The following is a 111,626-nucleotide window of genomic DNA, read 5'->3' as shown; positions in this document are numbered from 1 at the left end:
CTGCGAACGGATCCCCTTCACGAGCACCCCCGCGTCCACGTCCGTCGCGTAATCGACGAGCAGCCCGACGCTCCATGCCGCCACAACGACATCACCCTCGATGTCGCTCTCGGCGATGGACTGCTCGAGCAGCGTCAGTCGCTGCGCGATCGGGAGCATCGCCTCTTTCCCCGGGTTGTGGACCACGAGGACGTGCAGCTGGTCGTAGAGGGCGGCCGCGCGTCGGATCACATCGAGGTGGCCGAGCGTCGGCGGGTCGAAGGAGCCGGGCACCACGGCGATCCGGTTGTTCATATCGACGAGCCTAACGATGCGACACGACGTGGAGCGGGTCAGTTCTTCGCGAGGGCGGCACGCTCGCGGTGACTCACGCGCCCGGAGATGGCCGCAGCGAGGCCCGGGTGGCGATCCAGGGCCGGGTCCTCCGCGAGAAGACGCTCGGCCTCGGCGCGGGCGGTGGCGATCAGATCGGCATCCGCCACGACACGCAGCAGCCGCAAAGACGAGCGGACGCCCGACTGCGCATCGCCCAGCACGTCCCCCTCGCCCCGCAGGTCGAGGTCGACCTCGGCGAGTTCGAAACCGTCCGTCGTCGCCGCGACCGCCTCCACGCGAGCGCGGGCCGGGGTGTAGGGATCGGCCTCGGTGACGAGGATGCAGAGCCCGGGGACCGCACCGCGGCCGACGCGACCGCGGAGCTGGTGCAGCTGGGACACCCCGAAGCGGTCTGCTTCGAGGATGACCATGGTGGACGCGTTGGGGACGTCGACGCCGACCTCGACCACGGTGGTCGCGACGAGCACGTCGATGTCGCCGCGGGCGAACGCCTGCATCACGGCATCCTTCTCATCGGCGGGCATCTTGCCGTGCAGGATCTGGACGCGGATGTCGCGGTAGTCCGGGTGGCTCTCGAGGAGCGCCGCCGCCTGCAGGACGCCCCAGCGGGTGCGGCCGGGCTCGGCCTCCTCGACGGGTTCGTCCTCGTCCGTCTCGGTCGACGCGTCGATCGCCGGACACACGACGAAGGCCTGCCGTCCGAGCCGCACCTCCTCGGCCACGCGCTCCCAGACGCGCGCGAACCAGCCCGGCTTCTCCCCCACCGGCGCGACGAAGGTCGAGATGCCCGCCCGGCCGCCCGGCATCGTCCGGATCGTCGAGACGTCGAGGTCGCCGAACACCGTCATCGCGACGGTGCGAGGGATGGGCGTCGCCGTGAGCACGAGGACGTGCGGGGAACTTCCCTTCGCGCGGAGGGTCTCGCGCTGATCGACGCCGAACCGGTGCTGCTCGTCGACGACGACGAGACCCAGGTCGGCGAACGTCGTCGACTCGCTGAGGAGCGCGTGCGTCCCGACGACGATGCGCGCCTGGCCCGACGCCACCCGCAGGGCGGCGCGACGGCGTTCCGCGGCGGGTTGCTGACCCGTGAGGAGTGTCGGCATCAGTTCCGGTGCGAGAGCGGGTCCGAGCATGCGTGCCATCGAGCGGACGTGCTGCGCCGCCAGCACCTCGGTGGGGGCGATGAGCGCGGACTGGCCGCCCGACTGGGCGACCTGGAGCATGGCGCGGAGCGCGACCAGCGTCTTGCCGGAGCCGACCTCCCCCTGCACGAGCCGGTTCATCGGCCACTCGCCGACGAGGTCCGCCGCGATGCGGTCACCCACCGTGTGCTGGTCGGGGGTGCGCTCGAAGGGCAGCGCGGCGTCGAAACGCTCGAGGAGGTCGCCCGCGGGGCGCGCGGTCGCCGACATCATGCGCACGAACTGCCGCTGCTGCAGGAGCGCCGCCTGCAGGACGAACGCCTCGTGCATCCGCAGGGTCTCGCGCGCCGGACCGATCTGGTCGAAGGACTCCGGTGCGTGCATGCGCACGAGCGCCGTCCGGGCGTCGAGCAGGCCCTGCGCGGCGCGGAAGGCATCGGGGAGCGGTTCGGGCACCTCGCCGAGCCCGGTCAGCACCTGGTCGACGCAGCGTTTGACCTGCCAGCTGGAGAACGTGCTCGTGGCCGGGTAGATCGGGATGGGGACGTTGTGCCACGCCTCGGCGCTCAGCCGGGCCGTGCCCTCGTCGTCGAAGAGCTCGTAGTCGGGATGCGTCAGCTGCTTCTGCCCCCGGTACTCCCCCACCTTGCCCGAGAAGATCCCCTGGCGCCCGGCACGCAGGTCCTTCACCCGCCACGACTGCCCGAAGAACGTCAGGGACATCGTGCCGTTGCCGTCGCCGATCAGGACCTCGACGATCTCGCCGCGACGACCGCGCATCTGCCGTGTCGTCGCCGAGAGCACCTCGGCGACGATCGTCACCAGCTCGCCGACCGGGAGTTGGGCGATCGGTGTCAACTGGCCGCGGCTCGCGAAGCGTCGCGGGTAGTGCGCCATCAGGTCGCCCACCGTGGTCATCTGGAACGCTCGACGCAGCCCCTTCGCCAGCGTGTCGCCGACCGCCTCGGCGAGCGGTGTGGCGAGCGAGTACGACGGCATGCCTCGAGTCTAGGAGCGGGCGCGGACGCCGCTATCGTGGCGGGGTGACGAGGATCATCGCGGGAGACGCCGGCTCACTACCCTTGGTCGTGCCGAGCGCCGGTACGCGGCCGACGAGCGAGCGCGTGCGCGAGTCGCTCTTCGGCGCCCTCGACGCCGGCGACCTGCTCGCGGGGGCAGCCGTGCTCGACCTCTACGCGGGGTCGGGAGCGCTGGGTCTCGAGGCGGTGAGCCGCGGGGCCGCGTCGGCCGACCTCGTCGAGCGCGCGCCGCGCGCGGCATCCGTCATCGACCGCAACGTCCGCGCCGTGGGTCCCAGCCTCCCGGGGCGCCGGCTGACCGTGCACCGGTCCGCCGCCGACGCGTTCCTGCGGGCCGGCGGACCCGCGTTCGACCTCGTGTTCGTCGACCCGCCCTACGACATGACGGATGCCGAGGTCTCGGCGACGCTCGGGCTGCTCGTGCCGCGGCTCACCCCCGCCGCGACGGTCGTCGTCGAACGCGCGACGCGCTCCGGCGAACCGCTCCTGCCCGACGGTCTCGTCGTCGACCGCAGCAAGAAGTACGGCGACACGTCGCTGTGGTGGCTCGCTCGCTCGGGTCAGCCGAGCGCCGCATCCCAGTCCGAATAGGGATCCCACCCGCCGCGGCCGTCCGGCGCGACGCCCCCGATCAGGACGGGCACCTCCCGCCGCTGCGCGACACGACCGATCACGGTGAAGCCGGCAGGCGCGGTGCCGGCCGGGAAGCACGCGAGCAGCGCGTGGTCCTCGCCGCCGGAGAGCGCGTCGTCATCGAGGTCCGCCTCGATGAGGAGCGTCACCTCGGAGGCGTCCGCCAGTCGGGTCGCGTCGAGGACGAGGCCGTCCGAGACGTCCATGAGGGCGGTCGCGCCGGCTCGCGCGGCAGCGAGCCCCAGCCGCACCGGCGGCTGCGGCCGGAGCTGAGCCGAGAGGTCCCGCCGCTCCTGCTCGGTGAGGACAGCGAGGTCGACGGCGACCGGGCGTCCCTCGTCGTCGCGGAAGCGGGTGAACAGCAGGCGGAGGCCGCGGGCCGCCGCGCCGAGGCCGCCCGCGACGGCGACGTCGTCACCCGGCCGCGCTCCGGAGCGGAGCACGGGCGAGACGCCGTCCAGGACGCCCAGGGCGGTGACGGCGACGGTGAGGGTGTCGGACACGGTCAGGTCCCCGCCCTCGACTGCGCACCCGGGTGCCAGCTCGTCGAGCGCGTCGCGGAACCCTGTCGCGAGGTCGTCGACGAAGGCGGCGGGGAGGGAGTCCGGCAGGGCCAGGGCGACGAGCAGAGCCGTGGGACGCGCGCCCATCGCGGCGACGTCGGCCAGGTTGACGGCGGCGGCCTTGTACCCGAGGTCCCGCGGCGACGTCCACGCCAATCGGAAGTCGGGACCGTGGACGAGGGTGTCGGTCGTCGCCACGACGCGGCCGCCCGGGACGGCCAGGACCGCGGCGTCGTCACCGGGGCCCACCTCGGCGCGCGAAAGCGGTCCGAGGACGCGCAGGATGCGGCGCAGCAGCTCCGCCTCGGAGACGTCGCGCACACGGAGCTCACCCATGGCTCCACGGTAGTCTGGAGCGATGCCCCGGACCCGCTCGACCGTCGCGCTCGCCCTCCTCGTCGCCGGTGTCGCGGCACTGTCGGGGTGCTCGTCGACGGTGGCGCTCGAGGCCGCCCCCGGAGCCGACGACCCGCGCTGCGCGGAGGTCATGGTGCGGCTGCCCGACGACCTGGGCGACCAGCCGCGGCGCTGGACCGACGCGCAGTCGACCGCCGCCTGGGGCGACCCCACGACCGTGCAGCTCGCGTGCGGGGTCCCGCCCCTCGGTCCGTCGGAGCTTCCCTGCGTGACGGTCGACGGTGTCGACTGGGTCGTCGACGACTCGCGGGCACCGCTGTACCGCATCACGACCTACGGCCGCGAACCGGCGATCCAGCTCATCATCGACTACGACGAGGTCAGCTCGAGCGGTCCGGTGAGCGCCGTCAGCCGCCTCATCACGAAGCGGTTCGAGACCACGGGACAGTGCGTCGCGGCATCCGACCTCGTCCCGTGAGATGGATCAGCGCGCCAGTTCGATCAGCTCGGTGATGAGCTCGGGATAGCTCAGCCCGCTCTCGATCCAGCACGTCGGGAACATCGAGATCGGCGTGAACCCCGGCATCGTGTTCACCTCGTTCACGAAGAACTCGGTGCCGGTGTAGAAGAAGTCGACCCGCGACAGCCCCCGCCCTCCGACCGCCTCGAACGCACGGGCGGCGATCCGCTGCATCTCGCGGAGTTCGCCGTCGTGGAGCTCCGCGGGGCAGACGAGGTCGATGCCGGGGGCGCCGAGGTACTTCGCCTCGAAGTCGTAGAAGGCCCGACCGCTGACGACGATCTCGCCGGCGACGCTGACTCGCGGGTCGCCGCCGTCGCGCCCCTGCAGCACGCCGCACTCGATCTCGCGGCCGGTGACGGACTGCTCGACGAGCACGCTCGAGTCCTCCGCGAACGCGGTCTCGAGCGCGGCATCCAGTTCGTCCCAGTCGGAGACCTTGGACACCCCGACACTCGATCCCGCACGCGCGGGCTTGACGAACACCGGCAGTCCGAGGCCGCGGATGCGGCGGCGCCAGAGGTCGCCGTCGCGCTCGAGGCCCGCCCGCGTCACCGTGACCCACGGGACGACGGGCACTCCGGCCGCCTGGAGGATGCTCTTGGTGGTGTGCTTGTCCATGCCGATGGCGGACATCAGCAGGCCCGCACCGACGTACGGCAGGTCGAGGAGCTCGAGGAACCCCTGCACCGTGCCGTCCTCGCCGAAGCGGCCGTGCAGGATCGGGAAGACGACGTCGATGTCGCCCAGGGAGTCGACGGTCCCGTCGGGGCGACGGACTGAGAGCTCCCGCTCGACGGTCGACTCCGGCCATACGATGCGGGTGCCGTTGTCGACGACCTCCGGCAGCCGATCGGCGTTCAGGGCGAACTTGTCGGGATCGTCGTCCTCGAGGACGTACGCACCCTCGCGGGTGATCCCGACCGGGATGACCCGGTAGCGCTCGCGGTCAATCGCGCGGAGGACGCCCCCCGCCGTGGCGGAACTGATCGAGTGCTCGCTGGAACGCCCGCCGAAAAGCAGAACCACTGCCGCCTGAACCATTCTGAGTCCTCTCCTCGGTGGGCTCGTCGTCATCCGTCGTGAGATGCGGTGCGATGTCGCGCGGATTCATCGTGCCGTCGAGGACCATCTTGACCTGCTCGACGATCGGCATGTGGACGCCGGCCTCGCGGGCCAACTGCAGCACCGGTGCCACCGATGCGAGCCCCTCGGCCGTCTGGTCCATCTGCTTGACGACCTCGGTGAAGCTGTACCCCTGGCCGAGCAGCCGGCCCGCCGTGTTGTTGCGGCTCAGCGGGGACTGGCACGTCGCGATGAGGTCACCGAGACCGGCGAGGCCCTGCAGGGTCTCGGGCTGCGCGCCCTGCGCGACGGCGAAGTCGGTCATCTCGACGAGACCACGCGTGATGATCGACGCCTTGGTGTTCTCGCCGTAGCCGACCCCGTCGACGATGCCGATGGCGACGGCGATGAGGTTCTTCAGCACGCCGCCGAACTCGGTCCCGATGACGTCTGTGTTCACGAAGGTGCGGAAGTAGCGGTTGCGCGAGATGCGGGCGACGGCTTCGGCGGTCTCCTGACTCGACGAGGAGATGACGGCTGCCGTCGGCTGTTCGCGTGCGATCTCGAGGGCGAGGTTGGGTCCGGATGCCACGGCGATGCGCGCGGGATCGCAGTGGAGCTCCTGCTCGAGGACCTGACTCATCCGGAGCCCGGTCTTCTTCTCCACGCCCTTCATGAGCGACACGATCGGTGCGTCGTTCGTCGCGAGCAGAGGCCGGACGCCCTTCAGGTTCTGACGGAGCGCCTGACTCGAGATCGCGATGTAGACCTGCGTCGCACCGTCCAGCGCCTCAGCGAGGTGGTGGGTGGCCGACAGCCCGCGCGGCAGGTTGATGCCGGGCAGGTACTGCGAGTTGCGCTTGCCCTCGCGGATCTCGTGGGCGAGCTCGGCGCGGCGGCCCCACATGACGACGTCCGCGCCGCCGTCGGCGAGCACCTTGCCGAAGGTCGTCCCCCAGCTTCCGGAACCGAGCACGGCGACGCGGGGCGCCGGTGCCTCGCGGCGCGACGCTTCCCTAGGAGTCAAGGCGACCCGTCTCCTTCTGACCGTGCTGGGCCGGGTTCCACCGCTCGGCGGGAGGCTGGACGCCGCGCAGGCGTCCCAGCAGGATCGAGATGTCGCGCATGACGGCATCCGTCGCCGCGGTGAGCGTCGCCAGCGTGGTGTCGGTGAAGGCGGACAGGTCGACGGGCGGGCCCAGCAGGACGCGGACGCGGCGACGCGGCGGCCACAGGCGCAGACGGCCGTACCGCGGCAGGATCTCCTGCACGCCCCACGTCGCCACGGGGATGACCGGCAGCGGTTCGGGCGCGGACAGCGCGAGCCGGACGGCGCCGGTCTTGCCGCGCATCGGCCACATGTCGGGGTCGCGCGTGAGCGACCCCTCCGGGTAGACGATGACGCCGCGCTGCGCCGCCACCAGGGCGTTCGACTGCGCGAGGGTCTGCTTCGCCGCGGCGGAGGTGGATGCCCGGGCCACCGGCACCATCCCCGTCGCCCGCAGCAGCCAGCCGAGAACGGGAACGTGGAACAGGCTCTCCTTGGCCATGAAGCGCGGGGCACGGCCGAGCCGCCATGTCGCGACGGCGAGGATCACCGGATCGAACTCGCTGTAGTGGTTGGGCGCGAGGATGTAGGAGCCCTCGCGGGGAAGGTGTTCGCCGCCCTCGATCTCGATCTTCGCGAACCAGCCGGTCGCGGGTACGACGATCATCGCCGCCGGCCAGAAGACGCTCGGGCGGGTCTTCTCCGGGGAGGCGCGGCGACGAGGAGCCACCGCGCTCACTCCGTGACGTCGAAGTCGGCGCCGAGATCGGTCAGCTTCTCGAGGAACTTCTCGTAGCCGCGACGGATGATCCCGATGTTGCGCACGGTCGACTCGCCCTCGGCCGCCAGGGCGGCGATGACGTAGGAGTACCCGCCGCGGAGGTCGGGCACGACGACGTCGGCGCCGTGCAGCGGGGTCGGGCCGTTGATGACGGCCGCCTGCTCGAGCGCCCGACGCGGCACGCGGCGGTCGGAGCTCGCGATGCCGTCGGGGTGCACCACGATGTCGGCGCCCATCTGGACGAGGGCACGCGTGAAGCCGAGACGGTTCTCGTACACCGTCTCGTGGACGACGGACTCGCCCTCGGCCTGCGTGAGCGCCACGATCAGGGGCTGCTGCCAGTCGGTCATGAAGCCGGGGTGCACGTCGGTCTCGACCATGACGGACTTCAGCGGGCCGCCGCGACGGAAGCGGATGCCGTCCTCGGCGATGTCGAAGTCGCCGCCCACCTTGCGGAAGACGTTGAGGAACGTCAGCATCTCCTGCTGCTTGGCTCCGCCGACGAAGATGTCGCCGTCGGTCGCGAGGGCGGCCGCCGCCCAGGACGCCGCCTCGTTCCGGTCGAAGATGCTGCGGTGGTCGTACCCGCGCAGCGACTCGACGCCCTCGATGAAGATGACCCGGTTGGGCTCGTAGGAGATGATCGCGCCCATCTTCTGGAGGACGGCGATCAGGTCCATGATCTCGGGCTCGATGGCGGCGTTGCGCAGCTCCGTCGTGCCCTTGGCGCGAACCGCGGTCAGGAGCACCTGCTCGGTCGCGCCGACGCTCGGGTAGGGCAGCTCGATGTTCGCGCCGTGCAGGCCGTCGGGAGCCGACAGGCGGATGCCGCTGGGCAGCTTGTCGACGATGGCACCGAACGAGCGGAGGGCGTCGAGGTGGAAGTCGATCGGACGGTCGCCGATGCGGCATCCGCCCAGGTCGGGGATGAAGGCCTGGCCGAGGAGGTGCAGCAGCGGACCGCAGAACAGGATCGGGATGCGGGAGGCCCCCGCGTGCGCGTCGATCTCCTCCATGTGCGCCGAGACGGCACCGCTCGGGTCGAGTCGGAGCACACCGTCCTCGAGGTCCTCGACGTGGACGCCGTGGACCTCGAGGAGTGAGCGGACGACGTGGACGTCGCTGATGTCCGGCACGTCCCGGAGGATGCTCGCCGTCTCTCCCAGGAGGGCGGCGACCATCGCCTTCGTGGCGAGGTTCTTCGCCCCCTTCACCTCGACGCGGCCGCGCAGCGGTCGACCGCCGCGGATCCGGAGCGTCTGACCGGCGCTGCCGCCGCTGGCGGGAGTCGACGCGGAGTCGCTGAGAAGTGTGTTCATCGGTGGGACCTCATTACTGGTGTCGAGGAAGCGTGGTCGGCCCCGTTGTGCGGGGCGCGGGCCGATCAGCGGACGGGGAGCGTCCGCGGCCGCCACGCCTCGCGGCGCGCCTCGAACTGCGCGATCTTGTCTTCGCTGCGCAGGGTGAGCCCGATGTCGTCGAGCCCTTCGAGAAGCCGCCACCTAGTGTAATCGTCGATGTCGAACGGGGCCTGGACGTCGCCGACCTGCACCGTGCGTGTCTCGAGATCGACGGTCACCTCGCGCCCCGGCTCCGCCTCGAGGGCCGCCCAGATCGCCTCGAGCACGTCCTCGGTGACCACACCCGTGACGAGTCCCTGCTTCCCGGCGTTGCCGCGGAAGATGTCGGCGAACTTGGTGCTCAACACCACACGGAAGCCGTAATCGCGGAGGGCCCACACAGCGTGCTCACGGCTCGACCCGGTGCCGAAGTCGGGTCCGGCGACGAGGACGGAGCCGTTCCGGTACGCGTCCTGATTGAGGACGAATGAGGGGTCCTGCCGCCAGTTGGCGAACAGCGCGTCGTCGAAGCCGGTCTTGGTGACGCGCTTCAGGTAGACGGCCGGGATGATCTGGTCGGTGTCGACCGCGGATCGCTTCAGCGGGACGCCGACACCGGTGTGGCGGGTGAACTTCTCCATGTCAGGCCTCCGTCAGTGCGAGTGCGTCGAGATCGCTCGGGCTCGCGAGGCGGCCGAGCACGGCGGTCGCGGCGGCGACCTGGGGCGAGACGAGGTGCGTGCGACCGCCCTTGCCCTGGCGTCCCTCGAAGTTGCGGTTGCTCGTCGAGGCGCACCGCTCCCCCGGGGCGAGCTGGTCGGGGTTCATCCCGAGGCACATCGAACATCCGGCGAAACGCCACTCGGCGCCGAAGTCGGTGAAGACCTTGTCGAGCCCCTCCGCCTCGGCCTCCAGCCGGACGCGCGCCGAGCCGGGCACCACCATGACGCGGACCCCGTCCGCCTTGGTCCGGCCCCGGACGATCGACGCGAACTGGCGGAGATCCTCGATGCGGCTGTTCGTGCACGAGCCCATGAAGACGGCATCCACCTGCACGTCCTTCAGCGGGGTCCCGGGGGTCAGGTCCATGTACTCGAGGGCGCGCTCCGCGGCGGCGCGCTCGTTGGGGTCGGTCATCTCGGCCGGATCGGGGACCACACCGCTCAGGGTCACGCCCTGACCCGGGTTGGTGCCCCAGGTGACGAACGGCTCGAGCTCGTCGGCGTCGAGGAAGACCTCCGCGTCGTACACGGCTCCCTCGTCTGACGGCAGGGTCCGCCAGTAGGCGACCGCCTCGTCCCAGTCCGCGCCCTGCGGTGCGTGCGGCTTGTCCTTGACGTAGGCGAACGTCGTCTCATCGGGCGCGATCATCCCCGCGCGGGCGCCGGCCTCGATGGACATGTTGCACATCGTCATCCGGCCCTCCATCGAGAGCGAACGGATGGCGGAGCCGCGGAACTCGAGGACGTACCCCTGCCCGCCGTTGGCCCCGATCTTGGCGATGATCGCCAGGATGATGTCCTTCGCGCTGACCCCCGGCTTGAGGGTGCCCTCGACGGTGATGGCCATCGTCTTGAAGGGCTTCAGCGGCAGGGTCTGGGTCGCCAGGACGTGCTCGACCTCGCTCGTCCCGATGCCGAACGCCATGGCGCCGAACGCACCGTGCGTCGAGGTGTGCGAGTCGCCGCAGACGACGGTGATGCCCGGCATCGTCAGTCCCAGCTGCGGGCCGACGACGTGGACGATCCCCTGCTCCTTGTCGCCCAGGGAGTGCAGCCGCACCCCGAACTCCGCGGCGTTGCGGCGCAGGGTCTCGATCTGCGTGCGGCTCGTGAGGTCGGCGATCGGCTTGTCGATCTCGAGCGTCGGGGTGTTGTGGTCCTCGGTCGCGATCGTGAGGTCGAGGCGGCGCACCGGGCGACCTTCGGCGCGGAGGCCGTCGAAGGCCTGCGGGCTGGTCACCTCGTGGACGAGGTGGAGGTCGATGTAGATGAGGTCGGGGCTGCCGTCCTCACCCTTGACGACGAGGTGGTCGTCCCACACCTTCTCGGCGAGGGTCCGCGGACGGTCGGGAATCGTGCTCATGGTGTCTCCTGATGTCGGATGGCGCCCGCGACAGCCTCCGCGACGAGAGAGGGCTCAGAGCGAGGTCTCGTCGCGGCCGATAAGGAGTCGAGCGGTCCGCACCGCGCCAGACTACCACCGGCCCGGACGGGGCGAGACGAGCGGGCGGCGTAACACCGCGTCTCACGATCGGGGCTCGCGCGCCGCCACATGGCACGCTGTGTGCGCTGAGGGACAGGAGACGACGATGACGGAGCGGACCACCGGAGGGTTCACGACGCGACAGGTCCACGTGGGGACGGATGCCGCGACGGCGACCCCGCGCGCCCTGCCGATCCACCTCACGGCAGGCTTCACCTTCGACTCGTTCGACGACGCCGCCGCCCACTTCGGTGCCGGCGACGGGTACGGGTACACCCGCACCGGCAACCCCACCGTCGACGCCGTCGAGCGCAAGCTCGCGTCGCTCGAGGGCGGTGCCGAGGCGGTCCTCCTCGCGTCGGGACAGGCCGCCCTCGCCGTCGCGTTGCTCGGGCTCGTCAGCGCCGGATCGCACATCGTCAGCTCGACGCACATCTACGAGGGCACCCGCGGCCTGCTCGTCGACAACCTGGCCCGACTCGGGATCGAGACGACCTTCGTCGACGACATCCACGACCCGGATGCCTGGCGCCGCGCGATCCGCCCGGAGACGCGCGTGCTCCTCGGCGAGTCGATCGCCAACGCCCGCAACGACGTCCTGGACATCGCGGCGGTCGCCGCGATCGGCGACGCCGCCGGCATCCCCCTCATCGTCGACAACACGTTCGCGACGCCGTATCTGCTGCGTCCCCTCGAACACGGCGCCGCGATCGTCGTCCACTCGGCGAGCAAGTTCCTCGCCGGGCAGGGCGCCGTGCTCGGGGGCGTGATCGTCGACGACGGACGGTTCGACGCATCCCGTTCCGGCCGCCTCTTCCCGCACCTCGTCGACAGCGGCGCGGGCACGCCGAGCGTCTGGGAGCGCTACGGCGGGCGCGCGCGCATCGCCCACCTGCGGGAGAGCGTCGCACCGCGGTACGGGCCGACGCCCTCCCCGTTGACCGCATTCCTCATCGGTCAGGGCATCGAGACGCTCAGCCTCCGCGTGCAGCGCCAATCGGAGAACGCGCTCGCCATCGCCGGGTGGCTTACCGACCGCCCCGAGGTGGCGTCGGTCGACTACGCCGGGCTCGCCTCGCACCCCACCCACGACCTTGCGCGGACCTCCCTCCGCGGCGGGTTCGGCTCCGTCTTCACCGTCACGCTCCGCGGCGGGCTGCCGGCTGCGCGGGCGTTCGTCGAAGCGGTCTCGGTGATCACCCACATGACACACCTCGGCGACGTCCGCTCGCTCGTGCTGCATCCGGCGACGACCAGCCACGCCCGGCGCTCCCCCGCCGAGCGCGCGGCCCTGGGCGTCCACCCCGGCACGCTGCGGCTGTCCATCGGCATCGAGGACCTCGACGACCTGCTGGCCGATCTGGACCAGGCGCTCGCGGCAGCGGCATCCGCCGTCCGGCACGATGCGGGGGTGCTCGCATGAGCCGCCCGCAGCACTTCGGGTGGTTCCTCGCGCGCGGCTTCGGCCCGCACGGATGGGGCCACCCGTACCTCGACTGGGGATACGACTGGACCTCCCCCGCGCTGTACCAGGACGCCGTCCGGACCCTCGAGCAGGCGGGGTTCGATCTGCTCATCGTCGAAGACGCGCCGTCGCTGGGTTCGGCCGAGACGATCGACCTGCGGGTGCGCCAGGCCTTCGGCGGTCCGAAGCTCGACCCCCTGCTGCTGGCGCCGTACCTCTTCGCCGCCACCGAGCGCATCGGCATCGTCCCGACGGTGAACCCCGCCGCGACCCTGCCCTACACCGCCGCCCGGCAGTTCGCGACGCTGCAGCACCTCAGTGGGCACCGCCTCGGACTCAACGTCGTCACCGACACCGGCAGCGCCCGCCACTTCTCGACCTCTCCGCAGCTCGGTCACGACGCCGCGTACGACCGCGCCGAGGAGTGGATGTCGGCGATACGGGCGCTCTGGCGGAGCTGGCCCGACGGAGCGCTCATCGCCGATCCCGCCGCCGGCCGGTACGCGGACGGGACTCTGCTCGAACCGACAATCCACCGCGGTGAGTACTACGCGTTCGACGGCCCCCTCAACGCGATCCCGTTCACTGACGGGGAACCCGTCATCGTGTCTCCGGGCGGCTCACCGCGGGGCCTCGGCTTCGCCGGGGCGAACTCCGACGTGCAGCTCGCTCTCGCGCCGATGACCGAGGACTCCGTCCGCGGCTACCGCAGCCGCATCCACGACGCCGCGGTCGCGGCGGGTCGGCTGGCCGAGGACATCACGATCCTCTTCGCCATCCAGCCGGTCGTGGTCTCCTCCGCGGAGGAGGCGGACCGGATCGTCGCCGCCTCGCTCGAACCGGACGATGCGACGCTCCGACGGATCGCGGAACGGCAGTCGAGCGACCTCGAGACGGACCTGACGACCCTGGACCTCGACCGGCCCCTGGATCGGGGGATCTTCGGGGATCACGTCTCGCACGGCAGCATCCGCCGACTCGTGGGCGACCACGACGACGACGCACCCCTGCGACGGATCCTCGCGGCGCACGCACGCCTCGGCCGTCTGAGCGACGGCTCCGGCTGGGTCGGGACCGCCGACGAGCTCGCCGACCGCATCGAGGAGTACGGCGCGTGGGGCAACGACGGCGTGCTGCTCTGGGGCGACCTGCACCCCGTGACCGTGCACCGCACGCTCGACGAGCTCGTCCCGATCCTGCGACGCCGCGGCATCCTGCGCCGGGAGTACGAACCGACCCTCCGGGCGAACCTGCGACCGTTCTGAGGCGCCCCTCAGTCCTCCCGCGACGGGCGGGGGTCGACGGTCGGAGGCGTGCCCTGCTCGGCGGCGACGTCCTCGGCGTGGCCGACGGGCGTCGGTCCCGTCGCCGGAACGGGCTCGCGCAGCCCCTCCCGACGCGCGGCGACGAGACTGGCGACGGTCGCGACGACCATCGAGGCCACGATCACCCCGAGCGACACCCACGTGGAGATCTCGGGCGCCCACTCGATGTGCTCGCCGCCGTTGATGAACGGCAGCTCGTTCTCGCGCATCGCGTGCAGGACGAGCTTGACGCCGATGAAGGCGAGGATGAACGCGATGCCGAAGTGCAGGTACTTCAGCCGGTCGAGCAGACCGCCGAGCAGGAAGTAGAGCTGCCGCAGGCCCATCAGGGCGAAGATGTTCGCGGTGAAGACGATGAAGGCGCTCTGCGTGATGCCGAAGATCGCAGGGATCGAGTCGATCGCGAAGAGCAGGTCGGTCATGCCGAGGGCGGCGAACACGATGATCATCGGCGTGAAGACCTTCTTGCCGTCGATGACGGTGCGCACCTTCGCGCCGTCGTACTCCTCGCTGATCGACATGCGACGGCGGAGCAGGCGGACGACGAAGCTCTCCTTCTTCTCCTCGTCCTCGTCGTCCTCACTCGAGAAGGCCTGCTTCCAGGCCGTGTAGATGAGGAAGAGCCCGAAGAGGTAGAAGACCCAGCTGAACTGCTCGATGATCGCGGCACCGAGGAGGATGAAGATGCCGCGCAGGATCAGCGCGATGATGATGCCCACCATCAGCACCTTCTGCTGCGCCGCGCGCGGCACGGAGAACTGGCTCATGATGAGGACGAACACGAACAGGTTGTCGATCGACAGGCTGTACTCCGTCAGCCAGCCGGCGACGAACTGACCGGCGTAGTCGACGTCCGTCACGACCAGCATGATCAGCGCGAACACGAGCGCGAGGGCCACGTAGAAGACGACCCAGAGCGTCGACTCCTTCGTCGAGGGGACGTGCGGACGCTTGATGATCAGCAGCAGGTCGGCGACGAGGATGAGAGTCAGCACGACCAGCGAGCCGACCTCGAACCAGAGGGGGAGCTCCATGAGGGCCTTTCATGCGGGGGCGTCCCCCAGAGTACCTTTTGAGGTGCCTGAGACGATCCCCCGCGACGCGACACTCCCCCATCGACAGAACGAACGAGGATGCCATGGCCGACCCGCTCGCGAGGCGTGACGCGGACCTGGTGGCCGCCGCCGCGGGTGGCGATCAGCAGGCCTTCCGCGAGCTGTACCGCGCCTACGCGAGGCCGGTGTACTGGCTCGCCCATGGCCTCCTCGGGAACACGGCCGATGCGGAGGATGTCATGCAGGAGACCTTCCTGGTCGCGTGGCGGCGACTGCCGACGCTCGATCTCGTCAGCGAATCGCTGCTGCCGTGGCTCGTCACGATCTGCCGGTTCCAGAGCGCGAACCGGATGCGGCGGCAGCGCCGCGACCGGCTGCACACCGCCGGGGCGGTCGAGGAGACGCTCCCGGCCACGGTCGACGTCGAGGATCAGGTGATCGGCGGGGACCTGGCCGAGCGTGTGATGGCGGAGCTCGGGACCCTCTCCCCCCTCGACCAGCAGATCTTCCGGTTGTGCGCGACGGAAGGCTACGCGTACGCCGCCGCCGCCGCGGAGCTCGGGATCTCGCACGCGGTCGTCCGCAACCGCCTCTCGCGGGTGCGCACGAAGCTGCGCGCCATCGTCGGATCGGAGGGATCATGACCGGGCCCGACCTCGAGCTCCCCGAACTCACATCCGAGCGGCAGGACGACATCGAGGCCGCGCTGTTCGCCGACATCCGCGCCGAGGTCTCGCGCTCGACGAAGCAGTCGCAGCGCCGGCGGCGACGTGCCTGGGGGTACACGGGCGCCGCGGCCGCGGTCATCGTGGTCGCCGGGTTCGTCGGACCCGCTCTGAGCGGCACGGGGGCGGGCAGCAGCGCGGGCGGATCCGTGGGGCTGTACGACGAGGGTGCCGGCGGCGCCGTCGCACCCGAAGCGAACGGGGACCTCGGGGGCGACGGGGGCGGTGTCGCGGAGGAGAACGGCTCGACCGCCGCCACCGGGCGCGAGGTCGTCGCGACCAGTTCGACCGTCCTCGAAGCAGGAGACCCGGCCACCGCCGCCAGGGAGATCGGTGACCGCGCCGACACGGCCGGCGGGTACGTCGAGTCGATGAACGTCTCGGCTGCGTCGTCCGCGGAGTCGTCGGGCGACGTCGCGACCTCCTCTGCGGACGGCACCTGGATCACCGTGCGCGTGCCGGCGGACACGCTGAGCGACTTCCTCGCCGATCTCGACGACGTGGGCGAGGTCCGGTCCTCGGAGATCTCGCGAGAGGACGTCACCGCCCAGTCGACCGACCTCCGCGCACGGATCTCGGCGCTGCAGACCTCCGTCGACCGCTTGGAGTCGCTGATCTCGGATGCCGCCACCACGGCCGACCTGCTGACCGCCGAGGAGGCGCTCTCGCAGCGACAGGCGGAGCTCGACTCGCTCCGGGCGCAGTCCGACGCGCTGGCCGACGACGTCGCCCTCTCGAGCGCCACGATCACCGTCACCGAGCCGGGTGAGGTCGTCGCCGCCGACCCGCAGGGTTTCGGCGACGGTTTCGCGACCGGATGGAATGCGCTCGTCGCGACACTGAACGGAATCGTCCTGGGTCTGGGATTCCTGCTCCCCTGGCTCGTCGTCGCCGGCATCGTCCTCGCCGTCGTCCAGGTGGTGCGCCGGGCACGACGCCGAGCACGGGTGCGGAGTGGATCGCCGGAGGCCTGAGATGCCGCGACGCGCCGAAACGACGACACCCCCGACCTGGTGGTCGGGGGTGTCGTCTGTCTGGTGACCCCAGCGGGATTCGAACCCGCGTTACCGCCGTGAGAGGGCCTTTTCAGCGTTTTCCGTGGGTGTCGCGAGGCTTGAAAACCGTGAATTTATGCGGTTTATGGATGGTACCTACCGGTACATGCTGTTTTCGAGTGTGGGCAAATTGTGGGCAAATGGGCAAATTACCGCCCGCTGCCGGAAGCTTTTATGCCGCCTTTGTGGCGGCTGTGACGACGGTCCAAAAGTGGCGCCAGCCGAGACGCTCCCGGTGACAGTGTTGGGTAGGTTTTGGACCTATCGACCAATGGATGGAGTAGTCGGCGCGCCGTGCCCTGTGAACGGTCCAATGCCTTCGAACGGATCGACCGCCGGCGCGCGTCGGGGCTCTTGAAGCCGGACTTCTGGCGCGACTCCATCGGTTCGCGCACGGTCCATCAACCGTGTAGCGGTGCTTTGGCTTGTGTGGAGTGTATCGGCGACGAGTTTGAGCGGCGGGAAACTGATCGCGCCTGCGACACGATAGATTGCGACGGCGTCAATGAGCGCTGCTTCGGGAGTCCGGCCGGTGCGTCCGCGTTGGTGGGCGAGAAATTGGTGAACGGGTATCGGCGTATCCGTTCCCTCGTCGACGGTGACGACTTCCATCGCGGATCTCGTAAGGATCCAGTGCGTACGGATCTCCCGGAGGTTCTGACTGGTGATATCGATGCCACCACTCCCCCGCTCCAGCGACACGAAGACGACTGCGCTGCGCCCGAGCGCTGAATCCCATTCCGCGCGGACGGTGATAGCTCCGGGTACGTCGTCTTCGTCCGTGACGCGGGCGCACCACGAACTGGGGAGGCTCACCCCGCTGCCCAGGTCGATCCTCTTTTTGCTGACGTCAAAGGTCTCGATGTCTGTCACAGGCTCCACTATTCCATGGCTTGACGGAAAGGCGAAGAGGAGCGTCGCTCTTGGTTCACATTTGTGGTACCTTGCGTCGGAGGAGAGTGTCGATCTTCACTCAGAAAGGAATGCTGCCATGCAGAAGTCGCCAGATTGTCTGGCTCTCACGATGAAGGATGCCGCTGATCTTGTTGGCGTCGACTACCGCACGATCAGGCTCGGCGTCGAGCGGGGAACGATTCCCAGTGTGCAACTTGGGCCGCGGCGGATGATTCCCCGTGCCGCTCTCCTGCGCCTCTTTGGCGTGGAGGTCTGACGCTCCACGTTCGTTGTGTTGCTGGTCATATTTACCTTGAATTCACCTCGCTCTTCACCTTCGCTCCGATAATGGCCGATCTAGCGGTCGACGAGGGCGTAGTGCCCGAAGGGAGCGGTTGGTAAGCGCAGCACGACGCGCAGCGGCGAGCGGAGTCTGCAAATAGCGACCGCAGGGAATGGAGCACTCCTCGACCGCTACCCTCTCGGCGCCGGAGGGCGGGCACGCGTAGAGCAATCACGCACCCATCTCCGAGGTCACAGCCACGACATCCCGTGTCCGCCAGACACCGGCGCCCCGTAGCCCTGCGGCGCCATCGCGCGCACTCTTGCGGCCCGGCGCAGCTCGGAATCTGCGGCGCGCATCGAGTCGTCGATCGTGAGTTCGGTCGTTCCTCGGAGCATCGTCGCGGCCACACCGACGCGCGCGGCGGCATCAGTTTTGGCCACACAGATGGCCTCATTGTGGTGGCGTCCTCGAGTAAGCCCGACATAGAGTCCCGCTGCATCAACGTTTGGGCCGACGATGGCGGCGTCCATGGTGTCCCCCTGCACACCGTGGACAGTGGTCGCGTAAGCGAGCTGCACGTACTCGAGCGCATAGTCGCGGCTTACGCGGCTCCGCACGCCGCTATCGGTCGGTGACAACAGGCCAATGGAATCGGGACCGATGCGGTCGACGATCCACTGCGCGCGATTGTGGACGCCGGTGTTTCGGTCGTTGCGGCGTGTTTGCACGAGGTCGCCGAGGAGGATGCGCTGTTCACCTATTCCCATCGCGAGCGATGTCGCGTCCAGTTCACCGATGTCGATGCGGCGTTGCTGGATCTCAGTATTGACGGCATCGACTTCGCTGTTGGTTCCGCACACCAGCGCGACGCGCCGTCCGTGTCCACGCCAGTGGAAGTAGCCGTCGACGAGCGCCGCTCGAGCCTGCTCGAGGTTATCGACGCGGCGCACGTGGCCGGTGGTGATGAGTTCGTCGGCGATCTTCAACGCGTGATCGCGGTCGCGAGGGTTGCGAAGTTGAAGGGTGAGCGCGGCGTATTCGGGATCGTGGAAGCGACGTACGGTGTCCAGTTCCACCGCGGCGGTCGCGTGCCGGATCGCCGATGCCATCGCGCCGGCATGGCCGACGGGCAGAGCCTGGTTCGTGTCGCCGACCATCGCCAAACTGGCGCCCTTTTCCAGGACAAGTTCGGTGAGAGAATCCGCGGTCTGCAGATCAACCATTCCCGCTTCATCGACGACGATGCGGTCTCTCGCCGACAGCGGGAACCTTGCGGGACCGGCGTACGTGACCCCGGTTACGGAATCGACCTCACCTACACCGAGCCGGCACCATTAGGTCGAGCCTGCGGCGCCGCGATACCAGCGGTAACCGTGATCTGCCAGGAGCGCATGCACGCTGGAAGCTTCAGCGCCGGTCTCGCGTGCTGCCACCGACGCGGCCTTGCTGGTGGGCGCGACCACCAGCATCCGCCGCCGTTGCGCAGTCAGCGAGACGAAGGCCGCCCGCAGCATCGTCGTCTTCCCCGCGCCGGCCGGGCCCGTCACCGCGACCAGACCGTGCGTACCAGCGATCGCGCATGCCGCAGCGAGCTGTGACTGGTCGAGACGATCGAATTCGTCGACCGATGCTGCGGCTCGACGCATCTCATTGGGGAGCTGTGATCGACCAGGCGCAGACAACGCGTCAAAGCGTCCCGCGAGGCGGATCTTGAGTCGCATCGTGTCGGTCGCCATGAAAGCCTTCACGTGGCCGGGCACGCCTTCTGCATCTGTGAGCTTCACCGCATGACCGCGAGCCAAGAGCGCGATTTCTTCGATGAGTTCCTCGAGGACCGCACGATCCGCGACGATCCCAGTCCTGGACACTGCACGAATGGCACCGGCGCGCAGATCGAACAGACTGAAACGGCCACCCGATGAGGTCGAGCGTTCGTCGGCGTCTGCCAGCGCGCGAGCAGCGAGCAGATCGATGTCGAGCTCAGCAATCGCGACGTCGGGGACATTGTGCGCCACTCGCGGGGTAGTGATGTTGACGTCAACTGCGGCGAGTTCGTCACGGACGGAGGCTTCCCATGTCTGTTCGTCCAAGTGTGCCGGCTTGTTCGGGCGCGACACAGCCCACGCGCGTCGATCGATCTGCGCGAGCACCGCCACCGATGGCTGGGACCCGAGGTGTGCGGCACTCCATTGCGCGATCAGCCTCACGCGGTTGGCTTCGATCTGCGCCGATCTGCGTGAGAGCGGCTGCACGGCGGACGCGAGTTCCGCGATCTCGCCCTCGGCGCCGATCGTGTATCCATGGCGTGCGAGCGCGGCGATCCAGTCTGGGTCAGTGCGAGCTGCGAGCTCACCTTCCGCGTTGACGACGGTGTGAAATCTCATGGCGACGCGTGAGTCCACGTTGGTCCACTTGCCGTCTTCGCCTTGAACCTTCACGTTCAACCAGAGATGACGGTGGGCGTGCGGGTCGAGCGCCCGGGAGCGCCGGTGCTGCAACTCGACGACCTCGAGCCGCGCGATTGACTCGCGAACGAGCCCGCCGTGTCCCCGACGAGCATTCAGTTCGCGTTGCCAAAGGATAAGGATGCGGTCGCGAAGCCGGTCTTGGAGCGCTTCGAATGCGATCGCGAGCTCGGGGTGCAGTAGTGCCGCGATGCTGTACGACTTGGGATGGTTGAGCGTGCCGTCAAGCAGGAGATCGGCGTCTGGTCGGAGTAGGGACGTGCCCCTTTCCTCCCCTGTCGCTGGATCGTGCCCGGTGAGCCATACCCTCAGGCCGCCAGCAGACAGGCCGTCCGATCGGACGGCGCCGTCTTGGACGACGTACCTTGTCACCGTCGAATCGGCGGACTCGCTATAGATCGCCAGCGCATCCGAGCCAGTCGAATGCTGCAGGTGCGCGTCGCAAGTTCCCTCGAGTGCGTAAGCGATCGCATGTCGAACCCCACGGGAATCGACACCCCGCTTCCAACGCTCCAAACCGCCGCGCATGGCGCTCAGGCTACGCCCGTTTATGTCTAAATGGAAGGCGCTTACACATTGGTGCCTGCGTGCATTACCACTGGTGTTCTTACTGTGCGTAGTCGTCCTGCATTTGGGACTGTTTCAGTAACGGTGTTTCCGGCGGTTTTCATTTAGTAGGTCTCTGCGGCCGGCCAGCGGTCGGCGAAGGTGATGGCGAATGCGTTGAGAGCGGGCTTCCAGCGCATTGTCCATCGGGTGCGGCCACGCCCTGTGGGGTCGAGGCTACGGGTGACAAGATACAGGCCCCGTTCAGGCGGCGTTGCCGCTTGCGCACGATCTGCGGCTCGAACGACCCGTCCCGGTCCCGAGGAACATCGATGGTGACCTGCCCGGTCGCTTCGGTCAGCACCGTCTTGGGCCTCGTGCCATTGCGCACGTTTCCGCCGTCGCGGTCGGGCCGGCACGGTTCTTCTCGTGCCCGAGGTGTTCGGTGAGCTCCTCGTTCAGCGCGGTCTCGAGCACGTTCTTCGTGAACAGCTTCAACAGCCCATCCGGCCCGGTCAGGGCCAGGCACTGCTCCTTGGCAAGCCGGACCAGCTCCGCCGCCGCAGCAGCCTCCGCGGATCGGTCATCGTTCTGGTGCTTCTTCGGACTCACAACGTCCAGTGTCGTGCTCATCACGGCACCTTTCCCGCCACGCATCACGCGCGGCGCGTCAGGCCGGAAACACCGCTAAATCCACAGTCCCAGCGAGGCACCGCGCGAGCTTCGCCTGCGCCAGAACGTGTCGCGAAACCCTACGGATAGGGGGTGTCTCTCCCGCAGATCACGGCCGCGCTGACAACTCGAGCGAGAAAGCCCTAGGTCAGCGACTTCGCGATCTGACGACTGTCGTGAGATTCGACAGGCAGCTACTTCCTGCAGGCGAAGAATCCGGCCTCGCTCTAGGAGTGGTCTCGAACGGTACTAGGGCTCGACCCCGATGAGCACGGTGTCAGTGGGAGCAGCAGGGCGGGCCCACGGTGTTTGTCCCATTCGAAGGGGCCACAGACTACTTCGATCGGGGCCGACCAACAGGTCGTGTTGAACCTCCGCATGCGCACTCTCGTCGCGATGCTCGAGCAAGTAGGGCGCCGAGGAGTAGATGTCGAAGGCGATTCGCATCAGGTGGATGGGGTCGGGGTCTTCGGGTGGGTTTCGGACCCGGAGGGAGATCGGATCGAACTTTTGGGAGAGTTCTAGCGAGCTCACCCCTGTGGTCGAGTGCTCGGGTGTCCGCCGTCGGGAGTCATGGCTGACCAGGTCGAGAGCTACCTCAGGGCCGTGCGGATTCTTGGAACACAGCTACACATCTATCCCTGCACGAGGCGAATCCTGCGGGGTTCCATCAGTGCATCCTTCGGTTGTCGTTCTTGTCGTTCTTATCGCGCCGAGTGACGACGATCGCCTGTCCAGCGAAGATCACTGCGGCAACTGCCGCCGCCACAACAACGGTCATCAAGTCGGCCTGGGCCTTGAGCACCGTGAACGGCACGAGCACGGCGAAATCAAGCACGATCGTCAGGGCAGGGAGCCACCAGTTCGCCTCGATCTTCTCACGGAGATGCCGGATGACGCCCCATTGCACAGCGATATCCATCGTGAGGTAGAGGAAGACACCCATCGACGCGATCTGGCTGAGATCGAGCAGCGCGGTGGCGGTGATCGCGAGGCCCGCGGTGATCAGCATGGGCTGGTGGGGCACCTTCTTCGGCAGCGACGGAGCTTGTTTCATCTCCTGGAGCATCCCGTACAGACGCGACACGGAGAATAGGCTCGCGAGGAGCCCGGACAACGTCGCGACGACCGCGATGGCGACGGTCAGCCCTATTCCCCATGCCCCGAACAGTGGCTTGGCTGCTTCGGCGAGGGCGTAGTTTCGGGCGTCGACGGCGCCTTTCGCGCCGATGCTCGCTTCGACCGACAGGGTGATCAGCAGATAGAGCACCGCGCAGATGGCGATGGAGATGACGATGGAGCGGGCGATGTTCTTCTTCGCGTTCTGGATGTCATCGCCCTGATTGGTGATCGTCGTGAATCCCTTGTAAGCGAGGACGCAGAGCGCGACGCCGGCGAGTATCCCGAACGGCTGCACCGGATCGCCGGAGGCCTTGGAAAGGAGCCCGTCACCGGACGCGGCGGCGGCGATCAGGCCACCGATAGCGAGGACGGCGATTCCGACGATCTTTATGATCGCGGTTGTCATCGCCGACTTTTCGACCAAGGAGTTGCCGACGAGGTTGACGATCGCGGCGGCGGCGATGGCCACTACTCCGAGGACCGGAACGAGAATGGCCGAGTCTTGCAGGCCGAACGGGCGCAGAATGTAGGTCCCGAAGGTGCGGGCAAGCAGGCTCTCTGCGACCACCATCGAGACGTACATGAAGAGGGTGAAGGAACCTGCGACGATGCCAGGACTGTAGGCATCCTTGAGCAGCATGGCGATGCCGCCCGCCGAAGGGTTGACGCTCGAGTATCGCGTGTAGGAGTACGAGCTGACTCCCGCCACGACGGCGCCCGCGAGGAAGGCCAGTGGGAACCAGTCCCCCGCGAACCCTGCGACCTGTCCGACGAGCGCGAAGATGCCAGCGCCGATCATGACGCCGGTGCCCAGCGATATCGACCCGACGAGGGATATCTTCTGATCTGCGTCTGTCACAACCACCGACTCCGTTCGACAGAGCTTCTCAAGAAGAGCTCTCACTTATACCTTAGGGGGGTATTGAGTGGGACGGGGCGCCGGGAGTGTATTCGGTACTTTTTGGGCCGGCGCAATACCCGGGGGAAGTATGCTCGCGAGTGAGGTTCCGAAGCCCTATTCCATGACACGAATGAACCGACGCGCGACGGCGTCGTCTCTTCTGGTGCCCACTGTGCTCTTGGCGTTGCTGGTTACTGTCGGGATCCTCGGAATGCACACCGTGTCGACCGCTCCCATGGCCTCCGCTACCGCGTCCACTGTGGAGATCGCGTCGATGGACGCGCATGCGTTGGCGACCACCTCTCATCCCGCTCCGGATTCAGGCTGCGCTGATTGTGGCGCTGGCGGCGGCCACAGCGCCATGATGCTGGCATGCGTGCTGGGCTTGCTTGTGGTCGTGTTGCTGGCCGCGAAGTCGACTCCGGGACTCCTCCGTGCACGCGGACCGAGCCTCGCTCCCGCCTTCGTCTTGCCGCGAGTGTTCGTCTCGCTGCGTCCGCCCTCTTTGATTGAGTTGTCGATCAGTCGTACGTGAGTGCTCTTTCCCGGCCGCCCGGTCGGAAAGACTCTGCCCCCTGGTGGGCACCACGTACTGCTTCAACGACACATATAAGAGGACTTTCCACAATGAACAGAATTCGAATGACTGCGCTGACGGCCGCTCCACTGGCTCTCGCGCTTGTGCTGGCCGGCTGCGCCGGCGGTGCCGACAACTCGATGCCGGGGATGGATGGTGGCACCATGCCGCCATCGTCGTCTGCCACGGCACAGGATGGCTTCAACGCTGCGGACTCGATGTTCGCGATGATGATGATCCCGCATCACGAGCAAGCCGTGGAGATGAGCGACATGATTCTCGCGAAAGACGGCATCGACGACAGCGTTCAGGATCTGGCGCGGCAGATCAAAGCAGCGCAGGGCCCAGAGATCGAGTTGATGCAGTCTTGGCTGGACGGCTCGGGAATGTCCGCGTCGGACGGCATGGACGGTATGGGCGACGGGATGATGTCCGGCGACGACATGGCGACGCTCGAGGCCGCAAGCGGCGCGGAAGCGTCGCGCCTTTACCTTGAGCAGATGATCGTCCATCACGAGGGCGCTCTTGAGATGGCACAGGCCGAGTTGCAGAACGGCAGCAGCCCGGATGCACTCGAACTCGCACAAACGATCGTCGACGCGCAGACGAGCGAGATCGCTCTCATGCAAGAACTGCTCACCTCTCTTTGATGTCGCATGCGGGGGCGCTGTGGATCTACGGCGCCCCCGCCCCGCCGACCTCGCTACTTCTTGAAAGGGCTTTACATGCGTTTCTCACTACGTGTGACGACCGGAGTCATCGCGCTCTCACTTCTCACCCTCACCGGATGCTCGGCCGCCAAAACAGCTTCCGCTCCCACCGACTCTGCCGAGGCTGCCACCGCGATATCTCACGTGCATGCGATCGTCGCCGATCCGGCCGGTGAAGGATTCCTTCTTGGAACCCATGAGGGCATCTACGCCGTTGACGCGACCGGTGCCCTCGGCGGGCGTGTCGGGAGCGCTGATTTCGACGCAATGGGCCTCACCGCCACCGACGGCACCCTGCTCGCCTCAGGCCACCCTGGCGCGAACACACCCGCCGAGTGGGGAGCCCCGCACCTGGGGATCATCCGCAGCAAGGATGGTGCCGCCTCGTGGGAGCCTGTCACGTTCACGGGACAGAAGGACTTCCACGCCATGACCTCTGGTCCAGGCGGCACGGTCTTCGCGCTCGCCACCGACAGTCCGGAGTTGCTCTCCAGCACCGATAACGGCGACTCGTGGTCGTCGACGGGAGCGACCACTGACGCCGTCGCGTTCGCCGTGGATTGGGAGGGGCGCGTGATCGCCGCGACACCCGAAGGCACCCAGCTCAGCACCGACGGCGGGGCCTCGTTCAGCCCATGGGCAGACGCTCCTGCCGTGTACCGCGTCGCGGCGTCCCCCGATCACGAACTGGTCGTGGGAGTCGACACCGACAACACGATCTGGGTGACCTCGGCGGCGGGTGCGTGGACCGAAGCGGGCGCCGTCCAGGGCTCCGCGCAGGCCGTCGCGATCACGAACACCGGCGATATCGTCCTCGTTGACGAGCGCGGCCTCAGCTACCTGCCCGCATCGAACTGACCTCGAACTGGTGCTCGGGAATGCCCCGCGCACCAGTTCGGTTGTATGGTGGGAGTACCCCCTAGGGGTACCCCCGTCAAATGAAAGGTGCGAACAATGGAAACGACAGAGTTTCAGGTAACCGGCATGACGTGCGGGCATTGCGAGAAGTCGGTGCGCGACGAAGTATCGAAGGTGGCCGGTGTCACAGACATCGACGTCAACGTAGGAACCGGCAAGCTCGTCGTGTCCTCTTCGCAGCCCGTCGAGGTCTCCGCCGTGATCGCTGCTGTCGATGAGGCAGGGTACGAAGCGGTCGCAGCCTAATGGCCACGGGGGCGGACGAGCGCAATTCGTCCACGAGGAGCGTCCGGTGAGCACCGATGCCGCAGACGACACCCGCATCGAGCTGGAGATCGGCGGGATGACCTGTGCATCCTGCGCGATGCGCATCGAGAAGAAGCTCAACAAGCTCGACGGCGTCACCGCGACGGTGAACTATGCCACCGAGAAGGCGCAGCTCACTGCCCCCGCGACCCTTGACCCCGCGGTCCTGATCGCCGAGGTCGAGAACACCGGCTACACCGCCGTCCTCCCCACGCCGGCAACTCCCGAGGAGGATCGCAGCGACGACGCGGAGCTTCGCAGCCTCCGTCGCCGGCTGATCGTCTCGGCGACGCTTTCGGTTCCCGTCATCCTGATGGCGATGATCCCGGCCCTGCAGTTTCCGTACTGGCAATGGGTCTCGCTCGTCCTGGCTGCACCCGTTGTGATCTGGGGTGCGTGGCCCTTCCACCGTGCCGCGTGGCTGAATCTGCGTCACGGCGCCGCGACGATGGACACCCTGATCAGCATCGGCACGTCCGCCGCGTTCTTGTGGTCGCTGTATGCGCTGTTCTTCGGGACCGCCGGTCACATCGGCATGACCCACGAATTCACGTTCACTGTCACCCCCAGTGACGGGGCGGGGAACATCTACTTCGAGGTCGCCGCGGGAGTCACCACGTTCGTGCTCGCGGGCCGCTACTTCGAAAAACGGGCCAAGAAGCAGGCCGGCGCCGCCCTCCGCGCTCTCCTGGAAATGGGCGCCAAGGACGTTGCCGTCCTCCATGCCGGCGTCGAAACCCGCATCCCCGTCGCGGAACTGCGGGTCGGCGACGAGTTCGTCGTGCGCCCCGGCGAGAAGATCGCCACCGACGGGATCATCACCACCGGCGCATCGGCGGTTGATCAGTCCATGCTCACCGGCGAATCAATACCGGTGGAAGTCGCCGAAGGTGACTCGGTTACCGGCGCGACCGTCAACGCCGACGGACGCCTCGTCGTCCGCGCCACCCGGATCGGGTCCGACACGCAGCTCGCGCAGATGGCGCAACTCGTCGAAGACGCCCAGTCCGGGAAAGCCGACGTGCAGCGTCTCGCCGACCGCATCTCCGGGATCTTCGTCCCCATCGTCCTTGTCATCGCGGTCCTCACCCTCGCGACCTGGTTGGCCCTCGGATTCGGTGCCAACGCCGCGTTCACCGCCGCTGTTGCGGTGCTCATCATCGCGTGCCCCTGCGCACTCGGCCTCGCCACACCGACCGCCCTTTTGGTGGGGACCGGGCGGGGCGCTCAGTTGGGCATCATCATCAAGGGCCCCGAGATCCTCGAATCCACCCGCCGCGTCGACACGATTGTCCTGGACAAGACCGGCACGGTCACCACGGGACGGATGGCACTGCTCGACGTCATCACCGCTCCCGGCGAGTCCCGCGATGAGGTCCTGCGTCTTGCCGGCGCGGTGGAGGATGCCTCCGAACACCCCATCGCCCAGGCCATCGCGAAAGCCGCCACCCAGAACACCGGTGTACTGCCCGACGTCGAGTCGTTCCAGAACGTCCCCGGCAAGGGCGTCACCGGCGTCACCGACGGACGCGCCCTGCTCGTGGGACGCACCGCCCTGCTCGAAGAATGGTCCGTTCACCCGGACGCCGACCTCGTCGCCGCGAAAGACGCGGCCGAAGCTCACGGGCAGACCGCGGTACTCGTCGCGTGGGACGGTAAAGCTCGCGGAGTCCTGGTCGTCGCCGACCAGATCAAACCCACCAGCGTCGAGGCAATCACACAGTTCAAGGCCCTGGGCCTCACCCCGATCCTCCTCACCGGCGACAACCCGACAGCCGCCGCGCACATCGCGGGCCAGGTCGGCATCGATCAGGTCATCGCCGAAGTCCTCCCCTCCGAAAAGGTCGACGTGATCACACGCCTGCAGGGCGAAGGCAAAGTCGTCGCGATGGTCGGCGACGGCGTCAACGATGCCGCGGCCCTCGCGCAGGCCGACCTCGGCATGGCCATGGGCACCGGCAGCGACGTCGCAATCGAAGCATCCGACATCACCCTCGTCCGCGGCGACCTCCGTTCCGCCGCCGACGCCATCCGCCTCTCCCGCCGCACCCTGGGCACCATCAGAGGCAACCTGTTCTGGGCCTTCGCGTACAACGCTGCCGCGATCCCCCTCGCCGCATTCGGGCTCCTCAACCCCATGATCGCCGGCGCCGCAATGGCCTTCTCCAGCGTCTTCGTCGTCGGCAACAGCCTTCGCCTGCGCCGCTTCCGCTCCCACGCGACCGCGTCCCCCGCGTCGCAACCCGCCCCCACTCCCGCGCTGCAAAACGCGTAACGAAAGAAGCCGACCATGCCGCACAGCACCACGGAAGACGCGAGCGCAGAAGAACCACACGCGCACCACGGCTACATCACCGACAAGGCCAAGTACCTCAGTCGGATGAAGCGCATCGAAGGGCAAGCTCGCGGAATCTCCCGCATGGTCGAAGAAGAGAAGTACTGCATCGACATCCTCACGCAGGTCAGCGCACTCACCAACGCTCTGCAAGCGGTCGCGCTCGGACTCGTGGACGACCACCTCAAACACTGCGTGCTCGACGCCGCTCGGGCCGGCGGCGACGAAGCCGACGCGAAGATCAAAGAAGCCACCGACGCCATCGCCCGGCTCGTCCGCTCGTGATGGCGCCCAACCGGACGCAACTAATCGTCCGCTTGATGCGACGCTTCGCTACTGCTTAGGCGATGAGGCTATTGATCGCGATCGCCATCCATGCGACGGCGCCCGTGGTCGGCGGCGTAGGCCGCGAGAAGGTCAGCCGTTACGGGGGAAGTATGCGGGAATCGATCTCTGAGGACTGTCGCGCGCGTCGAGGTCATTCGGGCGGTGAAGAACCGTGAATGGGCCGCGGCCATCACTAACACCGGCAGCAACACTCTCGGGCCATCCTCGAGCGTGATCCTAAATGGCGGGAAGATCACTGAGCCTGACGGCCGACCCCGTCACCAAAATAGGGCTACTACAAACTGTGTAGTTCAGCCCGCTGTAGACGTGCAAACCCTTGAAGAACATGTTCACGATCGTGAAGTTGAACATGACGGCTGAGAAGCCGATGATCGACAGCCATGCCGACCGGGTGCCGCGCCATCCGCGTGTCGCGCGGGCGTGGATGTATCCGGCGTAGAGGACCCAGATCACGAAGGTCCAGACTTCCTTCGTGTCGAAGCCCCAGTAGCGGCACCCACGATCGGCTCATCTCTCGCGGAAATCGACTTCGCGGGCAACCCACGGTCCTGCCACGAGCATCTTCGGCGGCGACCATAGCGTCGTCGCACACCCGCGGGTCAGTGGCGGTCGATCCTTCCGCTAACTAGAGGGACGGCGCAGAGCACGGGACGGCGAACTATACGGTGTTTCAGGCCTGACGCGCCGCGCGTGAGCGTGGCGGGGAAGGTGCCGTGATGACTACGACACTGGAAGTTGTGGGTTCGAAGAAACACCATGATGATGACCGATCCGCGGAGGCTGCTGCGGCTGCCGAGCTGGTCCGTCTAGCCAAAGAGCAGTGCCTTGCTCTGACGGGCCCGGACGGCCTGTTGAAGCAGTTCACGAAGAACGTGCTCGAGACCGCGCTGAGCGAGGAGCTCACCGAGCACCTCGGGCACGAGAAGAACCGTCACGGTCCTGACCGTGAGAGCGGGAACGTGCGCCACCGGACGAGACCGAAGACGGCGCTCACCGAAGCGACCGGCCAGGTCACGATTGGGCGGCCCGCAGCTGCCGCGACGAGCACCTCCGGCTCGGTTCAACTTTTGTCACGAATATGTCGTTTTCGATATGGTCCAGCGTGCTCGGTAATTCGTCGGGCCCATCGAGTTGGCGAGAGAAGGCCGGCCGGGCCCGTGCAGGGAATGTCCGGCTCTTGCTGACTCGGCCGGCCCGGTAGTGGCGTGCACGTACCGGGTAGTGCTCAGATCAGCTTGGCAACGGTGAGCAGTACGGCAGAATCTTCCACCGCCTTGAGAGTGTGATTGGCCGCGGGGACGATGAGAAGGTCACCGATCCAGCCCGACCAGGACATGTTCTCGCTTTCGAGCAAGACCCGTCCGGACAGGACATAGATGGTTGCCTCGCCCGGGCTGGAGTGCTCGCTGAGTTCCCTGCCTGACTGTAGAGCGATCACGGTCTGTCGGAGGACGTGTTCGTGGCCGCCGTACACGGTTGTCGCGCTCCGGCCGCTGGACGCGACGTGAGCAAGCTCGAACTGCTGTCGCACGAGCGCTGTGAGCGACGTTTTTTGCACGATTTGCTCCCTCAATTGTGGTGCGTGTTACCGCACTGCGAGTGGACGCACGACATATCGTCCGATCGGCCTTGGCACGACAGCCGCTGACTAGCTCTCGGGCCTTGACCCTTGATCGTGGACACGGTGTCGCTTCGGTTATGCTGCTTCCGCGAGGGTAGCGGATGTGGTCGCTTCGTAGGCGTTGGGTGAGATGTTGCCGATCGCGGAGTGGCGTCGGCGAGTGTTGTAGCGGTTGGCCCACCGGAACACGGCCCGGTAGGCGGTGGCCTGATCTGGGAACGCAGGGCGCCCGGCGAGGAGCTCGCGTTTCAGCGCGGCGTTGAAGCTCTCCGCCAATGAGTTGTCGGCACTGGTCCCGATAGCCCCCATGGACTGGGTGACCTTCAGGTCGTTGCAGAGCTTCACGTAGGCCTTCGAGGTGTAGACCGAGCCGTGGATGCTCTCCTAAGAGTCAAGCGGCAATTTTGCGTGGTTTGGTGTTCGGGGTGATGTGCTGGATGCCGGGGTTGAGGAGGAAGTAGACCTCGCGGGCGAGGTAGCGCTTCAAGCAGCGGATGATCTCCATTTTGGAATGTCCTTCGGCGGTCTTCTTCGCGACGTAAGCCTTCGTTCTGGGGTCGAGCCTGAGGCGGCTGATCACGGCGAGATGGAGGGCGCGGTTGGCTTGCCTGTCACCGCCGCGGTTGAGACGGTGGCGCTGGGTCATCCCTGATGAGGCGGGCAGGGGTGAGACGCCGCAGAGCATCGCGAACGCGGCTTCTGAGCGCAGCCGGTCCGGGTTGTCGCCAGCGGTGACCAGCAGCTGGCCGGCGACCTCGATGCCGATCCCGACCCGTTCCAGCAGTTGCGGTGCGAGTGCTTGCACGATCGGGTTGATGAGGTCGTCGAGGTCGGAGATCTCGTCCGTGAGTTCGAGATAGCGGCGACCGAACGATTTGAGCGCGACCCGGTAGGCGATGACCGGGTCGGTCGCGTTGGAGACATCGGGTCGCCAGGCGGCGAGATGACGAATCAGCTGCATGCGGGTCAGATTGCGAACCTGGTCACGGACTTCGTCCGGAGCCGCGACGATCGACATCCTCTGCAACTGCAACGTGTTCCGTCGTTCGCGGACGGCTTGGGCGCGTGCGACCCGCAGGATTCTGAGGGCCTCGACCGCGCCGTCCTTGGACTTCGGGATCGTCGTGCGTCGCTCGTGTAGCGCGGCGCGGGCAGCGTTGATCGCGTCGAGATCGTCGTCCTTGCCCTTCCGGCGACGATCCGAACGATCAGGTCGATCGACTTCGAGGACCACGACATCGTGCTTGGCGAGGTGCCGTGTGAGACCGGCGCCGTAGGACCCGGTGCCCTCGATCCCGATCCGAATCAGATCGCCGTGGCTGCGCACCCATGCCAGCAACGCCCGGTAGCCCGCGCGTGTTGTGGAGAAACTATGCGTTCCAAGGACCGTGCCAGCTGGATCGATGACCGCAGCGACGTGGATCTCCTTGTGGGTGTCGACGCCGGCGAACACTGGTGTTCGTGGTTGAGGTCGCCGGGTGGTGTCGGGGATGATGGTCATGTCGTGCTCCGATCTGTTCGCATGGGCGGGGAACGGCATCGCGCACCACCAGACCGGCGGACAAGACAGTGATGAGCACCTGTTGGCGCAGGCTCTCCTTAGGTCACTCCGGCGGCGAGGCGTGACGCCTCACCGGGTGTTCTCAGGAGACCGACAGATCCGAGGAAAGACAGCAAATGTCGATCGGAGTGAGAGTCAGGAACCCCTGAGAACACCCGGCACCAACATCCTCGCGCGTCCATCGCTGTGAGGGTCAGGACCCCCGAGAACACCAGCACGAACAGTCTCACTGTCCGTGTGCATAATGACGCCGCTGATCGCATCACGGCCACCGCGGACAGCGACCGCCATCTGCAACGCCGCCTCCGCCAGCGGCGCGTCGTGATGTTCCCCCATCGCGTATCCGACGATGCGGCGCCCACCCATATCCAGCACACTGTCCAGGTAGAGCTTGCCCTCACCAGTGACGATCTCGGTGCCATCGCCATACCATTTGTGGTTGATCCGATCGGTACCGAAATCGCGGTTGATCAGGTCCGCAGCCCGCCACCTGCCCCGGCCCTGCCGGGTGGTGCCCTTCCGCCGATGTTTCGCCCGAGAACGCAACCCCAACTCGGCCATCACCCCCGCGACGGTGTTCACGCTCACCCGCCAGCCCTCGTCCCGCAGGTCCGCGACGATCCGCGGCGACCCATAGGTGCCGCGATGCGCGGCGAACAGCCGACGGGTTGCGATCTGAAGCTGACCGTGACGGGCATGCGCGGCCGAGGGGTCACCATGGCGCCACTTGTAATACCAGGCCGGGGATACTCCCAGCGCCCGGCACGCGACAGCGATCGGCACGTGGTACTCGGCCCTCTGGGTGGTGATGTGTGCGGCCACCGCTACCGACCCATCGCCTCCTGGACCCAGAGAGCCGTCGATCGTTTGAGGACATCACGCTGCATGCGCAGCTCGGTGTTCTCCTTCCGCAACCGCACCAGCTCCGCACGCTCCGACTCGGTCAACGACCCATCGCCGCCATCGCGTGCCCGGCGTGCTTTGACCACCCAGTTCCCCAACGTGCCCTCGTTGACACCCAGCTCCCGGGCGACCTGCGCGGCCGGCTTACCCGTCTCCTCGACGATCCGCACCGCACCCTGTTTGAAGTCATCATCGAACTTCTGATACCTGTTCATCGCCACTCCCTTTTAAGCGATATCTCCACGATACGAGGGGAAGCCCACAACCCCGAAACAGATCCTGGATGAGCGGTATGCGAAGGGTGAGCTGACCTCCGAGGAGTACCGGGAGCGCCTGGCCACGTTGGGTCTGAAGCCGTAGTGGAACCAATCACCCGGCGCGCCGCTCTGACCCTCGGCGGGATTAGTGCCGCTTTCGTCGTCGCCGGCGGTACGGGACTGCTGTGGAGCAGCCAGTCCCCTGCTCCCGGTTCGGTGACGTCTAACGTTGGCACCGGCGGAGGAAGCGAACTAACGGAACCTGAGGTGCTCAGAAGTGTGAACGGGCTACTTGATGTCGCTCTGGTCGCGTCCGGATCGGCACTGACCATCGGCGGTACGCCCGTTCAGCCCTCACCTACAACGGCGGGGTACCCGGTCCGACGCTGGTGGTGCGCTCCGGAGATGTGCTATCGATCGCGATGCGGAACCAACTCCAAAGCCCGCCAACTTGCACACCCACGGACTGCACATCTCGCCCGAGGGCACCAGCGACAACGTCTTCCGGCGAATCGACCCTGGGACCTCAGCGGACTACCGCTACGAGATTCCCGCGAACCACCTGCCGGGCGTGTACTGGTATCACCCCACCATCACGGCCTGGCAGCCGACCAGGTCTTCGGTGGCCTCTACGGTGCCATCATCGTCGAGGACCCGACGCCTATCGGTGTCAGCTTCGAGCGGGTGCTCGTCATCTCCGACATGACCTTCGGCTCGTCTGGCCAGATCGTGCAGGCATCGCAAACCGAGCGAATGAACGGCCGCGAGGGCGCGACGGTGCTGGTGAACGGCCAACTGGGTTCAACTGTGACCGCCCGTCCGGGAGACCGAGAACGCTGGCGCGTCGTCAACGCCTGTACCTCGCGCTACCTCGACTTGCGGTTGGACGGTCAACGCCTCCAACTGCTCGGCAACGATTCTGGCCGATTCGGAGCACCCCTCGATGCCACATCCCTACGACTACTGCCAGGAAACCGGGCCGACGTGATCGTGACCATGGCGCCGGGCAACTCCGTGCTGCGGGCGGTGCCAGTAGACCGCGGCTCCGCGGGGATGCTGGGAGGCAGTACACGATCAACGGCGGCCGTGGACCCCGCCACTGTGGTGGTGGCGGGATCTGCGGTGTCCCCCGCGAACGAGCTTGCTGTGGCATCGGCCCCTCGCGACCTGAGGTACAGGACCATCTCACGCGACCGCACCTTGATCATGGCAATGGGGATGGGCGGGATGGGCGGCGGAATGATGAGCTTCACCATTGACGGCACAACCTTCGACCCCGGCAGCGTGGATCACCATGTCACGTCGGGGACCGTGGAAGAGTGGAAGATCATCAACACGAGCCCGATGGATCATCCGTTCCACCTCCACGTCTGGCCCATGCAAGTGCTCAGCATCGGATCAGAGACGGCCACAATGCCCACCTGGCAGGATGTGGTCAACGTGCCAGCCCAAAGCAGTTCAATCGTGCGCATCGCCTTCGAAGACTTCAGCGGCAAGACCGTCTACCACTGCCACATCCTCGACCATGAAGTCAACGGCATGATGGGAGTCATCTCCGTCGGCTGAATCGATCGATCCACACTGCCAACGCATCCGGCGGCACATCTGACCGCAACGACTATCGCCGTTTGCATCGTTCAGGCGGAGCCAAATAGTCGCTCCAAGTCGGTCCGTGCGTGCATCCCCTACTGCAAGTACAACGTCACCTGCGGCGGGTCGATACCGAAGTCGATTGAACACGGTGGGTGGGTGTGGTAGGCGGACCCTATGGTGAGCTGTTGTATTTGACGGGGTCATGACCATGGTCGATCGCATATGCCGCAAGCAAGTCGGACATCGTGGGAGTAGTGCGTGGGAACCGACCCTGGAGGACCCCGGCGAACTCCTCCAGCGCCCCGGTCAATAGGCGTGCCGCGATGCGCATGTCAGGCTGCGATGACTCCTTCGCAACTCCGGCGAGGTCCGCGGCGTAGGGCAGCATCGCCGCCAGCGACGAGTTGGGGTCGGTGTCGCGAAAATAGTAGGTTTCGGAGTATTCGCTGAGGTCGACCCTGGCCTGGATGATGGCGGTCGCCAGCTGCTCCAACAGAACTGGCAGAATCACGGAATCAGCATCCTGGTTTCCCCCGACAACCTCTGCGCGCCGCATTGTTGACAGCGTGATCGCCAGCACTCTGCGCCTAGCCAACGCTGGATAGATCTGCAGTACCCATGACACAGCGACCGTCAGGAGTCCAAATCCGAAAAGGGCCTCAAGAGGGACGGCCATGCGCAGCCATCCCGGCGCAGGCACGACGTCCCCGAAACCGAGTGTCGAGATCGTGATCATCGAGATGTACAAAGCGTCCAGCGGAGCGTTCGCGCTATCCGTGGCGGAGCCAGGACCATAGATGAAGCCTTCGGGAACCGAAGGCAGGTAGAGCAGCGCCCAACCGACTACCGCGAGCGTGCCCCACGTGACAATGACGGTCGACAACCCCAGGGGTCCGCTGAGCTGGCCCAGCCGTCCGCGTCCCTGGCGGTACTGTGACATTCGCCAGATAGTGCGCAGCACCAGTCGACTGAGACTACCCTGCCCTTCCGGGTGGCCCAGAGTGTGGAACATGTCGCGGAGTACCAGTAAGACGATCACTGCTCCCGCGGCGCGCACCAGCCATTCCATTCGTCCTCCGATTTCACCGCCAACTACCGATCTGCGTTTCACTACGACATCAAACCGGCGGAACCCGGGAGATTCCTACGACTACAGCCTAAGCTCGGGCATGACCGCGCTACCTTCGCCGATCCGGAAGTGAGATGCGAAGCATGTCCCCCTACATCAGCGTCTTCATGGTGATCGGCCTCGGTCTCGCCGCGGTCGGATTGGTGTACATGGTGGGTCGGTTTGCGGCGGTTTCCCGGGAGGTCGTGGAGGTCCTCCCGTTCCAGTCCGGCTGGGAACCACGCGAACATGCGCTGTCCCGGTATCACGCACGCTGGTACCCGATTGCGCTGGTGTTCCTCGCTTTTGATGTCGAGATGCTGTTCATGTATCCGTGGGCGGTTATCGTGGCCGAACGCGGTGCCGAAGCCATCATCGAGATGTTCGTGTTTCTCGCGCTGTTGGTCGCGGGCGTTGTGTGGGCGTGGCGTGAAGGGGCCTTCCGATGGGTCTGACCGGGTGGGTGGCCAATGCCGCGGTGAAGCGCGTTCACGTCATGATCGTCGAGGCCCCCGGCTCGGGTCTTTTGCGGATGAGGGTTGAGGCTGCGGTCACGGCTCGCGGCTGGGCACTGGCGTGTGCGCCCGCAGACAGTGACGCGCTGCTGGTCTGCGGACGACCGGAGGCGGCGCTGAGCGCGTTGATTGATTCGGTGTGGCAGCAGGTTCCCGCCCCTCGTGCGCGCGCCATTGTGACTAATGTTGCAGACCTGTCGTCGACGTTGGATGCCGTTGTTGAGGACCTCCGCGACACCACAACCCAGCGCATGCGGGCTCGAAGTGAGCAGGCGAGCAAGCCGCCCGTCGTCGCCGAGATGTCAATGGACCACTCCGGACACGACATGGACATGCCCCACGACACAGACCACTCCGGACACGAAATGGGCCAGTCCGGACACGACATGGACATGCCCGGTCACGACACGGACCACTCCGGACACGAAATGGGCCACTCCGGACACGACATGGAAATGCCCCACGACACGGGCCACTCCGGACACGAAATGGGCCAGTCCGGGCACGACATGGACATGTCCGGTCACGACATGGACCACTCCGGACACGAAATGGGCCAGTCCGGACACGACATGGACCACTCGGGTCACGGAATGGATATGTCTGGCCCCGGCGGTATCCCCCTTGCTGGCGGATCGGAGGACCGTGATGGGTTGGAGATGGATGCCACCCACCTCACCCTGGGTCCGATTCTGTCGGATTGGCCCGCCGCGCTCGTTGTGCACTGCACGTTGCATGGTGATCTGGTCACCGATGTGGAGATCGAGTGGGGTGACGCCAACGAATTGCCTGCGGGATCTGTTCGGGAGGATGCCGCCCGCTTGTGCGATGCAGCATCGCGAGTTCTGGCCGTGGTCGGCTGGGATCCGATGGCCGCGCAGGCGCGGCGTGTCCGCAACGACCTCATTGGTGATGTACCGCTCGAGAAAGTGCGACCCCGATTGGTCCGTCTTACCCGCCGCGCAGAGCGGTCACGGACGCTGGCGTGGAGCGCGAAGGGTATCGCGGCGGACGAATCCATCGATCCGCGTGGCACACTCGTTGGTTGGCTGCGCACCTGCTCCGCGTTGCTTGACCCTGAAGCGGCTCCCCCAAGCCGTCTGGCGCTCGGGTCCGCCGCGGACAGTGCGACCAGCGAGGTGATCCGCAGCGCGGTCGTCGGGCACGAACTCTCGGCCGTCCGCCTGATTGTGGCATCCCTCGGGCTGGAACATGCGTTCTCACGGGAGCGGGTGCCGCGTGGGTGAGGTGGCGACGGGTTTCGTCGCCGTGCTACTCGTCGCGGGCGGTCTCGTCGTGGTCGCCTGGGCAGCGGCGGCCGCGAACGCGATGCTTGATGCTCGATCTGTCGGCTCACCGGTCGCAACCGCAGCCGCCGCACCCCTTCGAGAGGTGAGCCGCCTGCTCCGCCAGCAACGCCGCACTCTTGCGGGGGCAGATTCGTTGCTGTGGCGTATCGCCGGCGCAGGACTGGTCATCGCGGGCATGCTGAAGATGCTGGTGATCCCTTTCGGATCCTTCGTCCTGGCCGACCTGCCCGTGGGTCTGGTGTGGTTCAATGCCGTCGACGTGTTGTTGTGGGCGCTGTGGTGGTTGCTCGGGTGGGGAGCCAACAGTTCCTGGTCGCTGGTGGGTGGATACCGTTTCCTTGCACTTGCCCTCTCGTACGAGCTTCCGCTGATGTTCGCGCTGACCGCGCCGGCCATCGCGGCGGGGAGCCTTCGCATGCTCGATGTGCAGGACGCGCAGGGCAACCTGTGGTTTGTCGTCTGGATGCCGGTGGCATTCCTGATTTTCGTCGCATCCGTGGTGGCGTTCTCGTCGTGGGGTCCTTTCCATACCGCGATGAGCGGCGATATCGCCTCTGGCGTGATTGCCGAGCTGAGCGGCGTCGACCGGCTGCTCGTTCTCGTGGGTCGGTACGCCGTCCTCGTCGCGGGTGCCGCGTTCGCGGTGCCGCTGTTCCTCGGTGGCGGAAGCGGTCCGTGGCTGCCACCGTCGATGTGGGTGCTCATCAAGACGCTGGTCGTGCTGGCGGGGATGTTGACGGTGCGACGACTCTTCCCGATGATTCGACCTGACCGTCTCGCGGGGCTCGCGTGGGTCATCATTTTGCCGTTGACGATCGTTCAGGTCGCCGTCGTCGCCGTGATCGTGGGCGTCAACGGGGGTGCCCTGTGATCGCGGCTGCGCTGTTCTGGTTGTTCGCTGTGGTTGCTGTCGCGAGCGGCATCGCCGTCTTCGTGGTCAACTCGATGGCGCGGGCTACCTACGCCCTTGCGGTGTCGTTCGTGTGTGTCGGCGCGATCCTCGTTGTCTTGAACTTGGACTATATCGGGGTGATCACCATCTTGATGATGTTGATGGAGATGGCGATCATGGCCGTTTTCATGGTGATGTTCATGGGAATGAACCCGGCGTTGATGCCGATGGATATGACTCACAGCAAACGCCGTTCGATGATCATCGCGGCGGTCGTGTTCGTGCTGCTGGCGGTGGCAGCGTTTGTCATCCCTTGGCCCGCGCGTGCCGGTGAACCTGCCGCGGACCTCGTCAGGTCACTGGGTGATGCGATCATGGGCTCGAAAATGCTGGTGATGCTCGTCATCAGCCCCGTTCTGTTCGCCACGATTGTCGCGGCACTGGTGCTGGCCAATCCGCACGGCCGTTCCGACCCAGCTGGTGAGGATCGTGACGACGAAGAGGGCGACGGTACGCCGATGCCGCCCGACTCGTCGATGGCAGGGGGGCACCACAATTGATCCTCCCGCTCGTGCTCGTCGTCGCGGCGGCACTTTTTGCCGTCGGGCTGTATGGCGCCCTCTCGCAGCAGGTTGTCGTCATGGTGATGATGGGCATCGAACTGATGATCAACGGTGTACTCCTCGCGGCAGGTGCGCTGTGGTGGTTCCTCGCGCCCACGCCCGACGGCCAGACCCTGATGATCGTTATCCTCGCGGCGATGACGGTGGAGATGGCGATGGGATTCGCGGCGGCCACGATCGTGCACCGCTCCCGAGGGTCCGACATGATCGATTCGGCAACGGACCTGAACGGATGAGTCTCCTGCTGATCATCCTGATCGCCTTGCCGGCGGTTGCCGGCACCGCCCTCCTCCTCGGCGGGCGCCGCTTCGACAGGGTCGCTCCGGTCACATCGATAGCGGTCGCCACGGTGACCCTGGGGGCCGCGATCGCTGCGGCCCTTACCCGGCCGCGGTGGGAGGCGGCCTTTATCGGGCCAGGCGGTGCAACCCTGGTCGTCGACGGGCTTTCCGCCGTCCTCCTGCCGATGATCACCGCCGTCGCGCTCCTCGTCTTGGTCTTCGCTGTTGCCGAGCGGACCCAGCCCGAGGCCCGTTTCCATGGTCTGATGTTGGTGTTCATCGCTGCCGTGCTCATCACGGTGACGTCGACGTCGCTGGTGTCGTTGCTGGCCGCGTGGGAGATCATGGGCGCCACCTCGTACGCTCTCATCGGCTTTTACTGGCAGAACGCCCGCACCATTCCCGCGGGTTTCGTCGCATTCACCGTGACACGGACGGCCGACCTCGGCCTGTATCTGGCTGCGGGTGTGGCCATCGTCGCGGGCGTGGACTGGCAACTCGACGATCTGAGTAGCGCCTCGGCGCCCTGGCTGTCGATCATCGCGGCGGGAGTTCTGATCGCCGGCCTGGGAAAGGCCGCGCAACTCCCCTTCAGCTTCTGGTTGTCCCGCGCCATGGAAGGGCCCAGCCCCGTGAGCGCCTTGCTGCACTCCGCCGCGATGGTTGCCATGGGCGGATACCTGCTGCTTCGACTGAGTCCACTCTTGCTCGCGTCCGGCTGGGCGGGATGGGCGGCCGCATGGATCGGTGCGGCCACGACCATCGTTTTGGGTGTAATCGCCATCGGCCAGTCCGACCTCAAACAGCTCCTCGCCGCATCCACCGCCGCGCAACTGGGATTTGTGACCCTCGCCGCCGGCATCGGGGCGACAGCGGGGGGAACTGCGCAGCTGATCGCACACGCGGCCACCAAGGCGCTGCTGTTCCTCATCGCGGGCGCGTGGCTGGCAGCAACGGGCACCAAACAGTTGCACGCGTTGCGTGGCGTCGGCCGGCGGTGGCCTCTCGTCGGAGTGACGTTCCTGATCGGAGCACTCTCGCTCGCCGGCATCCCACCGCTCTCGCTCTGGCTCACCAAAGACTCTGTTCTCGCGGCCGCGCTCGAAGCGAGCCCCGCTCTGTACGCGGCTGGCCTGGTGGGGGCGGTACTGGCGGCGGCATATTCGGCGAAAATCATCGGAGTGGCGTGGGCGGCCCCTGCGCAGGACGCGGCGCGTGAGGCGGAGTGGGATGCCGAGCAGCAGGGAACACGGCACATTCCTGCCGGCGCGAACGGCCCGCTCGCTGTCCTGGCGGTCGGGGCGGCTGTTCTGGGAATCCTCGCTGCTCCCGGTGTGGATGCTCCGTTCCGCGAAACCATCGGCGCAGCAGGGCAGCCTCAGAGCAGCATCGCCGAGCTGGCGGCATCAGCGATCCTTGCCCTCATCGTCGTTCTTGTCGTGCTGCGGTATCGGCTTCCGCCGGTTCCTGGCTCGGCGACGTGGTTCGGTCTGGAGCGCGCCGCCATCACCATCGTCGGCCGCCCGCTGGAGGTCTTCGCCGCCGCTCTGGCTCGTTTCGATGTCCTCCTCGACGCGCTGATTGATCGGTCACCTGGCGCCCTGCAGGCCGTGGCCGGTCGTGTCGGTCACAGTGATGACAGACTCGACGACGCAATCGATGCCGCGCCGCGTACCCTCGATCGGACGGCGACCGCCACGCGGTCGCTCGACGGCGAGGTCGACGGTGCGGTGGGTCGCGTCGTGACGTTCACCCGCTCTGCCGGTAGGTTTGCCCGACGTTCCCAGTCGGGTCGCATCGCCGACTACTACGCCGCCGGCGCCGTCGTCGCCGTCGCCCTCGTCGTGCTCCTGATTGTTGTGAGGTAGCCCCGTGCTCAGCATTGTCATCTTCTTGCCGGTCGCCGTCGGCATTCTCCTCGCGGTGCTCAGAAGAATCACCCCGGCCGCAGCGCGCTGGGTGTGGCTGACCACGACACTCGTCGATCTGGCCCTGATCGTCGTCATCACGGTGGCCGGGCCCACGAGCGGCAATGGCCTTGTCGCGGAGGAGCAGCTGGCATGGATGCCGGGCGTCGGCACGAGCTATCACATCGGCGTCGACGGGTTCTCGCTCCCGCTGCTCCTGCTGACCGGGGTGATTTTCGTCGCGAGCGCCGTGTGGTCCCTCCGGACTGAGGATCGACCGCGCGCACAGGCCGCGCTGTTTTTGTTCCTGCAGACCACGTGCCTCGGGCTCTTCGCCGCCCAAGACCTCATCTTGTTCTTCCTCTGGTTCGATCTGTCGATCGTGGGGATGTACTTCGTCATCGCCGGATGGGGTCATGGCAACGCCCGCCGATCCGCACTGAAGTTCTTCCTGTACACGTTCCTGGGATCGCTGGCCTTGCTGCTGGGGTTCATCGGGCTCTACCTGAACTCCTCCCCTCACACGTTCGACATGATCGAGCTGTCCCAGGCGGGAGCTTTCACGGGCAACGCGGTGACCGGTGGCCTCATTCTCACCGCGATCGTGGTCGGCTTGGCGATCAAGACCCCGACGTTCCCGTTCCACTCCTGGCTACCCCCTGCCCACACCGATGCCCCGAGCATCGGGTCCGTCGTGCTCGCCGCCGTGATGTTGAAGATGGGCACGTACGGTTTCGTGCGCATCGCGATGCCGATGCTTCCGGATGCCTGGAGAGCTGGCGCGTGGGTGATCGTCGCGGTGGGAATCGTGTCGGTGCTCTACGGCGCGCTCGTCGCACTGGCGCAGACGGACGTAAAGCGGATGATCGCGTTCACCTCGATCAACCACATGGGCTACGTGATCCTCGCCGTCGGTGCCGCCGGTATCGTGTCCCAGGACAGCGAGCAGGCGCAGCACCTTGCAATCACCGGCGCCGTGATTCAGATGGTGTCGCACGGTCTGATCACCGGCGCACTGTTTCTGCTCGCGGGAGTGTTCTGGGATCGCACCGGCAGCTACGATCTCCGCCGTTACGGGGGACTCGCCTCGCCCGCCCCGCGGTTCGCGGGCTTCTTCGCCATCGCCGCGTTCGCCTCCCTCGGCCTTCCCGGCTTCAGCGGATTCATCGCAGAGTTCCAGATCTTCACGGGCAGTATCGGCACGACGCTGTGGGCGGCGCTGGCACTACCGGGCATTCTGGTCGTGGCCGTGCTGTTCTTGCGCGCCTTCCAGCGAGTCTTCACCGGCCCCACCACCGGCCTATCGCCCGGATTCGATGACCTCCGGCGCCATGAGATCGTCCCACTCGTTGTGCTTCTGGGGTTGTCCGTGATCATCGGCATCTTCCCCGGCCCACTGATCGAACTCATCGCCCCCGCGGCCGACCAGTTGATCGGCGTGCTCGGCCCGTGACATCGATGTCTATGAACTATTCCGCGCTGATCCCCGAAGCGGTGCTCCTCGCCGCCGCGGTGATCGCGTTGCTCGGCGGCAGCTTCCTGCCACGCCGAGGCCAGGTCATCATCCGTTGGTTCACGCTCGGGGCGCTCGTCGTCAGTGCGGGCGTCGCCGCGGGAGCTGCCGGGCAGGCGGGGGGTGCGATCTTCGAGGGGACCTACGCCATCGACGCCCCGACAATGCTCGTGCGCGTTCTCGCTCCCCTGTGCACGGTGGTCGTGGTCCTGATTGGACGGCGCGACTTCCGCGGCTCCCCCAGGGAAAGCGAAACGTACACGCTCCTCCTCCTGGCCACCCTCGGCACCGTCGTGATGGGCGGAGCGACAGACCTGCTCGTCCTGATTGCGGCGTTCCTTCTCACGAGTATCCCGCTGTACGCGCTCATCGGGATCAGACGTACTGCCCATGCCGCCGAAGCGACTCTGAAGACGTATCTGATGGGGGCGCTGTTCGGTGTCCTTCTGCTCGCGGGAGTGGCACTTTTGACCAGCCTCGCCGGCACGAGTAGCTACGCGACCATGAACACCGCCCTCGCGGCAGCCCCGACCGCTGCGGTCGTCTTGGGTGTCGTTGCGACCATCATCGGTCTCCTCTTCAAGGCAGGAGGGGTGCCGGGGCATTTCTGGGTGCCCGACGCCACCGAAGCCGCAGGCACCGCTGTCGGCGCGTTCTTGACAACAGTCCCCAAGATCGGCGCGCTCGTTGCCATCGCCCGTGTGGTGACCGTGATGCCGTCGAGCATCGACGTTCCGCTCCTCATCGGAGTGCTCGCGGCACTGAGCATGACCGTGGGGAATCTTGCCGCGCTGGCACAGCGCAACGTGCGCCGCCTGATGGGCTGGTCCACCGTGAGTCAGGTCGGATATCTGCTGATGCCGATCGCGGTCATCGGCGCCGCCCCCACTGCTCCGGCGAGTCTGCTCGCCTACCTGGTGCTGTACAGCATCTCGAACCTGACCGTCTTCGCCGCCTTCTCTACGCTGCCCGAACGCGAGCGTATCGACGACTTCGCCGGTGCCGCACGCCGGCATCCGTGGCTGACCGCAACGCTCGTGATCGGCGCGCTCAGCCTGGTGGGAACACCGCCCACCGCCGTCTTCTTCGGCAAACTCGCCGTGTTCACATCCACGTGGGATGGCGGACTCGTCTGGCTCGTCGTCGTCGCGGCGATCAACACGGTGGTCAGCCTCTTCTACTACCTTCGCCTGTTCACCAGCCCATTCCGCGCCGCGCCCGAGGAGATGCCAGGATCGGCCGTACCGGCGGCCCCCAGCAGCGTGCAAGCGACCGCGCTGGTACTCGCGGTCGCCGTGCTCGTGTCAGGTTTCGTCGCGGTGGCGATCGCTCCGAGCTTGATCTGAACTCCGGCGCGGGGAGGGAACGCACCCTTTGCCGGCCGACTGGGCTGTGTGGTCCGCCCAGCTGGTGGAGAAGAAAGTCCATTCGAACTGGACTCGGTCTCGCACATCGAACTGCGCATGGCCCAGCTCGCCAAACGCAGCCGCACGCCTTGGAGCCGGTGGGAAAGGTCGCGGATCCGGTCTACACTCCCCCATCATGGGCAGTGTCACGCCGTACGAATCAGCGCACGGGCGCCGCTACCGCGTGCGTTACCGGAAGCCCGACCACTCGCAGACAGACAAGCGCGGATTTCGCACCAAGCGCGAAGCCGAACTCTTCTTGGCGTCCGTCGAGATAGACAAAGCGCGGGGCGGGTACATTGATCCGGGTCGCGCGCGCGTCACGATCGCACAGTGGATGGACATCTGGCTGGCATCGCGCTCCGATATTCGTGCGACTACGCATGCGCGCATTGAGTCGATCATCAGCAAGCACGTCAAGCCGCAGCTCGGGCACGTCGCACTCGGAGATCTGACCCGCCTCGGAGTTCAACAGTGGGCGTCCAAGCTCCCCGGCGAGCCCGCCACCGTGCGGAAGATCGTTCTCGTCCTCTCAGGCGCCCTCACGCTCGCCGTGGAAGACGGACGAATTTCGTACAACCCCGCCGCATCGCTCAGGCTCGCCCGAACGGTTCAAAAACGCAAACGATACCTGAGCCACACGCAGGTGGGACAGCTCGCCCACGCGGTTGGTGAGCAGCCTCATGGTGCGGACCTGGGATACGACATCCTCGTGCTCGTCCTCGCCTATTGCGGCCTTCGCTGGGGTGAGCTGTCCGGGCTCCGCGTGAAGGATGTCGATCTCGAGCGTGGACGTCTCAATGTCGCGGTGACCGTCGTCATGGTCAAGGGCTACCAGCGGGAGGAAGCGCCGAAAGACTACGAGCACCGCTCCATTCCGGTGCCCGCGTTCCTCGTCCCCCACCTCGCGCGGCAAATCGCGGGCCGCAAACCATCGGACCCAGTCTTCTACGGCCAGCGCACGGGCACCTGGCTGCGCAACGCGGTCTTCCGCATCGGTTGGTTCGACGACGCCGCCACAAGTATCGACCTCGACCGCCTTACGCCTCACGAACTGCGCCACACCGCGGCGTCCCTCGCCATCTCCGCGGGTGCAAACGTCAAAGCGGTCCAGCGGATGCTCGGACACGCGAAAGCGAGCGTGACGCTCGACGTGTATGCCGACCTGTTCGAAGAAGACCTCGACGCGGTCGCGGTCTCGCTCAACAGCGCCGCGCTTCACACCGCAGTTGGCGAGTTGTACGGCGCAACAGCGAGCGAAAAGTAGGCGTCGACGCCACCAACGGCGCAGGGCGATCCGCGCGTGAAAGAACCTCTCTCCGACACCTCATCGCGCGTCGGACCGCAGTCAAAAATGTGCTCGAATCAGCGATCGGGGACAGCTTTCGACGATCTCCGTCAAAGATCGACTCTGGGAACCGTGGGCAAATTGTGGGCAAACCCGAAAAAAGCTCTAAAACCCCTGAGTGTGAAATGACGAAAACCCCCGGTCTGACCGGGGGTTTTCTGTTGGTGACCCCAGCGGGATTCGAACCCGCGTTACCGCCGTGAGAGGGCGGCGTACTAGGCCGCTATACGATGGGGCCGTACTTTTCCGTTCCCTCCCTGCGGAGGCAACCGTTCAATTATGCATGACGTTCACAGCGGTGCAAAATCGGGCCGCCCTTGCCACAGCCCGCCCTGCTGAGTTGACTGGGACGATGCGCGTCACGAAGCACGAACATGCCTGCCTCCGCCTCGACAGCGAGGGCAAGACCCTCCTCATCGACCCCGGTTCCTTCACCCTGCCCCTCGACGATCTGAACGGTCTGGTCGGCGTGATCCTCACGCACGAGCACCCGGACCACTGGACCCCCGCCCAGCTCGACGCCGTCCTCTCCCAGGCGCCGGGTGTGCCGATCTTCGGGCCTGCGGGTGTCGTGGCCGCGGCATCCGACTACGACGTCACCGCGGTGGAAGTCGGCGACGAACTCGAGCTGGGTCCCTTCCGACTCCGCTTCTTCGGCGGCACCCACAGCGTGATCCACGAGTCGATCCCCGTCATCGACAACCTCGGCGTCCTCGTGAACGACGACTTCTACTACCCGGGCGACTCCTACGCCGTCCCCGAGGGCGTCGAAGTCGGTCTGCTCGCGGCGCCCATCGGCGCACCGTGGCTCAAGATCGGCGAGGCGATGGACTACGTGCTCGCCGTGAAGCCGCGCCGCGCCTTCGGCACGCACGACATGACGCTTTCCCGCGCGGGTCTCGCGATGCACCGTGACCGGCTGAAGTGGGCGACCGAGCAGAACGGCGGCGAGTTCGTCACCCTCGATCCGGGAGAATCGACCGACCTCTGACATCGCACGCACGAACGACGGATGCCGCGGGGCTTGCGCTCCGCGGCATCCGTCGTTCGTGGGGGTCGAGCCTCACTCGGCGTCGTGATCCGTCTCGATGAAGGCGACGAGCTTGTCGAGAGCCTCCTCGGCGCCCTCGCCCTCGGCCTTGAGCGTGACGACCGTGCCCTGCGTCGCACCGAGACCCATGAGGGTCAGGATGCTGCCGGCGTTCTGGTCGGGGCCACCGGGAACGGCGATCGTGACGGGCACGCCCGTCTCCTTGACCGCCTGCACGAAGAGCTTTGCGGGGCGGGCGTGCAGTCCGGAGCTGCTCGCGACGGTTGCGGTCCGTTCGGCCATGGTGGATCTTCCTCCTTGAGTCGGTGTATCGAGACTATGCCGTGGCGGCGACGGCGGGCACATCCGCCTCGATCGGGCGGCGGCGGACGAAGCGCTTCAGGACCACGACGGCGACGGCGCTGACGACGGTGCCCGCCGCGATCGCGACCAGCCACAGCCAGAAGTTGTCGATCGCGAAGAAGACGAACACGCCGCCGTGCGGAGCGCGGGAGGTGACCGCAAAGGCCATCGACAGCGCGCCGGTGACCGCGCCTCCGAGCATCATGGCCGGGATGACGCGGAAGACATCCGCTGCGGCGAACGGGATCGCCCCCTCCGAGATGAAGGCGGCGCCGAGCAGCCAGGCAGCCTTGCCGTTCTCGCGCTCGGGCGCCGTGAACAGCTTGCGGCCGAGGACGGTCGACGCGAGCGCCATCGCGAGCGGCGGGACCATCCCCGCCGCCATGACCGCGGCCATGATCTGCAGGTAACGCTCGTCGCCGGCGATGCCCTGTGCCAGGTTCGCGGTGGCGAAGCCGTAGGCGACCTTGTTGACGGGACCACCGAGGTCGAAGCACATCATGAGACCGAGGATGACGCCCAGCAGGATCACGCCGGCGCCGGTGAGGCTTCCCAGCCAGCCGTTCAGCGCCACGCTGAGCGCGGCGATCGGGCCGCCGAACACCATCAGCAGAAGACCCGACGCGAAGATCGAAGCGAGCAGCGGGATGATGACGACGGGCATCAGACCGCGCAGCCAGCGCGGCACGTCGAGACGGTTCAGCCACCACGCCGCGAGACCGGCGAGCAGACCGCCGACGATCGCGCCGATGAAGCCGGCACCCATGAAGGTGGCGACGGCACCGGCGACGAAACCGGGCGCGATGCCGGGGCGATCGGCGATGCCGTAGGCGATGTAACCGGCCAGGGCAGGGACGAGGAACCCGAAGGAGAGGCCACCGATCTGGAAGGCGACCGCACCGAGGTAGTACCCGAGCCCCTCGGGCGGGAGGTTCCACAGCGTGAAGTTCTGAAGGGCGTAGACGGCGTTGTTGACGTCGGCTCCCTCGTGCGGCGAGGCGATCTGGTAGCCCGCGAGAGCGAAACCGAGCGCGATCAGCAGACCGCCGCCGGCGACGAACGGGATCATGTAGCTGACACCCGTCAGCAGCGCCCGGCGGATCGCGCCGCCGAGCGAGGCGGGTGCGGCTTCGCGGGTCGCGTTCCCGCCGGACGCGGCCGGAACGCGCGCCGCGTTCGGGTTCTTCGCGGCGGCGACGGCCTCGCGGATCATCTGGGCGGGCTGCTCGATCCCGCGCTTGACCCCAGCCCGGACGACCGGCTTGCCGGCGAAGCGCGCCTGCTCGCGGACGTCGACGTCGACGGCGAAGATGACGGCGTCGGCCTCGTCGATGATGCGCTGGTCGATGGCCTTGTAGCCACTCGATCCCTGCGGCTCGACGGTCAGGTCGACGCCGTCCTTCTGCCCCGTCGCCGTCAGCGCGTCGGCGGCCATGAAGGTGTGGGCGATGCCGGTGGCGCACGCCGTGACCGCGACGATGCGCGCGGGGCGGCCGTCGATCAGGAGCGCGTCGTCGGCGGAGGCGGCGGCGGCCGGTGCCGCGGCGCGCGAGGCAGGGGCCTCGGGGGCGGGCGCGTCCGAGATGGCGTCGCGGACGATGGCGACGACCTCGTCGGGCGTCGATGCGGCGCGCAGCCCCGCCGTGAAGTCGTCGCGCATCAGGCTGCGGGCGAGCTTCGACAGCACCGCGAGGTGCTCCTCCGCGGCCGTGTCGGGGGCGGCGATGAGGAAGACGAGGTCGGCGCCGCCGTCCTCGGCACCGAAGTCGACGCCGGGGTTCAGCCGCGCGAAGGCCAGAGAGGCCTGCGTGACGGCGGCGCTCTTCGCGTGCGGGATGGCGATGCCGCCGGGCAGGCCGGTCTCGTCCTTCTCCTCGCGCGCCCAGGCGTCGTCGGCCAGGCGGGCGCCGTCGGTGGCCCTCCCCTGCGCCGCGACGCGCCGGGCGAGGGCGTCGATGACGGCGCGCTTGTCGGCGCCGAGCGGCTCGTCGATACTGACGAGTTCCGCGGTGATGATCTCAGTCACGGTGACCTCCAGTGGTCGGGTTGTCCTGCGAGAGGAGTCGCACCGGCACCGCGCCGGTCGACAGGTCGTGGGGGGTGGGAGGTTGGGTGCCCGGAAGCGACGCAGCCGCGGATCCGTAGCGGATGCCGGAGCGTAGGCGCTCCTCCGGTGCGGCACCGGTCGTCTCGGCGAGCAGGTAGCCGGCGAGCGAGCTGTCGCCGGCCCCCACCGTGCTGCGTACGCGCGTCGGGGGCGGTGTGCCGTGCCACGCGCCGTCGGCGGTGACGAGGACGGCTCCGTCGCCCCCGAGCGTCACGAGGGCGGCGGCGACGGATGCCGGGACCAGCCCGCGCGCGATCCGCGCGACGGCATCGGGGAGCTCGAGTTCCGCGTCGAGGCCGCGACCGGTGAGTTCGGCGAGTTCCTCGTCGTTGGGCTTGATCAGGTCGGGGCGCCCGGCGGCGACGACGGCGGCCAGGGCAGGCCCCGAGGTGTCGACCGCGATGCGCGGAGCGGAGGGTCCCCAGGCCGCACGAACCGCCTCGATCACGCTCACGTAGTAGTCCACGGGCAGGCCCGGCGCGAGCGATCCGGCGAGCACCAGCCACGACGCGCCCTCCGACGCGGCGACGACCGCGGCGGTCAGGGCTGCGGCATCCTCTTCCGTGAACGCGGCGCCCGGCAGGTTCAGCTTCGTCGTGGTCCCGGAGTGGTCGGCGATCGTGATGTTCGCGCGGGTGGCGCCGTCGTGGGCGACGGTCCGCGTCGGGATGCCGGTCGCCGCCAGGGCGCCCGCGAACGGATCGCGGGGATCGAGCGGCAGGACGGCGAGAGTGGGACGGGATGCCGCGGCGACCACCCGCGCGACGTTGATCCCCTTGCCGCCCGCATCCTCGCGAACGCCGAGCGCGCTCTGCACCTCGCCCACCTGCAGGGGCGCGGCGAGGGAGATCGTGCGATCGAGGGACGGGTTGGTGGTGAGGGTGACGATCACGCGACCTGCACCTCCACGTCGGCGTCGCGGAGTGCGGCGGCGAGGGCTCCCGTCGGCGCCGTGTCGGTCAGGAGGACGTCGACGTCCGTCAGCGACGCGAACGAGACGAGGAGCTCCGCGTCGAACTTGTCGCCGTCGGCGACGACCACGATGCGGCGGGCCGACGCGACGATGGCGCGCTTGACGGCCGCCTCGTCGGGATCCGGCGTGCTGAGGCCGAATGCCGCGGAGACGCCGTTCGTGCCGATGAAGGCGATGTCGGGCCGGAGTCGGCCGATCGCCTCCACCGTCTGCGCTCCGACGGCGGCTGCGGTGAGCCCGCGCACCCGCCCGCCGATGGCCGTCAGTCCCACGGCGGGGGCGCCGGCGAGGATGTGGGCGACCGACATGGAGTGCGTGACGACCTCGAGGTCGCCGGCGGGGTGCGGTCCGGTCGCGAGAAGCTGGGCGATGGCCCCGGTCGTCGTGCCGGCGTCGAGGTAGAGGGCGCCGTCGAGCTCGGCGCCGAGCAGGTCGACGGCGGCACGGGCGATGGTCTGCTTCGCGCCGCTGCGCTGTCCCGCCCGCTCGGCGACCGAGACCTCGGCGGTGCTCGCGCGAGCCCGGTGGACGGCGCCGCCGTGGACGCGGCGGACGAGGCCGACACGCTCGAGGGCGGCGAGATCGCGACGGACCGTCTCGGTGGTGACCCCGAAGCGATCCGCGAGGTCGAGAACGGCGACGCGCCCGTCCGTGGCGATCAGCTGCTCGATCTGCTGCTGGCGCTCCGTTGCGTACATGTGGTCCTCCTCGAACAAGACCACACGGTACAACACAAAACCACACGAAACAAGAACCGCTCATGCGACGACGCCCCCGGGCCGAGGACCGGGGGCGTCGTCAGGGAGAGGCGGGTCAGGCCTCGCTCATCGCGAGGACCTCGCGCTGACCGCGAGCCGCGAGAGCAGCGGCACGGGCGGCGATGCGCCGCTCCTGCTCGGCCTGCGCGGCGTCGATGGTCTCCTGGTCGAGCGGAACGCTCTCGACCTTGTTCACGCCGTTGTACTTCTCCATGTAGGCGTCGAGCTCGGGGCCCGACTCCCACGACGTGATGAGGCAGTACCGCGGGGCGTCGCCGGGGTGGTAGGCGGCGTGCCACAGACGCTGCGTGTCGATGACGAGCTGCGCGCCGGCGGGCAGGGCGATGCGGGTCTCGCCGCTCGGGTCGGTGCGGTTGTCACGCAGGACGAAGAAGCTGTCCTTGTCGTCGGTGAGGTTGAAGAAGCTGCGGACGACCCAGCCGGTGCCGTCGGGGTTCAGCCGGTTGTTGTCGTCCTGGTGCAGGTTGTAGAGCGCGTCGGCGTAGGTGTTCGGCTGCAGCTCGATGATGCGGCAGCGTCCGACGTTCGAGCCCGGCTCGAGCGCGCGCTCGGTGAGCGTGGGCGCCTTCTCGGTCTGCGAGGGGATCCAGACACCGTCCTTGTCGGTGCGCGGCGGCTGGTGGTTCCAGAAGCCGTTGCACTCGATCTCACCCTTGGCCGAGGCGAGCGGTGCGAAGCGGGTGTCCCCCGACGACTTCCAGTCGACGTACTCGACGTCGAGCCACTCCTTCGGATCGATGTGCTTGCCGTACATGTCGAGGACGGCGTAGCCGGTCTCCTCGAGCAGAGCACTCTTGATGTAACCCATGCGGATCAACCTTTCTGTCGGGCGAGCGAAGTTTTTACAGGCCCGACTTAGGCCAGCCTACCTAGGCGTTCTGGGAGCGTCAGTAGACTCGACCGGGAAATTCGAGGAGCGATTCGAGGAACATGAGCAGCGCCACGAACGTCGATGCGACCGCCGTCAACACGATCGATTGGCTCTCCGCCTCGGACACCACGATCGTCGTGCCGGTCTATCAGCGGCAGTACCGCTGGGACATCGGCGGGTGCGAGCAGCTTCTCGGCGACATCCGCGCCGCAGCCGCAGGTGAAGACGGTCACACGCACTTCATCGGCTCCATCCTCTCGACCGCCAGCACGTCGGCGGAGGACGACGCCCACCTCGTCCTCATCGACGGGCAGCAGCGCGTCACGACGCTGATGCTGCTGGTCGCGGCGCTCCACCACACTCTCCGCGACGACGATCCTGGCCTCGCCGCCGAACTCGAGGCGGTGCTGGTGCGTCACGGCGAGCCGGCGCGGACGAAGCTGCGTCCCCACCGCGCCTGGGCGGACGTCTTCGAGAGCGTCGTGCTCGGCCGCCGCTCCCCCGCCGACACCGACCGCGTGTCGCGCTTCGACGACAACTACGCGTTCTTCCGGAGCCAGATCCGGCCGGACGAGGCCGCTGACATCTGGCGCGGCCTGCGCAAGCTGGAGCACGTGTCGATCACCCTCGGCGGGCAGGCGAACGCGCAGCAGATCTTCGAGAGCCTCAACTCGACGGGCGAACCGCTGCGCGACCACGAGCTGATCCACAACTACGTGCTGATGGGCCTCACGCACGCCGAGCAGAGCGAGATCGAGAACGAGTACTGGCTCGCGATCGAGGCGAACACGGGCGAGCAGATCGGTGCCTTCTGGCGGGACTACCTCGTCATGCTGACAGGGCGCGAGGTGCTCGTCGAGGGCGAGCGCGGTGTCTACGACGCGTTCCGCCACGAGTTCCCGCGCTTGGATCGGACGACGCTGCGTGCCCGCGCGCAAGAGTGGCGTGAGCTGTCGGAGATCTACCGGCTCCTGCTCGAACCGGGCTCGGCGACGGATGCGGGCATCGCACGCCATTTCGCCGCGATCAACACGCTGGGCCGCGGCATGTATCCCCTCGCGATGCGGCTGTACCGGGACCACCTGCACGGTGAGCTCTCGGCATCCGATCTGTCGCTCGCCCTGACGCATGTGGAGTCCCTGCTGCTGCGCCGGACCGTCGTCGGCCTGTCCGTCGACCGGCTCGTCGCGCGCTTCTGCCGCGCGGCGGATGAGGGGACGGAGGCGCTCGTGCTCGCCATCGCCCGCATCACGCCCTCGGACGAGCGGACCCGGGTGGGTCTGCGCTACGGCGAACTCCCCCACGCGGGTTTCGTCCTCGCGCGCCTGGCGGGGGTGGACGACGACGCCGACGTCGTCCTCGAGCACGTCCTCCCCGTGGCTCCCTCCGACGAGTGGACCGGTGACGGTGCCCGGCGCTGGGCCGACCTCAGCGACGACGAGCAGAACGCGCACCGCGCCCTCGTGAACACGCTCGGCAACCTGACGCTCCTCGAGGAGGACGCCGCCGATCGGGTGTTCGACGCCTCCTTCCCCGCGAAGCGGAGTGCCTACGCGTCGAGCGGCCTCGAGTTCACGCGTCGGATCGCGGATGCCGAGACCTGGACGACGGCTCGGATCGCCGAACGCACCGAGCAACTGACCGCGCGCTTCATGGACGCGTGGCGCCGCCCCGCCGTGGTGGGGATCGACGACGACAACCTCACGCCGATCCTCGACGCCAAGAAGCGGCGCGGCTGGCCCCGCGGCTGGCAGCGCGAGTTCGACTACGTCGAGTACCGCGGCGAGCACTGGGACGTGCGGGACGTCCGCTACCTGTTCAACCGCGTGTTCGCGAGGCTCTGGGCCGACTCGCGGCAGAGCGTCGTCGACTACAGCGCGCGCCAGGGCGGCCCGGTCTACCCGGCGATGGCCTGGAACGGCCAGTGGGACACCCTCGATGAGGGGCGGTACCTCTACCTCGGTTGGGATTCGAAGTACATGCTGACCGCCGTGCAGGGCGTGCTCGAAGAGGCCGGGTGGGCCTCGGAGGTCTTCGTCAAATACTCCTACATCGGCGACGCGATGCGCTGAGCAGGGTCAGTCCCCGTCGGCGCCGTCCGGCTCGGGTGCGGGATCGACGGGGATCTCGATCCACGTCGCCGTGGCGGGCGACACGGAGAGCAGGTCCGGAGACCAGTCCGAGACCGCGGGCCCGTCTCCCAGCCGCTCCACGGGGTTTCGTGGCTCCATCGGTTCGGCGGGGAGCCCTGCCCATTCCGACGGTTCTTCGGGTCGCTGCGTGAAGAGTCCCATGCGACCATTGTGCGCCTGTCTGCCGCCGACGCGCACGATTTCAGGCGAAAGCAAAACCCCCGCGGGAGCGGGGGTTTTCTACTTGCTGGCACAGCTGACCTCTGTTCTAACCATTTGAACTGGCCGCGCACGCTCGAGGAGCTGCGGGCTCTCACAGTTCCTGGCACGAGGGATGACGATTCGGAAGCCGCCGTTCGCTACCGTCCACACGGCCTCTCAGGGCGTCACGGCGCGAAAAGGTACAGAACATCATCCGTCGCTACGAAGGCGGCGAGAGCACACGCAGCGTCGCCGCAAGCCATGGCCTCTCCACCTCCGCCGTCGTGAACCTGCTTGGCGACAACTCCGGGTTCGTGAAGAAGAGTCACGTCACCGAGGCTGAGTCGCGCAAGCTCGCGAAGGAATACGAGGCGGAGCAATTTGCGCGAGCTCCAGGCGAAATATGACCTGTCGCACGGCGCGGTGATGCGTGCGGTTCACCGAACCGGAGTTCAGATGCGAGCCAAGGCTCCACGCCCAAAGTCGTGATGGGCTGCGGCCGTCCGTGTCAGATCACCTCACTTGAGTCGCTTGTTCACCTTTATCGGATTCTGTGTGCGGTCGAAGCTCGCAACGTGTCCCTTCGTTCGCAGCTGGTCAAGGAGCGCAAGCGCGGCTGGCGAGTTCGGGATCTTGGGCTTCTGATATCCGACGTAGGTGAGCTTCTCGTACTCGCCGCCCAGTGGACTGAGCACCATGTGCAGCTGTGCTCCGCTCGCGTTCCCGAGATACGGAACCAGCAGCGTCAGTACCTGATCTGCCGGCACTCTTGCCGCCGCAAACTGGACGATGAGTGAATACTTCATGGTGACGCCGAATTTGACGGCCAAGCGCGCAAGCTGCTTGAGCCCGGCGTTTCCGCCATGCGGTGCGTACGCTTCGGCTTGCTCGACCATGACACGCTTCGCGTCGTCGGATACTGCTGTGCTTGCGAGAATCGGCCCGAGATCGCCCAGCACCAGTTCGGGAGTTGCCCACTCCGGGAACTTCGGCGAGGCGCGAAGAACTCTCTCCCTCGTCGCCCAGTCGGTACTCGCGAGATGCGCCCACGTCGCCGCATTATCGGCGATGACCCGACGCTCCCGCAGCTCCCCGAAGAGAACGCCGCTCTCTTGCGGTAGACCACTGACGTCTACCCAGTCCTTGAGATTCAGACTCTCCGCGAGCGTTGCGCGATGGACCGGCCCGAGCTGAGCCGCGGCGGAGATAACCGTCACCGCGAGTTCCTGCTTCGCTGCCTCCTCGACGCCGCCAACGCCGGAGATGGCCCCAGCACCCGCGAGCACTGCCGCGAGCGGTTCGTCGACGCTTCCCGCGCGGTCGAGGTACTTTGTCACGTTCGCAAATGTCGCGGTGAAACGTTCGTTCGTGCCGAGCGCTTCCCAGGTCTCTTCCTGCACGTCATCGATGTTGTGCACGATGCTGTCGTCCGAGGCGCTCGCGACGAACCGTTCGACGGAGCCCGGCGCTGCCTCATGCACGGCACTAACCAGAGCTGGGAACTGATTAGCACTCGCATTAGACGGCACCCGTCCGTCGATCGCCGAAAGGTATGCGGGCAACTCGCCCAGAACCTTCGGGTACACGTGCTGCGGGTTCTTCTCGCGGATGACGTCGAGCGAGAGGTCACTGTCACCGAGGGCGGAGCTCAGGTTGTCGAACGTGAGGTCGTAGAGCCCCTGCCGCACGAACGCTGGTCGAGCCGAGTCGCTGAGGAGATGAAGCTCGGGAAGCGAGATCGCGAGGGTCTTGAAGAGCTGCGCAACCCGTCGTGCCGCGGCGGCAGAAAGCTCCGTCTTCGTGAGCGCCGGAAACCGCGCGTAGTTCTCGGAAAGGTATTGCTTGCAGGCATCGTCTGTGCGAGGTCGGGCGCCGTCATGCAGGCTCTCCAGGCAATTGCTGACGAGCTGAAGCCGCTTCTCGTCATCCAGGTCGGCTTCAGATACCAGGTAGGCAAGGGTTCGCGGGCTCGCGACAGTGAGCCGAGCGACAAGCTCGCGCGACTGGCTCCCGGCTTCGAAGTAGCTCTGGAGGAATCGGCGAGCGTAGGGCTCAAAACGCGCGACCGCCGACACCATCGCGTCGGCGTACGGACTGTTCGTCGCTAGCAAGTGGTCGAGTATCGCGATGTTGAACAGGGCCGGATCGCCGAGCGAATGTGCCTTGCGCTCGCGAATGACTGCGTCGACGTCATCAGGGCTCAGCTTGAAGTGCTCATCCATACGCCCACGCTCGACGTGATGAATGATGAAGTTCGTCGCGGCGGGGCTTACGCGGTCGCCGTGGAACGTCGATGTGTACAGCGTGAAGTTGCGGTCGATGAATCCGGCGCGGATCAACTCGAATGCGAGGCCGCGGGTGAACAGCTGTTCTGCGACATCCGCCAGCGTAAGTTCCTCGTCGTCGAAATCGACGAGGAACTCCGGCCGCTTGATGAGGTCGCCCATGTCGGCGGAGCGGAGAAACTCGAGCTCCTCTTGTCGCTCCGCGATCCGCTCGTTGATCTCGTCGCGATCGACCTGTTTCCATATCTCCGCGTTCAGGGTGTCATCGAGGACTGTCGCGACATCAGCGCGAGTGATCGACACCGTATGGCCGTGATAGGTGTTTTGCCAGATCACGGGAGAAGCTCCGTCGCCCTCGACGAAGTCTTTCCAGAACGCACTCGTCCGGAAGTAGTCCGCCGTTCGCACGGCGCCTGCGTACTGATACTGCTCGCTATAGCGGCGCAGGTTCGCCGAGCGGATGATGATGTCGAGTTGGACGAGAAGCTTGTCCCCCAACCGCTGCGCCCGGTTGCCTTCATTCCCGGCGCGCGTCAACTGGTGCTTCGCGATGCGAATGTCACGTTCGATGCGGGCGACGTTCTCGGTGACGAGCGACCGGCTCGCTTCATAGAGCCGGTCGAGTTTGCTCTTACCGAGGCGAATCACTTCGAAGTCGCTGAGGTGCGTGCTCTTGTAGAGCATCATGGCGAACAGATCAGTCTCGCTGAGCTCAAGCTGTTCACCATCGCCCGAGAAGATCCGGTCCCTGAACACCACGAACTCATTCCGGACGTTCTTCAGCAGACGCATGTCGGGCACGAACCGACCAGCGAGATCTACCAGGTCATCCGACACCTTGTGATTGATGCCGCGGAGGATCTGAGTCGTCAAGTTACGGGCGCTGCGGTGGGTGATGAACGGCACCACCGGGATGACGAGGTCGAAGAACTTCGTGCGGTTGGCACGGACGGACTCAGCCTGTGCCGGGTCAGTGAGGTCAGCGAGGGTGGCGTCGGCCTTCCGACCTTCCTGCTCCAGACCTATCCGATCGAAGATGCTGTCCTTGATCGCGTAGATGAAGCGAACCGGCCGATTCTCGATCTGCGGCGCAGCATTGAGCAGGGTGTTCAGCGACCTGAGTGTCTCGAAGATGTGGGAGTCGTTGAAGCGGTCGATGTCCTCGAAGATGACGATGCTATGATTCGACGTTTCGAAGAAGTAGACGATCTCGTCGAGGTACTGATCAAAGTAGGAGACCGACTTCTCGTCCAGCGTCACCGCCGCGGGTCCGGCGGAGAACTGCTTGATGTGAACCCGGCCGTGCAGCAACCAGCGAACCAGATAGACCGCCCCGCCCGCGACGAGAAGGACGCCGGGATACACCCATAGCCCGATCTCGCCCAGCGGCTCGAGCGTCTTCGTGATGACCGCGCCCCATCCGGCAATGAGGAAGATGAGCGTGACGATAAGGCCGGCCAACCCTGCGAGGGTGACCTCGCGCCACGGATTGAACCGCTCGATACGGCGGAAGCGCGAACCCGCGGCGTTATCCGGCTCCTCCCGATAGAGCAGCTGCTTGACGATCTCCTGCTGGATGCGGTTGGTAGGTGTCGTCGCCTGACGCGGAACGGAATCGTCGAGCGATCCTTGCTCGATTGGGGCGAGCGTCGACAGCGAAAGTTCCACAACCTCATCGCCCTTGAGCCTTGACACCTCCTGGAGGATGCTGCTCTTTCCGACGCCGTAGTTGCCCGACAGCGCGATGTTGCGAATGAGCGGGTTTTCAAGCGCCTTCACGATTGCGGTTGCGTATTGCGCGTGTTCCGACTTGATGAACGTCGGCGTGAGGGCGACAAGCTCCCACTCCTTCGACGGTGGAACCTCAGCGCCGGGCTGTTCGTCCCCAGCTTCAGTTGTGTCACCCGCAGTGATGTTGTCCATGTTCCCCATAAGTGCCCCTGATTATGACAGCGGGGTCAGACACGTCAAGCGTGAGCGAAATGCGTCACCGCGCGATTGGGGGCACCCACGCTCACGATTCACGGCGTCGCTCGGACCTTCTGCATCCGCGGCCGGTTCGACACGGGCGAAAGCCCGCGCCGTGCCTGGAGGAGGCTCTCATCCTTGGTGTTCTCTTCACGATGAGCCGAGCGGGGCGTATAGAACGCCCCGGCGTCCTTACCCGTCTCTTTGCCAGCGAACTGTCCGAGGAAGTACTCGTAGACGCGACCCAGCACATCGTCGGCACCGTGGTCATCGGTCGCCGTGAAGCCGATGGAACCGATCAGATCGACCAGCTCACCAAGACGACGCTTGTCGAGACCGTCGCGCCCGTAGTTGCGTGGAAGCACCCCTCGGAGCGACAGGTTCTCCTTCTCTATGAGGTCCATCGCCTGATCGATCTGCTGCTCAATCTCGGGCAGTTTCGCCACCGATTGGATACATCCCCACCTCGCCACCTCCGGGACCCAGAACACGTTGTGACTGGTGTACTCGTCTCGGTCCTCCAGGAACGATGCGATCCGCTCGGGCCTGATTTCCTCGGCGACGAGCTCGGCCTCGAGCGCAGAACGGCGCTCCTCGAAGCGGTCAGGAATGTACTTGAGAAAAACCAGACCAAGCACGACGTGCTTGTACTCACCGGGCTCCTGGTTGCCGCGCAGCTTGTCGGCAGCCTCCCAAAGGGTCTGCTCGAGGGTCTTTGTGGGCTTCGGCTTCGCGACTCGTGCCATGTTCGATAGTTCCTCCAACGCGCGTCTCTCCGCGCATTAGTTCCTTGTCCCCAGGACCTGTCCCCAGGGTACCGACGCTCACAGACAGCACCCAGAAATGGCGTGTGGGGCGTGGCGGGTGATTAGGCGAGCGCTCCCGCGGCGTCCGGCACCTTCATCGTGGCCAGCACGGCGTTGTCGCGGTACTGCTTCGAGCCGGCGACCTGGCGAACCGTCTTCACTACCTCGGCAACGCCAACCACCGCGATCGGGCCCGCGCCGACAACCTGCTTCACGCACCGCTCGCGCACGGCAGCCTCGCTGCCGCCGCCGGCGAACTTGCCGACCTGAAGTCGCAGCTCGCGACCTGGTCAACGCTGAAACCAAACCGCTCCGCGGCCGCCGCGACGACAGTGGAACGGATCTGCTCGTCGTTGAGGAGCGCGTGGGCGTCGTTCCAGGTGCGATTCTCGCTCTCGCCACGCACTCGAGCGGCCACAACCCCGCGAGAGCCGAAGACGGACTTCACCGTCGCGGGCACGAGCTTGTCAGCGCGAGCGGCGACGAGATCGACTCTGAAGCCGTGGCGTCTGCTATTCCTCATAGGCGAACTTGCGGGTGCGGCGCTTGACGGCGAACTTGAGCGCGCTCGAAACGACCAACCCTTCGGCTTCCAGCGCGAGGGCGACGAACTGCTGAAAGGCTTCCACCCTTCCGACAGTAGCCAGCGGCACCGACATCGCTGCTGAGTCGAAATGGGGCGACGTCGCTCTATGGAGCCTTCCGCACTGCATCGGCGGGGCGAATCTCGTCAGCCCCCTCGGCACGCAACTGTTCAATCTCCGCATGCACCTCGCTCGCAGCTGCCTTCAACTCAGAGATCGTGAGGTCAGGTGTCTTGACGTACTTCAGGACAGACGAAGGGGCGAAGTGATTGAACTCTTTCCGTCCCGCGGCCGTTTGTGGCAGGTGGGCAGGGAATGTGTAGAACTCCGGATGCTCACGACTCACAGCCTCGCGGAGACGATGCGACTCCTCGCTTCGGCCACGAATGGATTCGTCGTGGTAGATCGCAGTGCGTCGAAACTGGCTGCCTTGAAGTTGCCAGCCCAGATGCGCATGAATCCCGCTTGTGAATGTGTACTCGAAGGACTCGACGAACGGCGTCGCATTGGTCATCCCGCTTCCAGCGGGCTGCTCCAGCCCGGGGAGGAACTCGTTGAGCACCCGGGCGACGCGCTGTGCACGCGCCTTGTGCAGCGCCGCGCGCATCTGCGAACTGGAGATCGCGGAGAGAAGCGACCCGGGCAGCCAGACCGCCTCGTCGTCGGACTGTACGTCGACGGCCGAGATAAGCAGGTGCAAATCCGCGATAAGCGCGGCGTAGCGGCGCATCGTCTCGACCTCGTAGGACGAGTCGGCGGGGAGCGCGTCGAGGATCCGAGTAGAGAACTCGGAGTAGCTCAGGTAGCGCCACTCCCCCGGGTTAAAGTCCGGCGCGCTGACGGAAAGCAGCACGAGGGCCGGCGTATGCGGCCACTTCGACGCGGCCGCTTTGTACTCGTCGAGCTGGGCGCGGTGGGGCAGAGAGAAGACCTTGTTCTCGATGACGAGCGGGGCACGATCCGGCCAGTGGAACACAAGATCCATGTGGCCCCGCTCGCGCTCGACAAAGCGACCTGAGTCTGCGCCAGGCGAGGCGAGCGGCCGGAAGGTCGCGTCCGCTACATCAGGAAGTTGGTCGAAGAACCAGCCGATGAGATTGGAATGGAATAGTTCGCGCTGGCCGTACATGAGTCTCCCGAGCGGGTTCGCTTCGATGCGGCGCGCGACGTCTTTAAAGTCCTCAGTCATGACGAGTCTCAGGCTTACCCGACCTCAAGCGGGCTCGTGGAGGCGATAGCGCCACACCGTGCACACTTGGCTCGATCGCTGGCGTAGGGCTGAAGCGTCCTCGCACCACACGACGGACAGACCCCACTCAAGGTCCACCGCGGCCTACTCCGCGAGCCAAGATTGGTGGTCCAGCCTTGCCGCCGCGCTTTCGTCAGAAGGTTCGTTAGCCAGTTCTCGTCGACCTGTCCGCCTCGGACGGAAGCGAAGTGTTGCACGAGGCTCGCCCGGGTCGCCTCACCGACTTTGTCGAGAAACGCAACGAGTGAACGGACATCAGGATTGTCGGGGCCGTCCGCTGTCGCTTCCTGGGCGTCCATCCGTTCCCGTTGGAGGGTAGCCAGCCTGGCAGCTTCGGCGAAGACCGTGAGCGCAGCCGACAGTGCCTGGACCCCCTGCTGATCGATCGGATAGATCGGCACTCGTGGGGGCCCCGGCACCCGGTACTCGCCGCTGTTGGTACGGTCTGGATCCGCGAGCCACACGGCTCGCCCAGGAAGCGCCTCGAAGCTTACGACCGCGACCGGACCAGCGGCCGGTTCAAGACCTCTAACCCGATAGCCGGCAGCCCACCAAGCACTCACTTGTGGTCGTCCCGCAGCTTTCGCGCCACTCCCCGCCCACCAGGAACGTTCCCGCGCGCTACTCGGCAGCCCCTTCTCACCTGCGGCTTTCAGGATCCCGTCAATCGCATCGACGGTGTATTGGGGGTGATCACGTCCGTCAGCTGCGAGTGACTTGTATAGCCCTCGATACCGCCGCGCGGGCGCAGGGTAGACCTCGCGCATAGGCGCCTTGCCGATCTCGGCTAGACGCGGGAGCTTCGACTTGACGCCCTTCAGATCCTCCAGCGTGACGTCACGAAGGCGCGAGGTGATCTCGGCTGCTAGAACGGACCGATCAACCCGCTCCGCAAGCTGCGACGGATTGACCAGCTCCCAGAACTCGCGATCGAAATCGAGCTGCAGAGCCCTACAAATACCGACAATGACACGGAAGGGGAAGGGGCTGTCGGCGCATAGGAGTCGGTTGAGGTGGTCTTCAGTCAGGGGAACCGACCAGGCCAGATGTGTCTTCACATCTTCGACAGAGCGATCAACTGCGCGCGCGGTTGAGTCGATGATCCGAGCGAACCGCTTAGCGATGATCTCTCGAAGGACCTGGCGGCGGCGATCGATGGCGTCGATCCAAGCCAGCCGTACCGAATCGCCGGACTCCAGTTGCGACTGATCGACCGATCCCACTCCTCGATTCCAGCGACCAACTATCTCCAATGGATCGTTGTCGTACAACTCGCGCGGCCACAGCCAGGCAGCGACCAGAAGTCCGTCCGGGGACTCCAGCACTTGCGCATCGTCGCGCGATGCGTCTTCGGAGGGCTTCAGCCGATCCGCGTAGGCGACTTCAGCTTGGAAGCGATTCCTCAGCGCCTGGTCCTCGACGACGTCGTTTGGAGTCATACCCACAGCCTAGCCTTAATGCACGGAGCGGGCCGCCACACAGGAGTGTTGCGCAGTATTCGATGGTCGGCTACTCTCGACTTAGTTGCACGGCATGTCGACTCAACTCAGCGGCCCGTGCATAGAGATCGGACTAGAGATGCCAGTATCCGAGGCGTTCCGCGCTACAACAGAGATCACACTTGAGACGCGTACCAAGTCGGCTCGACGCTTCGCCGCGCTCATCGACCTGGAGAACCTGGCTATCGTGAACGACGCCCGTATCTCCGTAGAGCGGATGCAGCAGCTTCTCTCGGTGGTGGAGCTACAGGTAGTCGGCATGCCCGTGCGTGTGGCGACGGGGCCCAGCATCCTGCGCCACTACATGGAGCTGCTCTGCTTCCAGCGCTGGGGGCTGACACTGGTTCCCTCCCAACCGGACGCCGCCGACGATGCACTCTGCGATGCAGCGGTCGAGTTCACGCACCGCGGTGTAACCGACCTGGTTATCGTCGGAGGCGACCACGCCTATGTACCCCTCGCCAGACACGCTCGCCTGCATGTGATCTCGCATGCTGACCACCTAAGCAACTCGCTTCGCCTGGCTGCGACCTCAGTCGCCCTCCTTCCGGACGCTCGTATGGTCGCCCAGCGAGCAGCGAGCTGAGCCCAATTTCACAGTCACCCCTGAGCCACCCCGAAGATTGGAACCCACAATGAGTCAGATAGTCCCTGCCCGGCGCCCACAGTGTGCATCGATACTCCAGAAGCTGTGTCGCCATGCGCTAGACATCTGCCGAGACCAGCAGTTCAGAGCGACACTGAGAGAAGAGGCGTGGAGCTTCACAGCCGCCATTGGCGCAGCGGTCCGCGACGCCTCTCAGCGTCACAGCTCAGTCTGACGCTGGACGCGGCCGAGAGATGCATGGAGCTTCATGAGCAAGAGCTTTGAGGACAGTGCATCGGACGGATGGATACCGATGCCCCGGGGCTGGACGTTCACGTTCACCAAGGTAGTGGTGAGGAACACGCAGAGCAGTACTCTGACGTGGTTCCCGATACCTGACCCCAACGGCTATGTAGGGATCGGCCTCGCGCTCATGAGCAAGACTGGGAGCCCGGCATGCGAGTTCTGGATCTGGACAGATGACTCTGCGGATCGGACTGCGCGAGTCGTCCGGCTCGGATATGGACGGTACGTCGTCGAGCTCCACGGCGAAGACGTCTTCGCGGTAGTCGAGGATCCGACCGGCGACGCGAGCGAACAAATGACCACCACCGAGGAGCGCGATGTCCTCAGCCGCACTGCGGTGTCCCCCGCACGGACCTTCTCTTCTTCAGTAGCCGTCGAGAGTTGCGTGCGCCTATGGCTCAATCACGGCCGTCTCCACGACGGGTTCAGCCCCGGGCACCAAGTTGGCCTCTGACGCCAGAGGACACGACATGGCCAGGGAAAACCGAATCGACCTCGCAGGTGCGTTGTTCGATCCGGATGTCTGTGGCCATTCGAAGAGTGATCAAGGGTGCTGCGCGACCCGCAACCAGAATGACTCAGCGGATGCGCAGCGGCACGATTGCACGCACCTCAATGAAGTGAGCGAGGTGCGAGGAATCTAGAAGGTACAAGAGGGAGGGGCTGCGCCGGCCACAGACTCCGCTGCTCGCGTGTTCATCTTCGCGGGCGGTTGGACCCTTCGACCGGCACAGCCGATCGCCCTCTGCGTCTTTGTATACGAGAGTCGGGGCGACGCGTCGATATCGCTGCGCTCACACGCAACTGACCAAGCAGCTGAACAAGCTCGAGGCCCAAGAGGAACGCCTCATCGAACTCGCCGCAACGCGGTCCCTCCCGATCGCGAAGATCCGCGAGCGAATGAAGCAGACCACCCTTCAGAAGGAAGCCATCAATGAACAACTCGACGTCACCGTCGACCGACTCCAATACGGCATCGACACCGCGCTGGCCTACATCGATCTACTGCGCGATCCCGGCGAGCTCTACAAGCGGGCCTCAGACACTGTCCGACGCGATCTCCTGACTGCGTTCTTCGAGCACCTGACGGTCCACATGGAACCAGAGCGCATTCGCGTCACGGGCGAACGTCAAGTGAACGCGCGCATCCGAGAGATCAGCGCCGAGTTGGCCGTCACGCGACAGCACAGCGGCGGGAAAACAAGAACTCCCCTCTCGCAGGAGGGGAGTTCAGTTCGCTCCATGGCCCGTTCATTTGACCATGGCTCGAGTAACGTCCGTATGGCTGGGGTACCTGGACTCGAACCAAGAACAACTGAACCAGAATCAGCCGTGTTGCCAATTACACCATACCCCACCGGGTTTCAACCGGAGTCGTACCGAGGATCAAGCTTAGCCCACGGTGCGGCCCCGGCCAAACCGGACGCGCATCCCGAGCGCGTCGCGTCTCAGCTGCGCTCGGCGCGCAGGCGCTCAAGACGGTCGAGCGTGACGGACTTGCCCAGCAGCTCCATCGACTCGAACAGCGGCGGCGAGACGCGCCGGCCGCTCAGTGCGACGCGCGCGGGTCCGTAGGCGACGCGGGGCTTCAGGCCCAACCCGTCGATGAGGGATGCCGCCAGTGCCGCCTGGATCGCCTCGGCGGTGAAGGCGTCCTCCGGCACCGCCTGCAGCGCGTCGATAGAGGCGGCGAGCACCTCGGCGGTGTTCGCGGGCAGTCCCTTCACCGCGTCCTCGTCGTACGCCTCCACGTCTCGGAAGAGGAATCCGAGCAGCCCCGGAGCGTCGCCGAGCATCTGCATCCGCTCCTGGACGAGCGGGGCAGCCTTCGCGAGCAGCTCGCGCTGCGCGTCGGTGGGAGGCGTGCTGACGACGCCGGCGCCGACCAGGTACGGGACTAGGCGCGACGCGAAGTCGGCGGGTTCCAGCATCCGGATGTGGTCGCCGTTGATCGACTCGGCCTTCTTCTGGTCGAAGCGGGCGGGGTTGGGGTTCACGTTCACGATGTCGAACGCCTCGATGAGCTCCTGGCGCGAGAAGACGTCGCGGTCCGGCGCGATCGACCAGCCGAGGAGGGCGAGGTAGTTCAGGAGCCCCTCGTGGATGAAACCCTTCTCGCGCTGCAGGAAGAGGTCGGCCTTCGGGTCGCGCTTGGAGAGCTTCTTCGTGCCCTCCTCACCCAGCACGAGCGGCATGTGCGCGAAGCGCGGCACGAAGGTCGTCACCCCGGCGTCGATGAGCGCGCCGTAGAGGGCGAGCTGACGGGCGGTCGAGGGCATGAGGTCCTCGCCGCGGAGCACATGGGTGATCCCCATCAGGGCGTCGTCGACGGGGTTGGTGAACGTGTAGAGCGGCACGCCGCCGGCGCGCACGACGACGAAGTCGGGGAACGACCCGGCCGGGAAGGTGACCTCGCCGCGGATGAGGTCGACGTAGGTCACGTCCTCGTCCGGCACGCGCAGTCGCCAGGCGGGCTCGCGGCCCTCCGCGCGGAACGCGGCCTTCTGCTCGTCCGTCAGCGTGCGGTCGAAGTTGTCGTAGCCGAGTTGCTTGGCGCGGCCGTTGGCTTCGTTGCGGGCGTCGATCTCCTCGGCGGTCGAGTACGACTCGTACACGGCACCGGTCGCGATCAGCTTGTCGAGCATCTCGCGGTAGATGTCGTGGCGCTGCGACTGCCGGTACGGCTCATGCGGGCCGCCCTTCTCGACGCCCTCGTCCCAGTCGATCTCGAGCCAGGTCAGGGCGTCGACGAGCTGGCGATAGCTCTCCTCGCTGTCGCGAGCGGCATCCGTGTCCTCGACGCGGAAGATCATCTTGCCGCCGGTGTGCCGCGCGTACGCCCAGTTGAACAGGGCGGTGCGGACCATCCCGACGTGCGGGAGCCCCGTCGGCGAGGGGCAGAACCGGACGCGGACGTCGGAGCCGGAGGCGGTCGTGGTGAGGGGGTGCGGTGCAGTGGACATCGCCGTCAAGTCTACGACCGGCGCCGCTCCCGCCCCGCGCCCTCAGCGCCGCGCGTAGGGCGAGAGGACGGTGATCGCGACGACCACCGCGAGGGCGACGAGGGCGAGCCCTCCGTAGCCGATGAGGCTCAGGATGCCGCCCGCGAGCACCGATCCGATCGCCGCCGACAGCGTCATCGCCGTGTCGCTGCGCCCCTGCCTGCGGGGACGCAGTTCGGTCGGCGTCGCCTCGGTCAGCAGCGCCGCGCCGCCCACGGTCGCCGCGCTCCACCCGAGACCGAGCAGCAGCAGGGCGATCAGGACCGCGGTGGGCGAGTTCGGGGCGACCGCCGCCGTCACGAGGGACGCGGCGAGGATGCCCTGCCCCAGGAGGATCGTCTGCAGACGCCCCCACCGGTCGGCCAGGATGCCGAAGACCGGCGACAGCCCGTACATCCCGAAGACGTGCAGCGCGATCGTGACGCCGACGATCGTCGTCACGTTGCGCGGGTCGAGGTGGGAGAGATGGACCGGGGTCATCGCCATGACGGAGGCCATCGTCACGTGCGAGCCCGCCACCGCGAACACGGCGTAGCGGGCGACGACGGGACGGTCCGGCTCGTCGAGCTGCGGGTCCCGGGGATCGCGCGACCGCGCGACCTGCTGCGCGACCTTCAGCGGGTCGGGGCGCAGCGCCACCAGGTAGAGCGCCAGAGCGAGGGTCTGCGCGACGATCGAGAACGCGTACGAACCCGTGAGGGGCGGCATTCCAAGCCATCCGCCGACAGCCTCCCCCGGTGTGAGCATGAGCGGACCGACCACGCCCCCGACCGTGGTCGCCCACACGACCGTGCCGAGGTCGCGCCCCCGCCGCCCCTGCCCCGAGAGGTCGGCCGCCGCGAACCGGGACTGCAGATTGCCGGCGTTGCCGGCGCCGATGAGGATCACGCCGACCAGGAGCAGGGGGAAGGCGCGGAGCGCCGCGGCCGTGATGACGACCGCGATCCCCACGAGGGCGAGCAGGTTGCCGAGGGTCAGCGCCCGGCGCCGCCCCTGCGCCGCCGCGAGGCGGGCGAGCGGGATCGCGCAGAGCGCGGCGCCGAGGGTGACGGATGCCGTCGCGAACCCCGACAGTGACTCCTGGCCCGACAGGTCGGCAGCCAGGAGAGCCCCCAGCGACACCGTCGCGCCGAACGCGACACCGCCGAGGACCTGCCCCGCCGCGAGGACGGTGACGGTGCGCCGCTGGATGCGCGCGACATCCGTCGTTGTGAGGGAGAGCAGTCCTTCGTCAGGCATTCCGCGCCGTGTTGCGCAGGATGCCGAGGCCCGAGATCTCCACTTCGAGGACGTCGCCGGCGTGGAACTCGCCGATCCCGGCCGGCGTACCGGTCAGGATGACGTCGCCGGGCAGCAGCGTGAACGCCGCGGAGGCGTAGGCGATGATCTCCGGTACCGAGTGGACCATGTCGGAGATCGGACCGTCCTGACGGACCTCGCCGTTCACGCGCGACACGATGCGCGCTCCACCGTCGAGGTCGAACTCGGTCTCGATGATCGGTCCGAGCGGGCAGAACGTGTCGAATCCCTTGGCGCGGGACCACTGGCCGTCCGAGCGCTGCAGGTCGCGCGCCGTGATGTCGTTGCCGATCGTGTACCCGAACACGTAGTCGAGCGCCTTGTCGGCGGGGACGTTCTTCGCGACCCGCCCGATGACGACGGCGAGCTCGCCCTCGTAATCGGTGCGCTGCGACTGCGGCGGCCGCACGATCGCGTCGTCGGGGCCGATCACAGACGTGTTGGGCTTGAGGAACAGCAGCGGTTCGGTGGGCGCTTCCCCACCCATCTCGGCGGCGTGATCACGGTAGTTCTTGCCGACGCAGACGATCTTCGAGCGCGGAATCGAGGGCGCGAGGAGCGTGATCTCGGCGAGCGGGATCCGCTCACCCGTCGTCTCGAACCCGGTGAACATCGGGTCGCCGGCGAGCTCGACGACCTCCTTCTCGTCGATGATCCCGTAGCGGATGGCCTCGTTGCGGCTGTAACGGACGATGCGCACGGATCAGCCGTCCAGCCGGGTGAGCCAGCCGTGGACGTCCTCGACACGCCCGTACTGGATGTCGGTGAGGTGCTGGCGCAGCTCGAGGGCGAGCGTGCCTGTGGGCTGCGCGTCCTCGAAGCCGGAGGCCTTGAGCGCGCCGATGGGGGTCACCACGGCGGCGGTGCCGCACGCGAACACCTCGACGATCTCTCCCGAGGCGACACCCTCGCGCCACTCGGCGAGGGAGACGGCACGTCGCTCGACGCGGTGCCCGCGGTCCTCGGCGAGTCGGAGGATCGAGTCGCGCGTGATGCCGGCGAGGATCGATTCCGACTCGGGGGTCACGAGGGTGCCGTCCTTCATGACGAAGACGACGTTCATGCCGCCGAGCTCCTCGACGTTGCCGTCCTCGTCGAGGAAGACCACCTGGTCGCAGCCCTTCTCGTACGCCTCGGCCTGCGGCAGGAGGCTCGCGGCGTAGTTGCCGCCCGTCTTGGCCGCGCCGGTGCCGCCCTTGCCTGCGCGGGCATAGTCCTCGCTCAGCCAGATCTTCACGGGGGTCACGCCGCCCTTGAAGTAGGCACCCGCGGGGCTCGCGATCAGGTAGTAGGCGACCTTCTCGGCCGGGCGCACACCGAGGAACGCCTCCTTCGCGAACATGAACGGCCGCAGGTAGAGGCTCTGGTCGGCGCCCGAGGGCACCCAGTCGCCGTCGACGGCGATGAGTTCGCGCAGCGACTGCAGGAAGTACTCGACGGGGAGCTCGGGGAGCGCCATGCGGCGCGCGGAGCGCTGCAGGCGCCGCGCGTTCTCCTCGGGCCGGAACGTGTGGATCGAGCCGTCCGCGTGACGGTACGCCTTGATGCCCTCGAAGATCTCCTGGCCGTAGTGCAGCACGGCGGCGGCGGGCGAGAGGGAGATCGGGCCGTACGGCGAGACGCGGGGACGGTGCCAGCCGCCCTTGGACGACCAGCAGATGTCGACCATGTGGTCGGTGAAGTTCGTGCCGAAGCCGGGGTTCGCGAGGATTTCCTCGCGGGCGGACGGCGAAGCGGCAGCCAGGTTCTTCGTCACCGAGAAGGTGAGGGGGGCTGCGGTCGAGTCGGTGAGGGTCATGTCAGTCCTGTTCCTCGCGCGGCGTCTGCGCGGCGCGCATCCACTCAGATTACGCCCGGAGGCGTGCGGTGATGGCGTCGCCGACCTGCGCGGTCGTGCGGGCGGAGCCGTCCCTGCTCTCGATGTCCTCGCGGGCCGCGCGGGTGACGCGCTCGGCCTCGCCCTGCAGTCCGAGGTGGTCGAGCAGCAGGGCGACGGAGAGGATCGCAGCGGTGGGATCGGCGATCTGCTGTCCGGCGATGTCGGGCGCGGAACCGTGCACGGGCTCGAACATCGACGGGAACGCGCCGTCGGGGTTGATGTTCCCCGAAGCGGCGAGGCCGATGCCTCCGGTGACGGCGCCGGCCAAGTCGGTCAGGATGTCGCCGAAGAGGTTGTCGGTGACGATCACGTCGAAGCGGCCCGGGTTCGTGACCAGGAAGATCGTCGCCGCGTCGACGTGCAGGTAGTCTACGGCCACGTCCGGGTGCTCCGCGGCCACCTCGTCGACGATCCGCTTCCACATGCCGCCGGCGTGGACGAGCACGTTGGTCTTGTGCACGAGGGTCAGCTTCCGACGGCGCTTCTGCGCCTGCGCGAAGGCGAACCGGACGACCCGCTCGACCCCGAACGCCGTGTTCACGGACGTCTCGTTCGCGATCTCGTGCGGCGTGCCGGCGCGGATCGAGCCGCCGTTGCCCACGTAGGGGCCTTCGGTGCCCTCGCGCACCACGACGAAGTCGATCTCCCCCGGCTCCGCGAGCGGACCCGAGGCACCCGGGTACAGGACCGACGGGCGGAGGTTGACGTAGTGGTCCAGCGCGAAACGCAGCTTCAGCAGCAGGCCCCGCTCGATGTTCGCATCCTTCAGACGGGGGTCCCCCGGCATCCCGCCCACGGCACCGAGGAGGATGGCGTCGTGCGCGGCGATCGCGGCGAGGTCCTCGTCGGTCAGGGTGTCACCCGTCTCGAGGTAGCGGGCGGCGCCCAGGGAGAACCGGGTCTTCTCGAACGTCACCTCGGCTCCCTCGGTCACGGCGTCGAGCACCTTCTCGGCCTCTGCGACGACCTCCGGACCGATGCCGTCTCCGGGGATGACGGCCAGCTTCACGACGCGCGACATCGCTCTCCTCGTTCTCGGGGGACCCGCGCGGTCAGTCCTCGACGCGCGGGGTGCGGGTTCCCTTCAGCGTAGTGGCCGCGATGACGGCCGCGCAGACGACCAGAACGGCTCCGATGATCGAGGTGACGCCCACGCCCGCATCGAAGGCGGATGCCGCGGCCTCGACGACGCGGTCGCCCAGCGCGCCCGGGAGTCCGTCCGCGACGGTGACCGCCCCGCCGAGGGTCTCGCGCGCCGCCGCGGCCGCGCCCGCCGGCACACCGTCCGGGAGGACGAGTCCGGCACGGTAGAGGGCGGTGAGGATGCCGCCGAGCACCGCGGTCCCGAGCACGGCACCGAGCTCGTACGCAGTCTCGGACACGGCGCTCGCCGCTCCGGCCTTCGCGGGCGGCGCGGTGGCGAGGATGAGTTCGTTGGACACCGTCTCGGCCGCACCGATGCCGATGCCGAGCAGCGCGAAGGCGCCGATGAGGATGCCGAGGGCCGCGGCATCCGTCGACACCGCGATCACGACGTACGCCGCGACCGACAGGGCGAGGGCGACGGGGACGACCACCCGGGGCGACACCCGGCGGGAGAACGGCACGACGGCGAGACCCGACACGATCATGAGCGCGAGCCCGGGCACGAGGGCGAGGCCCGCCTGCAGCGGGCTCAACCCGACGATCAGCTGCAGATGCTGGGTCACGAAGTAGAGGAAGCCGACGAGGGCGACGACGCTCAGCAGGTTCACGAGGAGCGCGCCGGTGAACGCGCCGCGACGGAACAGGCGCATGTCGAGCATCGGGCTCTCGGAGCGCAGCTGACGGCGCACGAAGACCCACCCGAAGGCCAGCCCGACGAGCACGAGCACCAGCGGGAGCGGCCCCGGACCGTGGACGGCGACCTCCTTGATCGCGTAGACGACCGGCACCATCGTCGCCATGCTGAGGACGATGCTGACGGGGTCGATGCGACCGGGGTGCGGGTCGCGACTCTCGGGCACGAGGAGGGGCGCGAGTACCAGCAGCGGGATGAGGACCGGCACGGCGAGCAGGAACACCGAACCCCACGCGAAGTGCTCGAGGAGCACACCGCCCACGATCGGCCCCAGCGCGGATCCGGCTGAGAACATCGACGCCCACACGGCGATCGCGAGGCGCCGCTGGTCGCGGTCGGTGAAGATGCTCCGCAGCAGCGACATCGTCGACGGCATGAGCATCGCGCCGAACAGGCCCATCGTCGCGCGCGCCGCGATGAGGAGCTCGGCCGAGGGGGCGAAAGCGGCCAGCGCCGAGACGGCGGCGAATCCGGTCGCACCGACCATCAGCATGCGGCGGCGGCCGAACCGGTCGCCCAGCGATCCCATCGTCACGAGAAGGCCGGCGAGCACGAGCGGGTAGACGTCGATGATCCACAGCTGCTGCGCGCTCGTCGGGGTCAGGTCGCGCGCGATCTCGGGCAGCGCGAAGCTCAGCACCGTGTTGTCGACCGACACCAGGAGCACGGGCAGCATGAGCACGGCCAGCGCCGCCCACCCGCGCCAGCCCTGCCGCGCGCCCGCCGCGTCGGCCGTTCGGATCTCTTCCGTCAACGTCATCATTAGTACACCGTCCAGCCGGTATAGTAACAGAGTCAGGCGCTCACCCGCGAGAGGATCGGAGCATGGGCAGACCACCGAAAGCCAAGGAGAGCGTCCTCGACGCGTTCGAGGCGGCGCTCATCGACGGCGGCGCCCGCGGCGCGACGATGGAGGCCGTCGCCGCCGCCGCCGGGGTCTCCAAGGGCGGCCTGCTCTACCACTACGCGTCGAAGGACGCGCTCGAAGCCGCGCTGCTGGAACGGATGCGGCGCCTCGTCGAGATCGACGTGGAGGACATGCTCCGGGCTCCCGAAGGCGTCGTCGCGGCCTTCGTGCGGACGTCGGTGCACACCGGGTCACCGTTGGATCGAGCCATCATCGCCGCTTCCCGCCTGGCGCAGACGGGCCACGCCGAGGCCTCCGACGCCCTGCGTCGGGTGCGGGAGCTCTGGGAGGAGGCGCTCCGCCCCCACACCCGAGACGAGACCGCGCTGCAGCTCGTGCTGCTCGTCAGCGACGGCCTGTACTTCAACAGCGCGCTCGCGACGGGCGCGCTCCCCGGCCCTCTCCCCCGCGGCGCCGAGCTCGACGCGCTGATCGCCCTCGTCGAGCGCGCCGCGCGCTAGCGGCATCCGCTCCCCTGTCGCAAACCGCCGCCGCGCACGGCGCGTCGTGACAGGGGAAGAGCGGATGCCGAGGCGGGTCAGACCTCGCTGAGCTCGATCTGCCGGAACAGGTCGGCGGCGACGGCGTCGCGCAGCTCGTCGAGCATCGCCTCGGGGATCGGCGAGTCGACCGTCAGCACGGACAGTGCTCGGCCGCTCGCGTCCGGTCGCGCGACCTGTAGGCCGGCGATGTTGATGCCCGCCTCGCCCAGCTTCTGGCCGTAGATCGCGACGATGCCCGGGCGGTCGGCGTAGCGCATGACGACGTGGTAGCGGCTGATCGGGACCTCGACCTCGTAGCCGTTGATGCCGACGACCTTGGGCACCATCCGCGTGCCGGCGAGGGTGCCTTCGACCGTAAGGACGGTGCCGTCGGACAGCGTGCCGCGCAGGATCGTGATGTTGCGGTACAGCGGGCTCTCGGATTCCACGATGAGGCGGGTCTCGATGCCGCGCTGCTCCGCGAAGAGCGGCGCGTTCACGTACGAGACGTTCTCGCTCACGATGTTGGTGAAGATGCCCTTGAGCGCGGCCAGGCGGTAGACGCTCACGTCGTAGTCGGCCAGTTCGCCGCGCACCTCGATGTCGAGGCTCGTCAGTGCGCTCGGTGCGAGCCCGGTGAAGATCTGGCCGAGCTGCTCGACGAGCGCGATGCCGGGGCGCACGAAGGGGTCGATGACGCCACCGGCGACGTTGACGGCGTCGGGCACCAGGTCGCCCTCGAGGGCGAGCTTGACGGACTTGGCGACCGAGACGCCGGCCTTCTCCTGCGCCTCCGCCGTCGAGGCCCCGAGGTGCGGGGTCACGACGACGTTCGGGAGCGACAGCAGCGGGAAGGCCGTGCCGTCCTGGGCGGGCGGCTCGCTCGTGAAGACGTCGAGTCCGGCGCCGGCGATCTGGCCCGTCGTCAGCGCGGTGAACAGGGCCTCCTCGTCGATGAGGCCGCCGCGGGCGACGTTCACGACATAGGCCGAGTCCTTCATGATCTCGAACTGCGCGGCCCCGATCATGCCCGTCGTCTCGGGCGTCTTGGGCATGTGGATCGTGACGAAGTCGCTCGTCCGCAGCAGCTCGTCGAGGCTGACGAGCTGCACACCCAGCTGCTGGGCACGCGTCGGCGTGACGTAGGGGTCGTAAGCGACCACGGAGACCCCGAAGGCCTGCACGCGGGCCGCGATGAGTGCGCCGATCCGCCCGAGGCCGATGATGCCGACCGTCTTCTCGTACAGCTCGGTGCCTGTGAACGACGAGCGCTTCCAGGCGCCGGCGGCGAGGGAGGAGTGCGCCGCCGGGATGTGACGCGCGAGGCTCAGGATGTGGCCGACGGTGAGCTCGGCGGCGGAGATGATGTTCGACGTCGGGGCGTTGACGACCATCACGCCGGCGCTGGTGGCCGCCTTGATGTCGACGTTGTCGAGGCCGACACCGGCGCGCGCGATGACCTTCAGCGACGGCGCGGCGGCGATCGCCTCGGCATCCATCTTCGTGGCCGAGCGGATGAGGACCGCGTCGGCGTCCGCGAGCGCCGGGAGGAGCGCCGCACGGTCGGCTCCGTCGACGGATCGGACCTCGAAGTCGGGGCCGAGGGCCTCGATCGTGGCGGGAGAGAGTTCTTCGGCGATGAGGACGACAGGCTTGGGCACGGCAGACCTTCGGGTACGCGGGGGTGGATCGCCACGGAGCCGACCGAGAGGTGACCGACGACGGTACGCGGCACGCCCAGCCTAGCGAAGACCCACCACCGCCCCCGACCGTGTGACACCCGTCACGATCCGACGAGCGAGTTCCCGTTCGTGATCGCGTAGGTGAGGATGTTCAGCCAGAACACGGCGACGAGACCGAGCCCCACGAGGAGGACGACCGCGAGGTGGAGCACCGGGCGTCGCCGCGCGAGGACGACTCCGGCGACGAACACGATGATCGGGAAGACGACGGAGAACAGCAGGATCGCCCATCCGCCGCCGTTCAGGCCCTCGACGCCCGTGGCCTGCGCGAGCAGGAAGGCGACGGCCGTCCAGACCGCGTACGCGTAGAACAGGCCGAAGACACCAGCGATGGCGGCGGGCAGCCAGGACGGACCGCGGCGCACCGCCTGGTTCGAGGTCGTCACGATCAGACTCCGATCACGAAGGGCCACGGCAGGAGCAGGAACACGCCGACGACCAGCCACGCGAACCTCACCCACGCGGCCGACGCGCGGGTGAGCAGCATGACGCCGCCGAACCAGAGGGCAGGGGCCGCGACCGCGACCCACAGCGCCGGCACGACGGCCGCCGGCTCCAGCCAGAACGACGTCGCCGCCGCCAGCCGCGAGCTCCCGAGCAGCCACCCCACGGTGTAGAGCAGGTAGATGCCGCCGAGGAGCCCCAGGGACACGAGGGCGACGTTGCCGAGGGGTGCCAGCTCCGCATCCTCGTCGGCCGTCGTCACCGCCTCCGGCGCAGGGGCGACGTCGTCGTCGGGGGTGGTCTCACTCCCCTTCCCGACGGCACGCCACCCGTCGGGGAGCGCAGCGCCGGTGCGCTCGGGACGCGCCGGACGCGTCGGACGCGTCGGCGAATCGTCGCCCTCCCAGCGGAAGGCGTCCTCTTCGTCGTGAGGGTCGGAAGCCACGCTCCGAGTCTACCGACGCCGAAGGCCCGACCCCTTGTAAGGGTCGGGCCTCCGTGGCTCACGAAAAGCCGGTCCCGGCGGATGCGCCGAGGGCTGGATGCCGAAGGTCAGCGCGCGGCGGAGCCTTCGGTGTAGTCGGCGTCCTGCTGCTTCCACGCGAACAGGGCGCGCAGGTCCTTGCCGACCGCCTCGATCGGGTGGGCCGCGGCCTTGGCGCGGAGCTCCTGGAACTCGACGGCGCCGTTGTCCTGGTCGTCGATGAAACGCTTCGCGAACGCGCCGGACTGGATGTCGGCGAGGACGGCGGCCATGTTCTCCTTGACACGCGGGTCGATGACGCGCGGGCCCGACACGTAGTCGCCGTACTCGGCCGTGTCGGAGACCGACCAGCGCTGCTTGGCGATGCCGCCCTCCCACATGAGGTCGACGATGAGCTTCAGCTCGTGGAGCACCTCGAAGTAGGCGATCTCGGGCTGGTATCCCGCCTCGGTTAGCGTCTCGAAGCCGTACTGGACGAGCTGCGACACACCACCGCAGAGGACGGCCTGCTCACCGAACAGGTCGGTCTCGGTCTCTTCGGTGAAGGTGGTCTTGATGACCCCGGCGCGGGTGCCGCCGATCGCCTTCGCGTACGAGAGGGCGACGTCCCAGGCCTGGCCGGAGGCGTCCTTCTCGACGGCGATGATGTCGGGGATGCCGCGCCCCGCGACGAACTCGCGGCGCACCGTGTGGCCGGGGGCCTTCGGGGCGACGAGGATGACGTCGACGTCGTCGGGGACCTCGATGTAGCCGAAGCGCACGTTGAAGCCGTGGGCGAAGGCGAGGGTCTTGCCGGCGGCGAGGTGCGGCTTGATCTCGTCATTGAAGATCCCGCGCTGGTGCTGGTCGGGCGCGAGGATCATGATGAGGTCGGCCCACTCGGCGGCGTCCGCCACGGACTTGACCTCGAAGCCGTCCTCCGACGCCTTCGGCGCGGACTTCGAGCCCTCCTTGAGGGCGATGACGACCTCGACGCCGGAGTCGCGGAGGTTCTGGGCGTGGGCGTGGCCCTGCGAGCCGTACCCGACGATGGCGACCTTCTTGCCCTGGATGAGCGAGATGTCGGCGTCGGCGTCGTAGAGGATCTCAGCCATGTTCGTGTGTGTCTCCTTGTAGATGTCGGTAGAGAAGATGTGGGGTCAGCCGCGCAGGACGCGCTCGGTGATGCTCTTGCCGCCGCGGCCGATGGCGACCATGCCGGACTGGGCGAGCTCCTTGATGCCGAAGGGCTCGAGGGCCTTGAGGAAGGCGTCGACCTTGCCGCGGTCGCCCGTCACCTCGACGACGAGCGCGTCGGTGGCGTAGTCGACGACCGAGGCGCGGAACAGGTTGACGACCTCGATGACGTTCGAGCGCGTCTGGTTGTCGGCGCGGACCTTCACGAGCATGTGCTCGCGCTGGACGGAGGTCGCGTAGTCGAGCTCGACGATCTTGATGACGTTGACGAGCTTGTTCAGCTGCTTCGTCACCTGCTCGAGCGGCAGCTCCTCGACGTCGACGACGACCGTGATGCGCGAGAGTCCGGGCACCTCGGTCACGCCCACGGCGAGGGAGTCGATGTTGAAGCCGCGGCGCGCGAAGAGGCCCGCGACGCGGGTGAGGAGACCGGGCTTGTCCTCGACGAGGAGGCTCAGGACGTGCTTGCTCATCGTCACTCCCCCTGCTCGAAGGCCGGCGCGTGCTCGCGTGCGTACTGGATGTAGCTGTTGCTGACGCCCTGGGGCACCATCGGCCACACCATCGCGTCGGCGCTCACGACGAAGTCGATCACGACCGGGCGGTCGTTGGTCTCGAGGGCGGTGCGGATCGCGGCATCCACGTCCTCCTCCTTCTCGACGCGGATCGCGAGGCAGCCGTACGCCTCGGCGAGCTTGACGAAATCCGGGATGCGGATGGTGTCGTGACCCGTGTTGAGGTCGGTGTTCGAGTGACGGCCGTCGTAGAAGAGCGTCTGCCACTGCCGCACCATGCCGAGCGAGGAGTTGTTGATGATCGCGACCTTGATCGGGATGTCGTTGATCGCGCAGGTGGCGAGTTCCTGATTGGTCATCTGGAAGCAGCCGTCGCCGTCGATCGCCCACACCGTGCGGTCGGGCTGGGCGACCTTCGCGCCCATGGCCGCAGGCACGGCGTAGCCCATCGTGCCGGCGCCGCCGGAGTTGAGCCACGCGTTCGGACGCTCGTAACCGATGTACTGCGCGGCCCACATCTGGTGCTGGCCGACGCCGGCGGCGAACACGCCTTCGGGGCCGGTGAGCTCGCCGATGCGCTGGATGACGTGCTGCGGCGAAAGCAGGCCGTCGCTCGTCGGTGCGGCGCCCAGGGGGAACTCGGTGCGGAGGCCGTCGAGGTAGGACCACCACTCCGAGACGTCGGGCTTCGCGACACCGGCGAAGGCCGCGTCGAGATCGACGAGCACGTCCTTCAGGTCACCCACGATGGGGACGTCGGCGGAGCGGATCTTCGAGATCTCGGCGGGGTCGATGTCGACGTGCACGACCTTCGCGTGCGGGGCGAACAGGGCCGCCTTGCCGGTCACGCGGTCGTCGAACCGGGCACCGAGGGCGACGATCAGGTCGGACTCCTGCAGCGCGAGCACAGCGGGCACCGTGCCGTGCATGCCGGGCATGCCCAACTGCTGCGGGTGCGAGTCGGGGAACGCGCCGCGCGCCATGAGCGTCGTGACCACGGGAGCGCCGGTCGCCTCGGCGAAGCGACGGAGCTCGCCGGCGGCTCCCGCGCGGACCACACCGCCGCCCACGTAGAGGACGGGCTTCTTGGCCTCGGAGATCAGCTGCGCCGCGGCCTGGATCTGCTTGCCGTGCGCCTTGGTGACGGGCCGGTAGCCGGGCAGGTCGACCTTCGGCGGCCACACGAACGGCGCCTTGGCCTGCTGCGCATCCTTCGTGATGTCCACGAGCACGGGGCCCGGGCGACCCGTCGAGGCGATCTCGAAGGCCGCGGCGATGGCGCCCGGGATCTCGGCGGGGTCCTTCACGAGGAACGAGTGCTTGGTGATCGGCATCGTGATGCCCACGATGTCCGCCTCCTGGAAGGCATCCGTTCCCATCAGGGTCGAGTACACCTGGCCCGTGATGCAGACGATGGGCATCGAGTCCATGTACGCGTCGGCGATCGCCGTCACGAGGTTGGTGGCGCCGGGGCCGGAGGTCGCGATGGCGACGCCGACGCGACCGGATGCCGCGGCGTACCCCTCGGCGGCGTGACCGGCGCCCTGCTCGTGGCGCACGAGGATGTGGCGCAGGTCGGTCGAGTCCATCAGCGGGTCGTAGACCTCGATGATGGCGCCGCCCGGGAGCCCGAAGACGTCGGTGACGCCCAGGAGCTCGAGCGAGCGGACGACGGCCTGCGCTCCGGTGAGCACGGGCGTGGACGGGCCTCCGGCCGGGGGCCGAGGCACAGCGGCGACGGTGTCAGAAGACATGAGTGATACCTCTGCGGTGATGGATGACGGAGTGTGTGGGGCCTAGCCCGTCGTCGCGCCCTCCGCGGCGGAGCGCACGAGCTTCGAGTACTTGGCCAGCACGCCACGGGTATAGCGCGGGGGAAGGGGCTCCCAGCCGTCGCGGCGGGAGTTCAGCTCAGCCTCATCGACGAGTAGGTCGAGAGAGCGAGCCGCGATATCGACCCGTATCAGATCACCATCGCGCACGAAGGCGATGGGACCAGCGTCCACCGCTTCGGGTGCTATGTGGCCGATGCACAGGCCGGTTGTGCCGCCTGAGAATCGTCCGTCCGTCAAGAGTAGTACATCTTTTCCGAGGCCAGCGCCCTTGATGGCGGCCGTCACGGCGAGCATCTCGCGCATGCCGGGGCCGCCCTTCGGGCCCTCGTAACGGATGACGACGACGTCGCCGGCGGCGATGCGACCCTCCTCGAGCGCGTCCATCGCGGCGCGCTCGCGCTCGAAGACGCGTGCGGGGCCTTCGAACGCGGCGGCGTCGAAGCCGGCCGTCTTCACGACGGCACCCTCGGGCGCCATGGAGCCGTGCAGGATCGTGATGCCGCCGGTCGCGTGGATCGGGTCGTCGAAGGTGTGGATGACGGTGCCGTCGATCGGGTCCGGGTCGAGGTCGCGGAGGTTCTCGGCGAGCGTCTTGCCGGTCACGGTGAGCGCGTCGCCGTGGAGGAGGCCCTCGTCGAGCATCGCCTTCATGATGACGGGGATGCCGCCGTGCCGATCGACGTCGTTCATGACGTACTTCCCGAACGGCTTCATGTCGGCCACGTGCGGTACCTTGTCGCCGATGCGGTTGAAGTCGTGCAGCGTGAGGTCGACGTCGGCCTCGCGGGCGATGGCCAGCAGGTGAAGGACGACGTTCGTCGAGCCGCCGAGCGCCATCGCGAGGGCGATCGCGTTCTCGAAGGACTCCTTGGTGAGGATGTCGCGGGTCGTGATCCCCTGGCGCAGCAGGTTGACGACGGCCTCACCGGAGCGGTGCGCGAAGTAGTCGCGGCGACGGTCCGCGGAGGGAGGAGCGGCCGAACCCGGCAGGCTGAGGCCCAGCGCCTCGGCGACGGAGGCCATCGTGTTGGCGGTGTACATGCCGCCGCACGCACCCTCGCCCGGGGCGATCGCGCACTCGATGCGCTTGAGGTCGGCCTCGCTCATCTTGCCGGCCAGGCACGCGCCGACCGCCTCGAAGGAGTCGATGATCGTGACGTCCTTCTCGGTACCGTCGCTGAGCTTCACCCAGCCGGGGGCGATCGACCCGGCGTAGAGGAAGACGCTCGAAAGGTCGAGACGCGCAGACGCCATGAGCATGCCCGGGATCGACTTGTCGCACCCGGCGAGCAGCACCGAGCCGTCGAGGCGCTCGGCCATCATGACGGTCTCGACGGAGTCGGCGATGACCTCGCGGCTCACGAGGGAGAAGTGCATCCCCTCGTGGCCCATGGAGATGCCGTCCGAGACCGAGATCGTGCCGAACTGGAGCGGATAGCCGCCGCCGGCGTGCACACCCTCCTTCGCGCCCTGCGCGAGCCGGTCGAGGCTCAGGTTGCAGGGCGTGATCTCGTTCCAGCTGGATGCGATGCCGATCTGGGGCTTGTCCCAGTCCTCGTCGCCCATGCCCACGGCGCGCAGCATGCCGCGCGAGGTGGTGGCTTCGATGCCGTCGGTGACCGCGCGGCTGCGGGGCTTGATGTCGATCGTCTCGTCGGGTGAAGGCATTCTCGAAGTCTATTGCCGAGCGGCGACCCGCTCGCGTGCGAGAGTCGACAGCAATCCGGCGAGTTCTTCGATGTCGCGCACACGGACGGATGCCGCGGTCTCCCCCGGGCCGACGCGGATCCCGAGGTCCTGCGGCTCGAGCGACCGGAGGGCGTCCTCATCCGTCACGTCGTCCCCGGCGAACACGACCGCCGTGGCCCCGACGACCTCGCGCAGGTGGGCGACGGCGGCATCCTTCCCCGCATCGGTGAAGGCGTACTCGACGATGTCGTGGCCCTGGCGCCGGCGCCAGTGCGGCGCGGCGTCCGCCATCATCGCGTCGACGCCCGAGCGCAGCGCGGCGGCCTCGTCGGCGTCGGCGACGGTGCGCAGGTGCACCCCGAACCCGAACGCCTTCGGCTCGATCCAGGCTCCGGAGACGCCGCTCGCGAGACGCTCCGCGTCAGCGCGCAGGCGATCGCGCAGCGCGATGTCCGCAGCGTCGACGTCGCCCTCGGACGGCGAACCGGGAATCCAGTACTCGGCCCCGTGCGAGCCGGCGAGCAGGATCGACGAGTCGTCCTCATGCTCGGAGATCACCTGGAGGTCGGCGAGCGTCCGGCCCGAGACGAACGCGACGAACGTGTCGGGCGTCGTCAGGAGGGCGTCGACGGCCCCGCGCGCGGCAGGGGTCATCCGCGCCGTCATCGGTTCGTCGACCAGCGGGGACACGGTGCCGTCGAAGTCGAGCGCGACGAGTAGGCGCTCGGCCGCGGCGACCGCGGTGACACCGGTCACGCCCGCTCCTCGCGCGACTGGCCGAGGTCCGCCAGGAAGCGCTGCGACCACTTCGCGACGTCGTTCTCCCGCACCCGACGCCGCAGCGCCCGCATCCGCCGCTCGCGCTCGCGCTCGGGCATCTCGATCGCCTGCATGATCGCGTCCTTCAAGCCGGAGATGTCGTGCGGGTTGACCTTGATGGCCTGGGTCAGCTCGTCGGCGGCCCCGGTGAACTCGCTCAGCACGAGGGCTCCGCCGCCGTCGACGCGGCTGGCGACGTACTCCTTCGCGACGAGGTTCATGCCGTCGCGCAGGGCCGTCACGAGCATGACGTCCGCCGCGAGGAAGAGGGCGACCATCTCCTCGCGCGGATAGGAGTTGTGGAGGTACTGGATGGCGGTATAGCCGAGTTCGTCGGCGTCGCCGTTGATGCGACCGACGGTGAGCTCGATCTCGTCGCGCAGCTCCATGTAGGTCTGCACGCGTTCGCGGCTGGGGCTCGCGACCTGCACGAGGGTCACGTCGTGCACGGAGAGCCGGCCGTCGGCGAGCAGTTCGCCGTAGGCCTTCAGGCGGTGGCGGATGCCCTTCGTGTAGTCGAGCCGGTCGACCCCGAGGAGGATGGCCTTCGGATTGCCCAGGCTCGAGCGGATCTCGGCGGCGCGCGCCTGGATGTCCGGCCGATTCGCGAGCTCCTCGTACTCGGCGGCGTCGATCGAGATGGGATAGGCCCGGGCCACGGCCTTGCGCACTCCCCCGTCGGCGGTGGGCACCGAGATCGCACCGGCCTTGGTGTCGAACCCCAGCTGCCGACGCACGGCACGGGCGAAGTTGCCGGCATCCGCCACCCGCTGGAACCCGATGACGTCGGCGCCGAGGAGGCCCTCGAGGACCTGCCGGCGCCACGGCAGCTGGGCGTACAGGCCGTATGCGGGGAACGGAATGTGGTGGAAGTACCCGATCGTGAGATCGGGTCGGAGTTCACGGAGCATCTTCGGGACGAGCTGCAACTGATAGTCGTGGACCCATACCGTCGCGCCGTCGGCGGCATGCGCGGAAGCGGCCTCCGCGAACCTGCGGTTCACCTTGACGTAGGCGTCCCACCATGCGCGGTGGTAGGTCGGGGCTGCGATCACGTCGTGGTACAGCGGCCAGATGGTGTCGTTCGAGAAGCCCTCGTAGTACAACTGCACATCGTCCGCGGTGAGGGTGACGGGCACGAGCTGGAGCCCGTCGAACTCGAACGGATCGAGCTCCACGCCGGGCTGTCCCGGCCACCCGATCCAGGCACCGTTGTTGCGGCGCATCACCGGATCGACCGCGGTGACCAGTCCGCCCGGGGACCGCCGCCACGGCTCGTTCTCGTCATCCGTCCGATCGACCGGAAGGCGGTTGGACACGACGACGAAGTCTGAAGCCACGGTCACGGAGTTCCTCTCGACGGATGACCTCAGGCTAACAACCGCCGCGACGGGGACTCACCCCACTACCGTGGGTGGTATGCGCAAATACCTCTTCGGCACCGGACTCCTGTCGGCCCTCACCGGAGGCGTCACCCTGCTGCGCTCCGCGCGCAGCGAGGAGAAGTTCACCTGGCGCACCGCTCTGGCGTGGCTCAGCTGGGGTATCACGATGGCCCTCGCGGTCGGCTCGGTCGTCGACACGCGACGCGCTTCGCGCGGCAAGCTCATTCCGCTCGACTCGCCGCGCGCCGACGACAAGAAGAAGCTCTTGAAGAAGCGCGTGTCGCGTCGGCGCTGACGCCGAGGACGCTCACGGCGCGAGCCTCTACCGCGTGAGGATCAGCGCCTCGCCCTGACCGCCGCCGCCGCACAGCGCCACACCGGCCGCCCCGCTCCCGCGGCGGGCCAGCTCGTGCACGGCGTGCACGACCAACCGCGCGCCGGACGCGCCGATCGGGTGTCCGATCGCGATCCCGCCGCCGTGGACGTTGACGACCGCATCATCGACGCCGAGCTCGCGTCGGGACTGGGCGACGACGGCGCCGAAGGCCTCGTTGATCTCGATGAGGTCGAGGTCGGCGGCGGCCATGCCCTGCCGCCCCAGCGCCTGCGCCAGTGCCCGCGCGGGTTGCGAGTGGAGCGAGTTGTCGGGGCCGGCGACCTGACCGGCCGAGCCGATCACCGCGAGGACGGTCCACCCCTCGGCATCCGCCCGGGAGCGGGTCGTCACCACGACCGCCGCGGCACCGTCGGAGATCGGCGACGCGTTGCCGGCCGTGATGTCGCCGTCGGGCGAGAACGCGGGGCGCAGGCGCGCGAGGGTCTCGACGGTCGTCTCGGGGCGGATGCCCTCGTCCCGCGTGAGCCGGAGCGGATCGCCCTTGCGCTGCGGCACCTCGATCTCGACGATCTCCGCGTCGAAGACACCCGCCTCCGCCGCAGCTGCCGCCCGCTGATGCGACAGCGCGGCGACGTGGTCCTGGTCCGCGCGGGAGAGTCCGAGCCCGGGGTTGCGGCGCTCCGTCGACAACCCCATCGACACGCCGTCGTAGGCGTCGGTGAGCCCGTCGACGGCCATGTGGTCGAGGACCTCGACGGAGCCGTACGTCCAGCCGTCGCGAGACCCCATCAGCAGGTGAGGGGCGCGCGTCATCGATTCCATCCCGCCGGCGACGACCACCGCGGCATCGCCCACGGCGATCATCCGCTTCGCGTCGATGATCGCCGTCAGGCCCGACAGACACACCTTGTTGACCGACGTGGCGGGGACGTCCCAGCCGAGCCCGGCGCCGACCGCGGCCTGACGTGCGGGATTCTGCCCCGAACCGGCGGCGAGCACCTGCCCCAGGATGACCGCGTCGACGGATGCCGGGGCGACGCCGCCGCGCTCGAGGGCGCCGCGGATCGCGAGGGCGCCCAGTTGCGGTGCGGTGAACGGGGCGAGCTGCCCCTTCAACCGGCCCTGCGGGGTCCGCGCCGCCGCCACGATCACGATGTCTTCGGTCATGCTCCCACCTTCACATCCTGCGCGACCACGAGCTCGGGCTCGGTCGCATCCTTCACGTCCTGCACGGTGACCCCCGGAGCGGTCTCGACCAGCACCAGCCCCTCGGATGTCACGTCGATGACGGCGAGATCGGTGATGATCCGGTCGACGACCCCGCGACCGGTGAGCGGCAGCGAGCAATCCGTCACGATCTTCGGCGACCCGTCGCGGGCCGTGTGCTCCATGAGCACGATCACCTTCGCGGCGCCGTGGACGAGGTCCATCGCACCGCCCGGGCCCTTCACCATCTTCCCCGGGATCATCCAGTTCGCGAGGTCGCCCCGGGCCGACACCTGCATCGCGCCGAGGATCGCAGCGTCGATCTTGCCGCCGCGGATCATCCCGAAGCTGAGCGCGGAGTCGAAGAACGCCGCCCCCAGAAGGGTGGTCACCGTCTCCTTGCCCGCGTTGATGAGGTCGGGGTCCACCTGGTCCTCCCTCGGGTACGGGCCGACGCCGAGGATGCCGTTCTCCGACTGGAGCACGACGGTCACGCCCTCGGGGATGTGGTTCGGGACCAGCGTCGGAAGGCCGATCCCCAGATTCACGTAGGCGCCGTCCGGCAGCTCGGCCGCCGCTCGCGCCGCCATCTGCGTCCGTGTCAACGCCATCTCACTCCACCTCCGTCGCGACGGTGCGTCGCTCGATGCGCTTCTCGATCCCCGTGCCCACCTCGACGATGCGGTGCACATAGACGCCGGGCAGGTGCACCGCATCCGGGTCCAGTTCGCCGGGTTCGACGAGCTCCTCGACCTGCGCGATGCAGATGCGGCCGGCCATGGCGGCGAGCGGGTTGAAGTTGCGGGCCGCCTTGTTGAAGACGAGGTTGCCGTGCCGGTCGCCGCGCAGCGCGTGGACGAGGGAGAAGTCCGTCGCGATGGCCTCCTCGAGGACGAACTCCCGGGCTTCACCGCGGACGTCGAAGCGGCGGACGTCCTTCGGGGGGGATGCCACGGCCACGCCGCCGGCGCCGTCGTACCGACGCGGCAGACCACCCTCCGCGACCTGCGTGCCGACACCCGTCTGCGTGTAGAAGGCGGCGATGCCGGCCCCGCCGGCGCGCAGCTTCTCGGCGAGGGTGCCCTGCGGCGTGAGCTCGAGCTCCAACTCGCCGGAGAGGAACTGGCGCTCGAACTCCTTGTTCTCGCCCACGTAGGACGAGGTCATCTTGCGGATGCGGCGCGCTCGCAGCAGAACACCGAGACCCCAGTCGTCCACCCCGCAGTTGTTGGAGACGACGGAGAGGTCCGTCGTCCCCTGTGCGAGCAGGGCGTCGATGAGGGCGATCGGGTTTCCGGAGAGGCCGAAGCCGCCGACGGCGATGCTCGCGCCGTCGGGGATGTCGGCGACGGCGTCGGCCGCCGAGGGGACCGTCTTGTCGATCACGGTGCACTCCTTCGTGTCGTTGCTCCCAGCATCGACGTCGGAGGCCCCGGACCGCGAGCGGTCGGTTGCGATGTGGGACGCTCCGCGCCTAGGGTCCACGATGTGGAACACCCCTCGTCGACCGTCCCGGGAGCGCAGGCCATCGCGCGGGCGGCACGCCTGCTCCGGCTCGTCAGCGCCGCCGGCGCGGAGGGCCGCGGTGTGCGCGAACTCGCCCACGAGGCATCCCTCTCCCGGTCGACGGCGCACCGCCTGTTGACCGCCCTGCGCGCCGAGGGCCTGGTCGATCAGGATGAGCGCACGGCACGATGGCTGGCCGGACCGGAACTCTTCCTCATGGGCGCGGCCGCCGCGCCCCGCTACGACATCACGCACGTCGCCGGCGACATCGTCCGATCGCTCGCGGTGAAGACCGAGGAGAGTGCGTTCCTGTCCGTCCGGCGCGGCGATGAGACCGTCTGCCTCATGCGCGAGGAGGGGTCGTTCCCGATCCGGTCGTTCGTGCTCAGCGAAGGAGTCCGCTTCCCGTTGGGCGTCGCGTCCGCGGGGCTCGCGATCCTCTCGTTCCTGCCACAGCCCGAGGTCGACGCCTACCTCGGCCGCCATACCGACCTCGCCGCTCGGTGGGGTGATGTCCACGATGCGGATCCCCTGCGCGCACGCATCGGGGAGACCCGGGACCGCGGTTACGCGGTGAATCCGGGGCTCATCGTCCCGGGATCATGGGGGCTCGGGGCAGCCGTGTTCGATCAGGAGGGGCGGCCCGCCTGGGCCCTCAGCCTCACCGGCGTCGAGTTCCGCTTCGGCCCGGACCGCCTCCCCGAGTTGGGGCGTCTGCTGCTCGCGCACGCGCACCAATTGACGACCCGCATCCAGTCCGTCCGCCGTCGATGACGACGGCGGCGGTCACAACCCCGCGGTCTCGAGCCAGCGCAGCCACACCTCGCTGACGGTCGGGTACGCGGGGACGGCGTGCCAGAGGCGGTGCAGCGGGACCTCGCCGACGATGGCGATCGTCGCGGCATGGAGCAGCTCGGCGACATCGGGTCCCACGAACGTCGCCCCGACCAGCACGCCGCGCTCCGCGTCGATGACGGCCCGCGAGCGCCCCTCGTACCGGTCGGAGTGGGTGCTCGCCCCCGCCACCCAGGACAGGTCGTAGTCGACGACCTTCACGTCGATGTCGGCGTCACGAGCGGATGCCTCGGTGTGTCCGACGGCGGCGACTTCGGGCTCGGTGAACACGACCTGGGGAACGGCGCTGTGGTCGGCGGTGGCCGCCAGCGCGCTCCAGGCCGACGTGTCCACGTCGTTCGACGCGGCGCGACGCGCGATGACGTCGCCGGCGACACGGGCCTGGTACTTGCCCTGGTGGGTCAGCAGGGCCCGGTGATTGACATCGCCCACGGCGTACAGCCAGTCGTTGCCGGGGACGCGCATCGTGTCGTCTACCCGGATCCACGATCCCGCCTCGAGTCCGACGTGTTCGAGGCCGAGGTCTTCGGTGCGGGGCACACGACCCGTCGCCACCAGGATCTCCTCCGCCCGGACGACGGAGCCGTCATCCAGAGTGACACTCACCCCGTCGGAGGAACGGGCGACGTGCTCGACACCGCGCCCGGTGAGGATGGTCGCGCCCGCGCCCGTCAGGGCGGCGCCCACGGCCTCGCCCGCGAAGTCCTCGAGTCCGCCGAGGAGGGTGGACCGGGCGATCACGGTCACGTCCGAGCCGAGCGCGGTGAAGGCCGTCGCCATCTCAAGACCGACGACGCCGCCGCCCAGGATGATCAGCGAGGACGGCACGGTGCGGACCCCCGTCGCCTCGCGACTGGTCCAGGGTGCGGCATCCTGCAATCCGGGGATGTCCGGGATCAGCGCGGCGGAGCCGGTGCAGACGGCGACCGCGTGGCGCGCGCGCAGGGTGGTGACCGCGCCGTCCGCCGCGGTGACGGTCACTTCCTTCTCACCGGCGAGGCGCCCGTGGCCGCGCACCAGGTCGATCCCCGCTCCCTGCAGCCACTCGACCTGCGACGTGTCCTGGTAGTCGTGCACGATGCGGTCCCGGCGCGCAAGCACGGCGGCGACGTCGACCCCGCCGGTCACCGCCTCCGCGGCGCCCGCGACGTCGCGGACCGCGCGCAGCGCAGCCGGGGCCCGCAGCAGCGCCTTCGAGGGCATACAGGCCCAGTACGAGCACTCGCCGCCCACCAGCTCGCTCTCGACGATCGCGGCCGTCAACCCCCCTCGCACGGCACGATCGGCGACGTTCTCACCGACGGGTCCTGCTCCGATCACGATGAGGTCGTACTCGCGTGTGCTCATGCCTTCACGCTACTGACAGGACGACCCAGCGGGGTCGGAACGAGGGCATCTCCTGCCACAACCGCCATGTGACGTCAATGGTCGCCCCGGACTCCCGGGATGTCCGGGGTGTGTGGTTGGCTGAAACACCGGCCGAAAGGACCCCTCCATGGCGATCGAATTCCGATCCGTCACCAAGCGATTCGGCGACGGACCCGCGGCCGTCGACGAGGTCACCCTCGAGATGCCGGCGCGCAAGACGACTGTCCTCGTGGGTTCGTCGGGATGCGGCAAGACCACCCTGCTCCGCATGATCAACAGCCTCATCGAACCGACGTCGGGCGACATCACGATCGATGGCGAGTCGATCCACGCCAAGGACGCCGTCCAGCTGCGGCGGAGCATCGGGTACGTCCTCCAGAACGCCGGCCTGCTCCCCCACTACACGGTGGCGGACAACATCGCGACGGTGCCCGTCCTCACCGGACAGACGAAGGCGGCCGCACGGCGTCGCGCACTCGAGCTGATGGAGGTCGTCGGCCTCGACGCCGCCTTCGCCGACCGGTATCCCGCGCAGCTCTCCGGCGGTCAGCAGCAGCGCGTCGGCGTCGCGCGCGCCCTTGCCGCGGACCCCAACATCCTCCTCATGGACGAGCCCTTCGGCGCCGTCGACCCCATCGTCCGCAAAGAACTGCAGGCCGAGGTCATCCGGCTGCAGCGAGAACTCGACAAGACCATCGTCTTCGTCACGCACGACATAGACGAGGCCTTCCTCCTGGGCGACCAGGTCGTGATCCTGCAGAAGGGCGCACACATCGCCCAGCGCGGCACGCCCTCGGAGATCATCGAATCCCCGGCCGACGACTTCGTCGCGACCTTCATCGGCACCGACCGCGGAGCGCGCGCGTTCCGCGCCAAGGAGACCCCTCGCGGCACCGTCCTCGTGGATGGGGCGGGACGCACGCAGGGAGTGCTCGTGTCGGATGCGGCAGAGGATCCGAGGTGACCTCCCCATGAACTGGGTCCTCGACAACCTGGACCTGATCGGTCGCCTGACCGTCGCCCACCTCCGACAGAGCACGATCGCGATCCTCGTCGGGTTCGCCGTCGCGGTGCCGATCGGTTGGGCGGCGTTCCGCTACACGCGGCTGCGCGGCACGGTGCTGGGTGCGGTCGGCATCCTCTACACGATCCCGTCGTTCGGCCTGTTCGCGCTCATCAGCGCGATCAGCGGCATCCCTCTGCTGTCCGAGACCAACCTCGTCGTCGCGCTGACCATCTACGCGGTCGCGATCATGACCCGGTCAGTCACGGATGGACTCGCGTCGGTCGAGTCCAGCGTCCGCAACGCCGCGGTCGCCGTCGGCTTCGGTCCGTGGCGGCGCTTCTGGACGGTCGACTTCCCGCTGGCGGGCCCCGTCATGCTGGCGGGCCTGAGGGTGACGGCCGTCTCGACGATCTCGCTCGCCACCGTCGGCGCTCTGATCGGCGTGCAGAACCTAGGGTACCTGTTCACGAACGGATCGCAGCGGAGGATCCTCCCCGAGGTCTTCGCGGGCGTGCTCGCCGTGGTGATCATCGCCCTCGTCATCGACGCGCTCCTCCTGCTGGCCGGACGCGCGCTGATGCCGTGGACCCGGCGAACCTCGCCCCCGCGGTCGCGGGCACGGATGCGGGAGGTCGCCGCATGAACGTCTTCCTCGACGCCTTCGCCTGGATCTTCTCGCCGGATCGCACGACGGGATACCTCCCCCTCGGCGAGGCGATCCTCCAGCACCTCGGCTTCACCTTCGGCTCGGTCGCCCTCGCTGCGCTCGTCGCCGTACCCGCCGGATGGGCCATCGGGCACACCGGTCGCGGACGCGAGATCGCCGTCTTCCTCTCCGGCGCCGCCCGGTCGCTGCCCTCCCTCGGCCTCGTCGTCCTGCTCTACCTCCTGATCGGCGTGAACTTCAAGGAGCAGGCCGCCGTCGTCTCCTTCGTTCTTCTCGCCATCCCCTCGATCCTCGCGGGGGCCTACGCGGGGATCGAGGCGATCGAGCGCACGACGATCGAGGCGGGGCGCGCCGTCGGGATGACGCCGATGCAGGTCCTGTGGAAGATCGAGATCCCCCTCGGACTGCCGCTGCTGATCGGCGGCATCCGCTCCGCTGTGCTGCAGGTCGTCGCGACGGTCACCATCGCGGCCTACGTCGGCCTCGGCGGACTCGGCTTCGCCCTGATCCAGGGCATCCAGACCCGGAATCCGGCGCAGATCCTCGGGGCGTCGATCGTCGTCGTGGTCCTCGCCCTCGTGCTGGACGGCGTGTTCGCGCTGCTCCAGCGCATCCTCGTCCCCCGCGGCGTCGCCGTCCAGCGATCCGCGCCGCGCCGCCTGCGGCCTCGCCCGTCCCCCCAACCCGCCTGACTCACAGCAGCACGACCCCTATCCCACCCGGAGGCACCCATGTCCATCACCCGCACACGCATCCTGCCCGCCCTCGGCCTCGCCGCCGTCGCCGCCCTCGCACTCTCGGCCTGCGGGTCGAGCGAGTCCCTGCAAGGCGGCGGATCGGGCGGCAACGGCGGCAACGGCGGAGGCGAGGAGTCGTCGACGATCGTGATCGGTTCGCAGCAGTACTACTCGAACGAGATCATCGCCGAGATCTACGCCCAGGCTCTCGAAGCCGCCGACTTCACCGTCGAGCGCAACTTCTCCATCGGCCAGCGCGACGCCTACATGCCCTCGCTCGAGGACGGATCGATCAACCTCTTCCCGGAGTACACCGGCAACCTGCTGCAGTACTTCGACAAGGACGCCACGGCGACGACGCCCGACGATGTCTACGCCGCGCTGCAGGACGCCCTCCCGGACGGTCTGACCGCGCTCGACTACTCGCCGGCGACCGACCAGGACTCGTACAACGTGACCGCGGCCTTCGCCTCCGAGAACGACCTCACCGAGATCGGCGACCTCGCCGGCATCGACGGGCTGAAGCTCGGCGGCGCGCCTGAGCTGGAACAGCGTCCCTACGGCCCCACCGGGCTCAAGGACGTCTACGGCGTGGATGTCGCTTTCGAGGCGACCGCCGACACCACCGTCGACGAGCTCGTCGCCGGCAACATCCAGGTCGCCAACGTGTTCAGCGCCGACCCGCGCATCAAGACCGATGACCTCGTGACCCTCGAAGACCCGAAAGGCCTCTTCCTCGCGTCCAACGTCGTGCCGATCGCGAGCTCGGACATCTCGGACGAGATCGCCGACGTGATCAACGAGGTCAGCGCCGCGATGTCGCCCGAGGAGCTCGTCGCGATGAACGTCGAGTCCTCCGTCGACCAGCGGAACACCGAGGACATCGCGAAGGACTGGATCGCCGACAACCTGAGCTGATCCGTGCGCACCGAGGGCCCGCGGGCCGCCGCATCCGTCTCCGTCGTCATCCCTGTGAAGGACGACGCGGACGAGCTGCGACGCTGCCTGCGGGCCCTCGCTCTGCAGACGAAGCGGCCCGATCAGATCATCGTCGTGGACAACATGTCCTCCGATGAGTCCGCAGAGGTCGCCCGCTCGGCGGGCGCCGACGTGATCCACTGCGACCGGCCCGGCATACCGGCTGCGGCAGCCGCCGGCTACGACGCGGCGTCGGCCGACCTCATCCTCCGACTGGACGCGGACTGCGTTCCGGCGGGGTCGTGGGTCGCTGCCATGAGCAGCGCGGCCGACGCGCACCCCGAGGCCTCCGTGTTCGCCGGGGGCGCGCGGTTCGTGGACGGACCCCGCCCGCTGCGGACGCCGCTGGCGAGCGTCTACCTCGGCGCGTACGCGATCGTCCTGCTCCCCGTCCTCGGCCACGTCCCGCTGTTCGGCTCCAACCTCGGTCTGCGGCGCGACGCCTGGCGGCGCGTCAGCAGCAGCGTCCACCGGGACGATCCCGAGGTGCACGACGACCTCGACCTGTCGTTCCACCTCGGCGAGCACCACCGCATCCGCCTCGTCCCCGGCGCCGCGATGGGGATCTCGATGCGGCCCTTCACCTCCGCATCCGCGTTCCGTCGGCGGGTGCGCCGCGGCGTCCGCACCGTCGTGATCCACTGGCCCGCGAGCTTCCCGCCGGTCCGCTGGGCGCGTTTCGCGATGCGACGCGCGGGCTCCGTGGTCGCTCGGCGGGTGACCCGGTGAACCGCCTCCTCGGCGCCGTGGAGGCTCCGCTCCTCCACATGATGACGCTGAACGTGCGTCGTCCGATGCCCTCTCTGCTCTCTTCGCCGTCGGATCGCTGGGCACGCCGCCGCCCCGCCCTCGTGTCGATGCTCCGGCGGGAGAGCCCCAGCATCCTGTGCACCCAGGAGGTCCTCCCCGGTCCCGCGGCGGAGGTCGCCGCCGCCCTCGGACCGTCGTTCGCGCGGATCGGCGTGGGGCGTCGACGAGGCGGGCGCGGGGAGGGCTGTCCCGTGTTCTTCGATCGAGACCGGCTCGAACCGCTCCACCACCGCCAACGCGCCCTGTCGGACACACCCGACGTCCTCGGCACCGCGTCCTGGGGCAACCTCGTGCCCCGCATCGTCACGGTCGGCGTCTTCCGCGACCGCACCACCGGTGCACGCTTCGCCGTCGTCAACACGCACCTCGACCCCTTCTCCGCGCGGTCCCGGATGCGCGGGGTGGAGGCCATCCGCACCGAGGTGCGCGGCACCGGGCTCCCGACCCTCGTCTTCGGCGACATGAACAGCGGCGCCGAGTCCGATGCACTCCGCGCCCTGCGCGCCGGCGATCTGCTGACGGACACGTGGACGGTCGCCGCGGAGAGGGTGACCCCCGCCTGGGGCACGTACGCGGGCTACCGCGCACCCGTCCGCGACGGCAAGCGGATCGACGTGATCCTCGCAACGTCGGACATCGAGGTCGAACGGGTCGGGATAGACGCGCGAACCGAGGACGGGATCGCGCCGAGCGACCACCTGGCCGTCCATGCCGCTCTCGAGGTGCCGCGATGAGGGAGGACTTCCTGCGCCCGCCGGCGTCGCCGGCGGAATGGGCGGCTGACGGCATCCGTCTCCTCGGCCTGATCAGCGTCCTGGCCGCCTTCGTCTGGTGGACTCCGACGGATGCCGGGATCCTCGCACTCGCACTGCCCGCCCTCCTCGTCCCGCGCCTGCTCGGTGTGCTTCCGTGGTTCGACGTCCTCTACGGAGTGACCGTCAGCGTCGCCGCGTGGAGCAACGTCCTCGACCTGTACCGGTCGATCGCGTGGTGGGATCTCGTCGTGCACTTCGTGGCGACGGGCATCATCGCGTCGATCGGGTACGTCGCCCTGCAGCGATCCGGCGTCCTCCCAGACCGGCCCCGGCGGCGCACCGCGATCGTCCTCCTGCCGACCGTCGGGCTCGCCATCAGTGCGATCTGGGAGATGGTCGAGTGGCTCGGGAAGACGTTCGTGGACTCCGAGATCTTCGTCACCTACCCGGACACCATCGGGGACATGGCCGTGGGAGGGACGGGCGCCCTCCTGACGGGGCTCGTCCTCGCACGGATCCGCATCGACCGAGCCGCGAGTCACGCGGCGGACAGGAAGGACGCATCATGGCAGCGTTGAAGAAGGGCGACCGGGTCAGCTGGAACACCTCCCAGGGTCGCACCCACGGCACGATCGTCGAGCGGAAGACGAAGGACTTCACCTTCGACGGGCAGGACTTCACCGCGTCCAGCGACGAGCCCGCCTACATCGTGGAGTCCGAGAAGACCGGGGCGAAGGCCGCGCACAAGGGCTCCGCGCTGTCGAAGCTCTCCTCCTGAGGCGGAGCCGGCGGGGGGGTCTCCCCATGGATCGGCCCTCGGGCGATTCCTATCCTCGGACCAGGAGGTGGCGCGATGGGCATGATGTTGCCGAACGACCTCGTGTGGGTCATGGAGAAGCTCGGCTTCGAGTGGCCGGACATCGACGAGGACGAGGTGCGCAGGCTTACCCCTCCTTCTACAACCAACCCGGTCAGGTCTTCACCCGCGTCCCCAGCGCGGAGATGCCCCCGATCTCGTGAGCCGAAGGAGAGTCGTGTCCACTGATCCGACGACGGAACTCATCCGTGCGATCGTCACGAACATGCAGGGCGCGCGCGACGACTGGAAGTCGCTGGCGATGGTGATCAGCCTCGGGGGCGGGCGGCTGAGCGAGACGTCCGGCTACGCCTACTCCCCGGACGGAACCGTCTCGGCGGTGGCCTCGCGTCCCTCGCAGATCAAGCCCGCCGTCGACGCCTACCTCGCCGACCGCTACCCCGAGGGCGCTGAGCTGCCCGCGAAGTTCCTGGTGCAGTTCGACCGCGACGCCAAGGCGTACGAGATCACCTTCGAGGACGCCGACCCGATGCGATGGAAGGTGACGCCCGACAACGTCGAGGCGATACGGCAGGAGCTCAAGCCGAACCTCGGCTGACTCCCGGCCCGTCCGCGCACCGCGGCGCGGCGCGGCATCCTCCCTCCTCGACCGCGGAGAATCGACCCATGCCCATCGTCGACAACGCCGTGTACGTGGACGGCCGCCGGATCCAGGATCCGGTGAACCTCAGCGAGACCTTCGAGCACATGCGCGACCACCACGGCATGGCGTGGATCGGTCTCTACCGCCCGACCGAGGAGGAAGTCGCCGCCGTCGCCACGGAGTTCTCCCTGCACCCGCTCGCCGTCGAGGACGCCCTCGCCGGGCATCAGCGCGCCAAGCTCGAGCGGTACGGCGACGTGCTGTTCACGGTGCTGCGACCGGCACGGTACGACGACACGACGGATTCGGTGGACGTCGGGGAGCTGCATGTCTTCGTCGGTCCCGAGTTCGTGGTGACGATCCGGCACGCGGACTCGCCGGACCTCACGCAGGTACGGACGAGGATGGAGCACCAGCCGGAACTGCTGCGCATGGGTCCGGAGGCGGTCCTGTACGCCATCCTCGATCAGGTGGTGGACGAGTACTCCCCGGTGCTCGCCGGGGTCGAGAACGACATCGACGAGATCGAGGAGACGCTGTTCAGCGGATCGGATGCCGGGCTGTCGCAGCGCATCTACACGCTGGCGCGCGAGGTGATCGCCCTGCACAAGTCGACGCTCCCGCTCGACGACATGCTGCAGCGGCTGCTGCAGGGGTCCGAGAAGTACAAGGTCGACATCGAGTTGCAGCGCTCGCTGCGGGACGTCCTGGACCACGTCATCCGCCTCAACGAGCGCATCGTGGCGTTCCGTTCGATCCTCGACAACGCCCTGACCGTGCATTCGACGCTCGTCACCCAGCGGCAGACCGACACCTCGCTCGAACAGAACGAGCAGGTCAAGAAGATCTCGGGGTGGGCGGCGATCCTGTTCGGGCCGACCCTGGTCGGTACGGTCTACGGGATGAACTTCGATCACATGCCCGAGTTGCACTGGACCTTCGGGTACCCCATGGCCCTCGGCATGATGGTCGCGAGCTCGGTCGTGCTCTATGCGGTCTTCAAGCGCAAGAAGTGGCTCTGACCGGGACATCCGACACCGGAGAAGCAGAAGGCCCCGGTCACTGGCGAGAGTGACCGGGGCCGTCCGTGCACCCCCTGGGACTCGAACCCAGAACCCACTGATTAAGAGTCAGTTGCTCTGCCGATTGAGCTAGAGGTGCGTGATTCGAAGAACTCGAACCGAGGGTCAACACTAGCATCACGATCGGCTGCTCCGCCAATCGAGACGCCCTCGGCACCCATGAGGGCGCCAGGCGCAGCACGTATCCTGGAGCCGTGACGCCTCTGCCCTCCGCGACGGACTGGACCGCCCCCTTCGAGGGCGACCTGACGGATGATCTCGCTCTCGCCCTGCGCCTCGCGGATGCCGCGGACCGCGTCGCGATGGAGCGTTTCGACGCGCCGGACCTCGACGTCCGCACGAAGGCCGACGCGACGCACGTCACCGAGGCGGACCTCGCGACCGAGCGTGCCATCCGCGACCTGCTCGCGGCGGAGCGACCCGCCGACGGTGTCTTCGGGGAGGAGTTCGGCACGAGCGGCCACGGATCGCGGCAGTGGATCATCGACCCGATCGACGGCACGGCGAACTACCTGAAGGGCATCCCGATGTGGGCAACCCTGATCTCGCTCGTCGTAGACGGCGTGCCGCGGGTCGGCGTGGTCAGCCAGCCGGCCATTTCGCGTCGCTGGTGGGGCGCCACGGGCGCCGGTGCGTGGACCCGCACCGCCGACGGCGCGACCCGCCGCATCCGCACCTCCGACGTCGCGTCGCTCTCCGACGCGAGCATCAGCTTCCAGAGCATCGCGCAGTGGGATGCCGAGGGTCGCGCGGACGACCTGCTGCGCCTCTCGCGCGCCGTGTGGCGCGACCGCGGCTACGGCGACGCCTGGCCCTACATGCTGCTCGCCGAGGGCCGTCTGGAGTTCGTCGCCGAGTTCGGGGTCCGCGAGTACGACATCGCCGCGCACGTGCCGATCATCCTCGAGGCGGGCGGCCGCTTCACCGATATCCACGGGGCCGAACGGCTCGATGCACTGTCGTCGCTGGCGACCAACGGCATCCTCCACAACGAGTTCCTCGGGATGCTCGGCGCGTGAGGTCCGCGCGACACGGGACGCGCCTCGCCGCCGCGGTGGCGGCGAGCGGCCTCACGGTGCTCCTCGCCACGGCGTGCAGTCCCACGCCGGGACAGGTCGCAGGGACGGCGGCGACTCCCGCCCCGGGCGCCTCCGCACCCGCGGCATCCGCCCCACCGACCATCGATCCGGCAGACGTGACGTGCGAGAACATGCTCTCGCCCGAGACCGTGGACGCGTTCACGGCGACGGGATGGACGGTCCGCGAGGATCCGTTCGTGATCCTGGACCTCGAGCTCCCCGAGGGCACTGCGTGCACCTGGGGCGACTTCAGCTCCCCCACCAACGACGACCTCGTCCTCTTCGGGTGGTCCCCGATCTCCCAGGCCGATGCCGACGCGACCGAGGCGGCGCTCGAGGCGGAGGGATGGCTGCGCGAGGACGACGACGCCGGCGTGATCATCACCGAGGACCCGGATGCGGCGCTCCGCGTGGACGAGCAGGGGTACGGCGTCACCTACCTCTTCGGCGACGGCTGGGTGAAGGTCTCGGACACCCGGCAGGGCCTGGATCTCATCGAGCTCGGCTGACGCACGACGAAGCCCCCGGCATCCGTACGGACACCGGGGGCTTCACTCCGTGACAACGGTTCGTGGAGATGGGGGGAATCGAACCCCCGTCCATCGCTGAGAGACGGCGTCTTCTCCGGGCGCAGTCTGTAAAAGGCGTTCTGCTCGGCTCCGACCTTCAGTACAGACACATAAGTCGACGAGCCCAGCCTGAAGAAAGTCCCGCGTGACGCTCAGGCGACGTCACGCAGCGAGATCCCTTAGATGACGCCAGGGACCGCGAGGGGATCACTCACGGACTGACGGACTCGGGCTCGCTGCTTACGCAGCGAGGGCGAAGTCGGACTGCTTCTTTTCGGCAGTTATTGGTTCGCAGAGATCGTTAACGAGATAACCCTGCATCCTCGGCCCGCTTCCCGCAGAGTCACAGGCGATGTCGAAACCGATCATCCCCGAGACGCCTGACGGCGTGTGGACCGTTGTCACACTGTGGAGTTGTCCTGTCTCGGATGCCGGAGCATCCGAGCATCCCAGAATACCACCCGGACGGCCGGCTCAGTCGACGAGGAAGTAGTCGCGCGCGAGCGGCGCGACCTCCAGCGCCTGCGCCTCCGCCTCGCCGACCCATCGGAGTTCGGCGATCTCCGCCGCGGCGCGCGGTTCCTGGCGACCGAGCGGAACGTCGAACACGTCCGCGACCACCGTGTGCCCGGCCTCGTTCGCTGCCGCCGCCCGGAAGACACCCCGGGATCGGAGGTCGTCGACGGCGACGTCGACGCCGAGTTCCTCGCGCAGCTCGCGGACGAGCGTCTCGGCCGGGCCCTCCCCCGTCTCGGGCTTGCCGCCGGGCTGCATGAAGGCCGTCGTGCCCGCCTTGCGGACCAGCAGGAGCCGTCCGGAGGCGTCGCGGATGACGGCGGCCGAGACCCGGATCGAGCGGTCGGAGGCGTCGTCGGAGGCGGTCACGCCTGAACGCTAACAGGCTCGGCATCCGACTCGACGTACAATCTCGTGTGCTTCCCGACACTCTCTCGTCCGACACGGCGATCGATCCCGCTGATCTCGCCACCACTCTCCGGGTGCTCGCGGCCCTCCCCTCCCTCCCCCGGACGCACCCCGACTTCATTGCCGTCCGGCAAGCGAGCGCAGCGATGTTCAAGGCGGCGAAGAAGGAACGGCGCCGCGAGATCCGTGAGGCCGTCGCGACCGCCGACCGCGAGGTCGTCCACGCGACGGCGACGGGAGCGCCGGACCGCATCGACGACGAGACGCGCGGCATCCCCATCGCCACCCGCACCGCCGCCCCCATCGCGGGCGTCCTCAAGAAGGCGCGCGGCTGCTACATCTGCAAGCAGCCGTACACGATCGTCGACGCCTTCTATCACCAGCTCTGCCCCGACTGCGCGGCCCTCAGCCACGAGAAGCGGGATGCCCGGACCGACCTCACCGGCCGACGGGCGCTCCTCACGGGTGGGCGCGCGAAGATCGGCATGTACATCGCGCTGCGCCTGCTGCGCGACGGCGCCCACACCACCATCACGACGCGGTTCCCGCGGGATGCCGTGCGTCGGTTCCGCGCGCTGCCGGACTCGGCCGAGTGGATCGACCGGTTGAAGATCGTCGGCATCGATCTGCGCGACCCGGCGCAGGTGATCGCCCTCGCCGACGACGTCGCCGCTGCGGGCCCGCTCGACGTGCTCATCAACAACGCGACGCAGACGGTTCGCCGCTCCCCCGGCGCCTACCAACCGCTCGTCGACGCCGAACTCGCACCGCTCCCCGACGGCCCGCTGCCCGAACTCGTCACCTTCGGGCACACCAACGACCGGCACCCCGAGGCCCTCGAGCGGTCGGTGAGCGCGCACCCGATCCTCGCCGCGGCGGCCGATCGCGCCGACGTGCTCACGCGGGAGGCGATGGCCGCCGGGTCGACGTCGCTCGACCGTCTCGCCGCAGGGACGGCGATCGACGCCGGCGGTCTGATCCCCGACCTCGATCACACGAACTCCTGGGTGCAGCGCGTCGAGGAGGTGGATCCGCTCGAGATGCTCGAGGTACAGCTCGCGAACACGACGGCACCGTTCCTCCTCGTGTCCAAGCTCCGGCCCTCGCTCGCCGCGAGCCCCGCCCGGCGGACCTACATCGTCAACGTCAGCGCGATGGAGGGTGTCTTCGAACGCGGGTACAAGGGCCCCGGGCATCCGCACACGAACATGGCGAAAGCCGCGGTCAACATGCTGACCCGGACGAGCGCCCGCGAGATGTTCGAGAGCGACGGCATCCTCATGACGAGCGTCGACACCGGATGGATCACGGACGAGCGGCCGCACCCCACGAAGGTGCGCCTCGCGGAGGAGGGGTTCCACGCCCCGCTGGACCTCGTCGACGGCGCCGCTCGCGTCTACGACCCCATCGTGCGTGGCGAAGCCGGCGAGGACCTCTTCGGCGTCTTCCTCAAGGATTACGCGCCGGGCCGCTGGTGATCCCGTTCCCCGCTCCCGGGACCCGCGTGGTGGTGCGCTATCTCCTGCCCGACGGGCGGGCGACGGACGCCCTCGGCGAGCTCGTGTCGGTCGAACCCGACGTGATCGTCGTCGACGGTAAGCGCGGGCTCGAACGCATCGGCCGCACGGCGGTCATCGCCGCGAAGGCGGTTCCGCCGCCCCCGGAACCGCGGCCACGGCGGCCACCGGCCTGAGGGTCACTCCCCCAGACGGTTGCGGCTGCGCATGGCGCGCTCGGCCTCGCGCTTGTCTTCGCGTTCGCGGATCGTCTGACGCTTCTCGTACTCGCGCTTACCCTTCGCGACGGCGATCTCGACCTTCGCCCGCCCGTCCGAGAAGTACAGCTTGAGCGGGATGAGCGTGTAGCCGCCGGCGGCGACCGCGTGGGAGAGCTTGACGATCTCGTCCTTGTGCAGGAGCAGCTTGCGCGTGCGCTTGGCGGCGTGGTTCGTCCAGTGACCCTGTGAGTACTCCGGGATGTGCACGGCGTCGAGCCAGGCCTGGCCGCCGTCGATGAACGCGTAGCCGTCGCTCAGGTTCGCGCGCCCCTGGCGCAGCGACTTCACCTCGGTGCCGGTCAGCACGAGACCGGCCTCGTAGGTCTTCTCGATGGCGTACTCGTGGCGCGCGCGACGGTTGGTCGCGATGACCTGTTCCCCGCGTTCCCTGGGCATGATGACTCCTCGACGCGGCCGCGCTCCGCGCGCGACCGGCCTGCCAGTCTAACGGAGGCGTACGCTCAGGTGCGCAGCCATCGGCGGATGGCGAAGCTGGCCGACAGCGCCGCCAGCACGAGACCGAGAACCACGATCAGCGGGATGACCAGCAGCGCATCCCGTCCGTCGATCCACGTCGTCACGAAGTCGATCTCGTCGACGAGGAACCCGTGCACGCCGTACTGCACGCCGAGCCAGACGGCGACGCTGGCGAGTGCCGAGCCGATGAAGGCGGCGAAGACGCCCTCGAGGACGAACGGCGTCTGGATGAACCGGTTGGATGCCCCGACGAGACGCATGATGCCGAGTTCCTTGCGCCGCGCGTAGGCCGAGAGCCGGATGGTGGTGGCGATGAGGAGCACGGCCGCCACGAGCATGAGCCCGGCGATCCCCACCGCGAAGTACGTCGCGATCGTGAGCGCCGAGAACAGCGGCTGCAGATACTCCATCTGGTCGGTCACCCCCTCGACGCCCTGCGTTCCCGAGAACGCCTCGTCGATGACATCCGTCTGCGTGGGATCCACGAGGTTGACCCAGTACGTCTCGTTCAACTGGGCCGGGGTGATGAAGTCCTTGTAGTCCTCGCCCATGAGGTCGAGGACGTTCTGGTAGGCCTCCTCGCGTGTCTCGAACCGGACGCTGCGGACGATGCCCTCGAGAGCCGGGCTCTCGAGCTTCTCCTTGACCGCGGCGAGCTGTTCGTCCGTCGCCTCGCCGTCGCTGCAGGTGGTCTCCGTCGACCCGTCGCGGCACATGAAGATCGCGACCTGGGCGCGCTCGGCCCAGTACCCCTGCATCTTGGCGATCTGCATCTGCATGAGCAGGGCGGCGCCCACGAACGTGAGCGACACGAAGGTGACGAGGATGACGGAGATCACCATCGACGCGTTGCGACGAAGACCCGTGAGGGCCTCGCCGAGGACCAGACGGACTCTCATGCGGTCGGCCCCACTTCGTCGTCGTCGCGGTGCCCGAGACCCAGACGGTCCGCTGCCCCGAGCCCGTCGATGTCGCCGAGGTCGATGTCGGCGGGGGTGATCGGGATGCCTCTGGTGCCCGTGTCCGGCTCGGACGCCGCTGCCCGGGCCGCGGCATCCGTCTGCACCTCGGTCACCGGGGGCGGGTCCTGCACGACGGGGACGGCGGGCAGCACCGTCTCGGGCTGCGGGGCCGGAGGCTCGATCGGGTCCGGGAGGGGCTCGACCGCCCCCGTGTCGCCGGTCGCGATCTGCTTCTGCAGTTCGAGGACGGCCGTGAGCGCCGCCGTGGCCGCCGCGCCCTTGACCGTCTCGGGCGTGAGGACGGGCAGGCCCGATGTGTCGCCGTAGCCGCCGTGGCGCTCGTCACGCACGACCACACCACCGCGCAGCTCGATGACGCGGCGCTGCATCTGGTCGACGAAGCCCGCCTCGTGGGTCGTCATCACGACGGTCGTACCGCCGGCGTTGATGCGGGCCAGCAACTGCATGATGTCGATGGAGGTTCCCGGGTCGAGATTTCCGGTCGGCTCGTCGGCGAGCAGGATCTGCGGCCGGTTGACGATGGCGCGCGCGATCGCGACACGCTGTTGCTCACCGCCTGAGAGCTCGTGCGGCAGGCGCTTCTCCTTGCCCGCCAGGCCCACCAGGGCGAGGGCTTCGGGGACGGACTGCTGGATGAACGCGCGACTCGACCCGATGACCTGCAGCGAGAACGCGACGTTCTGGAAGACGGTCTTGTTCGGCAGCAGACGGAAGTCCTGGAAGACCGACCCTATGTGACGACGGAAGTAGGGGACCTTGCGCGTGCTCAGACCGCGCACATCGCGTCCGAGGACGACGACGCGACCGTCGGAGGCGGTGTCCTCGCGGAGGATGAGGCGCAGGCACGACGACTTCCCCGAGCCCGACGCGCCGACGAGGAACACGAACTCCCCGCGCTGGACGTCGAACTCGACGTCGCTGAGGGCGGGTTTGCTGGTGCCGCGGTATTTCTTGGAGACCTTTTCGAAGCGGATCATGGCCAGACGAGCCTAAGCGGCGGGGCCGCCGCTTCCGTCAGCGACACTCCCGCGCGCTCAGGGGGCTGACAGGGTTCCCCGGACGATCGAGTCGCCCGAGTGACCGGGATCCCCGTCGACGTCCTCCTGCGAGATGTCGACCACGGTGAATCGCGACAGGTCGACGTCGTCGGGGATGTCGAAGGAGCCCGAGCTGCCGTCGAGCACGCCGAGGCTGATCAGGTCGCTGGCGTCCGACGTGAGCAGCCACACCTCGCGGTAGCCGTCGTCGGGGACGGATGCCGTCAGGTCGACCACGACGCGGTCGTGACCGTCGACGCGCTCGAGCATCGCCTCGCCCTGGGCGCCCGCCCAGGTCGGGAAGCCGTCGAGCCGGGCCTCGGAGATGATCTCGGGACGCGGGGCGATGCCCCCGGCCATCCAGACGCCTGCCACGATCGCCACGACGGCGACGGCCGCTCCCGCCATCACGAAGAACACCGGGCGACGACGGACCCGCCGGCGACGTGCCACGTGCCGGGCCCCGGTCGACGGCGCCTCGGAGGGACGGGATGCCGGTTCGTCGGGCGTCGACTCCGGTGCGGTCGACGGCTCCGACGGCAGAGCGAGTTCGCTGCGGATGGACTCCCAGACGCGGTCGGGGGGCCTCAGGAGCTCCTCGCCGGTGCGGGTCGCCCGGCCTGCGGCGACCGCGCGCGCGAACGAGGCGACTTCGGCCGTGCAGTCCGCGCAGGAATCGAGGTGGTGCTGCTCGTCGGCGGACGGCTGCTCCCCCATCGCCAGGAGGGCGGCGACCTCGGGGTCAAGATGTGACATGGTGCGCCTCCAATCGGGTTTGCAGTCGGGTGAGACTTCGTCGGATGTGGCTTTTGACGGTGCCGAGCGGCATCCCCAGTCTGTCGGAGATCTGCTGGTGGGTCAGATCCTCGTAGAACGCCAGCGCCAGGACGGCACGGGCGTCGGGCTCGAGCTGGGCGACCTCGTCGGCCACGAGCATCGCGTCGGAGACGTCGTGTTCGGCGACCTGATCGGGGACGACCGCCTTCAACGCCTCCTCGAGACGTGCCGCGCGGGCACGGGCCTCGTGGGCGTCGGCGATGCGGCGACGCGCGATCGTGATGAGCCACGCGCCGAGAGGCGCCCCGTCCACGCGGTACGACGATCGGGAGGTCCATGCCGAGACGAACGTGCGCTGTGTGACGTCCTCCGCCTCGGTCGTGTCGCCGAGCGAGCGGACGGCGAGGGTGTACACGATGCGCGACCACCGGTCGTACATCGCCTTCACCGCGGTCTCGTCACCCGCCGCGAAACGCTCATCGAGGTGGGTGTCGTCGTCGACGGCCTGCTCCTTCCGTGCGGCGAGCCGAGGCGGGGCCGTGATGGTCGCAACTGCGCCTTCGCAATGAGCACCACGTTATCGCTGTAGGTGCGGGTCTGCTGATCGAAATCACCACCGCAGGTGATGACCGCGAGGGTCCGCGGACCCTCACGGGTGAACAGGTCGTCCACGGGGAGCTCCGCGCGGGGGATGTACGTGACCGACTCGGTGACGTAGGTGGTGACCGTGCCGTCGGCATCCGTCACCGTCACCTCGTCGCCCTGCTTCGCTTCACGCAGTCTGGCGAGCGGTCCCACACCGTACTCCCGGTCGTCCACGTGGGCGGCGATCACGGTCGTGCCTTCGGCGTCGGCGGGGGCCTTGCCGAAGCGGTACCACCCCGCGATCGACGGACGTTCCGGGATCTCCATCTCGCCGGTGTCCTGCACCCCGACCGCCTCCACCGGCATGTCGACGTCCAACGACGAGATGGCGAGCCGCTCCGGTGCCGGAGCGCGCACGACGGCCTGCGGAGTGGCCGGAGCGACCGGGACGGAGACCTGCGGCGTGGGAGCCGCCGGTCGAGGGGAGACCGTCCCGGTCGCGCCCGAACCCTCAGCGGCGCGCAGCCGAGGTACGGGCGACGAGCACACCACCGGCGACGAGACCGGCGATGAGAGCGGCACCACCGGCGATCAGCCAGCCGTTCGGGCCGTTCTCGGCGACGAGGCCCGCCGAACCCGTGTTCGCACCGTCGGGGCCGGAGTGCAGACCGTCGATGGTCTGCGTGGCCAGGGCGAGGTTGCCGTCCTCGGCCGAGCCCCAGGCGTAGGCGATCGTCAGGACGCCCTCCTGGACCTCGACGTCGGCCGGGCCGATGACCGGGTCGGTCGTGCCCTCGAGCGCGACGGCCGCGCTCACCGTGCCGGCGGGCAGGTCGAGCGACTCCTCGTTGGGGTTGGTGAGGCCGGTGATGACCGCTTCGCCGCCGGCGAGCACGTCGACCGCCGGAGCGGCGGCCACGTGGCGCACCGTCAGACGACCCTCACCGGCAGCGGTCTCGGAGGTGTCTTTCGTGAACAGGTTCGCAGTGGGGGTGCCCTCGGCGTCGAGGTGCGCGACCGCGGTGTAGTTCATGCCGGCCTCGAGAGTGAGGTCGATGGGGCCGAGGACCGGATCGGAGTCGTCGGTGGCGTCCGCGGCGGTCAGCGCGACCGAGTAGGTTCCGCCGGGAAGCTCGAGCGGACCGCCGAGGTCACCCGGCTGGAAGTCGTCGATCGTCAGGTCGCCGTTGACGTACACATCGACGGGGGTGTCCGGGATCGCGTGGAGCACCGCGAGGTCGGCCGTGTCCGACGTGGCAGCGGATGCGGGGGGCGAATGCAGCGAATGCCACGGCGGCACCGAGGGCGACGCCCGCAGAGAGTGTCTTGCGCATGGGAACTCCCTCTGATTCGGCGCGAGGTGTTCGCGCTTTCACAGGGGTATTCCCGCGGTCCACCGACTGTGGATGCAGGTGGATGAAGAAATCTCGAAGAGATTCTTCCGCGTCGACTCAGTCGTCGTCGTCCTTGCGCTTGCGCCAGCGGATGCCGGCCGCGATGAAGCCGTCGAGGTCGCCGTCGAACACGACCGCGGGGTTGCCCACCTCGTGTCCCGTGCGCAGGTCCTTCACGAGTTGCTGACCGTAGAGGAAGTACGAGCGCATCTGGTCGCCCCAGCTCGCGGTGATGGTGCCGGCGAGCTCCTTCTTCTTCGCCGCCTCCTCCTCCTTCTGCAGCAGCATGAGTCGGGTCTGCAGGACGCGCATCGCGGCCGCGCGGTTCTGGATCTGGCTCTTCTCGTTCTGCATCGAGACGACGATGCCCGTCGGGATGTGGGTCAGTCGCACGGCCGAGTCGGTTGTGTTGACCGACTGTCCGCCGGGCCCCGACGAGCGGAACACGTCGACGCGGATGTCGCCCTCGGGGATGTCGACCTCCTGGGCCTCCTCCATGACGGGGATCACCTCGACGGCGGCGAAGCTCGTCTGGCGCTTGTCGGCCGAGCCGAAGGGGCTGATCCGCGCGAGGCGGTGGGTGCCCGCCTCGACCGAGAGCGTGCCATACGCGTACGGCGCATCCACTTCGAAGGTGGCGGACTTGATCCCGGCGCCCTCGGCGTAGGAGGTGTCCATCACCTTGACGGGGTACTTGTGGCGTTCGGCCCAGCGCAGGTACATGCGCATGAGCATCTCGGCGAAGTCGGTGGCATCGTCGCCGCCGGCGCCGGAGCGGATCGTGACGACCGCCCCGCGGTCGTCGTACTCGCCGTCGAGGAGCGTCTGCACCTCGAGCTGGCTGATGACCTTCTCGAGGTCGGCGATCTCCCGGCGGGCCTCCTCGGCGGAGTCCTCGTCGTCCATCTCCTGCGCGAGCTCGACGAGCACCTCGAGGTCGTCGAGCCGCTGCTCCACCTCGGTGACGCGCTTGAGCTCGGACTGGCGGTGGCTGAGGGCGCTGGTGACCTTCTGCGCCTTCTCGACGTCGTCCCAGAGGTCGGGGGCGCCCGCCTCGTCGGACAGACGGGCGATCTCGGCGGAGAGAGCGTCGACGTCGACGACCGCCTTGATCTCACCGAAGGTGGAACGGAGGGCCTGGATGTCCGCAGACGGATCGAATTCAAGCATGACACTCCAGAGTAACGTGGATGGGGATGACCGACCGCCCCGACTCCCCCGCTGCTCGAGATGTGCTCCGGCGATTCGGCCCCATGGTCTATGCACCGACTGCCCTCTTCGCGATCGGCGAGGGTGCGGTCCTCCCCCTCATCCCGAGTCTCGCCGGCTCCCTCGGCGCCGACGTCGCCCTCTCGGCGCTGATCGCGTCGATGCTCGTCGTGGGCCAGCTCATCGGGAACCTCCCCGCCGGCTGGGCCGTCGCGCGCGTCGGCGAACGGGCCACGATGATCGCCGCGGGAGCCCTCGCCCTCGTGGTCTCCCTGACGGCCGCGCTCCTGCCGTCGCTGCCCGTGTTCGCCGGCGCCGTCTTCCTCATCGGGTTCTGCGCCGCGGCGTTCGGCTTGGCGCGGCACTCCTTCATGACGACGCGTGTGCCGGTGCTGTTCCGCGCCCGCGCCCTCTCGCTGCTCGGCGGCACGTTCCGGCTCGGCATGTTCACCGGCCCGTTCATCGCCGCCGCGCTCATCGGATTGTTCGGCGACGAGCGGGCGACCATCTGGTTCTTCGCCGTCTGCCTCGCGGCCCTCATCGTTCTCGTCACGGTCGGTCCCGATCCGGAGAAGCAGTTCGTCGCGCAGCCCGTGCACAGCCACGACGCCGAGGACTCGGGCGAGCCGGTGACGGGATCGATCCCGGTGGCCGAGCGCATCGGCGTGTTCCGGACGATGTGGCGGCACCGGCGGGTGCTCTCGCGCGTGGGACTCGCAGCGGCGTGCCTGTCGGCCGTGCGGTCGGCCCGTCAGGTGGTGCTGCCGCTGTGGGGTGTGTCGATCGGCCTCGACGCGCAGACGATCGCCCTCGTCGTCGGCATCTCCGGGGCGCTCGACTTCGCCCTCTTCTATGCGAGCGGCCAGGTCATGGACCGCTTCGGACGCCTCTGGGCCGCGCTGCCGGCGATGATCCTGATGGGCAGCGGCTTCCTCGCCCTCTCCGTGACCCACGACGGAGCGTCCGCCGAGATGTGGTTCGCGATGTTCGCCGCCGTCCTCGGCGTCGGGAACGGGTTGTCCAGCGGCATCCTCCTCACCATCGGTGCGGACCTCGCTCCCAAGGACGATCCCGCTCCCTTCCTCGGGTCCTGGCGGACGCTGACGGATGCCGGTGGTGCCACGACCCCGCTGATCGTGACCGGCATCACCGCGATCTCGTCCCTGTCGTTCGCCGCCGGGGCGGTCGGTCTGATCGGCGTGCTCGGTGCCGTCGCCTTCGTGCGCTGGTTGCCCCGTTTCCTGCCGCACGTGAACCGCCGCTCATGACCAGCGACACGACGGCGATCGCGATGCGTCGGGGCGACGTCACGGTCCGCGCGAGCCTCACCTGGCGCCGGGAGGGGTGGCGCTACGCCGTCTCACTGTCGTCCGACGCCGTCGAGACGATCGAAGAGGTCGCCGATGACGCCTTCGAGGCGCTGTGCCGGGTTCGCGAGCACCTGGAGCCGCGGGGCTGGCGCATCGGCGTCGTCGGTGCGCAGGCCGACGTGTGGCCGAGCGGGATGGCGCGGGATCAGGGCGGCGGGCTGCGCGCCTACCGGGTGGGTGAGGACCGCGTCGGCGACCTCGTCGACGTGTTCGCACCCGCCGATCCCGACACGGTCACGACCGTTGCGGCCCAGCGCGTCGAGACGGATCGGCGATTCGAGCTCATCCGCAGGGCTGCAGAAGGCTGATCGCCGCGCCGGCTCCCTCGGGCGATCACGGCTCCGGCTCCGCGACGAGGTTCCCCTCGTCGTCGATCCGCTGCACGACCCGCAGATCGCCGGGGGCGTGGTCGCCGCGTTCCTCGATCGCGTAGCTGCGATCACGAGGGGTGTACCGCACCGCGAATCGCGGGTCGGCCACCACCGTGCTCATCATCCGGCACGAGTGCGGGTCGGTGGCATCGGTCCCCGGAACCATGACGTCATCCTCGTCCATCGGTTCAGTCCAGCGAGGTGCGGCTCGTCGCGGTCGCATCGAGCACCACCCCCGCGGGGACGAAGATCGACGAGATCGGTGGATGCCACGTCGTCGACACCGTCACGCGCGCCGACACCCCGTCGGGGGTGGATGCCGAGACGAGCGCGACCTCGCCGTCCGCCGCGACCAGCGCCTCCGCCTGCTCCCGCACACCGGCATCCGTCAGCTCCGCGCGCGGCTGATCCCCGTGCACCTCGAGTGTGAACCCGTCGGCGCCTGCGAGAGCCGCGGCATCCGCCGCCGCCTGCGTCCGCTTCTGCGCGAGGTACAGACTCGTCGCGTCGACGCACACGAAGACGAGCACCAGTGCCAGGAGCGCGTAGCCGATCGTCAGGATCAGGATGCTGCCGTCCTCGTCGCGGGCTCTCATCCGTCCCTCCAGTAGCGCGAGACCTTTTGCACGGACGACGACTCGACGCCCACGCGGGTCGCGTCGTCGAGCCCGAGGACCGGCGGCACGAGCGGCAGCGGCACGGAGGCCGTGACCGTCACCCGGACGGTCTCGCCTGCGCCCGGGCACTCCGCCGGCCGGCCGACGCAGGAAACGTCCACGGCGAGCGTGTCCGCATCGATCTCGTACTCACGCACGAGAGAGTCGAGGACCGCCGCTGCCCGGGCGTCGGCATCCTGCACGCTCTCCGCTGACGCGACGGCGCGTGCGACATGCCGAGAGGCCGCCTCGACGCCCAGCGCGTGCGACTGGATGATCCCGAGGGTGACGATGAGGTAGACGATCGGGACGAGGAGGATGACACCGCCCACGATGAACTCGAGTGCGGCCGACCCGCGCTCGTCGCCGAGGAGGCGATCAGTCGAAGGTCTCCGCCGGGGCATGAACGGTCACCTCCCACCCGTGCGGCACGCCGAGGAGGCCGATGAGGGGCAGCCGTGTCGTCACGGTCACCGCGACGGTGTCGTACCCGAGCGCGGTCGATTCCGAAGCGGTGACACTCTCGACGAAACCGTCGCCCACGGCGCGCTCCACGACATCCCGGGCGCGCTGCGCCCCCGCCGCGGTCTCCACATCGGCGAGGGCCGCGTGGTACGCCCCCTCGACCGCCGCGTCGTGGACGACGTTGCGGACGTACACGGCGAGCCCCAGTTGCAGGACACCGAGGGTGAGCACGGTCAGCAGCACGCCGACGAGCACGAACTCGACCGGAGTCGAGCCGCGTTCATCGGAGAGCAGCCGGCGCACGTCGACGTCCTCAGAAGCTCGAGACCTGGTCGATCGCCTGCTCGAAGAGCTGGGCGAGCGCGGGACCTGCCAGGGCCCAGATGACGACGACGAGTCCGGCGGTCATGAGGGTGATCAACACCCAGCCGGGCACGTCGCCCCGCTCGTCGTCGCGGACGTCCCCGAGCACGGCACCCCAGGCGGTGCGCAAACGGGACAGAGTGGAACGGATCATGATGTTCTCCTTTCGGTCAGGTATCAGCCGACCCCGAGCCGCAGCATGACGATGCCGGGGAAGACGGCGAAGAGGACGCTCATGGGCAGCAGCAGGAAGACGATCGGGAAGAGCATCGCGATCTCCTTCTTGCCGGCGCGTTCGATGAGCGAGCGTTTGGCGTCCTCGCGGGCGTCGCCGGCCTGCGCCTGCAGGACCCCCGCCAACGGCGCACCGCGGTCGATGGCCGCGACGAGGTGCTCGAGCGCGCGCGACAGTGCCGGGACGTCGAGCCGCCGGCCGAGGTCCACGAGGGCGTCCGACAGGTTCGACCCGGTTCCGCTGTCGAGGACGGCGCGGCGGATCTCCGCCGTCAACTCACCCGAGCCGATCTCCCCGACGCGGCGGAGGGCGTCGCGCAGGCCCTCGCCCGCGGCGAGGCAGAGCGAGAGGAACTCGAGGAGCGTCGGCAGCTCCTCCTCGACGCGCGCCCGCCGTCGGCGCCCCGCCGACGTCAGCCGCAGATCCAGCACGGCCACCGCGGCCGCCCCGGCCACAGGAGGAAGCAGGACGGCTCCCGGACTCATCCGGCCGACGAGGGCCAGGAGGACCAGGACGGCCCCTCCCGCCAGCGCACCCACCACGATCCAGGTGAGTTGCCGCGCACGGAATCCCGCCGCATCCTGCGTCCAGCCGGCCTGCCGCAGCCGCTGCTCGAGACGGGCGGCTCCTCCGAACGCGGCCATGAACCGATCGCGCCGCGTGCGCCAGTCCGTCCCGGCGGACTCGAGGGGGGTGAGACCGCGCGGGTCGGCGATGTCCCGAAGATAGGGCGCGATGCGCCGCGACAGCGTGGGCGCCGCCAGCCGTGGGACCCGGGTCGCGACGAGCACGACGCCGGCCGCGAAGGCGCCGCCGAGCACGATCGCGAGCGCGAGCTCCGTGAGCGCGCTCATGCGAACCACCGCCGAGGCTCGGGGAGACGTCCGATGCCGACCATGAGACGGAACGCGACCACCGAGACGGCGGCGCCGAGCAGGATCACCGCGACGCCCTCGGGGCTGCTGTAGGCCGTCGCTCCTTCGGGGCGCAGGGCGAGCAGGCCGAGGATGATCCACGGCGCGACGACGCCGAGTACCGCGGCCCCGCGGATCCAGGACTGACGCGCTTCGATCTCGGCACGCAGCGCCGCGTCCGCCCGCACCGAGCCGGACAGCGCGCGGAGGACGCTCGTGAGCTCCGTCCCGCCGACCTGACGGGCCATTCGGAGCGCCTCGATGATGCGGTCGGCGACCGGATCGGCCAGCCGGGCCTTGAGGCGCAGCGCGCTCGAATCGAAGTGCCCGGACGCCGACACGTCCGACGCGAAGGCCGCGAACGCGGGACGCAGCGGCGGCGGTCCGACCTCGCCGAGCGCGGAGACCGCGTCGGGAAGCGACATCCCGGACCGTACCGAGGCGACCAGGAGGTCGCACACGTCCGGCCACAGCTGACGGCGGCTCTTCTGACGCCGGCGGGCGCGACCCCGCAGCCACCCGGCGGGCGCGAAGAATCCCGCCACAGCTGCGACGGCCGCGAACGCGGGCAGGGCGGTGACGAGCCAGACGATCGCCCCCGAGAGCGCCGCCGCGGCACAGGAGACCGCCGCGAGGTGCCCGGGCGTCGCATGGCCGAATCCGGCGCTCTGCAGGAGACGAGCGGATGCCGCATCGCGCCGCACGGGCGCCGGCTCCCCCGCGCGCGGTGGCCAGAGCCACGGTGACAGGGCGAGCAGAATGCCCGCCGCGAGGGTGATGCCGAGGAGGACGGTCATGCCGGAGCACCCCCGAAGAGCGTGCGGGTCTCGACCACGCCGTCGACGACACGGCCGGTCGGCG

At 68.1% G+C, this 111,626-nt stretch carries 111 protein-coding genes, 3 tRNA genes, 1 other RNA gene and 7 pseudogenes (2 of these 122 running past the window's edge); 49 read left to right on the top strand and 73 right to left on the bottom strand.

From position 1 onward, the window contains the following. A protein-coding gene (gene coaD / locus ACPEH0_RS02215; RefSeq protein ID WP_217532052.1) for a pantetheine-phosphate adenylyltransferase crosses the window boundary here: on the bottom strand, window positions 1–294 show its 5' portion. Its footprint begins 204 nt before the window's first position; 294 of the gene's 498 nt are visible here — the first part of the coding sequence; it begins with the start codon at window positions 292–294; its stop codon lies off the left edge, out of view. Between the two features lie 38 nt (window positions 295–332). Then, window positions 333–2,480, bottom strand: coding sequence for an ATP-dependent DNA helicase RecG (locus tag ACPEH0_RS02210; RefSeq protein ID WP_359917764.1), 2,148 nt, complete (start codon window positions 2,478–2,480; stop codon window positions 333–335). Window positions 2,481–2,524: 44 nt separating this feature from the next. Between ACPEH0_RS02210 and rsmD the strand changes: the two genes are divergently transcribed. Then, the gene (gene rsmD / locus ACPEH0_RS02205) at window positions 2,525–3,112 is read left to right on the top strand and encodes a 16S rRNA (guanine(966)-N(2))-methyltransferase RsmD (RefSeq protein ID WP_217532056.1); all 588 of its coding nucleotides are present in this window, start codon (window positions 2,525–2,527) and stop codon (window positions 3,110–3,112) included. Here rsmD and thiL read toward each other — a convergent pair. Further along, window positions 3,082–4,053 carry a thiamine-phosphate kinase gene (gene thiL / locus ACPEH0_RS02200; protein WP_217532058.1) on the bottom strand — a complete coding sequence of 324 codons (972 nt, stop codon included), beginning with the start codon at window positions 4,051–4,053 and terminating at the stop codon, window positions 3,082–3,084. The genes rsmD and thiL overlap by 31 nt on opposite strands. 22 nt (window positions 4,054–4,075) lie before the next feature. On the opposite strand from thiL, the gene ACPEH0_RS02195 reads away from it, so the two are divergent. Beyond that, entirely contained in the window at window positions 4,076–4,552 is a 477-nt protein-coding gene (locus tag ACPEH0_RS02195; RefSeq protein WP_217532060.1) for a DUF3515 family protein, read from the top strand. A 6-nt stretch (window positions 4,553–4,558) separates the two neighbouring features. Here the strand turns inward: ACPEH0_RS02195 and ACPEH0_RS02190 are convergent, their stop codons facing one another. From ACPEH0_RS02190 to leuC, 6 genes are all read right to left on the bottom strand, one after another. Further along, window positions 4,559–5,638 (bottom strand): D-alanine--D-alanine ligase family protein, encoded by a 1,080-nt coding sequence (locus ACPEH0_RS02190; protein ID WP_366213122.1) that lies wholly within the window; start codon window positions 5,636–5,638, stop codon window positions 4,559–4,561. Continuing rightward, window positions 5,544–6,686 (bottom strand): NAD(P)H-dependent glycerol-3-phosphate dehydrogenase, encoded by a 1,143-nt coding sequence (locus ACPEH0_RS02185; protein ID WP_217532064.1) that lies wholly within the window; start codon window positions 6,684–6,686, stop codon window positions 5,544–5,546. The genes ACPEH0_RS02190 and ACPEH0_RS02185 overlap by 95 nt, the downstream gene beginning before the upstream one ends. Then, window positions 6,676–7,446 (bottom strand): lysophospholipid acyltransferase family protein, encoded by a 771-nt coding sequence (locus ACPEH0_RS02180; RefSeq protein ID WP_217532066.1) that lies wholly within the window; start codon window positions 7,444–7,446, stop codon window positions 6,676–6,678. The genes ACPEH0_RS02185 and ACPEH0_RS02180 overlap by 11 nt, the downstream gene beginning before the upstream one ends. Continuing rightward, a complete protein-coding gene (gene murA, locus ACPEH0_RS02175; RefSeq protein ID WP_366213123.1) occupies window positions 7,443–8,807 on the bottom strand; it encodes a UDP-N-acetylglucosamine 1-carboxyvinyltransferase in 1,365 nt (454 codons plus the stop codon). Before murA ends, ACPEH0_RS02180 begins: the two co-directional genes overlap by 4 nt. 65 nt (window positions 8,808–8,872) lie before the next feature. Continuing rightward, window positions 8,873–9,469, bottom strand: a complete 597-nt coding sequence (gene leuD, locus ACPEH0_RS02170; RefSeq protein ID WP_359917748.1) for a 3-isopropylmalate dehydratase small subunit — start codon at window positions 9,467–9,469, stop codon at window positions 8,873–8,875. A gap of 1 nt (window position 9,470) precedes the next feature. Further along, a complete protein-coding gene (gene leuC / locus ACPEH0_RS02165; RefSeq protein WP_253035165.1) occupies window positions 9,471–10,913 on the bottom strand; it encodes a 3-isopropylmalate dehydratase large subunit in 1,443 nt (480 codons plus the stop codon). 226 nt (window positions 10,914–11,139) lie between these two features. On the opposite strand from leuC, the gene ACPEH0_RS02160 reads away from it, so the two are divergent. Together ACPEH0_RS02160 and ACPEH0_RS02155 are read left to right on the top strand one after the other, a co-directional pair. Further along, entirely contained in the window at window positions 11,140–12,456 is a 1,317-nt protein-coding gene (locus ACPEH0_RS02160; RefSeq protein ID WP_366213124.1) for an O-acetylhomoserine aminocarboxypropyltransferase/cysteine synthase family protein, read from the top strand. Continuing rightward, window positions 12,453–13,763 carry an LLM class flavin-dependent oxidoreductase gene (locus ACPEH0_RS02155; RefSeq protein ID WP_366213125.1) on the top strand — a complete coding sequence of 437 codons (1,311 nt, stop codon included), beginning with the start codon at window positions 12,453–12,455 and terminating at the stop codon, window positions 13,761–13,763. Before ACPEH0_RS02160 ends, ACPEH0_RS02155 begins: the two co-directional genes overlap by 4 nt. Window positions 13,764–13,771: 8 nt before the next feature. Here the strand turns inward: ACPEH0_RS02155 and ACPEH0_RS02150 are convergent, their stop codons facing one another. Continuing rightward, on the bottom strand, window positions 13,772–14,857 hold the full coding sequence (locus tag ACPEH0_RS02150; RefSeq protein WP_366213126.1) for a TerC family protein: 1,086 nt from the start codon (window positions 14,855–14,857) through the stop codon (window positions 13,772–13,774). Window positions 14,858–14,961: 104 nt separating this feature from the next. Between ACPEH0_RS02150 and ACPEH0_RS02145 the strand changes: the two genes are divergently transcribed. Beyond that, complete coding sequence (locus ACPEH0_RS02145; protein WP_366213127.1) at window positions 14,962–15,522, top strand: RNA polymerase sigma factor; 561 nt, start codon at window positions 14,962–14,964, stop codon at window positions 15,520–15,522. After that, on the top strand, window positions 15,519–16,577 hold the full coding sequence (locus ACPEH0_RS02140) for a DUF4349 domain-containing protein (protein WP_366213128.1): 1,059 nt from the start codon (window positions 15,519–15,521) through the stop codon (window positions 16,575–16,577). The genes ACPEH0_RS02145 and ACPEH0_RS02140 overlap by 4 nt, the downstream gene beginning before the upstream one ends. A 342-nt stretch (window positions 16,578–16,919) precedes the next feature. On the opposite strand, the gene ACPEH0_RS02135 is transcribed toward ACPEH0_RS02140, so the two are convergent. Continuing rightward, window positions 16,920–17,531 (bottom strand): hypothetical protein, encoded by a 612-nt coding sequence (locus tag ACPEH0_RS02135; RefSeq protein WP_359917730.1) that lies wholly within the window; start codon window positions 17,529–17,531, stop codon window positions 16,920–16,922. A 118-nt stretch (window positions 17,532–17,649) separates the two neighbouring features. On the opposite strand from ACPEH0_RS02135, the gene ACPEH0_RS02130 reads away from it, so the two are divergent. Continuing rightward, window positions 17,650–17,829, top strand: a complete 180-nt coding sequence (locus tag ACPEH0_RS02130) for a helix-turn-helix domain-containing protein (protein ID WP_359917727.1) — start codon at window positions 17,650–17,652, stop codon at window positions 17,827–17,829. 257 nt (window positions 17,830–18,086) lie between these two features. Here ACPEH0_RS02130 and ACPEH0_RS02125 read toward each other — a convergent pair. The 3 genes and pseudogenes from ACPEH0_RS02125 to ACPEH0_RS02115 form a co-directional block, all read right to left on the bottom strand. After that, a pseudogene (locus ACPEH0_RS02125) lies at window positions 18,087–20,831 on the bottom strand (AAA family ATPase). A gap of 277 nt (window positions 20,832–21,108) precedes the next feature. After that, window positions 21,109–21,482, bottom strand: a pseudogene (locus tag ACPEH0_RS02120) (transposase); the annotation flags it as partial. Window positions 21,483–22,191: 709 nt separating this feature from the next. Then, the gene (locus ACPEH0_RS02115) at window positions 22,192–23,502 is read right to left on the bottom strand and encodes an APC family permease (protein WP_366213129.1); all 1,311 of its coding nucleotides are present in this window, start codon (window positions 23,500–23,502) and stop codon (window positions 22,192–22,194) included. 130 nt (window positions 23,503–23,632) lie between these two features. On the opposite strand from ACPEH0_RS02115, the gene ACPEH0_RS02110 reads away from it, so the two are divergent. The 6 genes from ACPEH0_RS02110 to ACPEH0_RS02085 all read left to right on the top strand — a co-directional run bounded on the left by ACPEH0_RS02110 (window position 23,633) and on the right by ACPEH0_RS02085 (window position 28,675). Further along, complete coding sequence (locus tag ACPEH0_RS02110; RefSeq protein ID WP_423719404.1) at window positions 23,633–24,079, top strand: DUF6153 family protein; 447 nt, start codon at window positions 23,633–23,635, stop codon at window positions 24,077–24,079. Between the two features lie 107 nt (window positions 24,080–24,186). Further along, a complete protein-coding gene (locus ACPEH0_RS02105; protein ID WP_359917717.1) occupies window positions 24,187–24,771 on the top strand; it encodes a DUF305 domain-containing protein in 585 nt (194 codons plus the stop codon). A gap of 93 nt (window positions 24,772–24,864) precedes the next feature. Further along, window positions 24,865–25,689 (top strand): F510_1955 family glycosylhydrolase, encoded by an 825-nt coding sequence (locus ACPEH0_RS02100; RefSeq protein WP_366213131.1) that lies wholly within the window; start codon window positions 24,865–24,867, stop codon window positions 25,687–25,689. Between the two features lie 96 nt (window positions 25,690–25,785). Next, window positions 25,786–25,995, top strand: coding sequence for a heavy-metal-associated domain-containing protein (locus tag ACPEH0_RS02095; RefSeq protein ID WP_359917712.1), 210 nt, complete (start codon window positions 25,786–25,788; stop codon window positions 25,993–25,995). 46 nt (window positions 25,996–26,041) lie between these two features. Continuing rightward, window positions 26,042–28,330, top strand: coding sequence for a heavy metal translocating P-type ATPase (locus tag ACPEH0_RS02090; protein WP_366213132.1), 2,289 nt, complete (start codon window positions 26,042–26,044; stop codon window positions 28,328–28,330). Between the two features lie 15 nt (window positions 28,331–28,345). Continuing rightward, window positions 28,346–28,675, top strand: coding sequence for a metal-sensitive transcriptional regulator (locus ACPEH0_RS02085; protein WP_359917706.1), 330 nt, complete (start codon window positions 28,346–28,348; stop codon window positions 28,673–28,675). A gap of 354 nt (window positions 28,676–29,029) precedes the next feature. On the opposite strand, the pseudogene ccsA reads toward ACPEH0_RS02085, so the two are convergent. Then, window positions 29,030–29,230 (bottom strand): annotated as a pseudogene (gene ccsA, locus ACPEH0_RS02080) (cytochrome c biogenesis protein CcsA); the annotation flags it as partial. A 224-nt stretch (window positions 29,231–29,454) separates the two neighbouring features. Here ccsA and ACPEH0_RS02075 point away from each other — a divergent pair. Then, a pseudogene (locus ACPEH0_RS02075) lies at window positions 29,455–29,766 on the top strand (transposase); the annotation flags it as partial. Window positions 29,767–29,963: 197 nt separating this feature from the next. Here ACPEH0_RS02075 and ACPEH0_RS02070 read toward each other — a convergent pair. The 5 genes and pseudogenes from ACPEH0_RS02070 to ACPEH0_RS02050 form a co-directional block, all read right to left on the bottom strand. Next, window positions 29,964–30,269 carry a cupin domain-containing protein gene (locus ACPEH0_RS02070; RefSeq protein ID WP_359917703.1) on the bottom strand — a complete coding sequence of 102 codons (306 nt, stop codon included), beginning with the start codon at window positions 30,267–30,269 and terminating at the stop codon, window positions 29,964–29,966. A 165-nt stretch (window positions 30,270–30,434) separates the two neighbouring features. After that, window positions 30,435–30,740, bottom strand: a pseudogene (locus ACPEH0_RS02065) (transposase); the annotation flags it as partial. Between the two features lie 10 nt (window positions 30,741–30,750). Further along, window positions 30,751–31,860 (bottom strand): IS110 family transposase, encoded by a 1,110-nt coding sequence (locus tag ACPEH0_RS02060; protein ID WP_359917700.1) that lies wholly within the window; start codon window positions 31,858–31,860, stop codon window positions 30,751–30,753. Between the two features lie 195 nt (window positions 31,861–32,055). After that, entirely contained in the window at window positions 32,056–32,742 is a 687-nt protein-coding gene (locus tag ACPEH0_RS02055; RefSeq protein WP_366213134.1) for an IS3 family transposase, read from the bottom strand. Window positions 32,743–32,744: 2 nt separating this feature from the next. Next, the gene (locus ACPEH0_RS02050; protein ID WP_366213407.1) at window positions 32,745–33,038 is read right to left on the bottom strand and encodes a transposase; all 294 of its coding nucleotides are present in this window, start codon (window positions 33,036–33,038) and stop codon (window positions 32,745–32,747) included. A 19-nt stretch (window positions 33,039–33,057) separates the two neighbouring features. Here ACPEH0_RS02050 and ACPEH0_RS02045 point away from each other — a divergent pair, with 19 nt between their 5' ends. From ACPEH0_RS02045 to ACPEH0_RS02035, 3 genes and pseudogenes are all read left to right on the top strand, one after another. Then, on the top strand, window positions 33,058–33,183 hold the full coding sequence (locus tag ACPEH0_RS02045) for an SHOCT domain-containing protein (RefSeq protein ID WP_423719415.1): 126 nt from the start codon (window positions 33,058–33,060) through the stop codon (window positions 33,181–33,183). Window positions 33,184–33,469: 286 nt separating this feature from the next. Next, window positions 33,470–33,786: pseudogene (locus tag ACPEH0_RS02040) on the top strand (multicopper oxidase domain-containing protein). After that, window positions 33,765–34,646 carry a multicopper oxidase family protein gene (locus ACPEH0_RS02035; RefSeq protein WP_366213135.1) on the top strand — a complete coding sequence of 294 codons (882 nt, stop codon included), beginning with the start codon at window positions 33,765–33,767 and terminating at the stop codon, window positions 34,644–34,646. The pseudogene ACPEH0_RS02040 and the gene ACPEH0_RS02035 overlap by 22 nt, the downstream one beginning before the upstream one ends. Window positions 34,647–34,845: 199 nt before the next feature. On the opposite strand, the gene ACPEH0_RS02030 is transcribed toward ACPEH0_RS02035, so the two are convergent. Continuing rightward, entirely contained in the window at window positions 34,846–35,742 is an 897-nt protein-coding gene (locus ACPEH0_RS02030; RefSeq protein WP_359917697.1) for a potassium channel family protein, read from the bottom strand. Window positions 35,743–35,885: 143 nt separating this feature from the next. Between ACPEH0_RS02030 and ACPEH0_RS02025 the strand changes: the two genes are divergently transcribed. From ACPEH0_RS02025 to ACPEH0_RS01985, 9 genes are all read left to right on the top strand, one after another. Further along, entirely contained in the window at window positions 35,886–36,236 is a 351-nt protein-coding gene (locus ACPEH0_RS02025) for an NADH-quinone oxidoreductase subunit A (RefSeq protein ID WP_359917694.1), read from the top strand. Beyond that, a complete protein-coding gene (locus ACPEH0_RS02020) occupies window positions 36,227–37,543 on the top strand; it encodes a hypothetical protein (RefSeq protein WP_359917691.1) in 1,317 nt (438 codons plus the stop codon). The genes ACPEH0_RS02025 and ACPEH0_RS02020 overlap by 10 nt, the downstream gene beginning before the upstream one ends. Next, on the top strand, window positions 37,536–38,477 hold the full coding sequence (locus ACPEH0_RS02015) for a complex I subunit 1 family protein (RefSeq protein ID WP_359917688.1): 942 nt from the start codon (window positions 37,536–37,538) through the stop codon (window positions 38,475–38,477). Before ACPEH0_RS02020 ends, ACPEH0_RS02015 begins: the two co-directional genes overlap by 8 nt. After that, window positions 38,474–39,058, top strand: coding sequence for an NADH-quinone oxidoreductase subunit J (locus tag ACPEH0_RS02010; protein ID WP_359917685.1), 585 nt, complete (start codon window positions 38,474–38,476; stop codon window positions 39,056–39,058). The genes ACPEH0_RS02015 and ACPEH0_RS02010 overlap by 4 nt, the downstream gene beginning before the upstream one ends. A gap of 11 nt (window positions 39,059–39,069) precedes the next feature. Further along, window positions 39,070–39,357 carry an NADH-quinone oxidoreductase subunit NuoK gene (locus ACPEH0_RS02005; RefSeq protein WP_235272480.1) on the top strand — a complete coding sequence of 96 codons (288 nt, stop codon included), beginning with the start codon at window positions 39,070–39,072 and terminating at the stop codon, window positions 39,355–39,357. After that, on the top strand, window positions 39,354–41,270 hold the full coding sequence (locus tag ACPEH0_RS02000; protein WP_359917681.1) for an NADH-quinone oxidoreductase subunit L: 1,917 nt from the start codon (window positions 39,354–39,356) through the stop codon (window positions 41,268–41,270). Before ACPEH0_RS02005 ends, ACPEH0_RS02000 begins: the two co-directional genes overlap by 4 nt. 4 nt (window positions 41,271–41,274) lie before the next feature. After that, window positions 41,275–42,762 carry a complex I subunit 4 family protein gene (locus ACPEH0_RS01995; protein ID WP_359917678.1) on the top strand — a complete coding sequence of 496 codons (1,488 nt, stop codon included), beginning with the start codon at window positions 41,275–41,277 and terminating at the stop codon, window positions 42,760–42,762. Between the two features lie 41 nt (window positions 42,763–42,803). After that, window positions 42,804–44,168, top strand: a complete 1,365-nt coding sequence (locus tag ACPEH0_RS01990) for an NADH-quinone oxidoreductase subunit N (RefSeq protein WP_366213136.1) — start codon at window positions 42,804–42,806, stop codon at window positions 44,166–44,168. Window positions 44,169–44,364: 196 nt separating this feature from the next. After that, entirely contained in the window at window positions 44,365–45,495 is a 1,131-nt protein-coding gene (locus tag ACPEH0_RS01985; RefSeq protein WP_359917673.1) for a tyrosine-type recombinase/integrase, read from the top strand. 243 nt (window positions 45,496–45,738) lie between these two features. Here the strand turns inward: ACPEH0_RS01985 and ACPEH0_RS01980 are convergent. After that, window positions 45,739–45,814: transfer RNA gene (locus ACPEH0_RS01980), tRNA-Glu, on the bottom strand. A gap of 114 nt (window positions 45,815–45,928) precedes the next feature. On the opposite strand from ACPEH0_RS01980, the gene ACPEH0_RS01975 reads away from it, so the two are divergent. Further along, window positions 45,929–46,567: an MBL fold metallo-hydrolase gene (locus tag ACPEH0_RS01975; protein ID WP_359917670.1), complete on the top strand. Its 639-nt coding sequence runs from the start codon at window positions 45,929–45,931 to the stop codon at window positions 46,565–46,567. A 72-nt stretch (window positions 46,568–46,639) separates the two neighbouring features. Here the strand turns inward: ACPEH0_RS01975 and ACPEH0_RS01970 are convergent, their stop codons facing one another. The 5 genes from ACPEH0_RS01970 to ACPEH0_RS01950 form a co-directional block, all read right to left on the bottom strand. Then, the gene (locus ACPEH0_RS01970) at window positions 46,640–46,909 is read right to left on the bottom strand and encodes an HPr family phosphocarrier protein (protein WP_064001929.1); all 270 of its coding nucleotides are present in this window, start codon (window positions 46,907–46,909) and stop codon (window positions 46,640–46,642) included. A gap of 34 nt (window positions 46,910–46,943) precedes the next feature. Continuing rightward, window positions 46,944–48,995 (bottom strand): PTS fructose transporter subunit IIABC, encoded by a 2,052-nt coding sequence (locus ACPEH0_RS01965; protein WP_366213137.1) that lies wholly within the window; start codon window positions 48,993–48,995, stop codon window positions 46,944–46,946. Continuing rightward, window positions 48,988–49,968, bottom strand: coding sequence for a 1-phosphofructokinase family hexose kinase (locus tag ACPEH0_RS01960; protein ID WP_366213138.1), 981 nt, complete (start codon window positions 49,966–49,968; stop codon window positions 48,988–48,990). The genes ACPEH0_RS01965 and ACPEH0_RS01960 overlap by 8 nt, the downstream gene beginning before the upstream one ends. Next, complete coding sequence (locus ACPEH0_RS01955; protein WP_311862311.1) at window positions 49,965–50,747, bottom strand: DeoR/GlpR family DNA-binding transcription regulator; 783 nt, start codon at window positions 50,745–50,747, stop codon at window positions 49,965–49,967. The genes ACPEH0_RS01960 and ACPEH0_RS01955 overlap by 4 nt, the downstream gene beginning before the upstream one ends. Window positions 50,748–50,862: 115 nt before the next feature. Beyond that, the gene (locus tag ACPEH0_RS01950; protein ID WP_064001925.1) at window positions 50,863–51,636 is read right to left on the bottom strand and encodes a hypothetical protein; all 774 of its coding nucleotides are present in this window, start codon (window positions 51,634–51,636) and stop codon (window positions 50,863–50,865) included. A 122-nt stretch (window positions 51,637–51,758) separates the two neighbouring features. Here ACPEH0_RS01950 and ACPEH0_RS01945 point away from each other — a divergent pair, with 122 nt between their 5' ends. Then, window positions 51,759–53,771 (top strand): DUF262 domain-containing protein, encoded by a 2,013-nt coding sequence (locus ACPEH0_RS01945; RefSeq protein WP_366213139.1) that lies wholly within the window; start codon window positions 51,759–51,761, stop codon window positions 53,769–53,771. Between the two features lie 6 nt (window positions 53,772–53,777). Here ACPEH0_RS01945 and ACPEH0_RS01940 read toward each other — a convergent pair whose 3' ends face one another. The 7 genes from ACPEH0_RS01940 to ACPEH0_RS01910 all read right to left on the bottom strand — a co-directional run bounded on the left by ACPEH0_RS01940 (window position 53,778) and on the right by ACPEH0_RS01910 (window position 62,363). Further along, window positions 53,778–53,993 (bottom strand): hypothetical protein, encoded by a 216-nt coding sequence (locus ACPEH0_RS01940; protein WP_217530051.1) that lies wholly within the window; start codon window positions 53,991–53,993, stop codon window positions 53,778–53,780. 557 nt (window positions 53,994–54,550) lie between these two features. Continuing rightward, window positions 54,551–58,240 (bottom strand): DNA-binding protein, encoded by a 3,690-nt coding sequence (locus tag ACPEH0_RS01935; RefSeq protein WP_366213140.1) that lies wholly within the window; start codon window positions 58,238–58,240, stop codon window positions 54,551–54,553. A 98-nt stretch (window positions 58,241–58,338) separates the two neighbouring features. Further along, complete coding sequence (locus tag ACPEH0_RS01930) at window positions 58,339–59,031, bottom strand: type I restriction-modification system subunit M N-terminal domain-containing protein (protein WP_366213141.1); 693 nt, start codon at window positions 59,029–59,031, stop codon at window positions 58,339–58,341. A 122-nt stretch (window positions 59,032–59,153) separates the two neighbouring features. Beyond that, a complete protein-coding gene (locus ACPEH0_RS01925) occupies window positions 59,154–59,306 on the bottom strand; it encodes a hypothetical protein (protein ID WP_366213142.1) in 153 nt (50 codons plus the stop codon). A 297-nt stretch (window positions 59,307–59,603) separates the two neighbouring features. After that, window positions 59,604–59,750, bottom strand: a complete 147-nt coding sequence (locus ACPEH0_RS01920; protein ID WP_366213143.1) for a hypothetical protein — start codon at window positions 59,748–59,750, stop codon at window positions 59,604–59,606. 31 nt (window positions 59,751–59,781) lie between these two features. Beyond that, window positions 59,782–60,864 (bottom strand): hypothetical protein, encoded by a 1,083-nt coding sequence (locus tag ACPEH0_RS01915; RefSeq protein WP_366213144.1) that lies wholly within the window; start codon window positions 60,862–60,864, stop codon window positions 59,782–59,784. Window positions 60,865–60,878: 14 nt separating this feature from the next. Beyond that, on the bottom strand, window positions 60,879–62,363 hold the full coding sequence (locus ACPEH0_RS01910) for a hypothetical protein (protein WP_366213145.1): 1,485 nt from the start codon (window positions 62,361–62,363) through the stop codon (window positions 60,879–60,881). A gap of 94 nt (window positions 62,364–62,457) precedes the next feature. Here ACPEH0_RS01910 and ACPEH0_RS01905 point away from each other — a divergent pair, with 94 nt between their 5' ends. Both ACPEH0_RS01905 and ACPEH0_RS01900 read left to right on the top strand, forming a co-directional pair. Beyond that, window positions 62,458–63,009 carry a hypothetical protein gene (locus ACPEH0_RS01905; RefSeq protein WP_366213146.1) on the top strand — a complete coding sequence of 184 codons (552 nt, stop codon included), beginning with the start codon at window positions 62,458–62,460 and terminating at the stop codon, window positions 63,007–63,009. A gap of 268 nt (window positions 63,010–63,277) precedes the next feature. After that, entirely contained in the window at window positions 63,278–63,769 is a 492-nt protein-coding gene (locus ACPEH0_RS01900) for a hypothetical protein (RefSeq protein ID WP_366213147.1), read from the top strand. 828 nt (window positions 63,770–64,597) lie between these two features. On the opposite strand, the gene ACPEH0_RS01895 is transcribed toward ACPEH0_RS01900, so the two are convergent. The 7 genes from ACPEH0_RS01895 to ACPEH0_RS01865 form a co-directional block, all read right to left on the bottom strand. Then, window positions 64,598–64,672, bottom strand: a tRNA-Gln gene (locus ACPEH0_RS01895). Between the two features lie 91 nt (window positions 64,673–64,763). Next, the gene (gene gltX, locus ACPEH0_RS01890; RefSeq protein ID WP_366213149.1) at window positions 64,764–66,278 is read right to left on the bottom strand and encodes a glutamate--tRNA ligase; all 1,515 of its coding nucleotides are present in this window, start codon (window positions 66,276–66,278) and stop codon (window positions 64,764–64,766) included. Between the two features lie 42 nt (window positions 66,279–66,320). Continuing rightward, the gene (locus ACPEH0_RS01885; protein ID WP_366213150.1) at window positions 66,321–67,556 is read right to left on the bottom strand and encodes an MFS transporter; all 1,236 of its coding nucleotides are present in this window, start codon (window positions 67,554–67,556) and stop codon (window positions 66,321–66,323) included. Continuing rightward, a complete protein-coding gene (locus ACPEH0_RS01880; RefSeq protein WP_064001919.1) occupies window positions 67,549–68,316 on the bottom strand; it encodes a fumarylacetoacetate hydrolase family protein in 768 nt (255 codons plus the stop codon). The genes ACPEH0_RS01885 and ACPEH0_RS01880 overlap by 8 nt, the downstream gene beginning before the upstream one ends. Before the next feature lie 3 nt (window positions 68,317–68,319). Continuing rightward, a complete protein-coding gene (locus tag ACPEH0_RS01875; RefSeq protein WP_217530058.1) occupies window positions 68,320–69,414 on the bottom strand; it encodes a branched-chain amino acid aminotransferase in 1,095 nt (364 codons plus the stop codon). A 49-nt stretch (window positions 69,415–69,463) separates the two neighbouring features. After that, the gene (locus ACPEH0_RS01870; RefSeq protein ID WP_366213151.1) at window positions 69,464–70,516 is read right to left on the bottom strand and encodes a 3-isopropylmalate dehydrogenase; all 1,053 of its coding nucleotides are present in this window, start codon (window positions 70,514–70,516) and stop codon (window positions 69,464–69,466) included. A gap of 31 nt (window positions 70,517–70,547) precedes the next feature. Beyond that, window positions 70,548–72,095: an MFS transporter gene (locus ACPEH0_RS01865; protein WP_366213410.1), complete on the bottom strand. Its 1,548-nt coding sequence runs from the start codon at window positions 72,093–72,095 to the stop codon at window positions 70,548–70,550. Between the two features lie 65 nt (window positions 72,096–72,160). Here ACPEH0_RS01865 and ACPEH0_RS01860 point away from each other — a divergent pair, with 65 nt between their 5' ends. Next, complete coding sequence (locus ACPEH0_RS01860; RefSeq protein WP_366213152.1) at window positions 72,161–72,703, top strand: TetR/AcrR family transcriptional regulator; 543 nt, start codon at window positions 72,161–72,163, stop codon at window positions 72,701–72,703. 77 nt (window positions 72,704–72,780) lie between these two features. Here ACPEH0_RS01860 and serA read toward each other — a convergent pair whose 3' ends face one another. The 9 genes from serA to ACPEH0_RS01815 all read right to left on the bottom strand — a co-directional run bounded on the left by serA (window position 72,781) and on the right by ACPEH0_RS01815 (window position 82,774). Further along, on the bottom strand, window positions 72,781–74,385 hold the full coding sequence (serA, locus tag ACPEH0_RS01855) for a phosphoglycerate dehydrogenase (RefSeq protein ID WP_366213154.1): 1,605 nt from the start codon (window positions 74,383–74,385) through the stop codon (window positions 72,781–72,783). A 122-nt stretch (window positions 74,386–74,507) separates the two neighbouring features. Beyond that, on the bottom strand, window positions 74,508–74,852 hold the full coding sequence (locus tag ACPEH0_RS01850) for a hypothetical protein (protein WP_359917644.1): 345 nt from the start codon (window positions 74,850–74,852) through the stop codon (window positions 74,508–74,510). Between the two features lie 2 nt (window positions 74,853–74,854). Next, on the bottom strand, window positions 74,855–75,355 hold the full coding sequence (locus tag ACPEH0_RS01845; RefSeq protein ID WP_359917641.1) for a DNA polymerase III subunit gamma/tau: 501 nt from the start codon (window positions 75,353–75,355) through the stop codon (window positions 74,855–74,857). A gap of 107 nt (window positions 75,356–75,462) precedes the next feature. Beyond that, window positions 75,463–76,488: a ketol-acid reductoisomerase gene (ilvC, locus tag ACPEH0_RS01840; protein WP_366213155.1), complete on the bottom strand. Its 1,026-nt coding sequence runs from the start codon at window positions 76,486–76,488 to the stop codon at window positions 75,463–75,465. A gap of 45 nt (window positions 76,489–76,533) precedes the next feature. Then, window positions 76,534–77,043, bottom strand: a complete 510-nt coding sequence (gene ilvN / locus ACPEH0_RS01835; RefSeq protein ID WP_217530089.1) for an acetolactate synthase small subunit — start codon at window positions 77,041–77,043, stop codon at window positions 76,534–76,536. Between the two features lie 2 nt (window positions 77,044–77,045). Further along, window positions 77,046–78,839 carry an acetolactate synthase large subunit gene (locus ACPEH0_RS01830; RefSeq protein WP_366213157.1) on the bottom strand — a complete coding sequence of 598 codons (1,794 nt, stop codon included), beginning with the start codon at window positions 78,837–78,839 and terminating at the stop codon, window positions 77,046–77,048. A gap of 42 nt (window positions 78,840–78,881) precedes the next feature. Continuing rightward, a complete protein-coding gene (gene ilvD / locus ACPEH0_RS01825; RefSeq protein WP_366213158.1) occupies window positions 78,882–80,588 on the bottom strand; it encodes a dihydroxy-acid dehydratase in 1,707 nt (568 codons plus the stop codon). 9 nt (window positions 80,589–80,597) lie between these two features. Then, window positions 80,598–81,365, bottom strand: a complete 768-nt coding sequence (otsB, locus tag ACPEH0_RS01820) for a trehalose-phosphatase (RefSeq protein WP_366213159.1) — start codon at window positions 81,363–81,365, stop codon at window positions 80,598–80,600. Then, a complete protein-coding gene (locus ACPEH0_RS01815) occupies window positions 81,362–82,774 on the bottom strand; it encodes an alpha,alpha-trehalose-phosphate synthase (UDP-forming) (RefSeq protein ID WP_064001907.1) in 1,413 nt (470 codons plus the stop codon). The genes otsB and ACPEH0_RS01815 overlap by 4 nt, the downstream gene beginning before the upstream one ends. Window positions 82,775–82,847: 73 nt before the next feature. Here ACPEH0_RS01815 and ACPEH0_RS01810 point away from each other — a divergent pair, with 73 nt between their 5' ends. Next, window positions 82,848–83,108 (top strand): hypothetical protein, encoded by a 261-nt coding sequence (locus tag ACPEH0_RS01810; protein ID WP_064001906.1) that lies wholly within the window; start codon window positions 82,848–82,850, stop codon window positions 83,106–83,108. Between the two features lie 27 nt (window positions 83,109–83,135). Here the strand turns inward: ACPEH0_RS01810 and ACPEH0_RS01805 are convergent, their stop codons facing one another. From ACPEH0_RS01805 to ACPEH0_RS01795, 3 genes are read right to left on the bottom strand one after another with little or no spacing between them, the layout of a single operon-like run. Next, the gene (locus ACPEH0_RS01805; protein ID WP_217530099.1) at window positions 83,136–84,317 is read right to left on the bottom strand and encodes an acetyl-CoA C-acetyltransferase; all 1,182 of its coding nucleotides are present in this window, start codon (window positions 84,315–84,317) and stop codon (window positions 83,136–83,138) included. Next, window positions 84,314–84,967, bottom strand: coding sequence for a 3-oxoacid CoA-transferase subunit B (locus ACPEH0_RS01800; RefSeq protein ID WP_366213160.1), 654 nt, complete (start codon window positions 84,965–84,967; stop codon window positions 84,314–84,316). The genes ACPEH0_RS01805 and ACPEH0_RS01800 overlap by 4 nt, the downstream gene beginning before the upstream one ends. Window position 84,968: 1 nt before the next feature. After that, a complete protein-coding gene (locus tag ACPEH0_RS01795) occupies window positions 84,969–85,742 on the bottom strand; it encodes a CoA transferase subunit A (RefSeq protein WP_217530104.1) in 774 nt (257 codons plus the stop codon). 102 nt (window positions 85,743–85,844) lie between these two features. Here ACPEH0_RS01795 and ACPEH0_RS01790 point away from each other — a divergent pair, with 102 nt between their 5' ends. Continuing rightward, on the top strand, window positions 85,845–86,636 hold the full coding sequence (locus ACPEH0_RS01790) for an IclR family transcriptional regulator (RefSeq protein WP_064001902.1): 792 nt from the start codon (window positions 85,845–85,847) through the stop codon (window positions 86,634–86,636). 12 nt (window positions 86,637–86,648) lie between these two features. Here ACPEH0_RS01790 and ACPEH0_RS01785 read toward each other — a convergent pair whose 3' ends face one another. Continuing rightward, window positions 86,649–88,064: a dihydrolipoyl dehydrogenase family protein gene (locus ACPEH0_RS01785; protein ID WP_366213161.1), complete on the bottom strand. Its 1,416-nt coding sequence runs from the start codon at window positions 88,062–88,064 to the stop codon at window positions 86,649–86,651. A gap of 148 nt (window positions 88,065–88,212) precedes the next feature. On the opposite strand from ACPEH0_RS01785, the gene ACPEH0_RS01780 reads away from it, so the two are divergent. The 10 genes from ACPEH0_RS01780 (at window position 88,213) to corA (ending at window position 95,520) form a co-directional block, all read left to right on the top strand. After that, the gene (locus ACPEH0_RS01780) at window positions 88,213–89,049 is read left to right on the top strand and encodes an ABC transporter ATP-binding protein (RefSeq protein ID WP_366213162.1); all 837 of its coding nucleotides are present in this window, start codon (window positions 88,213–88,215) and stop codon (window positions 89,047–89,049) included. Window positions 89,050–89,056: 7 nt separating this feature from the next. After that, entirely contained in the window at window positions 89,057–89,734 is a 678-nt protein-coding gene (locus ACPEH0_RS01775; RefSeq protein ID WP_366213163.1) for an ABC transporter permease, read from the top strand. Then, on the top strand, window positions 89,731–90,450 hold the full coding sequence (locus ACPEH0_RS01770; protein ID WP_253034249.1) for an ABC transporter permease: 720 nt from the start codon (window positions 89,731–89,733) through the stop codon (window positions 90,448–90,450). The genes ACPEH0_RS01775 and ACPEH0_RS01770 overlap by 4 nt, the downstream gene beginning before the upstream one ends. Window positions 90,451–90,489: 39 nt before the next feature. Beyond that, a complete protein-coding gene (locus tag ACPEH0_RS01765) occupies window positions 90,490–91,413 on the top strand; it encodes an ABC transporter substrate-binding protein (RefSeq protein WP_359917612.1) in 924 nt (307 codons plus the stop codon). A 3-nt stretch (window positions 91,414–91,416) separates the two neighbouring features. Then, window positions 91,417–92,202, top strand: coding sequence for a glycosyltransferase family A protein (locus ACPEH0_RS01760; RefSeq protein ID WP_366213165.1), 786 nt, complete (start codon window positions 91,417–91,419; stop codon window positions 92,200–92,202). Continuing rightward, the gene (locus ACPEH0_RS01755) at window positions 92,199–93,017 is read left to right on the top strand and encodes an endonuclease/exonuclease/phosphatase family protein (RefSeq protein WP_366213166.1); all 819 of its coding nucleotides are present in this window, start codon (window positions 92,199–92,201) and stop codon (window positions 93,015–93,017) included. Before ACPEH0_RS01760 ends, ACPEH0_RS01755 begins: the two co-directional genes overlap by 4 nt. Continuing rightward, window positions 93,014–93,616 (top strand): hypothetical protein, encoded by a 603-nt coding sequence (locus ACPEH0_RS01750; RefSeq protein ID WP_366213167.1) that lies wholly within the window; start codon window positions 93,014–93,016, stop codon window positions 93,614–93,616. The genes ACPEH0_RS01755 and ACPEH0_RS01750 overlap by 4 nt, the downstream gene beginning before the upstream one ends. Beyond that, complete coding sequence (locus tag ACPEH0_RS01745; protein ID WP_064001895.1) at window positions 93,604–93,816, top strand: DUF2945 domain-containing protein; 213 nt, start codon at window positions 93,604–93,606, stop codon at window positions 93,814–93,816. The genes ACPEH0_RS01750 and ACPEH0_RS01745 overlap by 13 nt, the downstream gene beginning before the upstream one ends. Window positions 93,817–94,072: 256 nt before the next feature. Continuing rightward, window positions 94,073–94,453 carry a hypothetical protein gene (locus ACPEH0_RS01740; protein ID WP_359917607.1) on the top strand — a complete coding sequence of 127 codons (381 nt, stop codon included), beginning with the start codon at window positions 94,073–94,075 and terminating at the stop codon, window positions 94,451–94,453. A gap of 68 nt (window positions 94,454–94,521) precedes the next feature. Beyond that, window positions 94,522–95,520, top strand: coding sequence for a magnesium/cobalt transporter CorA (gene corA, locus ACPEH0_RS01735; protein ID WP_366213168.1), 999 nt, complete (start codon window positions 94,522–94,524; stop codon window positions 95,518–95,520). 66 nt (window positions 95,521–95,586) lie between these two features. Here corA and ACPEH0_RS01730 read toward each other — a convergent pair. Next, window positions 95,587–95,659 (bottom strand) — tRNA-Lys (locus ACPEH0_RS01730). Between the two features lie 115 nt (window positions 95,660–95,774). On the opposite strand from ACPEH0_RS01730, the gene ACPEH0_RS01725 reads away from it, so the two are divergent. Together ACPEH0_RS01725 and ACPEH0_RS01720 are read left to right on the top strand one after the other, a co-directional pair. Then, entirely contained in the window at window positions 95,775–96,599 is an 825-nt protein-coding gene (locus ACPEH0_RS01725) for an inositol monophosphatase family protein (RefSeq protein ID WP_217530125.1), read from the top strand. Beyond that, window positions 96,596–97,168: a hypothetical protein gene (locus ACPEH0_RS01720; protein ID WP_254631945.1), complete on the top strand. Its 573-nt coding sequence runs from the start codon at window positions 96,596–96,598 to the stop codon at window positions 97,166–97,168. Before ACPEH0_RS01725 ends, ACPEH0_RS01720 begins: the two co-directional genes overlap by 4 nt. 60 nt (window positions 97,169–97,228) lie before the next feature. Here the strand turns inward: ACPEH0_RS01720 and ssrA are convergent. Next, window positions 97,229–97,601: a transfer-messenger RNA gene (ssrA, locus tag ACPEH0_RS01715) on the bottom strand. A gap of 101 nt (window positions 97,602–97,702) precedes the next feature. Further along, window positions 97,703–98,113 carry an NUDIX hydrolase gene (locus ACPEH0_RS01710; RefSeq protein WP_366213169.1) on the bottom strand — a complete coding sequence of 137 codons (411 nt, stop codon included), beginning with the start codon at window positions 98,111–98,113 and terminating at the stop codon, window positions 97,703–97,705. A 47-nt stretch (window positions 98,114–98,160) separates the two neighbouring features. Between ACPEH0_RS01710 and ACPEH0_RS01705 the strand changes: the two genes are divergently transcribed. Next, window positions 98,161–99,630 carry an SDR family NAD(P)-dependent oxidoreductase gene (locus tag ACPEH0_RS01705; protein WP_217530129.1) on the top strand — a complete coding sequence of 490 codons (1,470 nt, stop codon included), beginning with the start codon at window positions 98,161–98,163 and terminating at the stop codon, window positions 99,628–99,630. After that, window positions 99,627–99,845, top strand: a complete 219-nt coding sequence (locus tag ACPEH0_RS01700) for a hypothetical protein (protein WP_253034217.1) — start codon at window positions 99,627–99,629, stop codon at window positions 99,843–99,845. The genes ACPEH0_RS01705 and ACPEH0_RS01700 overlap by 4 nt, the downstream gene beginning before the upstream one ends. A gap of 3 nt (window positions 99,846–99,848) precedes the next feature. Here ACPEH0_RS01700 and smpB read toward each other — a convergent pair whose 3' ends face one another. The 8 genes and pseudogenes from smpB to prfB form a co-directional block, all read right to left on the bottom strand. Beyond that, the gene (gene smpB / locus ACPEH0_RS01695; RefSeq protein WP_064001887.1) at window positions 99,849–100,325 is read right to left on the bottom strand and encodes an SsrA-binding protein SmpB; all 477 of its coding nucleotides are present in this window, start codon (window positions 100,323–100,325) and stop codon (window positions 99,849–99,851) included. A gap of 65 nt (window positions 100,326–100,390) precedes the next feature. Beyond that, window positions 100,391–101,305, bottom strand: a complete 915-nt coding sequence (gene ftsX, locus ACPEH0_RS01690) for a permease-like cell division protein FtsX (RefSeq protein WP_217530131.1) — start codon at window positions 101,303–101,305, stop codon at window positions 100,391–100,393. After that, a complete protein-coding gene (gene ftsE, locus ACPEH0_RS01685; RefSeq protein ID WP_423719403.1) occupies window positions 101,302–102,366 on the bottom strand; it encodes a cell division ATP-binding protein FtsE in 1,065 nt (354 codons plus the stop codon). The genes ftsX and ftsE overlap by 4 nt, the downstream gene beginning before the upstream one ends. Window positions 102,367–102,423: 57 nt before the next feature. After that, complete coding sequence (locus ACPEH0_RS01680) at window positions 102,424–103,182, bottom strand: anti-sigma factor (RefSeq protein WP_366213170.1); 759 nt, start codon at window positions 103,180–103,182, stop codon at window positions 102,424–102,426. After that, window positions 103,169–103,642 carry an RNA polymerase sigma factor gene (locus ACPEH0_RS01675; RefSeq protein ID WP_366213411.1) on the bottom strand — a complete coding sequence of 158 codons (474 nt, stop codon included), beginning with the start codon at window positions 103,640–103,642 and terminating at the stop codon, window positions 103,169–103,171. Before ACPEH0_RS01675 ends, ACPEH0_RS01680 begins: the two co-directional genes overlap by 14 nt. Window positions 103,643–103,647: 5 nt before the next feature. After that, entirely contained in the window at window positions 103,648–104,205 is a 558-nt protein-coding gene (locus ACPEH0_RS01670) for a class F sortase (RefSeq protein ID WP_366213171.1), read from the bottom strand. Between the two features lie 94 nt (window positions 104,206–104,299). Further along, window positions 104,300–105,122: pseudogene (locus ACPEH0_RS01665) on the bottom strand (DUF4397 domain-containing protein). A gap of 117 nt (window positions 105,123–105,239) precedes the next feature. Further along, window positions 105,240–106,352 carry a peptide chain release factor 2 gene (prfB, locus tag ACPEH0_RS01660; protein ID WP_217530141.1) on the bottom strand — a complete coding sequence of 371 codons (1,113 nt, stop codon included), beginning with the start codon at window positions 106,350–106,352 and terminating at the stop codon, window positions 105,240–105,242. A 26-nt stretch (window positions 106,353–106,378) separates the two neighbouring features. Between prfB and ACPEH0_RS01655 the strand changes: the two genes are divergently transcribed. Together ACPEH0_RS01655 and ACPEH0_RS01650 are read left to right on the top strand one after the other, a co-directional pair. After that, entirely contained in the window at window positions 106,379–107,659 is a 1,281-nt protein-coding gene (locus ACPEH0_RS01655) for an MFS transporter (RefSeq protein WP_366213173.1), read from the top strand. Then, entirely contained in the window at window positions 107,656–108,069 is a 414-nt protein-coding gene (locus ACPEH0_RS01650) for a hypothetical protein (RefSeq protein ID WP_366213174.1), read from the top strand. Before ACPEH0_RS01655 ends, ACPEH0_RS01650 begins: the two co-directional genes overlap by 4 nt. 25 nt (window positions 108,070–108,094) lie before the next feature. Here ACPEH0_RS01650 and ACPEH0_RS01645 read toward each other — a convergent pair whose 3' ends face one another. The 8 genes in view from ACPEH0_RS01645 to ACPEH0_RS01610 are tightly spaced (at most 23 nt apart) and all read right to left on the bottom strand, a layout consistent with a single transcriptional unit that may run on beyond the window. Next, on the bottom strand, window positions 108,095–108,298 hold the full coding sequence (locus tag ACPEH0_RS01645) for a hypothetical protein (RefSeq protein WP_217530147.1): 204 nt from the start codon (window positions 108,296–108,298) through the stop codon (window positions 108,095–108,097). Between the two features lie 22 nt (window positions 108,299–108,320). Further along, the gene (locus tag ACPEH0_RS01640; RefSeq protein ID WP_217530149.1) at window positions 108,321–108,728 is read right to left on the bottom strand and encodes a pilus assembly protein TadG-related protein; all 408 of its coding nucleotides are present in this window, start codon (window positions 108,726–108,728) and stop codon (window positions 108,321–108,323) included. Then, entirely contained in the window at window positions 108,725–109,192 is a 468-nt protein-coding gene (locus ACPEH0_RS01635) for a TadE/TadG family type IV pilus assembly protein (RefSeq protein ID WP_366213175.1), read from the bottom strand. Before ACPEH0_RS01635 ends, ACPEH0_RS01640 begins: the two co-directional genes overlap by 4 nt. Further along, window positions 109,167–109,556: a TadE/TadG family type IV pilus assembly protein gene (locus tag ACPEH0_RS01630; RefSeq protein WP_217530153.1), complete on the bottom strand. Its 390-nt coding sequence runs from the start codon at window positions 109,554–109,556 to the stop codon at window positions 109,167–109,169. Before ACPEH0_RS01630 ends, ACPEH0_RS01635 begins: the two co-directional genes overlap by 26 nt. Before the next feature lie 10 nt (window positions 109,557–109,566). Then, on the bottom strand, window positions 109,567–109,770 hold the full coding sequence (locus ACPEH0_RS01625) for a hypothetical protein (protein WP_217530155.1): 204 nt from the start codon (window positions 109,768–109,770) through the stop codon (window positions 109,567–109,569). Window positions 109,771–109,793: 23 nt separating this feature from the next. Further along, entirely contained in the window at window positions 109,794–110,705 is a 912-nt protein-coding gene (locus ACPEH0_RS01620) for a type II secretion system F family protein (protein ID WP_366213176.1), read from the bottom strand. Further along, entirely contained in the window at window positions 110,702–111,562 is an 861-nt protein-coding gene (locus ACPEH0_RS01615) for a type II secretion system F family protein (RefSeq protein ID WP_217530159.1), read from the bottom strand. Before ACPEH0_RS01615 ends, ACPEH0_RS01620 begins: the two co-directional genes overlap by 4 nt. Continuing rightward, window positions 111,559–111,626: the end of a CpaF family protein gene (locus tag ACPEH0_RS01610; RefSeq protein ID WP_217530161.1), read on the bottom strand. It continues 1,096 nt past the right edge of the window; 68 of the gene's 1,164 nt are visible here — the last part of the coding sequence; its start codon lies beyond the right edge, outside the window; its stop codon occupies window positions 111,559–111,561. The genes ACPEH0_RS01615 and ACPEH0_RS01610 overlap by 4 nt, the downstream gene beginning before the upstream one ends.

It is taken from the genome of Microbacterium sp. NPDC079356 (assembly GCF_049545465.1).
Classification (GTDB): Bacteria; Actinomycetota; Actinomycetes; order Actinomycetales; family Microbacteriaceae; genus Microbacterium; species Microbacterium gawkjiense.
This window is presented reverse-complemented; position numbering and strand designations above follow the sequence as displayed.

Excerpts from the sequence above, each read along its gene's own strand:
- ACPEH0_RS02030 (WP_359917697.1), bottom strand. The coding sequence starts at position 35,742 with ATGGAATGGCTGGTGCGCGCCGCGGGAGCAGTGATCGTCTTACTGGTA.
- ACPEH0_RS01780 (WP_366213162.1), top strand. The coding sequence starts at position 88,213 with ATGGCGATCGAATTCCGATCCGTCACCAAGCGATTCGGCGACGGACCC.
- ACPEH0_RS01775 (WP_366213163.1), top strand. The coding sequence starts at position 89,057 with ATGAACTGGGTCCTCGACAACCTGGACCTGATCGGTCGCCTGACCGTC.
- ACPEH0_RS02150 (WP_366213126.1), bottom strand. The coding sequence starts at position 14,857 with ATGGAGCTCCCCCTCTGGTTCGAGGTCGGCTCGCTGGTCGTGCTGACT.
- ACPEH0_RS01750 (WP_366213167.1), top strand. The coding sequence starts at position 93,014 with ATGAGGGAGGACTTCCTGCGCCCGCCGGCGTCGCCGGCGGAATGGGCG.
- murA (WP_366213123.1), bottom strand. The coding sequence starts at position 8,807 with ATGAACACACTTCTCAGCGACTCCGCGTCGACTCCCGCCAGCGGCGGC.
- ACPEH0_RS01930 (WP_366213141.1), bottom strand. The coding sequence starts at position 59,031 with ATGGCACGAGTCGCGAAGCCGAAGCCCACAAAGACCCTCGAGCAGACC.
- ACPEH0_RS02105 (WP_359917717.1), top strand. The coding sequence starts at position 24,187 with ATGACTGCGCTGACGGCCGCTCCACTGGCTCTCGCGCTTGTGCTGGCC.
- ACPEH0_RS01860 (WP_366213152.1), top strand. The coding sequence starts at position 72,161 with ATGGGCAGACCACCGAAAGCCAAGGAGAGCGTCCTCGACGCGTTCGAG.
- ACPEH0_RS02020 (WP_359917691.1), top strand. The coding sequence starts at position 36,227 with ATGGGTCTGACCGGGTGGGTGGCCAATGCCGCGGTGAAGCGCGTTCAC.
- ACPEH0_RS01885 (WP_366213150.1), bottom strand. The coding sequence starts at position 67,556 with ATGCCTGACGAAGGACTGCTCTCCCTCACAACGACGGATGTCGCGCGC.
- ACPEH0_RS02025 (WP_359917694.1), top strand. The coding sequence starts at position 35,886 with ATGTCCCCCTACATCAGCGTCTTCATGGTGATCGGCCTCGGTCTCGCC.
- ACPEH0_RS01675 (WP_366213411.1), bottom strand. The coding sequence starts at position 103,642 with ATGTACGACCGGTGGTCGCGCATCGTGTACACCCTCGCCGTCCGCTCG.
- ACPEH0_RS02050 (WP_366213407.1), bottom strand. The coding sequence starts at position 33,038 with ATGAACAGGTATCAGAAGTTCGATGATGACTTCAAACAGGGTGCGGTG.
- ACPEH0_RS02195 (WP_217532060.1), top strand. The coding sequence starts at position 4,076 with ATGCCCCGGACCCGCTCGACCGTCGCGCTCGCCCTCCTCGTCGCCGGT.
- gltX (WP_366213149.1), bottom strand. The coding sequence starts at position 66,278 with ATGTCCACTGCACCGCACCCCCTCACCACGACCGCCTCCGGCTCCGAC.
- ACPEH0_RS01805 (WP_217530099.1), bottom strand. The coding sequence starts at position 84,317 with ATGACCGAAGACATCGTGATCGTGGCGGCGGCGCGGACCCCGCAGGGC.
- corA (WP_366213168.1), top strand. The coding sequence starts at position 94,522 with ATGCCCATCGTCGACAACGCCGTGTACGTGGACGGCCGCCGGATCCAG.
- ACPEH0_RS01635 (WP_366213175.1), bottom strand. The coding sequence starts at position 109,192 with ATGCCCCGGCGGAGACCTTCGACTGATCGCCTCCTCGGCGACGAGCGC.
- thiL (WP_217532058.1), bottom strand. The coding sequence starts at position 4,053 with ATGGGTGAGCTCCGTGTGCGCGACGTCTCCGAGGCGGAGCTGCTGCGC.
- ACPEH0_RS01645 (WP_217530147.1), bottom strand. The coding sequence starts at position 108,298 with ATGGTTCCGGGGACCGATGCCACCGACCCGCACTCGTGCCGGATGATG.
- ftsX (WP_217530131.1), bottom strand. The coding sequence starts at position 101,305 with ATGAGAGTCCGTCTGGTCCTCGGCGAGGCCCTCACGGGTCTTCGTCGC.
- ilvD (WP_366213158.1), bottom strand. The coding sequence starts at position 80,588 with ATGCCTTCACCCGACGAGACGATCGACATCAAGCCCCGCAGCCGCGCG.
- ACPEH0_RS01680 (WP_366213170.1), bottom strand. The coding sequence starts at position 103,182 with ATGTCACATCTTGACCCCGAGGTCGCCGCCCTCCTGGCGATGGGGGAG.
- ACPEH0_RS02110 (WP_423719404.1), top strand. The coding sequence starts at position 23,633 with ATGCTCGCGAGTGAGGTTCCGAAGCCCTATTCCATGACACGAATGAAC.
- leuD (WP_359917748.1), bottom strand. The coding sequence starts at position 9,469 with ATGGAGAAGTTCACCCGCCACACCGGTGTCGGCGTCCCGCTGAAGCGA.
- ACPEH0_RS01830 (WP_366213157.1), bottom strand. The coding sequence starts at position 78,839 with ATGTCTTCTGACACCGTCGCCGCTGTGCCTCGGCCCCCGGCCGGAGGC.
- ACPEH0_RS01910 (WP_366213145.1), bottom strand. The coding sequence starts at position 62,363 with ATGACTCCAAACGACGTCGTCGAGGACCAGGCGCTGAGGAATCGCTTC.
- ACPEH0_RS02160 (WP_366213124.1), top strand. The coding sequence starts at position 11,140 with ATGACGGAGCGGACCACCGGAGGGTTCACGACGCGACAGGTCCACGTG.
- smpB (WP_064001887.1), bottom strand. The coding sequence starts at position 100,325 with ATGCCCAGGGAACGCGGGGAACAGGTCATCGCGACCAACCGTCGCGCG.
- ACPEH0_RS01940 (WP_217530051.1), bottom strand. The coding sequence starts at position 53,993 with ATGGGACTCTTCACGCAGCGACCCGAAGAACCGTCGGAATGGGCAGGG.
- ACPEH0_RS02085 (WP_359917706.1), top strand. The coding sequence starts at position 28,346 with ATGCCGCACAGCACCACGGAAGACGCGAGCGCAGAAGAACCACACGCG.
- ACPEH0_RS02140 (WP_366213128.1), top strand. The coding sequence starts at position 15,519 with ATGACCGGGCCCGACCTCGAGCTCCCCGAACTCACATCCGAGCGGCAG.
- ACPEH0_RS01765 (WP_359917612.1), top strand. The coding sequence starts at position 90,490 with ATGTCCATCACCCGCACACGCATCCTGCCCGCCCTCGGCCTCGCCGCC.
- ilvC (WP_366213155.1), bottom strand. The coding sequence starts at position 76,488 with ATGGCTGAGATCCTCTACGACGCCGACGCCGACATCTCGCTCATCCAG.
- ACPEH0_RS01640 (WP_217530149.1), bottom strand. The coding sequence starts at position 108,728 with ATGAGAGCCCGCGACGAGGACGGCAGCATCCTGATCCTGACGATCGGC.
- ACPEH0_RS01970 (WP_064001929.1), bottom strand. The coding sequence starts at position 46,909 with ATGGCCGAACGGACCGCAACCGTCGCGAGCAGCTCCGGACTGCACGCC.
- leuC (WP_253035165.1), bottom strand. The coding sequence starts at position 10,913 with ATGAGCACGATTCCCGACCGTCCGCGGACCCTCGCCGAGAAGGTGTGG.
- ACPEH0_RS01875 (WP_217530058.1), bottom strand. The coding sequence starts at position 69,414 with ATGACCCTCACCGACTCGACCGCAGCCCCCCTCACCTTCTCGGTGACG.
- ACPEH0_RS01650 (WP_366213174.1), top strand. The coding sequence starts at position 107,656 with ATGACCAGCGACACGACGGCGATCGCGATGCGTCGGGGCGACGTCACG.
- ACPEH0_RS02190 (WP_366213122.1), bottom strand. The coding sequence starts at position 5,638 with ATGGTTCAGGCGGCAGTGGTTCTGCTTTTCGGCGGGCGTTCCAGCGAG.
- ftsE (WP_423719403.1), bottom strand. The coding sequence starts at position 102,366 with ATGATCCGCTTCGAAAAGGTCTCCAAGAAATACCGCGGCACCAGCAAA.
- prfB (WP_217530141.1), bottom strand. The coding sequence starts at position 106,352 with ATGCTTGAATTCGATCCGTCTGCGGACATCCAGGCCCTCCGTTCCACC.
- ACPEH0_RS01615 (WP_217530159.1), bottom strand. The coding sequence starts at position 111,562 with ATGACCGTCCTCCTCGGCATCACCCTCGCGGCGGGCATTCTGCTCGCC.
- ACPEH0_RS01900 (WP_366213147.1), top strand. The coding sequence starts at position 63,278 with ATGAGCAAGAGCTTTGAGGACAGTGCATCGGACGGATGGATACCGATG.
- ACPEH0_RS01985 (WP_359917673.1), top strand. The coding sequence starts at position 44,365 with ATGGGCAGTGTCACGCCGTACGAATCAGCGCACGGGCGCCGCTACCGC.
- ACPEH0_RS01955 (WP_311862311.1), bottom strand. The coding sequence starts at position 50,747 with ATGTACGCAACGGAGCGCCAGCAGCAGATCGAGCAGCTGATCGCCACG.
- ACPEH0_RS01865 (WP_366213410.1), bottom strand. The coding sequence starts at position 72,095 with ATGACGTTGACGGAAGAGATCCGAACGGCCGACGCGGCGGGCGCGCGG.
- ACPEH0_RS01870 (WP_366213151.1), bottom strand. The coding sequence starts at position 70,516 with ATGTCGCGCGTCGTGAAGCTGGCCGTCATCCCCGGAGACGGCATCGGT.
- ACPEH0_RS01935 (WP_366213140.1), bottom strand. The coding sequence starts at position 58,240 with ATGGACAACATCACTGCGGGTGACACAACTGAAGCTGGGGACGAACAG.
- ACPEH0_RS01625 (WP_217530155.1), bottom strand. The coding sequence starts at position 109,770 with ATGATCCGTTCCACTCTGTCCCGTTTGCGCACCGCCTGGGGTGCCGTG.
- ACPEH0_RS02130 (WP_359917727.1), top strand. The coding sequence starts at position 17,650 with ATGCAGAAGTCGCCAGATTGTCTGGCTCTCACGATGAAGGATGCCGCT.
- ilvN (WP_217530089.1), bottom strand. The coding sequence starts at position 77,043 with ATGAGCAAGCACGTCCTGAGCCTCCTCGTCGAGGACAAGCCCGGTCTC.
- ACPEH0_RS01905 (WP_366213146.1), top strand. The coding sequence starts at position 62,458 with ATGTCGACTCAACTCAGCGGCCCGTGCATAGAGATCGGACTAGAGATG.
- ACPEH0_RS01745 (WP_064001895.1), top strand. The coding sequence starts at position 93,604 with ATGGCAGCGTTGAAGAAGGGCGACCGGGTCAGCTGGAACACCTCCCAG.
- ACPEH0_RS01945 (WP_366213139.1), top strand. The coding sequence starts at position 51,759 with ATGAGCAGCGCCACGAACGTCGATGCGACCGCCGTCAACACGATCGAT.
- ACPEH0_RS02210 (WP_359917764.1), bottom strand. The coding sequence starts at position 2,480 with ATGCCGTCGTACTCGCTCGCCACACCGCTCGCCGAGGCGGTCGGCGAC.
- ACPEH0_RS01915 (WP_366213144.1), bottom strand. The coding sequence starts at position 60,864 with ATGACTGAGGACTTTAAAGACGTCGCGCGCCGCATCGAAGCGAACCCG.
- ACPEH0_RS01785 (WP_366213161.1), bottom strand. The coding sequence starts at position 88,064 with ATGAGCACACGCGAGTACGACCTCATCGTGATCGGAGCAGGACCCGTC.
- ACPEH0_RS02095 (WP_359917712.1), top strand. The coding sequence starts at position 25,786 with ATGGAAACGACAGAGTTTCAGGTAACCGGCATGACGTGCGGGCATTGC.
- ACPEH0_RS01800 (WP_366213160.1), bottom strand. The coding sequence starts at position 84,967 with ATGGCGTTGACACGGACGCAGATGGCGGCGCGAGCGGCGGCCGAGCTG.
- ACPEH0_RS02000 (WP_359917681.1), top strand. The coding sequence starts at position 39,354 with ATGAGTCTCCTGCTGATCATCCTGATCGCCTTGCCGGCGGTTGCCGGC.
- ACPEH0_RS01655 (WP_366213173.1), top strand. The coding sequence starts at position 106,379 with ATGACCGACCGCCCCGACTCCCCCGCTGCTCGAGATGTGCTCCGGCGA.
- ACPEH0_RS02145 (WP_366213127.1), top strand. The coding sequence starts at position 14,962 with ATGGCCGACCCGCTCGCGAGGCGTGACGCGGACCTGGTGGCCGCCGCC.
- ACPEH0_RS01975 (WP_359917670.1), top strand. The coding sequence starts at position 45,929 with ATGCGCGTCACGAAGCACGAACATGCCTGCCTCCGCCTCGACAGCGAG.
- ACPEH0_RS01920 (WP_366213143.1), bottom strand. The coding sequence starts at position 59,750 with ATGTCGGTGCCGCTGGCTACTGTCGGAAGGGTGGAAGCCTTTCAGCAG.
- ACPEH0_RS01770 (WP_253034249.1), top strand. The coding sequence starts at position 89,731 with ATGAACGTCTTCCTCGACGCCTTCGCCTGGATCTTCTCGCCGGATCGC.
- ACPEH0_RS01810 (WP_064001906.1), top strand. The coding sequence starts at position 82,848 with ATGCGCAAATACCTCTTCGGCACCGGACTCCTGTCGGCCCTCACCGGA.
- ACPEH0_RS02060 (WP_359917700.1), bottom strand. The coding sequence starts at position 31,860 with ATGACCATCATCCCCGACACCACCCGGCGACCTCAACCACGAACACCA.
- ACPEH0_RS01950 (WP_064001925.1), bottom strand. The coding sequence starts at position 51,636 with ATGGGTTACATCAAGAGTGCTCTGCTCGAGGAGACCGGCTACGCCGTC.
- ACPEH0_RS01620 (WP_366213176.1), bottom strand. The coding sequence starts at position 110,705 with ATGAGCGCGCTCACGGAGCTCGCGCTCGCGATCGTGCTCGGCGGCGCC.
- ACPEH0_RS02155 (WP_366213125.1), top strand. The coding sequence starts at position 12,453 with ATGAGCCGCCCGCAGCACTTCGGGTGGTTCCTCGCGCGCGGCTTCGGC.